This window comes from Rheinheimera hassiensis, from assembly GCF_022436675.1.
Lineage (GTDB): Bacteria > Pseudomonadota > Gammaproteobacteria > Enterobacterales > Alteromonadaceae > Alishewanella > Alishewanella hassiensis.
In genome coordinates this window covers 1-115,343 of sequence record NZ_JAKUJZ010000011.1, presented here as the reverse complement: position 1 = coordinate 115,343, position 115,343 = coordinate 1, and the positions used below count along the sequence as shown (strand labels likewise).

General features: G+C 49.3%; 99 protein-coding genes and 1 riboswitch (1 of these 100 running past the window's edge). Of the genes, 47 read left to right on the top strand and 52 right to left on the bottom strand.

Features of this window, described 5'->3' with window-relative positions; translation table 11 throughout:
- Together MJX74_RS20315 and MJX74_RS20310 are read left to right on the top strand one after the other, a co-directional pair.
- A protein-coding gene (locus MJX74_RS20315; RefSeq protein ID WP_240224834.1) for an acyltransferase crosses the window boundary here: on the top strand, positions 1–562 show its 3' portion. The gene continues 332 nt to the left of window position 1, outside the view; the window shows 562 of its 894 coding nt (coding positions 333–894); the start codon falls outside the window, past its left edge; the stop codon is at positions 560–562.
- Positions 562–1,491 (top strand): acyltransferase, encoded by a 930-nt coding sequence (locus MJX74_RS20310; protein WP_240224833.1) that lies wholly within the window; start codon positions 562–564, stop codon positions 1,489–1,491. Before MJX74_RS20315 ends, MJX74_RS20310 begins: the two co-directional genes overlap by 1 nt.
- 7 nt (positions 1,492–1,498) lie before the next feature.
- Here MJX74_RS20310 and MJX74_RS20305 read toward each other — a convergent pair whose 3' ends face one another.
- Entirely contained in the window at positions 1,499–2,680 is a 1,182-nt protein-coding gene (locus tag MJX74_RS20305) for a class I SAM-dependent methyltransferase (protein WP_240224832.1), read from the bottom strand.
- A gap of 75 nt (positions 2,681–2,755) precedes the next feature.
- Here MJX74_RS20305 and MJX74_RS20300 point away from each other — a divergent pair, with 75 nt between their 5' ends.
- Together MJX74_RS20300 and MJX74_RS20295 are read left to right on the top strand one after the other, a co-directional pair.
- Positions 2,756–4,615 (top strand): ATP-binding protein, encoded by a 1,860-nt coding sequence (locus MJX74_RS20300; protein ID WP_240224831.1) that lies wholly within the window; start codon positions 2,756–2,758, stop codon positions 4,613–4,615.
- Positions 4,612–4,998, top strand: coding sequence for a response regulator (locus MJX74_RS20295; protein ID WP_240224830.1), 387 nt, complete (start codon positions 4,612–4,614; stop codon positions 4,996–4,998). The genes MJX74_RS20300 and MJX74_RS20295 overlap by 4 nt, the downstream gene beginning before the upstream one ends.
- 18 nt (positions 4,999–5,016) lie before the next feature.
- Here MJX74_RS20295 and MJX74_RS20290 read toward each other — a convergent pair whose 3' ends face one another.
- Positions 5,017–5,874 (bottom strand): tetratricopeptide repeat protein, encoded by an 858-nt coding sequence (locus MJX74_RS20290; protein ID WP_240224828.1) that lies wholly within the window; start codon positions 5,872–5,874, stop codon positions 5,017–5,019.
- Between the two features lie 348 nt (positions 5,875–6,222).
- Between MJX74_RS20290 and MJX74_RS20285 the strand changes: the two genes are divergently transcribed.
- Complete coding sequence (locus MJX74_RS20285; protein WP_240224827.1) at positions 6,223–7,992, top strand: acetolactate synthase 3 large subunit; 1,770 nt, start codon at positions 6,223–6,225, stop codon at positions 7,990–7,992.
- A gap of 1 nt (position 7,993) precedes the next feature.
- Entirely contained in the window at positions 7,994–8,485 is a 492-nt protein-coding gene (gene ilvN / locus MJX74_RS20280) for an acetolactate synthase small subunit (protein WP_068237383.1), read from the top strand.
- A 36-nt stretch (positions 8,486–8,521) separates the two neighbouring features.
- On the opposite strand, the gene MJX74_RS20275 is transcribed toward ilvN, so the two are convergent.
- A complete protein-coding gene (locus tag MJX74_RS20275; protein ID WP_240224825.1) occupies positions 8,522–9,766 on the bottom strand; it encodes a cation:proton antiporter in 1,245 nt (414 codons plus the stop codon).
- A 17-nt stretch (positions 9,767–9,783) separates the two neighbouring features.
- Positions 9,784–11,025, bottom strand: coding sequence for an NRAMP family divalent metal transporter (locus MJX74_RS20270; RefSeq protein WP_240224824.1), 1,242 nt, complete (start codon positions 11,023–11,025; stop codon positions 9,784–9,786).
- A gap of 164 nt (positions 11,026–11,189) precedes the next feature.
- On the opposite strand from MJX74_RS20270, the gene MJX74_RS20265 reads away from it, so the two are divergent.
- From MJX74_RS20265 to MJX74_RS20255, 3 genes are all read left to right on the top strand, one after another.
- The gene (locus tag MJX74_RS20265) at positions 11,190–11,456 is read left to right on the top strand and encodes a hypothetical protein (RefSeq protein WP_240224823.1); all 267 of its coding nucleotides are present in this window, start codon (positions 11,190–11,192) and stop codon (positions 11,454–11,456) included.
- Positions 11,453–11,701 (top strand): GNAT family N-acetyltransferase, encoded by a 249-nt coding sequence (locus MJX74_RS20260; protein ID WP_240224821.1) that lies wholly within the window; start codon positions 11,453–11,455, stop codon positions 11,699–11,701. The genes MJX74_RS20265 and MJX74_RS20260 overlap by 4 nt, the downstream gene beginning before the upstream one ends.
- A 130-nt stretch (positions 11,702–11,831) precedes the next feature.
- On the top strand, positions 11,832–13,751 hold the full coding sequence (locus MJX74_RS20255) for a S9 family peptidase (protein ID WP_240224820.1): 1,920 nt from the start codon (positions 11,832–11,834) through the stop codon (positions 13,749–13,751).
- A gap of 64 nt (positions 13,752–13,815) precedes the next feature.
- Here MJX74_RS20255 and MJX74_RS20250 read toward each other — a convergent pair whose 3' ends face one another.
- The 3 genes from MJX74_RS20250 to MJX74_RS20240 all read right to left on the bottom strand — a co-directional run bounded on the left by MJX74_RS20250 (position 13,816) and on the right by MJX74_RS20240 (position 15,192).
- Entirely contained in the window at positions 13,816–14,475 is a 660-nt protein-coding gene (locus MJX74_RS20250; protein WP_240224819.1) for a GGDEF domain-containing protein, read from the bottom strand.
- A 27-nt stretch (positions 14,476–14,502) separates the two neighbouring features.
- Positions 14,503–14,649 (bottom strand): lmo0937 family membrane protein, encoded by a 147-nt coding sequence (locus tag MJX74_RS20245; protein ID WP_240224818.1) that lies wholly within the window; start codon positions 14,647–14,649, stop codon positions 14,503–14,505.
- A gap of 123 nt (positions 14,650–14,772) precedes the next feature.
- Complete coding sequence (locus MJX74_RS20240; protein ID WP_240224817.1) at positions 14,773–15,192, bottom strand: PRC-barrel domain-containing protein; 420 nt, start codon at positions 15,190–15,192, stop codon at positions 14,773–14,775.
- A 207-nt stretch (positions 15,193–15,399) separates the two neighbouring features.
- Here MJX74_RS20240 and MJX74_RS20235 point away from each other — a divergent pair, with 207 nt between their 5' ends.
- The 3 genes from MJX74_RS20235 (at position 15,400) to MJX74_RS20225 (ending at position 17,431) form a co-directional block, all read left to right on the top strand.
- On the top strand, positions 15,400–15,711 hold the full coding sequence (locus MJX74_RS20235) for a BON domain-containing protein (RefSeq protein WP_240224816.1): 312 nt from the start codon (positions 15,400–15,402) through the stop codon (positions 15,709–15,711).
- 92 nt (positions 15,712–15,803) lie between these two features.
- On the top strand, positions 15,804–16,559 hold the full coding sequence (locus MJX74_RS20230) for a Crp/Fnr family transcriptional regulator (RefSeq protein WP_240224815.1): 756 nt from the start codon (positions 15,804–15,806) through the stop codon (positions 16,557–16,559).
- 113 nt (positions 16,560–16,672) lie between these two features.
- Positions 16,673–17,431 (top strand): Crp/Fnr family transcriptional regulator, encoded by a 759-nt coding sequence (locus MJX74_RS20225; RefSeq protein WP_240224814.1) that lies wholly within the window; start codon positions 16,673–16,675, stop codon positions 17,429–17,431.
- A gap of 57 nt (positions 17,432–17,488) precedes the next feature.
- On the opposite strand, the gene MJX74_RS20220 is transcribed toward MJX74_RS20225, so the two are convergent.
- The 4 genes from MJX74_RS20220 to MJX74_RS20205 form a co-directional block, all read right to left on the bottom strand.
- A complete protein-coding gene (locus MJX74_RS20220) occupies positions 17,489–18,415 on the bottom strand; it encodes an OmpA family protein (RefSeq protein WP_068237415.1) in 927 nt (308 codons plus the stop codon).
- Positions 18,412–18,843: a DUF4398 domain-containing protein gene (locus MJX74_RS20215; protein WP_082694840.1), complete on the bottom strand. Its 432-nt coding sequence runs from the start codon at positions 18,841–18,843 to the stop codon at positions 18,412–18,414. The genes MJX74_RS20220 and MJX74_RS20215 overlap by 4 nt, the downstream gene beginning before the upstream one ends.
- Before the next feature lie 116 nt (positions 18,844–18,959).
- On the bottom strand, positions 18,960–19,682 hold the full coding sequence (locus tag MJX74_RS20210; protein WP_240224813.1) for a GGDEF domain-containing protein: 723 nt from the start codon (positions 19,680–19,682) through the stop codon (positions 18,960–18,962).
- 85 nt (positions 19,683–19,767) lie between these two features.
- Positions 19,768–20,610: a BON domain-containing protein gene (locus MJX74_RS20205; RefSeq protein WP_240224812.1), complete on the bottom strand. Its 843-nt coding sequence runs from the start codon at positions 20,608–20,610 to the stop codon at positions 19,768–19,770.
- Between the two features lie 198 nt (positions 20,611–20,808).
- Between MJX74_RS20205 and MJX74_RS20200 the strand changes: the two genes are divergently transcribed.
- Positions 20,809–21,684 carry a hypothetical protein gene (locus MJX74_RS20200; protein ID WP_240224811.1) on the top strand — a complete coding sequence of 292 codons (876 nt, stop codon included), beginning with the start codon at positions 20,809–20,811 and terminating at the stop codon, positions 21,682–21,684.
- Here the strand turns inward: MJX74_RS20200 and MJX74_RS20195 are convergent.
- Positions 21,674–22,435: an ABC transporter permease gene (locus MJX74_RS20195; protein ID WP_240224810.1), complete on the bottom strand. Its 762-nt coding sequence runs from the start codon at positions 22,433–22,435 to the stop codon at positions 21,674–21,676. The genes MJX74_RS20200 and MJX74_RS20195 overlap by 11 nt on opposite strands.
- On the bottom strand, positions 22,432–23,358 hold the full coding sequence (locus MJX74_RS20190; protein WP_240224809.1) for an ABC transporter ATP-binding protein: 927 nt from the start codon (positions 23,356–23,358) through the stop codon (positions 22,432–22,434). The genes MJX74_RS20195 and MJX74_RS20190 overlap by 4 nt, the downstream gene beginning before the upstream one ends.
- 225 nt (positions 23,359–23,583) lie before the next feature.
- On the opposite strand from MJX74_RS20190, the gene MJX74_RS20185 reads away from it, so the two are divergent.
- The 3 genes from MJX74_RS20185 (at position 23,584) to MJX74_RS21900 (ending at position 26,022) form a co-directional block, all read left to right on the top strand.
- On the top strand, positions 23,584–24,990 hold the full coding sequence (locus MJX74_RS20185; protein WP_240224808.1) for a polysaccharide lyase domain-containing protein: 1,407 nt from the start codon (positions 23,584–23,586) through the stop codon (positions 24,988–24,990).
- 251 nt (positions 24,991–25,241) lie between these two features.
- Positions 25,242–25,475: a hypothetical protein gene (locus MJX74_RS20180; protein ID WP_240224807.1), complete on the top strand. Its 234-nt coding sequence runs from the start codon at positions 25,242–25,244 to the stop codon at positions 25,473–25,475.
- Complete coding sequence (locus tag MJX74_RS21900) at positions 25,447–26,022, top strand: integrase core domain-containing protein (RefSeq protein WP_338052290.1); 576 nt, start codon at positions 25,447–25,449, stop codon at positions 26,020–26,022. Before MJX74_RS20180 ends, MJX74_RS21900 begins: the two co-directional genes overlap by 29 nt.
- A gap of 205 nt (positions 26,023–26,227) precedes the next feature.
- Here the strand turns inward: MJX74_RS21900 and MJX74_RS20170 are convergent, their stop codons facing one another.
- The 3 genes from MJX74_RS20170 to MJX74_RS20160 all read right to left on the bottom strand — a co-directional run bounded on the left by MJX74_RS20170 (position 26,228) and on the right by MJX74_RS20160 (position 27,520).
- Positions 26,228–26,656: a hypothetical protein gene (locus MJX74_RS20170; RefSeq protein WP_240224806.1), complete on the bottom strand. Its 429-nt coding sequence runs from the start codon at positions 26,654–26,656 to the stop codon at positions 26,228–26,230.
- 179 nt (positions 26,657–26,835) lie between these two features.
- Positions 26,836–27,138, bottom strand: a complete 303-nt coding sequence (locus tag MJX74_RS20165) for a hypothetical protein (RefSeq protein WP_240224805.1) — start codon at positions 27,136–27,138, stop codon at positions 26,836–26,838.
- Positions 27,139–27,214: 76 nt separating this feature from the next.
- A complete protein-coding gene (locus MJX74_RS20160) occupies positions 27,215–27,520 on the bottom strand; it encodes a transposase (RefSeq protein ID WP_240224804.1) in 306 nt (101 codons plus the stop codon).
- Positions 27,521–27,785: 265 nt separating this feature from the next.
- Here MJX74_RS20160 and MJX74_RS20155 point away from each other — a divergent pair, with 265 nt between their 5' ends.
- Positions 27,786–28,340: an RNA 2'-phosphotransferase gene (locus tag MJX74_RS20155; RefSeq protein WP_240224803.1), complete on the top strand. Its 555-nt coding sequence runs from the start codon at positions 27,786–27,788 to the stop codon at positions 28,338–28,340.
- Here MJX74_RS20155 and MJX74_RS20150 read toward each other — a convergent pair.
- From MJX74_RS20150 to MJX74_RS20125, 6 genes are all read right to left on the bottom strand, one after another.
- Complete coding sequence (locus MJX74_RS20150) at positions 28,307–28,696, bottom strand: hypothetical protein (protein ID WP_240224802.1); 390 nt, start codon at positions 28,694–28,696, stop codon at positions 28,307–28,309. The genes MJX74_RS20155 and MJX74_RS20150 overlap by 34 nt on opposite strands.
- 1 nt (position 28,697) lies before the next feature.
- Entirely contained in the window at positions 28,698–48,197 is a 19,500-nt protein-coding gene (locus tag MJX74_RS20145; protein ID WP_240224801.1) for a hemagglutinin repeat-containing protein, read from the bottom strand.
- Positions 48,198–48,242: 45 nt separating this feature from the next.
- Complete coding sequence (locus MJX74_RS20140) at positions 48,243–49,964, bottom strand: ShlB/FhaC/HecB family hemolysin secretion/activation protein (protein ID WP_240224800.1); 1,722 nt, start codon at positions 49,962–49,964, stop codon at positions 48,243–48,245.
- Between the two features lie 162 nt (positions 49,965–50,126).
- A riboswitch (cyclic di-GMP riboswitch) is annotated at positions 50,127–50,220 on the bottom strand.
- A gap of 126 nt (positions 50,221–50,346) precedes the next feature.
- Complete coding sequence (gene envZ, locus MJX74_RS20135; RefSeq protein WP_068237437.1) at positions 50,347–51,651, bottom strand: two-component system sensor histidine kinase EnvZ; 1,305 nt, start codon at positions 51,649–51,651, stop codon at positions 50,347–50,349.
- A complete protein-coding gene (ompR, locus tag MJX74_RS20130) occupies positions 51,652–52,377 on the bottom strand; it encodes an osmolarity response regulator transcription factor OmpR (RefSeq protein WP_068237440.1) in 726 nt (241 codons plus the stop codon). It abuts the gene before it with no gap.
- A 93-nt stretch (positions 52,378–52,470) separates the two neighbouring features.
- The gene (locus MJX74_RS20125; protein WP_240224799.1) at positions 52,471–52,677 is read right to left on the bottom strand and encodes a hypothetical protein; all 207 of its coding nucleotides are present in this window, start codon (positions 52,675–52,677) and stop codon (positions 52,471–52,473) included.
- A 182-nt stretch (positions 52,678–52,859) separates the two neighbouring features.
- On the opposite strand from MJX74_RS20125, the gene greB reads away from it, so the two are divergent.
- Together greB and MJX74_RS20115 are read left to right on the top strand one after the other, a co-directional pair.
- Positions 52,860–53,405, top strand: a complete 546-nt coding sequence (gene greB, locus MJX74_RS20120; RefSeq protein WP_420851426.1) for a transcription elongation factor GreB — start codon at positions 52,860–52,862, stop codon at positions 53,403–53,405.
- A 123-nt stretch (positions 53,406–53,528) separates the two neighbouring features.
- The gene (locus MJX74_RS20115) at positions 53,529–55,847 is read left to right on the top strand and encodes a Tex family protein (protein ID WP_240224798.1); all 2,319 of its coding nucleotides are present in this window, start codon (positions 53,529–53,531) and stop codon (positions 55,845–55,847) included.
- Between the two features lie 33 nt (positions 55,848–55,880).
- On the opposite strand, the gene MJX74_RS20110 is transcribed toward MJX74_RS20115, so the two are convergent.
- The 3 genes from MJX74_RS20110 to bioH form a co-directional block, all read right to left on the bottom strand.
- Positions 55,881–56,762: a putative metalloprotease CJM1_0395 family protein gene (locus MJX74_RS20110; RefSeq protein ID WP_240224797.1), complete on the bottom strand. Its 882-nt coding sequence runs from the start codon at positions 56,760–56,762 to the stop codon at positions 55,881–55,883.
- Between the two features lie 5 nt (positions 56,763–56,767).
- A complete protein-coding gene (locus MJX74_RS20105; RefSeq protein ID WP_240224796.1) occupies positions 56,768–57,073 on the bottom strand; it encodes an excinuclease ATPase subunit in 306 nt (101 codons plus the stop codon).
- Positions 57,074–57,173: 100 nt separating this feature from the next.
- Positions 57,174–57,950, bottom strand: coding sequence for a pimeloyl-ACP methyl ester esterase BioH (bioH, locus tag MJX74_RS20100; RefSeq protein ID WP_240224795.1), 777 nt, complete (start codon positions 57,948–57,950; stop codon positions 57,174–57,176).
- Between the two features lie 34 nt (positions 57,951–57,984).
- Between bioH and MJX74_RS20095 the strand changes: the two genes are divergently transcribed.
- Positions 57,985–58,710 (top strand): ComF family protein, encoded by a 726-nt coding sequence (locus tag MJX74_RS20095; protein ID WP_240224794.1) that lies wholly within the window; start codon positions 57,985–57,987, stop codon positions 58,708–58,710.
- On the opposite strand, the gene MJX74_RS20090 is transcribed toward MJX74_RS20095, so the two are convergent.
- Entirely contained in the window at positions 58,707–61,247 is a 2,541-nt protein-coding gene (locus tag MJX74_RS20090) for a M14 family zinc carboxypeptidase (RefSeq protein ID WP_240224793.1), read from the bottom strand. The genes MJX74_RS20095 and MJX74_RS20090 overlap by 4 nt on opposite strands.
- A 125-nt stretch (positions 61,248–61,372) precedes the next feature.
- Here MJX74_RS20090 and nfuA point away from each other — a divergent pair, with 125 nt between their 5' ends.
- Positions 61,373–61,951 (top strand): Fe-S biogenesis protein NfuA, encoded by a 579-nt coding sequence (nfuA, locus tag MJX74_RS20085; RefSeq protein ID WP_240224792.1) that lies wholly within the window; start codon positions 61,373–61,375, stop codon positions 61,949–61,951.
- 90 nt (positions 61,952–62,041) lie between these two features.
- Positions 62,042–63,055, top strand: coding sequence for a polysaccharide deacetylase family protein (locus MJX74_RS20080; RefSeq protein WP_240224791.1), 1,014 nt, complete (start codon positions 62,042–62,044; stop codon positions 63,053–63,055).
- Here the strand turns inward: MJX74_RS20080 and MJX74_RS20075 are convergent.
- The 5 genes from MJX74_RS20075 to MJX74_RS20055 are packed head-to-tail and all read right to left on the bottom strand — an operon-like array spanning position 63,048 to position 66,839.
- Positions 63,048–63,689, bottom strand: coding sequence for an SCO family protein (locus MJX74_RS20075; RefSeq protein WP_240224790.1), 642 nt, complete (start codon positions 63,687–63,689; stop codon positions 63,048–63,050). The genes MJX74_RS20080 and MJX74_RS20075 overlap by 8 nt on opposite strands.
- Positions 63,679–64,590 carry a heme o synthase gene (cyoE, locus tag MJX74_RS20070; RefSeq protein ID WP_240224789.1) on the bottom strand — a complete coding sequence of 304 codons (912 nt, stop codon included), beginning with the start codon at positions 64,588–64,590 and terminating at the stop codon, positions 63,679–63,681. Before cyoE ends, MJX74_RS20075 begins: the two co-directional genes overlap by 11 nt.
- A complete protein-coding gene (locus tag MJX74_RS20065; protein WP_240224788.1) occupies positions 64,587–65,588 on the bottom strand; it encodes a COX15/CtaA family protein in 1,002 nt (333 codons plus the stop codon). Before MJX74_RS20065 ends, cyoE begins: the two co-directional genes overlap by 4 nt.
- A gap of 14 nt (positions 65,589–65,602) precedes the next feature.
- Complete coding sequence (locus tag MJX74_RS20060; RefSeq protein ID WP_240224787.1) at positions 65,603–66,115, bottom strand: hypothetical protein; 513 nt, start codon at positions 66,113–66,115, stop codon at positions 65,603–65,605.
- The gene (locus tag MJX74_RS20055; RefSeq protein ID WP_240224786.1) at positions 66,108–66,839 is read right to left on the bottom strand and encodes an SURF1 family protein; all 732 of its coding nucleotides are present in this window, start codon (positions 66,837–66,839) and stop codon (positions 66,108–66,110) included. Before MJX74_RS20055 ends, MJX74_RS20060 begins: the two co-directional genes overlap by 8 nt.
- Before the next feature lie 26 nt (positions 66,840–66,865).
- Here MJX74_RS20055 and MJX74_RS20050 point away from each other — a divergent pair, with 26 nt between their 5' ends.
- Positions 66,866–67,075 carry a DUF2909 domain-containing protein gene (locus tag MJX74_RS20050; protein ID WP_215398926.1) on the top strand — a complete coding sequence of 70 codons (210 nt, stop codon included), beginning with the start codon at positions 66,866–66,868 and terminating at the stop codon, positions 67,073–67,075.
- A 2-nt stretch (positions 67,076–67,077) separates the two neighbouring features.
- Here MJX74_RS20050 and MJX74_RS20045 read toward each other — a convergent pair whose 3' ends face one another.
- From MJX74_RS20045 to lexA, 5 genes are all read right to left on the bottom strand, one after another.
- Positions 67,078–67,956, bottom strand: a complete 879-nt coding sequence (locus tag MJX74_RS20045; RefSeq protein WP_240224785.1) for a cytochrome c oxidase subunit 3 — start codon at positions 67,954–67,956, stop codon at positions 67,078–67,080.
- Position 67,957: 1 nt separating this feature from the next.
- Complete coding sequence (locus MJX74_RS20040; protein ID WP_240224784.1) at positions 67,958–68,518, bottom strand: cytochrome c oxidase assembly protein; 561 nt, start codon at positions 68,516–68,518, stop codon at positions 67,958–67,960.
- 9 nt (positions 68,519–68,527) lie between these two features.
- Positions 68,528–70,111 (bottom strand): cytochrome c oxidase subunit I, encoded by a 1,584-nt coding sequence (gene ctaD, locus MJX74_RS20035; RefSeq protein WP_240224783.1) that lies wholly within the window; start codon positions 70,109–70,111, stop codon positions 68,528–68,530.
- A 3-nt stretch (positions 70,112–70,114) separates the two neighbouring features.
- Positions 70,115–71,257, bottom strand: coding sequence for a cytochrome c oxidase subunit II (coxB, locus tag MJX74_RS20030; RefSeq protein WP_338052289.1), 1,143 nt, complete (start codon positions 71,255–71,257; stop codon positions 70,115–70,117).
- Positions 71,258–71,564: 307 nt separating this feature from the next.
- Complete coding sequence (gene lexA / locus MJX74_RS20025) at positions 71,565–72,182, bottom strand: transcriptional repressor LexA (protein WP_240224782.1); 618 nt, start codon at positions 72,180–72,182, stop codon at positions 71,565–71,567.
- Between the two features lie 135 nt (positions 72,183–72,317).
- On the opposite strand from lexA, the gene plsB reads away from it, so the two are divergent.
- Entirely contained in the window at positions 72,318–74,759 is a 2,442-nt protein-coding gene (gene plsB / locus MJX74_RS20020; RefSeq protein WP_240224781.1) for a glycerol-3-phosphate 1-O-acyltransferase PlsB, read from the top strand.
- On the opposite strand, the gene tesB is transcribed toward plsB, so the two are convergent.
- Positions 74,756–75,625 carry an acyl-CoA thioesterase II gene (gene tesB, locus MJX74_RS20015; RefSeq protein WP_240224780.1) on the bottom strand — a complete coding sequence of 290 codons (870 nt, stop codon included), beginning with the start codon at positions 75,623–75,625 and terminating at the stop codon, positions 74,756–74,758. The genes plsB and tesB overlap by 4 nt on opposite strands.
- A gap of 70 nt (positions 75,626–75,695) precedes the next feature.
- On the opposite strand from tesB, the gene MJX74_RS20010 reads away from it, so the two are divergent.
- Together MJX74_RS20010 and MJX74_RS20005 are read left to right on the top strand one after the other, a co-directional pair.
- Positions 75,696–76,154: an EVE domain-containing protein gene (locus MJX74_RS20010; RefSeq protein WP_240224779.1), complete on the top strand. Its 459-nt coding sequence runs from the start codon at positions 75,696–75,698 to the stop codon at positions 76,152–76,154.
- A 54-nt stretch (positions 76,155–76,208) separates the two neighbouring features.
- Entirely contained in the window at positions 76,209–76,439 is a 231-nt protein-coding gene (locus tag MJX74_RS20005; protein ID WP_068237514.1) for a hypothetical protein, read from the top strand.
- A gap of 8 nt (positions 76,440–76,447) precedes the next feature.
- Here the strand turns inward: MJX74_RS20005 and MJX74_RS20000 are convergent, their stop codons facing one another.
- On the bottom strand, positions 76,448–76,945 hold the full coding sequence (locus tag MJX74_RS20000; RefSeq protein ID WP_240224778.1) for a hypothetical protein: 498 nt from the start codon (positions 76,943–76,945) through the stop codon (positions 76,448–76,450).
- Between the two features lie 45 nt (positions 76,946–76,990).
- Positions 76,991–78,736 carry a DUF885 domain-containing protein gene (locus MJX74_RS19995; protein WP_240224777.1) on the bottom strand — a complete coding sequence of 582 codons (1,746 nt, stop codon included), beginning with the start codon at positions 78,734–78,736 and terminating at the stop codon, positions 76,991–76,993.
- A 287-nt stretch (positions 78,737–79,023) separates the two neighbouring features.
- Between MJX74_RS19995 and MJX74_RS19990 the strand changes: the two genes are divergently transcribed.
- The 11 genes from MJX74_RS19990 (at position 79,024) to hemB (ending at position 87,544) form a co-directional block, all read left to right on the top strand.
- Entirely contained in the window at positions 79,024–80,058 is a 1,035-nt protein-coding gene (locus MJX74_RS19990) for a GGDEF domain-containing protein (RefSeq protein WP_240224776.1), read from the top strand.
- A gap of 83 nt (positions 80,059–80,141) precedes the next feature.
- The gene (ubiE, locus tag MJX74_RS19985; protein WP_240224775.1) at positions 80,142–80,897 is read left to right on the top strand and encodes a bifunctional demethylmenaquinone methyltransferase/2-methoxy-6-polyprenyl-1,4-benzoquinol methylase UbiE; all 756 of its coding nucleotides are present in this window, start codon (positions 80,142–80,144) and stop codon (positions 80,895–80,897) included.
- Positions 80,897–81,505, top strand: a complete 609-nt coding sequence (locus MJX74_RS19980) for a ubiquinone biosynthesis accessory factor UbiJ (RefSeq protein WP_240224774.1) — start codon at positions 80,897–80,899, stop codon at positions 81,503–81,505. Before ubiE ends, MJX74_RS19980 begins: the two co-directional genes overlap by 1 nt.
- The gene (ubiB, locus tag MJX74_RS19975; protein ID WP_240224773.1) at positions 81,505–83,133 is read left to right on the top strand and encodes a ubiquinone biosynthesis regulatory protein kinase UbiB; all 1,629 of its coding nucleotides are present in this window, start codon (positions 81,505–81,507) and stop codon (positions 83,131–83,133) included. Before MJX74_RS19980 ends, ubiB begins: the two co-directional genes overlap by 1 nt.
- Positions 83,134–83,205: 72 nt before the next feature.
- Positions 83,206–83,463 (top strand): twin-arginine translocase TatA/TatE family subunit, encoded by a 258-nt coding sequence (tatA, locus tag MJX74_RS19970; RefSeq protein ID WP_240224772.1) that lies wholly within the window; start codon positions 83,206–83,208, stop codon positions 83,461–83,463.
- Complete coding sequence (gene tatB, locus MJX74_RS19965) at positions 83,464–83,784, top strand: Sec-independent protein translocase protein TatB (RefSeq protein WP_068237533.1); 321 nt, start codon at positions 83,464–83,466, stop codon at positions 83,782–83,784. It abuts the gene before it with no gap.
- Positions 83,774–84,529: a twin-arginine translocase subunit TatC gene (gene tatC, locus MJX74_RS19960; RefSeq protein ID WP_240224771.1), complete on the top strand. Its 756-nt coding sequence runs from the start codon at positions 83,774–83,776 to the stop codon at positions 84,527–84,529. The genes tatB and tatC overlap by 11 nt, the downstream gene beginning before the upstream one ends.
- A 2-nt stretch (positions 84,530–84,531) precedes the next feature.
- Positions 84,532–85,029 (top strand): hypothetical protein, encoded by a 498-nt coding sequence (locus tag MJX74_RS19955; RefSeq protein ID WP_240224770.1) that lies wholly within the window; start codon positions 84,532–84,534, stop codon positions 85,027–85,029.
- On the top strand, positions 85,029–85,829 hold the full coding sequence (locus tag MJX74_RS19950; protein WP_240224769.1) for a TatD family hydrolase: 801 nt from the start codon (positions 85,029–85,031) through the stop codon (positions 85,827–85,829). Before MJX74_RS19955 ends, MJX74_RS19950 begins: the two co-directional genes overlap by 1 nt.
- Complete coding sequence (locus MJX74_RS19945) at positions 85,822–86,550, top strand: GGDEF domain-containing protein (RefSeq protein ID WP_240224768.1); 729 nt, start codon at positions 85,822–85,824, stop codon at positions 86,548–86,550. Before MJX74_RS19950 ends, MJX74_RS19945 begins: the two co-directional genes overlap by 8 nt.
- Positions 86,540–87,544 carry a porphobilinogen synthase gene (hemB, locus tag MJX74_RS19940; RefSeq protein ID WP_240224767.1) on the top strand — a complete coding sequence of 335 codons (1,005 nt, stop codon included), beginning with the start codon at positions 86,540–86,542 and terminating at the stop codon, positions 87,542–87,544. Before MJX74_RS19945 ends, hemB begins: the two co-directional genes overlap by 11 nt.
- On the opposite strand, the gene MJX74_RS19935 is transcribed toward hemB, so the two are convergent.
- The 5 genes from MJX74_RS19935 to chaB form a co-directional block, all read right to left on the bottom strand.
- The gene (locus tag MJX74_RS19935; RefSeq protein ID WP_240224766.1) at positions 87,541–89,958 is read right to left on the bottom strand and encodes an endonuclease/exonuclease/phosphatase family protein; all 2,418 of its coding nucleotides are present in this window, start codon (positions 89,956–89,958) and stop codon (positions 87,541–87,543) included. The genes hemB and MJX74_RS19935 overlap by 4 nt on opposite strands.
- Positions 89,959–90,007: 49 nt before the next feature.
- Positions 90,008–91,291, bottom strand: a complete 1,284-nt coding sequence (locus tag MJX74_RS19930) for a glycosyltransferase (protein ID WP_240224765.1) — start codon at positions 91,289–91,291, stop codon at positions 90,008–90,010.
- A gap of 3 nt (positions 91,292–91,294) precedes the next feature.
- Positions 91,295–93,544: a hypothetical protein gene (locus tag MJX74_RS19925; RefSeq protein WP_240224764.1), complete on the bottom strand. Its 2,250-nt coding sequence runs from the start codon at positions 93,542–93,544 to the stop codon at positions 91,295–91,297.
- Entirely contained in the window at positions 93,544–94,317 is a 774-nt protein-coding gene (locus tag MJX74_RS19920; protein ID WP_240224763.1) for a TVP38/TMEM64 family protein, read from the bottom strand. Before MJX74_RS19920 ends, MJX74_RS19925 begins: the two co-directional genes overlap by 1 nt.
- A 120-nt stretch (positions 94,318–94,437) precedes the next feature.
- Positions 94,438–94,665, bottom strand: a complete 228-nt coding sequence (gene chaB, locus MJX74_RS19915; protein ID WP_240224762.1) for a putative cation transport regulator ChaB — start codon at positions 94,663–94,665, stop codon at positions 94,438–94,440.
- A 145-nt stretch (positions 94,666–94,810) separates the two neighbouring features.
- Here chaB and MJX74_RS19910 point away from each other — a divergent pair, with 145 nt between their 5' ends.
- Positions 94,811–95,407 (top strand): superoxide dismutase family protein, encoded by a 597-nt coding sequence (locus tag MJX74_RS19910; protein WP_240224761.1) that lies wholly within the window; start codon positions 94,811–94,813, stop codon positions 95,405–95,407.
- Between the two features lie 145 nt (positions 95,408–95,552).
- On the opposite strand, the gene gppA is transcribed toward MJX74_RS19910, so the two are convergent.
- Positions 95,553–97,118, bottom strand: a complete 1,566-nt coding sequence (gene gppA / locus MJX74_RS19905) for a guanosine-5'-triphosphate,3'-diphosphate diphosphatase (RefSeq protein ID WP_338052288.1) — start codon at positions 97,116–97,118, stop codon at positions 95,553–95,555.
- Positions 97,060–98,346: an ATP-dependent RNA helicase RhlB gene (rhlB, locus tag MJX74_RS19900; RefSeq protein ID WP_240224760.1), complete on the bottom strand. Its 1,287-nt coding sequence runs from the start codon at positions 98,344–98,346 to the stop codon at positions 97,060–97,062. Before rhlB ends, gppA begins: the two co-directional genes overlap by 59 nt.
- Positions 98,347–98,448: 102 nt before the next feature.
- On the opposite strand from rhlB, the gene trxA reads away from it, so the two are divergent.
- The 3 genes from trxA to MJX74_RS19885 all read left to right on the top strand — a co-directional run bounded on the left by trxA (position 98,449) and on the right by MJX74_RS19885 (position 101,625).
- A complete protein-coding gene (trxA, locus tag MJX74_RS19895) occupies positions 98,449–98,775 on the top strand; it encodes a thioredoxin TrxA (RefSeq protein ID WP_173501963.1) in 327 nt (108 codons plus the stop codon).
- Between the two features lie 195 nt (positions 98,776–98,970).
- Positions 98,971–100,236, top strand: a complete 1,266-nt coding sequence (gene rho / locus MJX74_RS19890; protein ID WP_068237568.1) for a transcription termination factor Rho — start codon at positions 98,971–98,973, stop codon at positions 100,234–100,236.
- Between the two features lie 93 nt (positions 100,237–100,329).
- Entirely contained in the window at positions 100,330–101,625 is a 1,296-nt protein-coding gene (locus MJX74_RS19885; RefSeq protein ID WP_240224759.1) for an NAD(P)/FAD-dependent oxidoreductase, read from the top strand.
- Here MJX74_RS19885 and MJX74_RS19880 read toward each other — a convergent pair.
- The 6 genes from MJX74_RS19880 to MJX74_RS19855 all read right to left on the bottom strand — a co-directional run bounded on the left by MJX74_RS19880 (position 101,575) and on the right by MJX74_RS19855 (position 107,483).
- The gene (locus tag MJX74_RS19880; RefSeq protein ID WP_240224758.1) at positions 101,575–102,456 is read right to left on the bottom strand and encodes a hypothetical protein; all 882 of its coding nucleotides are present in this window, start codon (positions 102,454–102,456) and stop codon (positions 101,575–101,577) included. The genes MJX74_RS19885 and MJX74_RS19880 overlap by 51 nt on opposite strands.
- Positions 102,457–102,541: 85 nt before the next feature.
- Positions 102,542–103,852 (bottom strand): thymidine phosphorylase, encoded by a 1,311-nt coding sequence (deoA, locus tag MJX74_RS19875; RefSeq protein ID WP_240224757.1) that lies wholly within the window; start codon positions 103,850–103,852, stop codon positions 102,542–102,544.
- A 3-nt stretch (positions 103,853–103,855) separates the two neighbouring features.
- The gene (locus tag MJX74_RS19870) at positions 103,856–104,281 is read right to left on the bottom strand and encodes a cytidine deaminase (protein WP_092795188.1); all 426 of its coding nucleotides are present in this window, start codon (positions 104,279–104,281) and stop codon (positions 103,856–103,858) included.
- A 55-nt stretch (positions 104,282–104,336) separates the two neighbouring features.
- Positions 104,337–105,500 carry an MFS transporter gene (locus MJX74_RS19865; protein ID WP_240224756.1) on the bottom strand — a complete coding sequence of 388 codons (1,164 nt, stop codon included), beginning with the start codon at positions 105,498–105,500 and terminating at the stop codon, positions 104,337–104,339.
- A gap of 67 nt (positions 105,501–105,567) precedes the next feature.
- On the bottom strand, positions 105,568–106,350 hold the full coding sequence (locus tag MJX74_RS19860; protein ID WP_240224755.1) for an amidohydrolase: 783 nt from the start codon (positions 106,348–106,350) through the stop codon (positions 105,568–105,570).
- Positions 106,338–107,483, bottom strand: a complete 1,146-nt coding sequence (locus tag MJX74_RS19855) for a pyridoxal phosphate-dependent aminotransferase (RefSeq protein ID WP_240224754.1) — start codon at positions 107,481–107,483, stop codon at positions 106,338–106,340. Before MJX74_RS19855 ends, MJX74_RS19860 begins: the two co-directional genes overlap by 13 nt.
- Before the next feature lie 105 nt (positions 107,484–107,588).
- Between MJX74_RS19855 and MJX74_RS19850 the strand changes: the two genes are divergently transcribed.
- From MJX74_RS19850 to MJX74_RS19825, 6 genes are all read left to right on the top strand, one after another.
- Positions 107,589–108,221: a methylthioribulose 1-phosphate dehydratase gene (locus tag MJX74_RS19850; RefSeq protein WP_240224753.1), complete on the top strand. Its 633-nt coding sequence runs from the start codon at positions 107,589–107,591 to the stop codon at positions 108,219–108,221.
- Between the two features lie 3 nt (positions 108,222–108,224).
- A complete protein-coding gene (gene mtnC / locus MJX74_RS19845; RefSeq protein ID WP_240224752.1) occupies positions 108,225–108,908 on the top strand; it encodes an acireductone synthase in 684 nt (227 codons plus the stop codon).
- On the top strand, positions 108,905–109,447 hold the full coding sequence (locus tag MJX74_RS19840) for a 1,2-dihydroxy-3-keto-5-methylthiopentene dioxygenase (protein ID WP_240224751.1): 543 nt from the start codon (positions 108,905–108,907) through the stop codon (positions 109,445–109,447). Before mtnC ends, MJX74_RS19840 begins: the two co-directional genes overlap by 4 nt.
- A 156-nt stretch (positions 109,448–109,603) precedes the next feature.
- Positions 109,604–110,584 carry a LysR family transcriptional regulator gene (locus MJX74_RS19835; protein WP_240224750.1) on the top strand — a complete coding sequence of 327 codons (981 nt, stop codon included), beginning with the start codon at positions 109,604–109,606 and terminating at the stop codon, positions 110,582–110,584.
- A gap of 165 nt (positions 110,585–110,749) precedes the next feature.
- Entirely contained in the window at positions 110,750–111,274 is a 525-nt protein-coding gene (locus MJX74_RS19830) for a hypothetical protein (RefSeq protein ID WP_240224749.1), read from the top strand.
- A 317-nt stretch (positions 111,275–111,591) separates the two neighbouring features.
- Entirely contained in the window at positions 111,592–115,275 is a 3,684-nt protein-coding gene (locus MJX74_RS19825) for a hypothetical protein (RefSeq protein ID WP_240224748.1), read from the top strand.
- The last annotated feature ends 68 nt before the right edge of the window (positions 115,276–115,343 follow it).

The following is a 115,343-nucleotide window of genomic DNA, read 5'->3' as shown; positions in this document are numbered from 1 at the left end:
TCCGTTTATTAAGTTTTTCCTGAAAAAAGAACTGATCTATGTGCCATTTATAGGCATGTGCTGGTGGGCACTGGATTTTCCTTTTATGAAGCGTTACAGCAAAAGCTTTTTGCAAAAAAATCCGCATTTACAGGGCAAAGACATAGAAACCACGCGCAAGGCTTGCCATAAGTTTCGCTTTAAACCGGCAGCAATTATGAATTTTGTTGAGGGTACCCGCTTCACCCCGGAAAAACATCGTCAGCAACAATCTCCGTACCAAAACCTGTTAAAACCCAAAGCCGGTGGTATGGCTTTTGTACTGGGCGCTATGGGTGACCAACTGCATAAAATTCTCGACATCACTATTCATTACCCCAAGGGCATTCCGAGTTTCTGGGACTATATTTCCGGCAAAGTGCGTGATATTACCGTGCAAATCCGCGTAATACCTATAACGCCGGAGCTGCTGGGCGACTACAACGATAGCCAATACCGCGAGCGGTTTCAGCAGTGGATCAACCAGTTATGGCAACATAAAGATCAGCAGCTAACCGCGCTGAAACAGAGAGAGAAGCAGTAATGCTAAGTTTTTTACCCGGCTGGTTGCTGTTGCCTTTCAGCTTTAGCTTGTTTGCGTTAAATCTGGCGTTGTGGGGTATTTTGGTTACGCCACTGGGCATCATTAAATTGCTGCTGCCGTTTCAAGCTGTGCATCGTATTACCGCATTGGCAGGCAAAGGCTGTTACCGTGGCTGGACAGCAGTTAATACCGCTTTGATTAACCTGTTTAATAATGTCGACTGGCAAGTAAGCGGTACCCAAACGCTGGATAAAAAAAGCTGGTACCTGCTAATTTCAAACCACAAAAGCTGGCTCGATATTCCGGTTGTCAGCACTGTCGCTCATAGCCGCATTCCAGAGCCGAAGTTTTTCTTAAAAGACGAACTAAAATGGCTGCCATTTCTAGGTACAGGTTGCTGGGCGCTAGATATGCCATTTATGAAGCGCTACAGTGCAGCGCAACTGGCGAGAAGGCCTGAATTAAAAGGCAAAGACATTGAAACAACCCGGCTGTCTTGCCAGAAATTCAGCAAAGTCCCTACCACTATAATTAACTTTGTCGAAGGCACCCGCTTTACCACAAAAAAACAGTCATTAAAGCACAGCCCGTTTCAGCATTTATTGCCACCAAAGGCAGGAGGTATTGCCTTCACGCTGGCGAGTATGGGCGAACAATTTAACGCTATATTAGACTTTACCCTGCTTTACCCCGATAACCCGCAGCATGTTGCTATGGATATGCTGATGGGTAAATTAAAACGGGTGGTGGTACAGGTAGAAGTTCTGCAGGTAGATCAGCAGGTTATTGGCGACTATTTTAACGATGAACAGTTTCGTGAACGCTTTCAGTTATGGTTAAACCAGCGCTGGCAGCATAAAGACCAACTTATACAGCAATATCATCAGGCTCAGGTATTAGCCACCGCACCCGACCAGCTGCCCTGCTAGCTGGGGCTTATCTGGTTGCTGTCAGCAGCAGGTTACGTGGTGTTACCTGATAATTACAAAATTCGCTGATGCTGATCTGATAACCATGCTGTTGCAAATATAGTGCTTTATCCAGCGCCAGCCATAACTCCAGCGGCCGGCGAAATAAGTGTCTTATCAATTCAATGCGCTGAACTGTAGCTGCACGGTGCTGTGCCCTTAGCAGATATACGTCTTCATCTATCACGGCCGGTAGCTGCAACTGATGCTGCGCTGCCGCCCAGCAGGCAAAGGCGGTAAAACTGCCGCTAAACCACTGCTTACCAACCGACGACAGCGGCCGGTAATGCTGCTGTCCGGTAAGGTCGGCCCGCAATTCATCATAAGCCAGCCGCCAAAGCACTTCAGTTGCTCTGAGTTTTTCAACCCGCTCACCTGCTGTTACCTGGCCCTGCACCACCAGCTTCAAATCGTCTTTGCTTAACAATAAATTGTGCTGCAAAGCAAGATCAGACATCGGCTGATACTGCGTTTGCGCAATCAAATGGTAACAGCACGGCACTAGCTGTAACTGCTGGCAACCTGCCTGCACTGCTTGTTGCAGCATAGTAATATGTAACTGGCCACAGGCATGCAGCGCTACGATATGCTGCTGTGGCTGTAAGGCAGCGCCAAGCGGGCTGCTTAATACATCAGCACAAATAAACTGTTGTGGCAGCTGATACTTTTCTGCCAATGCCGCACCATCTTCACATAACTGTGGCTGCCATTCGACACTGGTTACCGGCACAGCAAAACGATGGGCCAGTATCCGGCCCAGATGCCCTTTGCCAGCACACCACTCCAGCACCGGTAACTTACTGTGTGGCCAATGCTGACACAATGCATAAATTTGCTGCAGTTTACGCCCGCCAATGCCATTCTCCAGCCAGAATGGTAACGCCGGCAAGGGGTCAGAATCAGCGGCAACAGCCACTGCTGGTAAGGTAAATAGCGCCGGGAAAAATGGCGAAAAATACTGTTTCTGCAAAGTACTACTTTGGTCAATCTGCCTTAGCAGGCCATCATCCAGACCTGCTAACAACTGCTGTAGTTCACTATCCGGCCACGGCACAGCGTCGCAGGTAAACGGCAGTAGTTGCCAATACTGCCGGTACTGCTGCAGTACGTTGCTTAGCTGCTGAAATTGCTGCGTTAATATGTTGCTCATAAATATCTATCCGCCTTTTTGCCAGGCCAGCGCTTGTGCTTTATAGTAAAGCAGTCCGCTTAGATTAAGGCCGCTATGATAAATCAACGCGTTAGCAGAACCACTAATTTTATCAGTTGGCTGGGCAGCATGTTATTGCTGATACTATTTAGCTATCTGGCATGGCGGGGATACCGGCTTAATCCAACTGACGATGTGTTACAACGCTGGGTACTGGCATTTTTAGCCAGCGAACTGCTGCTATTAATACTGCTTTCTGAGGTTAAACGCTTAATCAGACGTCTGCTGCAGGAAGTAAAGCAGTCAGAGAGTTTAAAACAGCAACTGGCGGCACAGCAAACGCAGAAATACCAGCAAGCACTTAGCACCTTAAACAATATCGCCGCCAGCTTTAACCCCGACTGGCGCAAGCAGCTACGCCAGGCGCTGCAGGTTGCTGCAGATTACCTGCAATTACCCATCGCTGTGCTCAGTAAAATTGAGCAGCAGGATTATCAGATCCTGGTACACAGCGCACCAGCCGGTTTATTGCAGGACGATAGTCATGTTGAGCTGGGTAATACTTATTGCAGCCTGGCACTGGCCGAAGGCGGCATTTTTGCCACTAATCAAATGAGTGCCGGCCCCTATGCCAGCCACCCGGCCTTTAAAGCTTTTGCCCTGGAAAGCTATATTGGCAGTGTAGTGCAGGTAGAGGGAAAACCGTTTGGCACAGTGGGATTTTCTTCGGCCAGTTCGCGAGAACTGGCTTTTAGCCAACTGGAGTGCGAATTTGTCAGCCTGCTGGCGCGCTGGATTGGCAGCACCATTGAACGCCGACGCTATCTGGATGCACAAATTGAAGCCGCCGGGCGGTTACAGAAAATTGCCAGCCAGCTACCGGGCATGGTATTTCAGTTTCAGTTAGCGCCAGATGGCAGTAGCTGTTTGCCTTACTGCAGCGAGGGCATCCGTGATATTTACCAGTTGACACCTGAGCAGGTAAGGCTTGATGCCAGCCCGATACTATCGCTGATCCACCCGGACGATGCCCAATTGGTTTATGACAGTATTATCGCCTCAGCACAGCAACTTAGCCTGTGGAAGCTGGATTACCGGATACAACGCCCTGATGGCGCGGTGATATGGGTTACCGGCAGCTCAGTACCTGAACGCCAGGCAGATGGCAGCGTACTGTGGTACGGTTTCATTAGTGACATTAGCGAAAGAAAAAAAATTGAGCGCCTCAAAGATGAGTTTGTCTCTACCGTAAGCCATGAACTGCGCACGCCATTGACAGCGATTAGCGGTGCCATCGGCCTACTGCATGGCGAAGTATTTGGCCCACTGCCGCAGCAAGCGGCACAAATGACACAGCTGGCACAGGCCAACGTTAAAAAATTACAGCTGCTGATTAATGATCTGCTGGATATGGATAAGCTGATCGCCGGCAAGATGTTGTTTGATATTCAGCCGCAACCATTATTGCCTATCATAGAGGCCTCGTTACACGATAACCAAAGCTATGCCCAGCAATATCAGGTTTCCTACCAACTAGAAGCCACATCGGCCGATATGTGGGTAAATGTTGATAACATGCGCCTGCAGCAGGTTATGGCTAACCTGCTCTCCAATGCAGCTAAATTTTCACCACCCCAGGCGGTGGTTAATATTATTGTGCAGCAACAGGACAATAATGCATTGATCCGGGTAATAGATAGCGGCTGCGGTATTAACGAGCAGTTTAAACCGCATATTTTCAGCAAGTTTTCTCAGGCTGACAGCTCGGATATTAAAAGCAAAGGCGGTACCGGGCTCGGTCTGGCTATAAGTAAACAGCTGATGAGCCGTATGCAGGGTGACATCGGCTTTAAGTCCGAGCAAGATAAAGGCAGTGAGTTTTATTTGTTACTGCCACTGGCAAAAACTATAGAACTACCAGAGGTAGATTTATGAATGAATTACAAAGCATTATGCACGTAGAGGACGATCCGTCTATTCAACAGGTAGCAAAAATTGCGCTGGAAGCCGTCGGAGGCTTTAGCGTGCACACCTGCGCCAGTGGCAAGCAGGCATTAACAGATTACCCATCAGTAACACCGCAACTGATCTTGCTGGATGTGATGATGCCAGGCATGGATGGTCCCACTACATTGCATCAACTACAAAACCAGTACGATTTAACCAAAGTCCCGGTAGTATTTATGACAGCCAAGGTGCAAAGCAATGAAGTGGCGTCATACAAAGCATTGGGAGCCGCTGATGTGGTAGCAAAGCCGTTTGACCCTATGACGCTGTCAAACCAGATCAGACAAATCTGGATTGACTTTCATCAGTAACAGCGACTTGCTTTAGTATCAGTAGAGCAGGCTGTATAATTTACGCCGGTACAGCGTTGCCACACTGTCGCCTTTGGGCAGCGCAGCCAGAATATCCAGATACAGCTTTTTGCTGCCGCCGTAGTTTAAGTCCTGTTGCAGAATACTCAGCAGCAACGCCAGCGCTTCTTCACTGCGTTGTACCGCCTGATATTGCACAGCCAGTTTTTCTTTCAGTTCGTTTTTATTTGGTGCAGCGTCGGGTTCTGCCGCCAATGCAGTTTCCAGCGCCTTAATTTCTGGCGTGTCTGCGGCTTCTTTGGCCAGCTCCAATTTGGCAACCACCGATTTATACAAGGCATCCTGATCGGCCAGTTTTATCTCGCTTAGCAGCGCTTCTGCCTGCGGCAGCTGGCCCAGGCTAACAGCGGCATCGGCCAGCCACAGCTTAATTTCGGTGCGCTCGGGTGCCAGGGTTAACGCGTCTTTTAACAACGGATAAGCAGCGGCGTAGTCCTGCGTTGCCAACAATTGTTCAGCCTGTGCCAGTAAATCATCTTCCGGCTTAGGTAAGTAAGCGGCCAGTTTATCGCGGATAGCCTGCTCGGTTTCTACTCCGGCAAAGCCATCAACCGGCCGGCCTTGTTTAATCATCATCACGGTTGGCAGCGATTGCACACCAAACTGCATAGCCAGGTCTTGTTCTTTGTCACAATCTACCCTGGCCAGCAGTAACTGCTGCGGATATTGTTGTACTATGCGTTCCAGCACCGGGCTTAACTGCTTGCAACCCTCGCTGCGGGCCGACCAGAACTGGAATAGCACCAGTTTCTGCATCGAGGCATCCAGTACCTCACGGGCGTTATCAATAGAAACATCAATAATAGGCTGGTGCATAAAACAAAATCCTTGCTGGCAGATCAAAATTCAATTGTGTCTTACTATGTGGGCACAGCCGTGGCTTTGCAAGCCTTGTAAGTGCTGACACCCGCCGCTAAAACGGCGGAAAAAAGCATCGACATCCGGCCGTCTATCACGTAAATTAATACAGCGCACAAAAATGACTGCTCAGCAGCAAATAACCATAGCGCCATAGTTTGAGTTTAACAGCTTATCCTGTTTAACCAGTCCACGTAGCACACAGAATTAAAGCGGCCTTTGGTTGCTTTAGGAGTATTCACCCGCGTCTTTGCTTGCAAAGCCGTGGTGTGTTGTATTTGCCACAGCAAACTATGAGATAGCATAATGACCAGCCAGACCCAGCCAGACGATAAGTCAGCCGACTCCACCAGAGCAACAGAAATGTTATCCGGCGCCGCCATGGTAATACGCGCCCTAGCCGATGAGGGTGTCGAATACCTGTACGGTTATCCGGGTGGCGCTGTATTACATATTTACGATGCCCTGTTTCAGCAAAACAAAGTTAAGCATGTCTTGGTACGACATGAACAAGCCGCTACCCATATGGCCGATGCATACGCCCGTGCCAGTGGCAAAGCCGGTGTTGTGCTGGTAACCTCAGGCCCCGGCGCCACCAATGCGGTTACTGGTATTGCTACTGCCTATATGGATTCTATTCCGATGGTGGTGCTTACCGGCCAGGTAATGAGCCACTTAATTGGCGGTGATGCGTTTCAGGAAACCGACATGCTGGGTATCTCGCGGCCAATTTGTAAGCACAATATGTCAGTGCGCCGGCCAGAAGATATTCCCTATTTAATTAAAAAGGCCTTTCATATCGCGCAAACCGGCCGGCCGGGCCCGGTGGTGCTGGATATCCCCAAAGATATGACCATGCCAAACCAGAAATTTGCCTACCATTACCCGGCAGAAATTAACCTGCGCTCATATCAGCCCAAACTCAAAGGCCACAGCGGCCAGATTAAAAAAGCTGTTACGGCATTGCTGGGCGCGAAAAAGCCGATTTTATATGCCGGTGGTGGTGTGATTATGGGTAGCGCGTCAAACGAGCTGACCGAACTGGCTAAATTGCTAAACCTGCCGGTAACCAATACTCTGATGGGCTTAGGCGCTTACCCGGCCGATGATAAACAGTTTATTGGTATGCTGGGTATGCACGGCAGTTATGAAGCCAATCAGACTATGCACCATGCTGACGTTATTCTGGCTGTCGGTGCCCGCTTTGATGATCGCGTGACGAACAACACCAAAAAATTCTGCCCGGACGCCACCATTATTCATATCGATATCGACCCGGCCAGCATCAGTAAAACCATTAATACGCATATTCCTATCGTCGGCCTGGTGCAACCCGTGCTGACAGAAATGCTGGAAGTGTTAAAACAGAAGAAGAAAAAGTTAGACAGCGCCGCACTGCAACAATGGTGGCAGCAAATAGACCAGTGGCGCGCAGTACACGGTGGCCGCTACGACACCACAGCACCCCTGCTAAAGCCGCAATATGTGATTGAGCAGGTTAGTAAAATCACTAAAGGCGAAGCCTATGTTTGCAGTGACGTAGGCCAGCACCAGATGTTTGCCGCACAGTATTACAAGTTTAATAAGCCTAACCGCTGGATCAACTCCGGCGGCCTTGGCACCATGGGTTTTGGCTTGCCAGCGGCGATGGGTGTAAAGCTGAATTACCCCGATGCCGATGTGGTGTGTGTTACCGGGGAGGGTTCTATTCAGATGAATATTCAGGAGCTGTCTACCTGTAAGCAATACGGTTTAGGCGTAAAAATTATTAACCTGAATAACGGCTATTTGGGCATGGTTAAACAATGGCAGGACATGAATTACGAGTCGCGCTACGCCAGCTCGTATATGGATTCCCTGCCCGACTTTGTCAAACTGGCGGAGGCTTATGGCCATGTTGGCATTCGGGTGACCACACCGGAAGAGCTGCAACCGGCACTGGAACGTGCCTTTGCATTAAAAGACCGCCTGGTGTTTCTGGATATTCATATCGACCCGAAAGAGCACGTTTACCCGATGCAGGTGCCGGGTGGCGCGATGAACGATATGTTTTTAAGCAAAACAGAGAGGACTTAACATGCGGCATATTATTTCTGTTCTGCTGGAAAACGAATCCGGCGCTTTAGCCCGTTTAGTTGGCCTGTTTGCCCAGCGCGGCTATAACATTGACTCACTAAATGTAGCCGCCACCGAAGATCCAACCCTGTCACGCTTAACTCTGGTAACACATGGCAATGATCAGGTGATAGAACAAATCAGTAAGCAACTGCATAAGCTGATTGAAGTGGTAAAGGTGTCGGATATCAGCGAAGCGGCGCACATTGAGCGCGAACTGATGCTGGTAAAAGTAAAAGCCAGTGGTAATCAGCGCGAAGAGGTAAAACGCTGCGCCGATATTTTCCGCGGCCAGATTATCGACGTAACCCCGGCTACCTACACCATTCAGCTGGTTGGCACCAGTGATAAACTGGATGCCTTTATTCAGGCGCTTGGCACTACGCCGATAATGGAAGTAGTGCGTAGCGGCGCCTCCGGCATTGCCCGTGGTGAAAAAACGCTGGCGCTGTAATACTGCTTTTTTTATTACCAACCACCAACAGCAGCCTCAGGCTGCTGTGTTTTTTGGCTGATGCCTGCCATACACCCACTGAAACAACGGCGATGCCATCAGCGTGGTGACTATCGCCATCACCACCATAATAGAAAACAGCGCCGGCTGGATAACGCCATAACTTAGCGCGATATTAATAATAATCAGCTCCATCAGGCCGCGCGCATTCATTAATGCACCTATCGCCATTGCCGTACGGTTATCTGCTCCATTTAGCCGGGCTGCCGCCCAACAAGCCACACCTTTGGCAAATACAGAAACAGCCAACACCACCAGCGCTACCGATAGCACCTGCCATGAGCCCAGCACGTCCAGTTGCGTATTCAGGCCGGAATAGGTAAAAAACATTGGTAACAACAGCAAGATAGTAAATTTTTCCAGCCGCTTACGCAGTTGCTCCACGATTACGCCGCGCGGCATGGCAATACCCAGTAAAAAGCCGCCGAATACCGCATGCAGGCCGACCCAGTCCATGCTGTAAGCTGAAACGGAAAATAACAGCATAATACCGATAAACTGGGCATAGCTCATATGGTTATTGCGGGCGATATTATCAGCCAGCGGCTGCAGCCAGCGCCGTACTCGGGTGAGCATGATAAACGCATATAAACCACCACCCAGCAGAGCTTTAAACAGCAACTCTGCGCCACCGCCAAAGCTGGCAAGCACAAAAGCCAGCACCAGCCAGGCGGCTGCATCATCTATGGCTCCGGCTGCCAACGCCATGGTACCCAGAGGTGTACCGGCTAAACCACGCTCATAAATAATGCGCGCCAGCATCGGAAAGGCCGTAATAGCAATGGCGGCGCCCATAAATAGGGCCGCGTTAAAATAAGAAATATCGGCCGCAAATAGCCCGGGCGTATCGGTAAGCCATAAACACAACAAGGCTGCACAGGCAAAAGGCGCCAACATACCGGCTAGCGATACGCTAACAGCACTTTTAGCATGGTGTTTAAACAACCGGGTGTTAAATTCCAGCCCAACCAGAAACATATACAAGCCCACGCCAAGCTGGGCGCCAAAGTACAGCCAGCTGCGGGTATCTGCGGTAAAAATGCTTTGCTGCAACTGTGGCGCCAGCCAACCGAATAGCGACGGCCCCAGCAGCACACCGGCAATCATTTCACCCACTACTTTGGGCTGACCAATAAAACGGGCCAACCGCCCCATAAGCTGCGCCGCCAGTATAATCAGCAGGAGTTGTAACAGAAACAACCACACTGTACTAAACCCCATTAGGCCAGCCCCTTCAGTTAACCCAGTAAGCCACTGTACCAGCCTAAAAACAGCAATGAAAAACCACTCAGATAGAATAAACCGGCCCAGCTAAGTAGCCGCAGCGGCCAGCTTAGCACTATGGCACCGTCACCGCGCATCAGGCTGTAGTTAAGCCAGGCAAATACCGGCGTGGTTAAAAATGCCAGTGTCATGGCAAAAGTTAACATAGGCGCCAGTGCGGCTTTAAAAAACAGGATCATTGCCATGCCACAGGCGGCCTGAACTATCAGCCAGTAATTCAGCGCCGCCGGGTGTTTAATCCAGCCCAGTTGGGCAAAAGAGGCATGTAAAGTACGGGCGTAACCGTCCAGCACGGTAATGGTGGTACCAAACATACATAAAAACGCAATTAGCGCGACTAAAGGCGCACTCCAATCGCCAATAGTGCTGGCATACATATGCATCAGTTGCTGAGCAAAAGCACTGCCTGCCAACGCTATCGGCTGCTCACTGCCGTATTGCACCAATGCCCCTAAAGATAAAAATACCAGCGCCAGAGCAGCAGTAAGCCAATAGCCCAGATTAAAATCAAACAAACCCTGGGCGCGGGTGATATGGGTATGGCGTTGTTTGGCCTTTAACCACAGCGAGCTGATAGCCGATATTTCGATTGGTGCCGGCATCCATCCCATCAGTGCCACCAAAAAACCCAGGCTGGCCAGTGTCCAGGGCGAAGGGCCAACATAACCCTGCGGTGCCTGAGCGCCATTGTGCCAGGCTATTACCGCAGCAATCAGCGTGGTAAATGTCAGCAGTACCATGATAATTTTTGACACATTATCCAGTGCTTTGTAATGGCCCAGCAGCAAAATCAGCAAACAAGCTGCCAATATGCCCCAGCACAATAAGGTAACCGATAAATTACCCGGCAGCGCATATTGCAACAGGCTGGCAGTTAACAGCAGTACTCCGGCGGTGTTGACCACGGCAGCAATAATATTCAGCACAATAAAACTGTAAAAATAACCGCGCCCTTTACGCTGATACCCCACCAGCAGACTTTCTTTACGAGTTAGCGTGTATTCAACACCAAAACGGAAAAACGGATACTTCAGCACATTAACCAGCAAAATCAGCCAGGCTAGCTGCCAGCCAAATAAAGCCCCCGATTGCGTAGACGCTACCAGATGCGAGCCTCCAATAGCCGCCGTAGCCATTAAAATACCGGGGCCAAGCGCCTGCATACGGCCGCGCCAGCCATAATTTTCCTGTTGCATAGATTGTGTTCTTTATCCAAATTCAGGGCGTCCCAGCTTAGCCAAAGCCACCGCTAAATACTATCTGGTGCAAGCTTTTTTCCGTAGCTGATTGGCAAGCGCCTGCAGATATTCCATACTGGCGCAACTATAATGCAATGCACAAAAGCAATACTGAGGCATTTATGAGCGAAGAACTGCTCGATCAGGCCATGCTGTTTGAAGTGGTAGAAAACCAGCTGGCCGACAATTACCCGAAACAAGTTACCGAAACCTTAATGCGCCTGCGGATGACCGGCCACAGCCGCGATGAAGCTGTTGAACTGATCGCCTGCGCCTTAGCGCCTGAAATGATTGATGTGATTGAACATCAACAAAGCTTTAATTTAGAACGTTATGCCGCCCATCTGGCACAATTGCCACAAACACCCTGGCTGGAAGAAGACGCATGACAGAGGCCACTATTGTACATCAGCCACAGCAGCAGCGTTTTGTTATGACTCTCAATGGCGCTGAGGCCGTGCTGGACTACCAGTTAACCGGCAGTCATATTAATTTCCATCATACCTTTGTCCCGCCGGCGTTCAGGGGCAAAGGCCTGGCAGAAAAGTTGGTGCGCCATGGCCTGGCGTGGGCTAAAGCACAGCAGTATCAATTGCAGGCCAGCTGCTCTTATGTGCAGAAGTTTTTACGCTAGCTTTAGCTAAGTTTTGTTAACTCAAATTTGTTAGCTCAATTTTGTTACATCTGCCGGTCACCGGCGTTATAAGCCGTCGCAGAGCAGGCAGTCGCGACTTTGTGTTTTACACTGATATAAGGACACTATCATGCTATCGCGTCTAACCCTCGCCCTGCTGTTAAGCTCGGTTATATTAACTGGCTGCGATAAAGCGCCACCACCTGCTGCCCCCACCGGCAATACTGCCGAACCAAGTGTAAGTACCGCGATACCGCAATACAGCGCAGAGCAATTTTTTGCCACTAAAACCTATCTGGGCAACGACATTAACCATAATGCCAGTGCCCTGCTGGTCGCGTCCGACGAAAGCGGCGTGTTTAACCTGTACCGGGTTAGCCTGGACGGTAAAGACTGGCAGCCGTTAACGCAGTCGGTTAGCGACCCGGCCTTTCCCGTTAGCTGGTTTCCGAATGACGATCGCCTGCTGTATACCGCTGATCAGGGCGGTAACGAGCTAAACCATATTTATCTGCGCGAACTTGATGGCACAGTGCGTGACCTTACCCCCGGCGACAAACTAAAAGCTGCCTTTGCCGGCTGGCATGATGATGACAGCTTTTTTATTACCAGCAATGAGCGCGACGCGCGGTTTTTCGATTTATATCACTACAACGCTACCGACTACAGCCGCACACTGATATACGAAAACAACGACGGTTACAGCATTGATGCTGTTAGTAAAAACGGCCGTTATCTGGCATTAAGCAAAGAGCGCAACAACGCCGATAACAACCTGTTTTTAATCGACTTACAGGCAAAAAAACCTATCGCCACGCTACTAACAGAGCACGACGGTAATATTTCTCATAACGTGTATGGCTTTACTCCGGATAGCAGCACTCTGCTGTTTGGCACCGATGGCAACAGCGAGTTTGTAGAAGCTTACAGTTACAGTCTGGCCAATGGCGAAACCAGCCCCTATAGCCGTGCTGACTGGGATATCAGCTTTATTTACTTCAGTGACGACAGCAAATATCAGGTACAGGGTATTAATGCCGATGCCTCTACCCTGATCAGTATTACTGAGCAACAAAGCGGCCAAAGCCTGCAATTACCGCCATTGCCAGCCGGCGACTTACGCGGCGTAACCTTTTCGGCCGACAGCCAGTACCTGAGTTTTTACCTCAATGCCGACAACAGCCCGTCTAATTTATACGTTTGGAAACTGGGTGATGGCCAGGCTCAGCGCTTAACACAGGCACTGGACAGCAGCATTGATGAAGCCAAACTGGTGCAAAGCAGTGTGGTGCGCTACAACAGCTTTGATGACTTAGCCATACCGGCGTTGCTGTATCAACCAAAGCAAGCCAGCGCCACGGCAAAAGTACCGGCACTGATTTGGATCCACGGCGGCCCTGGCGGCCAGTCACGTACCGGCTACAGCCCGGTTATTCAGCATCTGGTAAACCAGGGTTATGCCGTGTTAGCCGTGAATAACCGCGGCTCGTCCGGTTATGGTAAAACCTTCTTTCATCTGGACGATTTACGCCACGGCGAAGACGATTTACAAGATATCGTCTATGGCAAAAAGTATCTGCAAAGCCTCGATTGGGTTGCCGCTGATCGCATCGGCGTGATGGGCGGCAGCTATGGCGGCTACCTTACTATGGCTGCTATGGCCTTTACCGACGAGTTTAAGCTGGGCATCAATATTTTTGGTGTAACCAACTGGGTACGCACGCTGGAAAGCATTCCGCCTTGGTGGGAGGCATTTCGTGAATCGTTATATGCGGAGCTTGGCGATCCGGCGGTAGACGGCGAACGCCTGCGTCGTATTTCACCATTGTTCCACGGTGATAAAGTGAAAAAACCGGTGCTGGTAGTACAAGGCGCCAACGATCCACGGGTACTGCAGGTAGAAAGCGATGAAATGGTCGCCGCCATTCGTGCTAACAACGTACCGGTAGAATATGTGCTGTTTCCGGACGAAGGCCACGGCTTTTTGAAAAAGAGCAACCGCATTACTGCCCAGCAGGCTTATCTGAAGTTTCTGCAGCAATACCTGTAACACCGTCACAGGGGCCCAGCCGGGCCCCTTAGTTTACTTATCAGATTTTTACAGCTAGTTTGCTTTAACGCAATAACGAAAACTGATTACCGCCCCGGTTTTGCGCATGCAGCAGCGCTGCGGCGGCTCTTTCTATCAGTAAGCCGGCGTCGTTACCATCTTGCGGAAAACGGCTGATACCAATGCTGACAGTGATTGGAAGCGGCAGCACAGATACGCCGTGTAATATCGACAACTTCTGTTTTAGCTTTTCTGCTACCAGCACGGCATCATAAATACGTGACACATCGGTTATCAGCAGTAAAAATTGATCATCCGCCTGCTGGCTAATACTGTCACAATCGCGCAGTGTCGCTACCATACGCGCCAGAGCTGCTTCGCTAACCTGTTTAGCCACTACAGCACCGTGGCCGTCATAAATATTTTTATAATGATCCAGTTGCACAAACAACACGGCAAAACTGCTGCCATTGCGCTGAGCCTGCTTAATCATGTAACTCAGCTGTGGCTGTATTTGCAGTTTATCAGTTGCTTCAGCCTTAGTACCCAACAACTGGCTTTGTTGCAGCGCCAGCAGTTCGCACAAGGTACGCTCGGTAATACTTTCAGCCCGCTGCAGGGCTTGCTGCAACTCGGCATAGCTGCGCCTTGGCGATAGCAATATTTTTTGTGTTGAGGGCAAGGCACCGTAAATCTGCGTTACTACACTGAGTTTATGTTGCATAAAGCCCCCTGCCCAGCTGTGCAAATGTCAGATCCTGCGGCCGCGGATCAAGCGTATTGCTACCACAACCAGGGCAACAACCAGCAAAATATGGATAAAACCACCCATGGTATAAGAAGATACCAGCCCCAACGCCCAAAGAATAACCAGCAGCACAATAATTGTTTCTAACATAGCAACTTACCTGTAAATTATGAAAAGGGCTTTATTATATCGCGCGGCTTTTAATGCTGTATGTGCGCTACACCACATAGCCAGATAAAAGCCCGTTTGTATTAACGGGCCTGGTGAGTGTTATTACACTGAGTCGGGAAAATTGTCCGGCTGCTTTGTGGCATAGTAGGTATCTACATGTTTTGCCCAGGCTTTATCTGCCATATTTGGCCATTTATTTTTGTCAAAACCCGGAGCTTCACGTAGGCGGTCTTTTTCTATGTTTAAGACAAAGCGTTTGTTTTCTGTATCCAGTGTCAGCGCACTCCACGGCACAGCAAACAGCTTTTCGCCCATGCCTAAAAAGGCACCAAACGACAGCACGGCATAGCTGACTTTGCCATTGCCAACATCAAGCATAATTTCTTTAATGTCGCCCAGGCTCTCTTCCTTGTGGTTGTAAACATCGTTACCTACCAGGGTATTGGCGCCCATCAGTTGCGGGCCGGGCCCATTCAAAGTGCCTTTATACATACCAAAAGTGTCACGCATTTCGTAGTTCATATGTCGCTCCTGCCTGAAAACCTGCAGCCAAACGAGAGTGTTGCCGCATGTTGGGCAAAGCATAACGCAACAACAAGGTCAGCTCTGTGCGGTACAACACCAAACAAATACAGCTCTGTTTGTGCGCTAGCGCACAGAGTTTTGGCTTATTAACGCGTAACGTTCAGCGGTAAAAACCCCATTCCCCCAAAAAACAGGACATACATCATGAAAAAGCAAAGTATTTGCGCCATTTTGTTAGTAGGCTTATTCAGCCTGACATTAGCAGGCTGCGGCGCCACTGCTACCCGGGCTGGCACCGGTGAATATGTAGACGACACCGTAATCACCACTAAGGTAAAAGCCGCTATTTTTAATACTGCTTCACTTAAAGTCAGCGAAATTAATGTCGAAACGTTTAAAGGCGTAGTACAACTAAGTGGCTTTGTCAGCTCTGCAGAAGATATTACTACCGCCATCCGGGTAGCGCGTGAAATTACCGGCGTCACTGCAGTAAAAAATGATATGCGGGTTAAATAATACCGCTTTTTATTTTATGTTCGCTGACGCACAAAGCTGACATTTTGCTTAACTATACTGATAACCACTCCTGATAACATAAGGACATCGTTATGCCCCTGCAGGCATCACAGCAACACTGTGCCACCGTTAAAAACCAGCCAACGCAAAACCTTTTGCTTAATGCCGCGCCTGCTGATGTGCAGCAGCGGTTATTTCCGCATCTGGAGTTGGTTGAAATGCCGCTGGGTAAGGTGTTGTATGAGTCTGGCGATGTTATGCGCTATGTGTATTTTCCTACTAATTGCATAGTGTCCTTGCTGTATGTCATGGAAAATGGCGCCTCGGCTGAAATTTCAGTAGTCGGTTACGAGGGCCTTGTTGGCGTTGCGCTGTTTATGGGCGGCGAAAGCACCACCAGCCGCGCCATAGTGCAAAGTGCCGGTTTTGCTTACCGGTTACTGGGCCAGCGGATGAAAGACGAGTTTAACCGCCATGGCGAGCTGCTGCAGTTAATGTTGCGCTACTCGCAGGCGTTACTGACACAAATGGCGCAAACCGCGGTATGTAACCGCCACCATAGTATTGATCAGCAATTATGCCGTTGGTTATTGCTGTCGCTGGACAGGTTAAAAGACAATCACCTGGTGATGACACAAGAGCTGATAGCCAATATGCTTGGCGTGCGCCGTGAAGGCGTAACCGAAGCGGCCGGCCGCTTGCAAAAACAAGGCGTTATTGACTACAGCCGTGGTCATATCGTGGTTATCAACCGGCCTAAACTGGAACAACTAAGCTGCGAATGCTACGAAGTGGTAAAAGCTGAAACCGACCGGCTGCTGCAATACCTACCCAGCAACAATACATAACTTAGTGGCTTAGCGCACAGAGCCACAACCCAAAACCGCTATACTCAGACGCCAAGGCTGCACAGCACCTGTCTTGCGCCATTACGGCAATGCCAGTGCTAGAGGCCAGCGCTATGTCTGTTTCAACTGTTCCGCTTATTACTAATCATTTAGTTAATTTGCTGTCAGAAAAAGAACGTGTATTGCTGTTGCAACATTGTGATGTGGTAGAGCTGGAGTTTGGCACGCTATTGTGCGAGCCGCAGCAGCGCTACCGCTATTTGTATTTCCCGCTAAGTGGCTTTATTTCGCTGGTAACCAAGCTGGCCGGGCATAAACCGCTGGAAATGGGCTTAATTGGCAACGAAGGTATGCTGGGCGTTACGCTGGCACTTGGCATAACTACCGCGCCGATGCAGGCTGTGGTGCAAGGCAAAGGCACGGCCTGGCGTATCGATATTGCCGCGCTGCAGCAACTGCTGCACGATTGCCCGCAACTGCAGCATATATTGCAGCAATATCTGTTTGTGTTAATGGCGCAGTTGTCACAAAGCGCGGCCTGCGCGCATTTTCATGAGCTGGATTACCGCCTGGCGCGCTGGCTGTTAATGAGCCATGACCGGGCGCATAGTAATGATTTTCATCTGACGCATCAGTTTCTGGCGGATATGTTAGGCGTGCGGCGCAGTGGCGTTACCGTAGCGGCAGGCATTTTACAGCAAAAACAATATATTAGTTACAGCCGCGGCATGATAAGTATATTAGACCGCACCGCGTTAAAACATGCGGCCTGTGAATGCTATCAGGTAGGAATAGACAATTACCGTCGCTTGCTGGGCGAACCAATACCCGACACCGCAAAACGTTTATTAGCAGAACAAGGTACACCCTAGCATACAAAAAAACACCCGCCAGAGCGGGTGTGTTTATCAGGTTAACGCCTGGCAGTATTATTCTGCAATGTTGGCGATAATTACTTCTACCCGGCGGTTTTGTTGCTTGCCACCGGCTGAATCATTGCTGGCCAATGGTGTAGTTTCGCCTTTGCCAGATGCATCCAGGCGGCTGGCAGCAATACCCTGCGCGACCAAAAATGCTTTAACGGTATCGGCGCGCCGCTGCGACAACAGCATATTGGCAGCGTCAGAGCCTACGTCGTCGGTATGGCCTTCAATTTGTGCCGTGCGTGTTGGATAGGCGTTTAAAAACTCCGCCAGTTTATCCAGATGATTACTGGTGCCGCTTTTCAGGTTAGCCCTGCCGGTGTCAAACAACACATCGCCCAGTGTTACTACTAAGCCTCTGTCGGTTGGCCGGGCATTAAGCTCAGCTATTTGGGCCCGCAGATCTGCTGTAGTGGCAGCAGCGGTTGCTGCGGCGGCATCGGCTTGCTGGCGTGCCATGGCGGCGCTGGCCTGAGCATTGCTGGCTTGCGAACGGGCCATTTCAGCATCACTGCGTGCATCACTGGCGTCAGCGCGGGCGCTGGCGGCTTCCTGAGTGCGGGCAGTCAGCCGTACTTCGTCACGTTTCTGGCTTAAACTGTCGCGTTGTAACTCCAGCAAACGGGTTTGCGCCTGGGTGCTGGCCATATTTACTTTGCGTTCGGCCATAATCACCCGGTGGGCGGCTAAAGCGGTATTTTTTTCCGGTTGCTCAGCGGCAATAACAGCTTGCTCTGCTTCTTTTATAGCCAGTGGCGCTAACACCGCCAATTGTTGGTTGCCTTGCAGTTGAATAAGCTGCTGGCGCACATTAGCTGCACCATCCGGGCTTTTCGGTGCGCTGGCACAACCGGCAACAAACACGGCCGCCAGGCTCAGGCTAAGCAAGGTTTTGCTAACAGACATTTTTTCTGAAGAAAGCGCGCTATTCATAGTTTTACTCCTGACATATTACGCTGGGCTTCCTGCTGCACGGCGTCAATACTTTGCTGCATATCTTTATTTACTGCCTGCGCTTTAACCAGCTCAGCGCGAGCCAGGGCCAGCTCGGCATTTAACTGCGCTTGCAGCGCCAGCCGTCTGGCTTGCGGCATATTTTCTTCAGTTATGGCTAAGCGTGCAGCTGCCAGCTCTTTACGCGCAGTATCAAGCTCGACAGTGGTGTAACGCACAACCTGCGCCTGCTCAGCCGTGCCAATGGCGCGTTCTGCTGCCTGCATTTCAGCCGTGGGTGGCAGTGGTGCTGAAGCACAGCCGCTTAATACTACAACGGCGCTGGCCAGTAACAGCCAGCGTTTGCCAGATCGTGCTCTGGATAAAGGCTCTGCGCTAACCAGAGTGTCGGCAATGTGTGTTTTCATCTATAGCTCCTGATAAACCGGGGCTGCAGCGAAAGTGAGCCCTGTTTCACTATGCCGTTAAAACCAACCGCTGTCTGTGCGCTGGCGCGCATAGCGCCAACAGATTTCGCCAGGCCTTAGCATACCCGGTTACCACCTTGCTGCTTGGCGCGGTACATAGCAGCGTCTGCGCAGCTAATCAGGGTATGAGCACTGTTGCCGTGCTCAGGGAACAACGCCATACCTATACTGGCGGATAATAAAACACTCGCTCCTGCTATCTGGTAAGGCTGCGCCAACACCTGCACCAGTTTATTGGCAAACAAGGTAGCCGCCTGATTATCTTTAATGTCGTTAAGCAGCAACAAGAACTCATCACCACCGTGCCGGCTTACCGCATCACTGTCGCGTACAGCGGCGGTTAAACGCGCACTGACTTGCAGCAGTACCGCATCACCGGCAGCATGGCCATGCTGATCATTGACCGGTTTAAACCGGTCCAGATCAATAAATAACAGCGCAAAGCGGCGTCGTTGCCGTTTCGACATGCTAATGGCATGGTCTATACGGTCCAGCATAATGCTGCGGTTAAGTGTTTTGGTCAGTGCATCACACTGGCTTTCCAGGTTTACTTGCTGCAGCTTGGTTTGGGTACTGGCATTTTGGCTAACCGCCTGCATCAGGGTTAACAGCAGCAACTGATTATGTTGTTGTAAATGCCGCTGTTGTCGCAACCAGATATTTTGCTGCAATATCACTTCGCAGCGCATCCGTACCATTTCGGCACTTAACGCTTCAACGTTAAGCTGCAGCATAGTGTTACGCAACACTTGCGGGTTTGCATACTGCGGCTCGTTCATATCAATGCCCACCTTTTCCGGTTAACACAGTTTAAGCAACTGTTGGCTTGGGCCGGTAAACCTAACCTAAGCCCAGGTTGGCTGCTTAAAAAATAAGCTGGCGTGATGCCACACTTTTTACTCCGCGGATATTCTGCGCCAGTTCAATTGCCAGAGCTTGCTCTGCACCACTGCCTACTCTGCCAGCCAGTGTAACCACGCCTTTTTCGGTATTAACCGAAATATCAGACCCGGCTACATTGCTGGAGTACATAAAAGTTGATTTAACCTTGGTGGTGATCCAGCTATCGGCGATCACGCTGCCTTTTTCCGCATCGGCCTTTTTATAGCTTTTGCCATCAGTTGTTGTGTCGCTAACCTGCAGTTTATTGTCTACTGAGCGCACGCCATCAGTATTTTTTGCCAGCTTTTTTGCCAGCTTTTCTGCCTGTTGTGTCGCTACTGTGCCGCTTAGCTCAACTTTACCTGCATTAGTTACCACTTTGGTGTCCATACCTTCGGTATGCTTGCTCCACAGCAACTTTGACTTTACGGCAGTGGTAATAGTGGCATCGTCTACTACATCGCCGTAACCGCGGGTGCTGCTGCGATCAGGCGTTTTATAATCAGCATCTACAGTAATTTTGTTGTCAACATCGCTAATACCGCTAACACCGGCAGCAATAGCACCGGCCAGATCTTTGTGTACATCGTCTTCGACATTGCCGCTAAGCGTAGCTTTGCCATCCAGCACCGTAACGGTTAAATCATTGGCCCGTAAATAAGGGCTTAGTGTATAGGTAGTCCAGATTTGAGCTTCCTGGCGGGCATCCACTACCGGCCCACTTTTCGCTTTCGCTGCCATCTTGTCATCGGCGACAACTTGCGCACTGCCTAACGCTAATGTTATTGCGGTTGCCAGTAGCAACTTTGCATGAAACTTGTTCATATAAACCTCGTTGTCAGCTCAGACAGCACAGAAATGCACTATCCGGTACCATACAATAGGCTTGTTATTTATGTCGTTCTGTGCGACAGCGCGCATAAGGCACTTTAAAGCTGCACCTGTGCAACCAGAAAATAATCTACAAACCATTAACCTAGCGTTATAGTACGCCGTAGTACAACTAAACAGCAGGCCTGAGCAATGAAGAGCGTAGCGCTGGTGACAATTCATGGTATGGGCGAAACCCAGCCAGATTATGCTGACAAACTCTTTGCCCGGTTGCAGCAAACTATTACCACAGCGCAGCTGTATTACGGCACCGTGTATTATCAAGACTTACTGCAGTACAACGAGCAGCGGGTGTGGCAGGCTACAGGCTCACGCCTGCGCTGGAGCAAATTGCGCCGCTTTATGTTATTTGGTTTTGCCGACGCCGCGGCGCTGGAGCATCGTAAAGAACATCCACATAGTTTGTATCATTACAGCCAGCTGAAAATAGCCCGCGCACTGTATCTGGCAAAGCAGCAATTAACCGCCGACGGCAAACTGGTGTTACTGGCGCATTCATTAGGCTGCCATGTGCTGTCGTGCTATTTGTGGGATGCGCAACAAGCCAAAGCCGGGCTAAAACCGGCAGCCGGGATCTGGCGGAACATTAAGCGCTATCAGGCGGCTATCAGCGGCGATAGTCTGCTAACTGAGGAGGATATCGCGTTTTTACGCGGTGACCATCTGGTTAGCCTGATTACCACAGGCTGCAATATTCCGATCTTTGTTGCCGCCCACGCTATGGAGCAAATAATTCCTTTCACTAAGCCCAACAGCGCTTTTATCTGGCACAACTACTACGACAAAGACGATGTACTGGGCTGGCCACTGGCCGAGTTATCAGACGGCTATGCCGCACTGGTAACTGATATTGAAATTAACGCCAGCGGCGGTGGCTTTTTCAGCTGGTTAACCGCCAGCTGGAACCCGTTGTCGCATAATCTGTACTGGCAGGATCAAGCCATTGCTAAAGCGCTGAGTGAACAGCTGACAGCCGCACTGCCAGCTGCTAGCGTGCTTACACCTTAACTTTATAGCCGGTGTGAAAAATCCAGCAGATTACTGCAATACAGCTGGCCATAAACAGCAGGATCATCGCCAGGCTCAGGCCAACATTCACATCGGCCACACCGTAAAAGCTCCAGCGAAAACCACTGATCAGATATACCACCGGGTTAAACAGCGTTATTTGTTGCCACAGCGGCGGCAGCATACTGATGGAATAAAAGCTGCCACCTAAAAAGGTTAGCGGCGTGATCACCATCAGCGGCACAATTTGCAGTTGTTCAAAGCTGTTAGCCAGCACGCCGATAATAAAACCAAACAGGCTAAAGCTAATGGCGGTAAGCACTAAAAATGTCAGCATCCATAGCGGGTGCATTATGCTGAAATCGACAAAAAACTGCGCTGTAAACAGGATAATTAACCCCAATAAAATAGCCTTACTGGCTGCCGCGCCAACATAACCAAGGATAATTTCTACTGCTGACACCGGTGCCGATAAAATCTCGTATATGGTGCCGGAGAATTTTGGCATATAAATACCAAAAGAAGCGTTCGACGTACTCTCTGTCAGCACCGTCAGCATAATTAAGCCCGGCACAATAAAGGCGCCATAACTGATGCCGTCAATGGCCACCATACGTGAACCGATAGCAGAGCCAAACACAATAAAATACAACGAGGTAGATAACACCGGTGAGGCAATACTTTGCATCAGCGTGCGCCGGGTGCGGGCTAACTCAAACAGATAAATGGCTTTAATGGCGAAGAAGTTCATGCGGCATCTCCCATCAGGCTGATAAAAATATCTTCCAGCGAGCTTTCTCTGGTGTGCAGATCACTAAACTCTATGCCCTGAGTATTCAGCTGGCGTAACAAGCTGGTGATAGTGGCTTGCTCCTGCTGTGCATCAAAGGTGTATATCAGTTGGTTGTTATCAGCAGATAACTGCAACTGATAGGCCGACAGCGCAGCCGGGATTTGCGGTAATGCCGTTGTCAGTTGCAACAGTAATTGCTTCTTACCCAGTTTTTGCATCAGGCTGGTTTTGTCATCTACCAGGATCAATTTACCGGCACGGATCACGCCAATGCGATCGGCCATATCTTCGGCTTCTTCAATATAATGGGTGGTAAGAATAATAGTCACGCCGCTATCTCGCAGCCGGCGGATCATCTGCCACATATCCCGGCGCAGCTCTACATCGACACCGGCGGTAGGTTCATCCAGAAACAAAATTTGTGGCTGATGTGCCAGCGCTTTGGCTATTAATACCCGCCGTTTCATACCACCGGACAGCGTCATAATTTTGCTGTCTTTTTTATCCCACAACGATAAATCACGCAGCAATTGCTGCAGGTAGGCCGGGTCGGCCGGTTTGCCAAATAAACCGCGGCTAAAACACACGGTATCCCATACTGTTTCAAAGATACTGACCGACAACTCCTGCGGCACCAGGCCTATACGCTGGCGGGCCTTGCGGTACTGCTGCACTATATCCAGGCCGTCTACCAATACAATGCCGTCGCCCGGGTTAACAATGCCGCAGATAATACTGATTAAGGTCGTTTTGCCAGCCCCGTTCGGCCCCAGCAAGGCAAAGATTTCACCACGGCGAATATCCAATTGAATGTTTTGCAACGCCTGAAAACCGGATGGATAGGTTTTGCTTAAATTGTTTACCTGAATAATAGCTTGCACTTTACCCCCTATAACCTTGAAATTGCCGCTAGCAGTTTAGCTTAACCCCAGCCAAAAGCTGGCAGCAGTAAAACAGCACCAGAAGCTATTACCTCAAGCTAACTTAAGGTCAAGTGTTTATTTCCGTATTTTTCCTACATGTGAACAATCTGCCCTCCCTAGAATGGAATATTCTTTTATGTTACATTTCGCTTTCATTTAATTTCTTATCCGAGGTAAAACATAATGTCAGGAAAGACAAATTACTTTCTTATCTTTTTGTTGGCGATATTGATCCTATTGCCAGCAAAGGCAATTGCTTATGGACTGAAAGGTTACGTTGATGGTACGAGACTAAATAGTGACGGTTCAGTTGATATATGGGGCTGGGCTTGTGACGATGGTGACGAGAGAGCTTTGTCCGTGCATATATACCTGGGTGCCGAAGCTGGCAAGGGTAAGCTGTACAAAGGAATCATCGCCAACAGAGCGAATGAAGCAGTTGTAAATGAAGTATGTCATACCAGTAACACCAGCCACCGATATCTGGCTACTCTACCTGCGTCTGATGTAGCAAAATATACTGGTCAATTTGTATATATTCATGGTATCTCTCAACACGGCCCTAATAGATTACTTAAAAACTCTGGCCGATACGCTATACCACGGCCGTTGTCAGCAAATTCAGAAACAGCTGACTGTACTACAAGCCAAAAAGCTTCTTTGCTAAACTCAGTAAGTGCTTCAGGAGTTATAACGAACTGCAACCTTACATTAAATCCCACCGACCGCATAATACCAAGACTACATATAAGAGGATTGGAGGGTAATGGCGTAGTGTATGACTGTAGAGGAGCCACACTTGAGAATGGCATATCGATTGAAGCAAGCACTACTTTGAACCCCTACACCAATACTTACGACTATCCATCACCGTCAAATGTGACCATTAAAAACTGCACTATTAATAAACAGGTGATAGTCAATGGCATGGCATCAAATCCAAATTACTTTAACAACGTTATAGAAAGCTCGCGCCAGCTTTGGCATGTAGAAAGAGTACAGTTTTATGCTCCGAAGAATATAGTGTTCAACAATGTCACATTTGGCGGTGCTCAGACTAAGCTGTATGTTCACATAGGTACAACAAACTTATCAGTCAGAAACTCCCGCTTTATCGGAACATCAGAGCATGCCGTAATATATCTGGACGCAGAAACGGCTTTTAATACAATCGAAAATAATGTCTTTGATACAACATCCCGCCTACGTGAGGTTATTGCTGTAGATGGTTCGGCACATAATGTTATAAAAAATAATGTATTTAACAGAATTGCTAAAGGAGCTGTTCATACCTATCGCAATTGTGGCGAAAGAGGCTTAATCAGACATCAAACACCTGACCATAACCTGATCGAAGGCAATACATTTAATAATTCATCCCCGGCTAACACTTGGGCTGTATGGCTAGCCTCCAGAAACGGTAATCGTAACTATTGTGAAGATGACAGCGGGTACGCTTTTGGTAGCTCTGCCGACAATCGAGATTTATCACGCCACAACATAGTGCAATACAACTATTTTCAGAACTATGTTTCAATCAAAGTAGATGAGACGCCTAATACCGTACATGGGAACGGATTAATAAATTGAGTTCTATAATTCCCACTACAAACTCATCTTCTCAGTAGACTGAGCGCGGCCCGGATAGGGGATGTCCGGGCTGGCTGGCGATCATTATGGATATGTATACTCAGAACCCTGCTTAACAACCTTAGAAAGCCCTTTTGAAGCTATTAATTTACTCTGGTGTTGTGGGGATTATTTTACTCTTATGCAGTATCTGGCTTAGTCGCAAAATGCCGCACAACACGCACTTTCGCGTCAACAGAAAACCTGAGCCAGTGATAAAAATACGCAGCCGTAAGAAACCCGCCTGGGCAGTGGTTGAAATTATCCGGTTGAAAGCTTTGATGCCGCAGTTGGGCTGTCGCAGCCTGACCGATATTTTTAACCGCCGTTTTGCGCAGCAACGCATATCAGTGAGTAAAAGCTGGGTGGCCTATACCTTAAAGCAGCATCGCCGGGCAATTATGCTAACGGCGAAAGATAAAGCAAAAGCCACCTTACGCCGTTAAGCCCTACCGTTATTGGGGCATAGATTTAACCGGCATCGCAGACAAGCAAGGCGAAATACACACCATTTTGGGGATTTGCGAACACCACTCCCGCAAAGCTCTTGTCTTAACAAATATCAGAAATAAGGCTTCTGTTACCTTACTTCGGGCTATTTGTGATGCCATTGAATGCTTTGGCAAGCCGCAGATTATCCGTACTGATAACGAAGCAGTGTTTACCTCACGCTTGTTCCGTTGGGGTTTAAGGCTATTGGGAATAAACCACCAGACCACAGATTTAGGCTGCCCGTGGCAGAACGGCAGGATAGAGCGGTTGTTTGGTACGCTGAAAAAATACCTGCGCCAGATAACCAATGATAACGGCACGGAGCTAACCCTGCGTCTGGCAGAATTTCAGTGGTGGTATAACGCAGTACGGCCACATCAAAATCTGCACGGCAGAACACCAAATGAAGTTTGGTATAACCAACCGACACCGGTTACAAAACGATGGCGATATATGGCGTTATGGGATGGCTTATTACAAGGCCACTACGCCAGAGAATAGTCACTGGCAGGTAAGCTCAATAAGCGGAATTTTGCTGTCCAGAACAGCAAGCATTCTGGCTGCGCCTGATATGGCATTTTGCATAAAATATAAACAGTTATTGGAAGTTTAAGATGGTTAGCCACAAAAAATCTGGCTAACGCTAAGATAAACCACCGCCACCTTGCTGGTTATTTCAGCAAAATGGCAGTGATTAATGGCGGGATCACTTATTTGGACACTTGGACGGGACAACCACAAAAACACCGACCCCCATAACAACATTGTCATTAATAATAATAACTCCATTAGATTCATAATGGTAAAGCTTGCCTTCACCCCATTTAATTAAGAATATAGATTCACAGTTAAGAATATCGACAGAGCAATCATTAACTCTATCTACTGGAAAGGTAAATATAGGCGCTTCACTTTTTTCAATGAGAAGAGCATTACTTTCTTTAAACACGCGTGATGGATATAGGCTCTCAACCTCCAAGATCCTTCCACTCTCAGAAATCCAAACGCTTGTCCCATACCCAATATTCTTTACTGTCGCTGAGTCATTCATCATTATTGATTCTATCCCATACACTGGAACACTTTCATCCATGTAATAACTAAACTCATTAACAAGATTTTCAGGATCTTCCATATTAGTCTCCAAAATCTCCCGGCTGAATACCCACAACTTGTTTAGTCTCTGGATTAACAAAAACTCTCGTTCCCGTGACCGGATTTACAAATTTCAAACTGCCTTGCTCACCAGGCATTGAACTGCTGGAGAGTGGGGAAAAAGGGGTGGGAAAAAGGGGTCGGAAAAAGGGGTCGGAGCTAATATTCCTTTGTCGGTCTGCCTGGTCCCTGCCGCCCTAACCGCACACCAAGCATATGCTCTATCTCTGCCCGAAAACGCTCGCCACCCAGAGGGTAGTTATGCTTTAAACATTGCCGTAATTCCCGCATATCTTCATCAGTAATATCGTGACTAAATAATGCTTTATAGGCTTCTCTGCGCGTTTCAGCTTCTGTACCAAGGTTAAGGTATAACGGATGCGGTGTCAGGCTCTTTATCGTCTTGCCATAACCATGATATTGAAAACTCGACCAGTGATACTCGCCCGGGTGCGTTACCATTGACGCCCTTACCGGATTTAACTCTATGTAACGCAAACACAGCAACAAGTATTGTTCGCTATCTATCAGGCTGGCTTTATGCCGCCCTTCCCACAACGTGCCTGTTCGCCGGTAATGGCTGTTTACGCACGTAGTCCCGCCCAACACTTTGCATTACTCGGGAAATACCTTCGCTATCTTGCGGTGTCATCAATAAATGTACGTGATTTGTCATTAGCACAAACGCATGTAATTCAACCTGATAACGCTTTAAAGCCTCATTCAGGCTTTGCATGTAAAAACCAAAATCATCGTCGCAGTAAAAACAAGCTTGCCGGTTATTGCCACGTTGTACCACATGGCAAGGAATACCTTTTGCGTAAAAGCGAGGTTTGCGGGCCATAACTAACCACCAATGTTACTTATTTGTAACCAGTGTAGTTCAGTTTTACTTTATTAGCTCCGACCCCTTTTTCCTGTCTCCGCCCCCCTCTTTCAGGAGATGATTAAATTTCAAGCAAAAACGGGTTGTTTTTATACAACCCAAGCCTGTGAACGATATGAACGGGACATTGACTCCGAGAGACTAATGGGTGACTCTGTCTACTAGTTAATTTAATAATACAGCCGCTTACACAAAAAACTTTATAGTCTTGAGATATCAACCAATGACAGATTCTTCTAGCTCAATAAGCAAATTTCTTAGTTTTATCTTACGCCACAAACCTGACTCTATAGGTATAGAACTCGACCCTGAGGGATGGGCAAATATCGAAGAGTTGATCGAAAATGCCAATATCCCTCTCAATCGTGCAATGCTCTTTGAAGTAGTTGCCACCAGCGACAAAAATCGTTTCACTGTGTCAGCTGATGGACAGTCCATCCGGGCTAATCAGGGCCACTCGGTAGTTGTAAATCTCGGCCTTCAGCCAAAGCAACCGCCGGAATCTTTATATCATGGTACCGCTAGTCGCTTCTTAGAAAGTATCAAGCAACAGGGCCTGAAGCCACAGAACCGGCAATATGTTCACCTTTCGCATAGCAGGAATACAGCAATCTCAGTCGGGCAAAGGCACGGAAAGCCTATCGTTCTGACAATCCCGGCTCTTGCAATGAATCAGAAAGGCCACCTATTTTTCCAAGCTAAAAACGGAGTCTGGCTTACAAATGAGGTTAAACCAGAAGATCTTCAACTAAGTTCAGAAGATTCAGCAACAACATGAACAACTTTATTCTCTGCCCCCCAAAACATAACAAAGTGAGCACAGCATCTTTTTAGTCCTGACTTTGCCCAGTGGGCAGACCACTTAGCAGATAAATCAGAGTTTTCTGCCTTTATTACGCATCCAGTGCGAAAATCGACGTCATAACTACCAGCAACCCCCCCTGCTCCGGGGAGTGATCCTACCGCGTAAAAAGATACTGTTCTGAATTTAATAGATATGATCTCCTCTTTCCTTTCTTTACCATCAAATTTAACTTCAATAGTAAGATCTGAACCATTAAAGAAAATGAATAAACTATTTTCTCCATGACTTGGCATCCTTTGGTTTAAATCATTAATAACCATTCCCTGCATTTTATTCTCCCGAAGGTAGTGTCGGTGAACCGGTCGGCGGCAGCTTATTGTTATCTAGCTGATTAATCGCCAAATCATTGTATGTAACTGGTTTGCCAAAGTCATCAATGTAGGCTGTTTGCCCAGTCCTTTGGGTTCCGTACCACTGGCTTTTCGGAATACCGGCATCCTGCAGAGCAGTTGAAGTTCTAGTATTTAGAATGAGACGTGTTCCATTCATGTCTACAAAATCAACTGGCACATCTGCTGGACTAATATCTCCTTTCTTCAGTGCGGAAGATAAGTCATCAACTGTGTTAATGGGGTATCCCACCAGCTCAGAATAAATTCTCTGACCATCTGGACTAAATGTTCGGTCAGACCTGATACTCGTTTGAGCAAAATTGGCTTCACTTACACTACCATACACAATATTAGATTCTAACTCAGTTGTTGGACCTTTCGGCGACGAACTCCCAGAATTAGAATCACTACCAGAACCTCCCTTCCCTTTAACCGCAGGTATATTAATACCTAAGGATGGCCTCTCCAACATATTCAGTAGCCCATCTGTTGCTGCAGTTCCCAGCGCAGCACCAAGACCATCATTATTGTAGATGGTCGTGTAACGGTCATACGAATTTACAAATGGATCAACTGCAACGGCATAAGCGAAACCTGACGGGTCATGGTAGGCATAGCTACCTGCGTTTTGCAAACCTGTGCCTAAATCTGACCAGGCATCTGCAGCCGTACCGCTCCCTTGAATCCCGGTATATCGGGTCATACCGGCCAAGCTCTCGCCGAAGTTAATCATTCCTTCAAAGAGATTGGCGCCGCCATAAAATCCAAATGCCCCCGGGCCGGACAATTCGGATTTAAATTGATTAAAAGTATCAATTTCATTCTGCCGGTGCCCCATGTAGCTTTCATAATCTGCATTTAGGCCGATTAAGCCATTGCCTCCACTCCCCCAAGAATCTACCCATCCGGCAATATTGCCATTCTCGAAGGCATCAGTTGATGACTGCTGACCGGCTGCAAACTGATCATTCAGACGGTTCTGCGCCGCCTCAAACTCTTGTTGTTGCGTTTCTGCGCTCTTCTCCGGCATCGGTGGTGCATCAGCTATCTGGTGATTGTCTTCCGGTAATTGCCCTTGGTTTACCAGCGTGCCGTCTTCTATCTGGGCTATTCCCGCCAGCATTTTTTCCGCAAGTTCCCGCTCTGCAGCACTGTCGCTGTTTTGCAGCCGCTGAAGCAGTTCGGGATTGTTTTTCACTGTTTCGTCAAACGCAATCAGCTCTTTCGGCGATAATCCCCCGAGGTTTTCAATAAAGTAGCTCACTGCCGCTATCGCATCATTGATGGCACCCGGCGTTTGCTCCAGGGCGTCCAGACTGGCATTCAGTAACCCCATGTAAGCTTCCGGGCTGCCTATGCTGGCAACATTATTCCGCCACTTATTCAGCTGCTCATCACGCTTTTCCGGGCTTTCTACCAAATTACCCAAACTCTCCAGCGCTGTGGTGCTGGCATACAGGTTCACATCCTTGCTGTCGTCTTTGGTAATCTCCTGCGCAATACTGGTGTCGCGGTTTAAGTCGCCAAGGTCTTGTTGTGGGTTATCCCGCACAATAATGTTGCCTTCGCCTACCGTGGCGCGGTTAATTTGCTCTTTGTCGTGGTTGCTGTAGTTACCACTGGCGTTGTAGTTGGTGTTGCTCTCTTTCTGGTTAGTGCTGGTGTCATCCCCTATAGTAAAACCTACATTCAGGTAGTAGCTCTTTTCTTTGTCATGGTCGGCTATGTCGGTATAGGCCAGGCTGCCGGTATCCAGGGTTAAGTTGCCCAGGTCGTTACCGTTTTCATCGATATTGGCAATCACGGCACCGTCTATCTGGGTATGGCCTTCGGTGCGGATATTGACTGAGCCGCTGCCAATAATGCTGCTTTGCTCATTAACCCAGGCACTGCTGCCTTCGGTTTCGCCGTAGCCGACACTGGCACCACCGCTGGCACCAGCACCTACCGTGATATTGGCGCTGACATCCCAACGGTCACCTTCTACCTGGCTGGTGTTTTGCACAGACGCCACGGTTAAATTACCGCCGATATCCATATCTACATCGGTTGCTGCCAGGTTGCCACCGGCTATAGTGGTGTCGTTGCCACTTTTTACCGTCAGGTTATTGCCTGCGGTAATATGGCTGTTGCTGTGGTTCGTACCTTCGCGGTCCAGCTCGCCTTCGCCCATGGCCATATTGGCGGTAAAGCCAACGCCGTTAGAGCCAAAGTTAGCCCCGGCCCCCGCGCTTAAATGGCTGTCTTCGCTGTTGCTGCTAAATTGGTTTTCGGCCGCCTTGATGATAATGTCGTTACCGGCTGTCAGCGCTACGCTGTCATCGCCGTTAATGTCACTGCCTATAATGGCTAAGTCGTTGCGGGCATTTACGTTAACATTACCACCGGCATTCAGGCCACTGCCCATTGCATCTGTGTTTTGCGTGTCCAGCTCGCTGTCTGACTGGCTGAACCCGGCTGTTAAACTGACATTACTGGTACTGGCATTCAGGTTTAAGCCTACCTGCAGGTATTCGGTATTATGCTGGCTGCCACTGCTGTTTTGCGCGGCGAGAACACTGATATTTTCGGCATCAACGTTAATGTTGCCTATCGCATTAACCTGCACACCTTCAAACAAGGCATCGCCACCGGCGTTAACCGTAACATTGCCACCGGCCGTTAAGCTGCTGCCTTTGGCGATACCTTGTTGCACGGTATTCGTGGTGGTTGTGGTGGTTTGGCCTAAATGCGCACCGGCACTTGGGCCAGCGTTATTCAGGGTATCGGCCGCCTGCATTACCGAACTGGCAACACTGACCGCGTCACCACCCTGGCCTAAATTGCTGATGGCATCGACGGTATTGCCAATATTGTAATTGGCGCTTACCGTTAAGCCGTCGCGGATACTGCTATGCTCGGTTTGCTGATTAAACAGCTCTTGCGCAGTAACGATGCTGATATCTTTTACTGCACTGAGGCGGATATCATTTACCGCAGCAATATCGCTGCCCGATATCAGCAGGTCATTACCGGCATTTAGCTGCACATTATTTGCCGTTAATACACTGCCGGTTTGCGTTGTGCTGTTACTGGTTAAGGCATCTTTTTGTGTGTCGTCACCGGCAAATACGCTTAAGGTATTGCTGTCTGCACTGATGGCGATACCGGTTTTGGTTTCAGTTTGGCGGCTGTAGCTGCTGTTACTGCCCTGGCCGGTTAGCACATTAATATCCCGCCCGGCATCCAGCAGCAAATTACCCCCGGCATGCAGCTCTGACCCCACGATATTGACATCGCGGCTGGCGGTCAGTGCCATATTGTCTTTCGCGGTAAATACGCTGCCAACATAGTCGGTTTGAATAGTGCGGTTTTCGTTAGCGGTTTCTTTGGCGACCGATAAAAAGTTATCGCTAAAGCCCAGCGCCAGGCCGTTACGGCGGGTTTCCTGGTACAGCGATGTTGTTTCGGTATCGCCCAGAATATTGATATCTGCCGCTTTGGCGCCTTCATTACCAAAACCGGCTTGTGCCACGATATTGTCGGCGTTAATACGCCCTGCCAGCACGTTAATATCGTTTTGCGCTAACAACACCATATCGCCACCGGCATTTAGCTCAGCATGCCCCAGATACTGCACATCGGTTTCGCTGATACTGGTAGAGCCGAACAAACCGCCAAACATGCTTTTTTTCTTCACATGGTTTTCAGCCTGCCATTCTTCACCGGAGACAATATTTAACTCGCCGCCGCTGTAGGCCACCATATTGCCGCCAGCCTGAATGTAAGTGCCTTCCAGCAGCACATTGCCGGAATTAAGCAGTTGCAGGCCATCATCGCCTTGCTGCGCATTCAGGCTGACATTGCCACCGGCAACAATCACCGAGCCCTGATGCTCGGCACTGTAGGTTTCATCGATATAAACGGTCTTTTTAAAGGTGCTTTTCTTAGTGCGTTTATCAAGATCTTCGTGATATTCCACTACACCCAGCAAGTTCATCTCATTACCGGCAGCCAGCTCAACATCGCCAGCAGCGGCAAACAGCGCCCCCTCCGACTGCAAATTATTGCCCGCCACCACGCTTAAATTGCCACCGGCGTCAAAGCTGACTACATCATAAGTGCGGTGCAGCTCTATATCGTGGCCGCCTTTAAAGTACTTTTCATGGCCGCTGAGCTTTTCTACTGCGCCCAGCAGTACGTCGTTACCGGCATTGAGGCTGATATCGCCTGCAGCGCTGAACTTACTGCCTTGCAGGTCAATATTATTACCAGCTGTCATGCTCAGGCTGTCGTTAGAAATAATTTGCGGTGCTTTACCTACCGAGGTGTAGGTGCTGCTGTTGCCGTTGTCAAAGTTAACAGTATGCTGACTAAACTCGGTGCGGTTAATAATGTCGCCACCGGCATTTAGCAGCACATGGCCGCCACTTAGCAGGTTTTGGTTTATTAGATCGTTACCGGCGCTGATGCTTAATACATCATTGCCGGTTAAGCTGCCAAGGTTAGTAAAGTCACCGCCGATATCCAGCCATAGCGTGTCGCTTTGCAGGTTCATATTGTTGGTAAAATCGCCGCCCAGTTGCAGGCCCAGCAGGTTTTCACTGTCGAGAAAGCCAAAGTTGCCCATATTAAGGCCGCCTTCGCTGCGCAGAATTAACCCTTCGCCGGCAGCGATGCCGCTGTCGATGTTAAAACCGGCATCGGCAGTAATATCGATAGTACCGCCTGCACTTAAGGTTACGCCGTCGGCCAGTAAATCGTTCTGGCTGATAGCGGCATACAGGGCTTGCTGGCCTTTATTAATGGCGTTAGCGTCAAAGCCCAAATCTTCAGTAAGTACGCGCATTTGCTCGTCGGTAATAAACACATTCTTGCCAGCCTGCTGCCCGGTAGCGCTATTACCTTGTATGGCAGTTTGTGTAGCGCTTTGTTGCTGTGCACTGCTTTGCTGAGCACTATTTTTCTGCTGCGCGAGCGTGCCCTGCTGGTTATCTACCAGGCCTTTGATAATTAAATCAGGGTTATAGTCGCCATTGCCGGCGATATTACCGTTGCCGACCAGGCCGCCACCTTGTTGCTGGCCTGGGCCCTGTGGTGCAGTGCCTTGTGACACCCGCAAGCTGGCAGCCATATCCGGTGACATAAAACCAATACCCTGCGCGGCAATACCCGATTGCATAGCATCAGCCTGCTGGCGTGCAGGATCGGTTACCTGTACGTTACGCACATTACCCTGTGTGGCCACTAACTGCGCCGAACCCACGTTTAGATCATTGCCATGCAACAGATCACCGGCATTAAGCTGGCGATTGTCGCCGCTAACAGCGGTACCGCCATCTTGCGGGTTAATTTGCCAGACGCCATCAGCAATATCCGTGCCCAGCGCAGGATCTGTTGCTTTATCTGCAGAAGCTTTAGCTGTCTGGTTAATACCTACGACAGTAACACCGGCTTGTTGCTGTGCAGTTTGTGGTATGCCTGCAACAGGGCCGGTACTGTTAAAATTGTTACCTTGCTGCTGAGCCACTTCAGGTCCTTGCTCACTATGAGACAAAGGCTCAGTGCTCTGACCTGACAACTTGTCCAGTTGTAACAAGGCAACAGCGGTATTATGTACTTGTTGCGCCGGCAAGGCTTCGCCCGTGCTGACACCACTGCCCGAGCCGGCCTGTTGCTTAGATTGCAAGGTTGCACTACCAACTTGCCCTACCTGCTGTTGCTGGCTTTGCAGTGCGGTGTTATTGGCTACTGTCTGCCCTGCAGCGTCCAGCGTATTAATCTGGCGTGCGGTAGTGCCAACTACCTGACCAATGCCTACATTATCCGGCTGACTACCCGGCTGTACGCCGGTATGGTTAACATTGCTGTCACGCCATTCGGCATCAACAGTACCGCTATTACCGGCAGTTACACCATTGGCAGAGCGGTTAGCACCGCTGGTATTCTGGCTAGTGCCATTGTTGCGGTTAACGGCAACGGTGCTGCTATTGCTGGCACCGGCGTTATTACCGCGCGAAGCGCTACCGCTGCTGCCATTGGCGTTGGTGTTTACATTACTGCCACTGGTAGATATCGGAGATAAGTTGCTCTGCTCAACCTTGCCGGATAAATTACCACTGATATCGCCACCTGCAACGACAGTACCAAAAGCTCCTCCGGTGTACTCAATTTCTGTTTCTTCCTTTATTACTTTAGATTCTGCATTTGGATCTCGCTCACAGCTACCAAGTATGCATACCTCAAAAGTCGAGACCCGAATATGTTTTACTTCTACAACATTTTGATTTTGCATGCTCCCGGAGCTGAAATCATTTCCAGATACTACAAGATCTTGCCCTGCACTAATGGTGCTATATTCATTAACAATATTTCCATTCAAACCTAAGTTATTTCCGGCTGCAATAACTCCTAACTTGCCAGAGATATTAATGCCAAAAGTCGTTACAGTTCTCTCTTCTGTAACCACCTCCGTCATATTCTCTGTCGTACCTGGTGTTAATCCTGGAATACCATAATAAGTTTCATTTTTAATAACCTTTCTTGTAGTTATTTTTTCTCCCTCAATAAATGACCGCTCTCCACTATGGGTATTTAAAATATTACCACTTATCGACATATCCCGCGCAGCAGCGATAGTGCCGCCGGTATTGGTTACCGTGGCACCTGAAATAAAAGCATCCTGATTAGAATAAATATTGGCAGTATTACTGACATTACCGTCGATAGTTAGCAGGCTACCGGCGAACAGCAGGTTGCGGTTGTCGATATTGCCATTAATATCTAAATGGCTACCCGCAGCTATGGTGCCGGTGTTGGTGGTATTCGCGGCATTTAGCGTTAATACCGCATTGCTGCTGACAATACCGCTATTGGTTAGCCGGTTAAGGTCGAGCACAGCATTACCACCAGAGCGGATCACGCCAGTGGCATTATTGGTTAGATCTGTAGCGTCTACATTTAATGTACCGCTAGCAACAATATTGCCACTGTTTGTGATATTGCCATTGCTGTTTAACTGTAGGTTACGGCTAGCACTTAGCTGCTCACCATTTTGCAATGTTATGTTGTTAGTGCTGCTAAGCAGCAGATCGCGGCCATAAATCTGGCCGGCAGACAGGCTGTTTACTGCAATAGCAACAGTGCCGTCAGATTGCACTGTACCACCGGCGTTATTCAGCGTACGCACATCCAGCTCTACCGCTGTAGCACCGCTTATAGTACCGCTGTTGGTCAAAGTACCGCTGCTGTCAATATCCACCTTACCACTACGGCTGGCCAGCGTGCCGCTATTGGTAATGTTAGTACCGGTTAACGTAAACAGGTTGGCAGCAGAAATAACCCCGGCATTATTAAGCGCGCTGCCGCTATTGAGGCTGATACCGCCATTACTGATAATCCGTGAATTTGCCGCATCATTTGCTACCGAGCTGGCAGTAATGGCCAGATTACCGCTGCCGGCCAGCAGGATACTGCCATTGTTGTTATCCAGCGCGGCGGTATTGAGTGTCAGGTTAGTGCCATTGGCAGCAATGTGCCCGTTGCGGTTAAGCAAGGTGCCGCTTTGAATACTGCTTGAGCCACTGCCGGTGCCGCTGCTTGTAGCAATAATCTGGCCGTTATTATTGGTAAGGGTGCCACTGCTGGTAAGCTGATATTGGCTGGCAGATAACACGCCATAGCTGTTATCCAGGTTACCCTGTGCCGTTACCACTAACTGGCCAGCGCTTTGCACCAGGCCGGATTGTTGGTTCAGATGGCTGGCGCTTTGCAGTGTCAGAAGACCATTACCACCGTGCTTGATTTGACCATTGCTGTTATTCAGCTCGCCACTGCGGGTAATAAGGCTGAAGTTATTATTGGTTGCCTGAATAACACCGCCGTTATTGCTCAGGCTGGCCGCACTGATTTGCGCATTATTAGTGCCCGTCGATGTAATAGTGCCGCCATTATTATTTAGTGCCCCGGCTGTCAGGCTAAGGTTTTGCCCTTGCAGACTGCCCGTGTTAGTTACGCTACCTGCAGTATTAATGGTTAGATTGCCATCACTTAGCAGGCTGCCGCCCTGGTTATGCAGCGCACTGTTTACCTGCATATTGCCTTTGGTATACAGCTGGCTGTTGTTGGTAAAGGTACCACTGCCGTTGATCAGCATACCCTGTTCAGCATAAACGGTGCCGGCACCGAGAATACTGTTTTGAATGGTAGCCAAACCTGCGCTGGCAATACTGCCACCGGCATTGTTGATGGTGCCGTTATTGCCAAGCAGTAAGTTGCCCGTGCCGGCATGAATAATGCTGCCACTGTTGCTCAGGTTGCCGCCAAAGCTCATATCACGGGCATTGTTATACAGGGTGCCGCTGTTGGTTAGCTGTGCCACATTAAGCTGCAAGCTGTTGGCCGCAGTGGCAGCGTTAATCAGCACACCGCTACCCTGGTTTTGCAGCGTATTACCGGTATAACTTGCAGTATTGCTTTCAATGCGGCCGCTATTTTGCAACAGGTTAAAGCCGGATACATTCAGGTTATTGGCCGACCAGGTACCGCTGTTGCTAACGTTGGCAGCCTTTACCAGCGCATTATTGCCGGCATAGAGTAAATGGCTGTTATTCAGGCTGACGGCGTCCAGCTGCAGGTTGTTCGCAGCAGAAATGCTACCCGCGTTGGTAATAGTATTGCCGGCAGCATTAACCGTAATATTGTTGGCTACCAGCACGGCACCGGTCTGGTTAGCCAGGGCAGAATTAAGCTGCAGCTGTTGCTGTGCCTGCAAAGTACCGCTATTGCTAACATTACCGGCATTTATCACCAGATTAGCATTTGACGCTATGGTACCGGTATTGGCTAAATTGCCCGCCTGAGACAAGGTAAAAGTACCTGAGCCCAGATGTAACAGCTTCCCGTTGTCGTTGTTCAGGCCCGCCAGGGTAAAATCCCAGTTGCGGCCATGGCTGGCAAGGGTACCGTTGCTGTTATTTAACTGAGTAATATCAGTTAGCTGCAACGAGTTGTCGTTGGTGTCGGTGGCAAGAATAACACCGTAACTGTTGTCCAGCGTGGCAGTACTTAATGCCAGTGTCTGGGCGTTAATCACCCCTGCTGTGTTATTAATACTCTGCTGGGCATTTAGCTGCGCCGCTGTGGCCTGTATGGTTCCGGCGCTATTGTCAATTTGCTGTGCGCTGGCTACAAGGTTGCCTGCGGCTTGCAATAAGCCCTGGTTGTTGGTAAGCCCGGTAGCTACTGTCAGCTGTATATCGGCATTAGCGGCTAAGGTTCCCAGCGCATTATCAATACTGTCTGCGGTAATCGTCAGCGTATCTGCAGCAAACAAAGTGCCCTGATTATTGCTCAGGCCACCTGTCAGTTGCATAGTGATATTATTGGCAACCAGGTTGCCGCTATCGTTATTCAGAGCACCACCGCTAAGGTGCAGTGCGCTGCCGCTTTCTATGCGGCCGGCATTGTTGCTAAGTTGGCCTGCGCTGATACTGGCATCAGCCAGCGCTGAGATTTGGCCGGCATCATTAGTTAAACTACCACTGCTAATATTCAGCTTACCGGCACTGCCTTGCTGGTAAATCGTGCCGGCGTTATTGTTCAATAGCGCCGTGCTGATATCCACAGCTCCGCCTTGTATCAGGCCGGTATTGTTGTTCAGCCGGTCTGCCGTTATTGCCAAATCAGTTGCAGCAATAGTGCCGTCGTTATTATTCAGCGTGTTATCTACCTGCAACAGCAAACTGCCATCGCCCTGCTGGTAAATCAGGCCGGACGTATTACTTAAGCTGGCGGCCGTTATCTGCATATTACCGGTAGTGGTCAGTATGCCGTCGAGGCTGTTGTCTATTGCACCGCTGATAGCCAGCTGATAGCTTTGCCCGGCAGCAGAAATTTTACCGCCTTGGTTAATCAGGCTGTTACCACTGATGTTCAGCGCGCCACCGGCATGCATCACACCGGCAATATTGCTGATGTCAGTACCAGCAAGCTGCAGATCTGTCGCCGCCTGCACGACGCCCTGGTTGTTATTCACCACACCGGCTAATGCTACCGCGCCCTCACTGAGAATGCGCCCCTGCTGGTTATTCGCCAGTGCACTGATATTTAGTGTGCCATTACCCAGCAACACCACATCGCCTTGCTGATTGTTCAGCACAGTATTCAGTTGCATAGCGTTGCCACGGCTTTGGATCAGGCCGCGCTGGTTGTTCAGCTCAGCTGCGTTGATTTGCAGCATACTGTCGGTGGCCAGTGCCGCTATAGTGCCGTCGGTGTTATTAAGCTGGTTAGCACTGATAAACAGGTTATCACCCAGCAAATTTCCGCTGTTGCGCAGTTGCTCTGCCGCCAACTCAACGGTTGAGGCCTGTATTAAACCGCTGTTGGTTAACTGCTGCGCCGTCACGGCTAATACTGTTCCAGCCCCTATTTCACCATTATTGTTAAGCGCATTCAGCGTCAGTTGCATCTGCCCGGTGCCGTGCTGCAGTATCAAGCCGTCAGCATCGTTGAGCAGGCTTTGGGCTATCAGTGTCATATCGCCCTGGCGGGTATACAGCACACCACCACTGTTATCTAACACCGTATCCAGATTAACCGTTAAGCCGCTGCCAGCCAGTATCTCACCACTACTATTGTTCAGCACGCCGGCCTGTACCTGCAGTTGTTGCTCGCTTAACAACTGCCCGGCGGTATTATTCACCGCAAAAGGTGTAACCAGGGTTAAAGCACCAGTCGCTATAATCTGGCCATTATTGTTGTTCAGTGCAATACCGTCTTGCTGGCCTTGTAAATCCAGGCTGAGTTCGCCCTGGCTTACCAAGGTACCTGCAGTATTATTAATGTAGCCGGCTGCCACTTGCAGGCGGTTTGCCGCTTCTATTACCCCGCTTTGGTTATCCAGTACGCTTGCCTGCACAAGCACATTCTGGCCACTTAACAAACCCAGATTGCTCAGTGTGTCCGCACTTAGCTCTAACGCTTGCCCGGCACTGATTTGCCCGCCTTCACTAAGGCTAAGCTGCCCGGCAGCGATATTGACGAGACCGTGACCGGCGATAACCCCATCGCCCTGCAGTAATTCTGCTGCCTGCACGTCCAGTTGCTGCCCGGTACTGACAATAATGCCTCCGGCATTAAGAATGCTACCGGCCACTTTCAGTTCAGCGGTAGCGCCCTGACTGCTCAGCTCACCGTTACGGTTATCCAGTGCTGTAATATCCAGCAGCAGATTACCGCCGTTACGGATAACGCCACCGTTATTGTCCAGCTCAGCGCCGCTGATATTTACCGCACCCTGCGCCTGCAATACACCTTCCCGGTTTAGCACCTTACCGGCGATGGTTAGGGCATTGCCTGCATACACCGTACCCTGTTGATTGGATAATTGTGCCAGCTGCAATTCGCCGCTACCGGCATGGACCAGCGTGCCGCCATCATTATCCAGTACATCGCGCAGCATCAGGTTTTGGCCATGGCTTTGAATATGGCCGCGGTTGACAATGCCGTTAGCAACGTCAAGCTGCAGAGATTCACCCACAGTACCGGTGGCCAGTAACAGGCCCTCATTGACCAGTTGCGTGCTGCTAAGCCGGGCATTTTCCGCCTGAATAGTGCCACTGTTAGTCAGGCTGTCGGTTACTACAATCAGCGTAGCGGCATCCACCAGGCCACTGTTGTCAAGCTGTGCCGCATTGATGTTTAACTGCTGTGCGCTATGTAGCGTACCACCGTTATTCGTTATAACACTGCTGTTAAGCTGCAGGCTCTGCCCGGCTAACTGGCTGATAATACCGTCATCGTTATTGAGGGTGCCTGCAGTGATACTGGCATTGCCGTCAGTGATGACAAGCTCGCCCTGGCTGTTATCCAGTGCCTGCTCTACCTGCAGTAACAGGCTGTCGTTGGCCACTATCAGGCCGGCATTATTACTCAGATTAGCTGCCTGGATTTGCAGTTGGTCACTGAACAGACGGCCATTGTTATTGTTCAATGCTGTAACAAGGATGTTTGCCTGCTCAGCCTGTACTAAACCTGCATTATTAATAAGATTGCCGGCAGACAGCACCATATCTGTTGCACCGATAACACCAGAGGTATTGTCCAGCGTTTGCTGTACATTAATAGCCAGTTCAGGCGCACCAATACCCAGTATTTTGCCGTTCTGGTTCAGCAGGTTAGCGGCCCCTATGCTAGCCCCCTGCTCAGTTTGGATAAGCCCCTGATTATTATTGACACTGTTGGCAGCTAACAACAGCGCGCCTTCAGATATGATTTGGCCTGACTGGTTATTCAGGCTGTCCAACACGTCAAGATGCAACACACCAATACCAGATTGCGCCACAGTGCCGGCATTGGTTACCTGGTCGCTGGTAAGGGTTAAGTTGCCTTCACTAAAAATAGTCCCGCTATTGGTCAGAGCTGTGCCGTTCAGCACCAGCTGTTGCTGTGCGGCAATCAGCCCGCTGTTATTTGTATTGGTTGCCCCCAGTTGCAGATTAGCCGCCTCAATAGCACCGCTATTGACCAGCGTATCTGCCTGAATATGTAATTCTTGCGCACTTAGCTGGCCGGCTGATTCCAGTTGCCCGGCTTCAAGCCATAACGCGTCATTACTGGCAATAACACCGTCTGCACCGTTAGCTATCATAGCTGTGCTCAGCGTTAAACGGCCGCTGCCGGCTTGTACCACGCTGCCCGCTGCATTCAGTAAGCTATCTGCGGTTACTGTAGCTTCGCCCCCGGCACTGTATAAAGTACCGGCCCGGTTATCGAGCACATTGTTTACCTGTACGGTCAGGCTGTTACCCTGCTGAGCCAGAGCCAGCACCTGGCCGCCACGGTTATCCAGGTGTGTGCTGCTTAAGCTAATCGCTTGCGCCTGCAGCTCCCCGCTGCGGTTATCCAGACTGTCGGCCTGTAGTGCCAGATTACCGGCACTGTAAATCTGGCCCTGCTGATTCGTCAGCGCCTGCAACGTATCAATACTCAGTACACCAACACCAAAGTGCAACAGCTGGCCATTGCTGTTATCCAGTGTTGATAATTGCAAATTCAGTTCTGTTCCCTGGCTGGCTATAATGCCCTGATTACGCACATGCTCCGCGGCCAGTTGCAGGCTTTGCTGCCCCTCACCGCTAGCCAGTACCAAGCCACTGTTGTCCAGTTGCTGCAATTGCAGTTGTACCTGCGCCGCACTTAGCTCGCCCTGATTAAGCAAGGTATCTGCCTGCACCAATAACTCATTAGCACTTACTGTACCGCTATTACTTAGACTGCTGCCCTGGATTGACAGGTTATCTGCACTAAGCTCACCGGTGTTGTTCAGTGTTGTGGTAGTAAGTTGTAAACGGCCAGCACTTTCTATTTGTCCGCTGTTGTGTAAAGCTTCGCCCTGCAGTTGCAGATTGCCTGTGCCGCTATGGCTGATTAACCCACTATTGTTCAACATCGTGGCGTTCACCACCGAGTGTTCACCGCCGCTATATATGATGCCATCCAGATTATCCAGTTGCTCACTGACATTCATTGTCAGCCCCTGCTCACCCAGAGCCAGAATTTGACCACCATCGTTCAGCAGTTGCCGACTGTCGAGCTGGATCTGCCCACCCTGCAACAAGCCGCCGGAGTTGCTCAGTTGCTGGCTCTGAATAGCGAGTATATCGCCACTGAGCATCGAACCTTGCTGGTTAAGCAAGGTTACCACATTGATATTGCCTTGCTGCAACACCTGCAACAGCCCACTGTTATGCAACTGCTCTGCCTGTAGTTGCAGGTTATCGGCATAAATCAATCCGCTGTTTTGCAGATCGCCCCCTGACAGCTGCAGTATTTCTGCCGTTAACTGACCATCCGCCTGGTTTGTTAGCTTTGCTATATCTGCAGTCAGTGTGGTCGCACTGATTATCCCATCGTTATTCACTTCATGGCTGACCAGATCTAATTGTCCCGCCACCAGCAGTTGGCCCTGCGTGGTGTTATCCAACTCTCCCAGCGTTAAGGTGGCATCCGCTGCATTGATAAGACCTTGCTGGTTGTTTAGTTGCTGTGCTTCTATTGTTAATGCGTGGCGGGCTTGTATATTGCCGCCCTGGTTTAATATCTCTGCCGCGTTGATAACCATTTGCTGGCTGTTAGCTGCAATATAGCCAGCGCGGTTATCCAGCGTACTGGCAACGTCCAGCGCCAGACCGTTATTACCCAACGCCAGTAATTGGCCATGACGGTTACTCAGCTCTTGTGCACTAACGTTAAGACTGTCGGCCTGTATCAGGCCACTGTTGGTTAAGCGATCGGTATGAATATCTAAATGACCTACAGATACTATCTCAGCAGTATTGGTAACTTGGCTGGCATTTAGCTGCAACATGCCACTACTGCTGATCTGGCCACCTGTATTGTTATCGATAACATTTGCCTGCAGCAGTAGGCTGCCATCTCCAGCCTGCAGGATCTGACCATTAGCATTAATCAGACGATTACTGCTAATCAGTGCCGCCTGCCCGGTACTCAATATCTGCCCGCTAGTATTATCCAGTGTATCGCTGATATGCACGGCCAACGCTTGACCCGATCCATTGACAGCGGCTAGTTGCCCGGCCTGGTTAAGCAGATTGGCACTGTTAATTTCCAGTTGGCCACCAATAATCCGGCCTGCGCTATTATCCAGTAATTGCTGAACCGTCAGCATTAACTTCTCGCTTCCCAGTGCCAGGATGTCACCACTAAGATTATGCAATGCTGAAACATCTATACTGGCAGTACCCGCAATCTGCAGCAAACCCTGATCATTATTCAGTTGCTCTGCAACAAGCTGAAGATCGCCGTTCGTGATTATGGCACCGGCCAAATTGTCCAGTATATCCAGCGTTTCGATGGATAACACGCCACTACCAGTATGCAGCAATGTACCACCGTCGTTATTAAACTTGATTGGGTTGAGCCTGAGTGCTGTGCCGTTAGTGACTATCGTACCGCTGTTTCGCAACTGCTGCAGGTTAAGCAGCATACTTTCACCCGTTGCTGCGGACGCCAGCATTGTGCCGCTGTTAACTGCATTATCAGCAGAAATAGTCAGTTGCCGGGCAGCCAACTGACCACTGTTATCTATTTGTTGAGCTACAATTTGTATGCTCTGCTCTGCACTCAACTGGCCACTGTTATTGAGCTGGTCAACCTGAAGGTTAATATCAGCAGCACCAATCTGCCCAGCTGACTGCAGTACATGAGCCTGCAACGCTAACTGCCCACCAGCAGAAATCTGCCCGGTATTGTTGTTTACATTATTACCAACAATGGTAAGTACATCTGTTCCCGCAAGCGCGATAACACCAGTATCATTGTTTAGCGTATTGGTACTGATGCGTGCAGATTGCCCGGCCCCCAATAATTGCCCCGACTCGTTATGCAAAGTGCCGCTGATGTTGATATCAAACGACTCCCCATACTCACGGTTTGCCAGCAGAGTGCCGCCGGTATTATTGACTTCATCGGCACGCAATACCAAACGGCCGGCAAACATTTCGCCTTGCTGGTTTTCCAGCGTCTTCGCGTCAACAGTCAGAACACCATTTGCAAAGATATAGCCACTTTCATTCGCTAACGTTGTCGCAGTCATATTCAGCAGTTCACTGTCTACTGCAATAATGCCACTGTTGTTTGATAACTCTTCACTGGCTATAGAGCTGCCTTGTATTCCGGCAGCCAGAATACTGCCAGCGTCATTGTTCAGAACTCTGTGATTCAGGTTAATACTGTCAGCGGACTCAATAACACCGGCATTATTGAGCAACGTGTCTGATTGCAACACCAACCTGCCAGCAGTGATTAACTGCCCGGCCTGATTTTGCAATTGATCCAGTGCTTCAATACTTAACACGCCAGTACCCAGATGGTAAATTTGCCCTTGCTGGTTATTAAGCTGCAAATTAGTCAGGCTAAGGTTTTCACCATGGCTTTCGATACGCCCCTGATTATTAAGCACGTCAGTATTCAGAACCAGAGAGTCGCCCTGCTGGCCCGCTGCCAGCAAGGTGCCGGCATTGGTCAGTGATTGGGTTGTTAACTGAAGTTGCTGCCCTTCTATTCTGGCCTGGGTATCATTGAGCAGCGTAGCCGCAGTAATATTTAGCTCTCTGGCACTGATTACGCCAGCCGCGGTATTTTGCAACTCTGTGGTGTGTATATTCAGCTGCCCGCCAGCAGCTACTGTGCCCTGGGCGTTATTAAGCAAGCCGGTGTGTAATTGCAGGTTATCACCAGCCAGTAACTGGCCGCTGTGGTTATCGGTACTGCCCTGCACCTGAGCACTAAACGAATTAACGCCTTGTATTACACCTGAGCGGTTATTTAGCTCTGTCGCACTTAGCTGCAGCGTCTGCTGGCTGTTGATAACACCATCAAGGTTGGTTAACTGCCCGGTGTTGATATTCAGCTCTGCAGCTGCCAGCAGTTGCCCGCGGGTGTTGTCCAGCGTATTGCCGCTTATATTAAGTGTCTGAGCTGAGATAATGCCACGCAGATTGGCCAGCAACGGGCTGTGTAAATTCAGCTCATTCTGCACCAGAATGATGCCGTCGGTATTCGTTAGCTGCTCTGTGCTTAGTAGCAGCTTATCTGCCAAAATCTGACCGGCGCTGTTGTTGACACTTGTTGCGTTAATACTGACATCGCCCAGCGCTGCGATATACCCCGCTTGGTTCTGCACATTGTCGGCAATTAACAGCAACTGGCCGTTAGTTTGAATTTGCCCCCGCTGGTTTTGCAGTGTCGTGGCACGTACCTGCAGGCTGCCCTTGCTGCCTGCCAGTACAATATTACCGTCAGTATTATTGAGCTGCCGGCTGGTGATAACTGCAACGTCAGCGGCACTTTGAATAATACCTTGTGCGCTGTTATCGATAGCCTGGCTAAAGTTTAATGTCAGGTTGTGACCGGCGGCTGAGAATGCGCCAATATTACCGGCGCTGTTGTTCAGATAAGCGCCTTCCAGTGTTACCTGTTGTGCGCCAATCACACCCTGCTGGTTATTCAGCGTTGTAGCAGCCACGTTGATATCTGTGGCGCTGATCTCGCCCTGCTCATTATTAAGCAAGGGGGTATTTACCCGCAGGCTGCCACCGCTATGGATCAAGCCCTGTTGATTACGCAACTGCCCGCTGGCAGTGATGGTTAAGCCATCAGCGCCAGACAACAGCAATGAGCCCTGATCATTAATAAGCTGTTTAGTGCTAAGGCTTAGCTGCTGGCCTTTGGCCAATATAAAGCCCTGGCTGTTATCCAGTGTATCGGTAATCTTTAACTGCAAACTCTGGCCAGACTCGCCCAGTGCAGCAATACTGCCCTGTTGGTTATTCAGCTGCTGTGTCGTTACGTCCAGCGCAGTAGCCTGTATATTGCCGGCCTGGCTATTAATACTGCTTGCACTAAGCTGAAGCTGCTCAGCGCTAAGCGTACCTTGCTGGTTCTCTACCTGCGGGGCTGCCAGCGCCATATTGCCGTTACTCAGTATCTGGCCGCCGCGGTTGGTTAACTGCCCTGCCGCCTGCAGAGAAATATTGCCCTGCCCCAGATGATAAATTTGCCCGGCATCGTTGTTAATATTTGCGCCTGAAAGCGTGGCATCGCTACTAAATTGCAGCAAACCAGCCTGATTATTTAGTGTATTGTTTATATTAAGTGCAGCGGCCTGTTCACCGGCAAACAACATATTGCCGGTGTTATTTAATGTATCTGCAGTTACATCAGAGCCGGCCAGCAGTTGTAAAGTGCCGCTGTTGATAATATCTGTTGCGCTAATGTCGGCATTACCGGCACTTAACCAGTTGGTATTATTACGTATTTCACCTGATGCAATAACCTTTGTAGCACCGTCAGCAGCCAGTAAACCACTGGCTAGCAGCAGGTTTTCACCGCTGAAGTTAAAACTACCGTCTGTGCCAGACTGATATACCACGCCATCGAGCAAGTTAAACTGCCGGGCATTGATATTAAGTTGCTGCGCCTGAATATGGCCGGAACTCTGTGCCGTGTTAGCATCTAATGTCAGGCTGGCGCTGTTTATAACGCCTTGGTTATTCAGCGATTGTGTGGAGATATTTGCAACGCCGCCTTGTAACAGTGCACCGGCCGCGTTCTGTAGCTGAGCTGCTGCCAGCGTTTGCTGCCCCTGGCTGATAATGCGACCCTGGTTAACCAGCTCACCGCTAACAGTAAGTTGCTGCGTGGCGCTTTGCTGCCACTCGCCCTGCAAATTAACCCCGGCAATCAGATCGCCACTTTGCTGCATGCCGGAAGCGACCACTTGCATCGTGTCTGCAGCGGCAATGACACCGCTGTTATGCAGTGTACCTGCCAGTTCAATATTAACATTTTGGCCATAGGTAGTGCCGCTGGTAACAATATCGGCCTGCTGTGAGTGTAGTGCCAGGTTACCACCGGCAACAGTATCTTTTAGCTGCAGTTTGCCATCAGCGCTAAGTTGTAAACTATCAACACTGTTAATCAGCCCGTCACTGCGCACCCCTAAACCTTTTTCGGTACCTATCAGGCTAATACTGTTGGCATACATGGCGCCCAGCGCTGAAGCATCTAACGCAAACTGATAAGCAGAGCTACCAGCGGCCTGTTCTGCATTTGCCTGCACCTGACCGGTGCTAAAATCGTAGTAATTGCTGCCGGTACGAATATTCAGCTCGTCGGCGTATAGTGCAGCATTGAGCTGAATGGCACGGGTGAGGATGTCAAACTTGCTGACATTCGACGCATTAAGGCCCGCGCCTTCGATACGCACATCACCGCCGGAGATATTAATGCCTATCAATTCACCGTTTAACAGATCAGGGATACCGGTAGCCAGCACAACACGTGGCGTATTAATAAAACCACAACCGTTACAGGTAATGCCATTAGGGTTTGCCAGCACAAACTCTGCTGCATCTCCCAAAACCTCGGTATAACCCAGTAAGCTGGAACGAGTGCCGCCGGTTACTTCGGCCAGAATAAGGCCGGCGGTACCGCCGGTAAGTCGACGGTTACCGTCAGTCCAGCCGCCCAGTACAGAAATCAGTGGATCTTTGCTGTTATTAAGGATCAGGCCTTGTGCCGGCACATTAAAATGATTAAACCGGTTATGCGACACACCGCGCTGGCTAGGGGCGGCAATATCAACAACTGTTGTCCCATTAGCCGATGTTTTAATGCCGGCTTGTTGTCCATTGGCCAGGCTGACACCGGTGCTTGTCGGCGCGGTTGCCTGCGCCGCGGTTTGTGCAGCTCTCACCTGTGCAGCAGCCAGTTGTTGCCGCATACGAACCATCTCGCGCTGCTCGGTAACCTGCCTGTCGAGATGCTCGTTAGCAGTGCGCTCCATGCCATGCGCAGCAAAAATAACCGGATTACCCGCCATTACCAGGATCAGGGTTCTGGCAACTATGACACGCCATTTCATGGTTAACATGCTCGCTTCCTTAGCTTAAAAACTTTTTATTTAAAAACGTTTTGTTTAAAAACTGAGCCGGACAGAAAAATCGATTTCCTGTTGTTTTTGCTGCAAAAAATCAGGCACCCGCAGTGCTCTGGCATAAGAAATATTGACGCTGAGATTACGGTCGTACAATTTAATACCGACGACAGAACCCGCCACCCACTCAGAACCTCTGTCGGGATACTCTGGTAAATTGGATGAGCCAATATCAACACCGGCGTAATACTGCACCTGATCCAGCCAGGGCCAGGAGGTTTCTGCGGGCAAGCTAAAGTCGTTGCGGATATAACCGCCTTTGTAACCAAACAAGCTACTTTGCGATAAGCCCCGCACCGAGTAACGGCCACCTACTGTCAGGCCTTCCGATGCAAGGATCACTTTAGGGGAATAAAGAAAATCAGCCGCCACAGCATAGAGCACCGGCATAGCGCCCAGATGAAACTGGGTGTTATAACCAAGGTTCAGCTGATACTTGGTAAACTGAAAATCGTCCTCAGCTGCAACTAACTGTTGTTTGGCACCAAACCAAGGCACACTTTTATGAATATGAGCATTTACACTGAAGGTGCCCTGAGGTAAAAAGTGCCGGTAGCTGCCAGCCAGATCCCAGATATAAAGCGTGCGGGACGACGTTTCTAAAAATACATCTTCAATATAATTCTTACTGTCTTTGCGGATAAAACTGGCTGAGAGATCCAATTTGCCGGTTTGGCCGCGGTATAGTGTGTGGTTAAGCTGAACACTGCTGTTAAGTGACGAGCCATGAATCGAAAAATTAACAACATTACCAATAACCGTTTGTTCATACTCATAAAAACTATTTTGTAATGACCACTGCCAGTACGCCACCGGCATTGACCAGGACATGGCATAACTGCGGGATAACGCATGCGGTAACTCATGTTTACCAATATTGGTTGATGCGGAAAAAAAGCTAGTGTCGTTTACCCCCAACAGGTTATCAAACACCAGATTGCCATCCAGCTGATACTCGCCGGTGCTGTCAACACCGCTATTATTAATGCCCAGCGAGCCGCGCCACGCCCTGGATAGCTGGTTACTTATTACAACCTGGGTTCCGCCTTGTTCAGCACCCGGGTTAAGCGCTACAGTGGCATTGTTTTGCCCCAGTGCATTTAAGTTCTCAACGCCCTGTTCAATATCGCGGATATTAAGCACTGTTTCAGCATATGCCGGGAAAGCCCATTTCAGCTGTGTAGGGCTGATGCTGCCGTCGGCAGAGCTAATGCCTTCAATCACACCTTCCATAACAACAATATCTAAACTGCCGTCAGACAAATCCTGCGGCGCTATATAGGCCCGGCTGGTTACATAGCCCTGTTCAAGATACAAATTAGATATTACGCCAAGCAGCGCATTAATATGCTCAAGCCCAAGGCATTGATTCAGATAAGGTAAGGTTGCTTTTTCGATCAAGGCCGCAGAAATAATCTGGGCGCCCTGCAGGTGAATAGCAGAGATATCAAAACAATTGCCGGCAGTTTCAATATCAGAGAAGTTTGTTGTGGCCTGTTTAGGCTGCTGCAAGCGAACGTCAGGCCGCTCGCGCAAGGGCGCTATCTGATGCTCAAGACGATCCAGCCCCTGCTTTAGCATCTTTTCGTGATCAGATAGTGATTGTTCCTGTGCATGCAAAGCACTTGCAGTAAACCACAACACAACCAGCAAAGACGTCAGCAGTATCTCAGATACGCCTAATGGTATTTTTCGGAGCAACATTACTGTTAAGTCTTCCCTGCACTAATCTGCCTGAGCGTTAAACGCGCACAGATACTGAAAAATAAATTTCCGGTTGCATAAAAGACAAACTACACAGGAAGCGCAAATCAGTACTGCTGTACATGGGCAGCGTTGCTGTACATCAGGAGGATGCGACTAAGCTAATGTAACCTCTGCCATCATTAGTATTGAAACAATACTGTTAGACCAGCGGCTTTGCGTCCTGCCCTTTCGGTACAGTTTGCCTTTTAATTGTCTTAGCCTGGGAAGGAACACTTATTTCAAGTGTGAACTCAAGCTGAACGGTTGCAAGATATACAAATAATTACAAATTGACAAGTTGTTTTTGGCTAATTTTGCAACAAAATTTACAAACCAAGCACTAGCGCAACGGCAAATACACCGTTACCACTAAGCCACCATAAGCATGGTTGTGCAGCGTAATATCGCCATGGTGCATATCGACTATTTTCTTGATAATAGCCAGTCCCAGGCCTGAACCACCGCTGCCACGGGCTACATCGCCCTGAGTGAAGGGCTCAAACATGGCTTTCATCTGGCTTTCCGGTATGCCGGGGCCATGATCACGAATTTGCAGGTAAATACGTTTGCGGTTGCGCTCGTAGCCCGTAGTTATTTCAATATCGCCATCGCTGTAACGCAGGGCGTTTTCCAGTAAATTATTCAACAGCCGCTTTATGGCAATCCGTCGTAACATCACTTCCGGTAGGTTATCTGCCAGCACGGTGGCAATATGGCGCTGCTGTAAATGCTCGGCCTGCACCAGCTCCCGCACCAGGGTATTAAGGTTTTCTTTCTGGCCGGGTTCTTCTTTGTGGTGGCGCAGGTAGTCAATAAACTGGTCGATAATGGCGTTCATATCTTCAATATCGTTGATAATGCCCTCGCGGATCCAATTGTCCGGCTCTTGCATCATCTCTGACGCCAGCCGGATACGGGTTAGCGGGGTGCGTAAATCGTGCGATACGCCAGCCATCAGTAAGGCCCTGTCCTGCTCCAGCTGGCGAATGCCGCGTGCCATATAATTAAAGGCTTTGGTTACGGCAATTATTTCGGTAGAGCCTTTATGCTCTGGCAAAGGTGGCGGGAACTCGCCGCCGCCTACCTGTAATGCAGCCTGCTGCAGGCTTTTTAGTGGCCGGTTTAACTGGCGGGCAAACAGCCAACCGCCACCAACGCTTAGCACACCAATCATCAGCAAATAAAACGTCAGCGGTGAAAAGTCGGTTTCATCCAACCCGGTAAGCGGTACTTTTACCCAGTAATGTGGTGCCTGTGGTGGCCGCACCCAAAAAGCATAGGTTTCGCCCTGTGCTACCCGTACTTCAGCGGCGCCACCCAGTTCGCGCGACATCAGATCAGAGAAATAACCGTAGTAACTGGCCTCAGCCAGGCCCTGCTGCAATGCTTGCTGCTCGGTATACACTTCAATACCGGTTGCTTCGCGAAAGCGCTCCGTCAGCTCATTAGACAAAACCGATTGCTGATGCCCGACATCAATAAAAACCACTTTAATTTGCTTGGCAATCAGGTGATTAATTTGTTGCGTGGTGGGTTTTATCACATAAAACGCCACCGAAAGATAAGACACTAACTGATTGATCAGCAGCAACAGGCCTATCAGGAAAACAGTCTGGCCAAAGGCACTGCGCGGGAAGCAACGCATCTAGCTGACGCTGCCATCCGGTACAAACACATACCCCAGGCCCCATACCGTTTGAATATAGCGCGGGTTCGCGGCGTCATCTTCCAGCATCCGGCGCAGGCGCGATACCTGCACATCGATGCTGCGTTCCATAGCGGAGTAATCACGCCCCCGAGCCTGGTTCATTAACTTGTCACGCGATAACGGTTCCCGCGGATGGCTTACCAGTACTTTAAGTACCGCATATTCGCCACTGGTTAGCGGTAATAACTGCTCGCCCTTGCGCATTTCACGCGTGGCCAGATTAAATTTAAACGGGCCAAATTCCACCATGCCCTCGGCCTGGCTAGGGGCACCCGGCAGCTCTTTACTTTTGCGCCGCATTACTGCACGGATACGCGCCAACAGCTCGCGCGGGTTAAATGGCTTGGGTAAGTAGTCATCAGCGCCCATTTCCAGGCCAATGATGCGATCTACTTCATCGCCTTTTGCCGTTAGCATAATGATCGGAATTTCATTTTCCTGCTGGCGCAGCCGGCGGCAGATAGACAAGCCATCTTCACCCGGCAGCATGAGATCCAGCACCACCAAATGGAAGTTTTCGCGTTCCATCAGGCGTTGCATCTGCTCGTAATTTGCCACGCTGCGCACTATATACCCCTGCTCAACCAGATAACGTTCGAGCAAGGCACGCAAACGCATGTCATCATCAACTACCAGAATTTTTGGGGTTTCTGAACTGGCCATAGTGAAGCCTCCACAATATTTGCTTCACTATAAACGAAAAAACCGCCATGGCGAAAAACCTTGGCGGTTCTTTATGTTACAAAGTTTGTCAGCTTATTTTTGCTCACTCACCGGTACCCGCTTCATCGGCGGGTTAACCCATACTACATGGCCTGTATGAGCACTGGTGCGGGTTAAATTGTCTGCTTGTTCTGCTAAATCCGGATCTATCACATAAGTGTATTTGGCTGGCGCTGTTGAGCAACCTGCCAGGGCTATAACCATCAATGATACTGCCACGCTTAATAATTTTATTTTCATGCGCTGTTACCTCTTTTTTCACCAGTGAAGTAACTATAGCCAAGGCCGCCCCCGCTAGCTAGCATATTTTTGTTACATCTAAATGACAGTGAAGAAATATTTTAAATTATAATTTAAGCCAATGTTTTTAAAAAAAATAAAATAAAAACCCAAGCTCGTACCACAGCGCAGCTGTCAAAATTATGGCGGCAAATAGCCCAGATACAATAAAAACTGCTACCATTCCCGGCCTGCTTTTACCGAACGACACCAACACAATGCGAACCGACTTAATTACCCGTGAAGGCTTTGAAGCCTTACAACATGAGCTGAACTATTTATGGCGGGAAAAACGCCCCGAGGTAACAGCCAAAGTAGCCTGGGCTGCCAGCCTGGGTGATCGCAGTGAAAACGCAGATTATCAGTACAATAAAAAACTGCTGCGTGAAACTGATCGCCGCATTCGTTTTTTACGCAAACGGCTGGAAGTGCTGCGCGTGGTAGATTACTCGCCGCAGCAGGATGGCAAGGTATTTTTTGGCGCCTGGGTTGAGATTGAAAACGAACAGGACGAGCAGCTGAGCTTTCGTATTGTCGGGCCGGATGAAATATACGGCCGCAAAGATTACATTTCTATCGACTCACCCATGGCACGGGCTCTACTGAAAAAAACTGTAGACGATGAAGTGTTGGTACCTACGCCTACAGGCAACAAACTGTGGTTTATTAACCAAATCCGCTACGGCTGATAACGGCAAAACAGCGCTTGATTGGATTTTTTGCCCGACAAAGTGGACAATCGGCATATTACAGTGTCTTTAGTTTGATGTTTTTCACCTTTACGGTGCTTTTTAATCAGGAATTTTTTGTTTATGCCTATGATTGTTAAACAAATTGCAGCAGAAATTGCCGCCCGCCCAGAGCAAGTTTCCGCGACTATCGCGTTGTTGGAAGAAGGCGCCACCGTACCTTTTATTGCCCGTTACCGCAAAGAAGTGACCGGCGGTTTGGACGATACGCAATTGCGGCATCTGGAACAGCGTTTAACTTACTTGCGCGAGCTGGAAGAGCGCCGTCAGGTGATCTTAAAAACCATAGACGAACAAGGCAAATTAACCGCTGAGTTAAAACAAGACATACTGTCAGCCGACAATAAAACCCGGCTGGAAGATTTATATCTGCCGTATAAAGCCAAACGCCGCACCAAAGGCCAGATTGCGATTGAAGCCGGCATTGCCCCTCTGGCCGACGCGTTAATGGCGAACCCCGGCCTGACCCCGGAAACAGAAGCTGCAGCCTATATTAATGCCGAAGCCGCGTTTGCCGATGTAAAAGCCGTACTTGATGGTGCCAAATATATTCTGATGGAGCGCTTTGCTGAAGATGCGAACCTGCTGGCCCGCTTGCGCCAGCACCTGGCACAACATGCGGTACTAAAAAGCACTCTGGTGGCGGCAAAAGAGAAAGAAGGCGCTAAATTCCGTGATTACTTTGCGCATACAGAAAGCTGGAAAACCACGCCCTCGCACCGGGCGCTGGCCATGTTCCGCGGCCGTAACGAAGGTGTGCTGCAACTGCAGTTAGTGCCCGATGCCAATGAAGAAACTGCCCACAGCCTGTGCGAGCAAATGGTGGCCAGCCACTTTAATATTAAAGATGAAGGCCGCGCTGCAGATGCGTTTTTACGCACTGCAGTGCAATGGACCTGGAAAGTAAAACTGCACCTGCATTTAGAAAATGATCTGCTAAGTGAATTGCGTGAAAAGGCCGAAGAAGAAGCCATTAAAGTGTTTGCCCGCAACCTGAAAGACCTGCTAATGGCAGCACCGGCCGGGATGCGCAATACACTGGCGCTGGACCCGGGCCTGCGTACCGGCGTTAAAGTAACCGCCATTGATGAAACCGGCAAGTTGCTTAGCCAAACCACCATATTTCCGCATGCACCACAAAATATGTGGGATAAATCGGTGCGTACTCTGGTCGCACTGTGTCAGCAGCATAAGATAGAGCTGATTGCCATTGGCAACGGCACTGCATCGCGTGAAACCGACAAATTGGCCGCCGATGTATTAAAAGCGCTGCCGGCACAAAAACTGCAAAAAATCATGGTGTCAGAAGCCGGCGCGTCAATATATTCCGCCTCTGAACTGGCCGCGCTCGAGTTTCCGGATTTAGATGTATCGCTGCGTGGCGCAGTGTCTATCGGCCGTCGTCTGCAAGACCCATTGGCAGAACTGGTAAAAATTGAACCCAAAGCCATTGGTGTTGGCCAGTACCAGCACGACGTAAACCAGAGCCTGCTGACTAAATCTCTCGATGGCGTAGTAGAAGACTGCGTAAACGCGGTCGGCGTTGATTTAAACACAGCGTCTGTGCCACTGCTGGCCCGTGTGGCGGGGTTAAATAAAACCCTGGCACAAAATATTGTGTTCTACCGCGACAGCAACGGCCGCTTTAACGAGCGTAAAGAGCTGCTAAAAGTGCCACGGTTGGGGCCAAAGGCTTATGAACAGGCGGCAGGCTTTTTGCGGATTAACAACGGCAAAAACCCGCTGGATGCGTCATCTGTGCACCCTGAAGCCTATCCGCTGGTTGAAAAAATTATCAGTGCTCATCAAAAATCGGTTGAGCAGATTATTGGTAATAGCAGCTTCTTAAAAAGCATTGATGCCAAAGCCTTTGCCGACGAGCATTTTGGTGTGCCAACCATTAGCGATATTTTAAAAGAACTGGACAAACCCGGCCGCGATCCGCGCCCGGAGTTTAAAACCGCCAGCTTTAAAGACGGTGTCGAAACGTTAAAAGATCTGAAAGACGGCATGTTGCTTGAAGGTGTGGTAACTAACGTGACTAACTTTGGTGCCTTTGTCGATATTGGCGTGCATCAGGATGGCTTGGTGCATATCTCGTCGCTGACCGATAAATTTGTCAGTGATCCGCATCAGGTGGTAAAAGCCGGTGACGTGGTAAAAGTAAAAGTGCTGGAAGTAGATATTGAACGCAAACGCATTGCTCTTACTATGCGAATGGACGAACAAGCGGCGCCCAGAAATACAGATAAAGCCGCCGATAAAACCGCGGCACGCCCACAACACAATAAAGCAGCAGCACCCCGCCAGACTAAACCAGCAGACAATAACGCAGTAATGGGTAATGCTTTTGCTGAAGCCTTCGCCAAACTGAAGAAGTAATAAAACGATCGGGTATGGCGTGTGCTATACCCGCTAAACCTGTTGCAGAGATTGTTTGACTTGCGGCTCTGTCGCCGTTTGATAAAACCCGGCGATAACACTGCGCCGAAGTTGCATTTGGGCTGAGCTGGCCAGCGTATCGCGTTGCGGATACACCACGGCGCTACCGCCGTTGTTATCTGACACACTGTAGCTGATATCAGTTTGTGCGACCTGCTCGGCAAAGCCGGAACGGGTTGCTGTTTGTTCTGTGTCGCTATTTTGCCCCGTGACTGAATTTTGTTTAACAAGTTCGGCCTGCGCCTGAATTTGCCGCTGGGCAGCTTCTGCCGCAATGCGTCTGTCTGCTGCCGAAGGCTCTGCCGGAGCTAATGCAGCAGCGCGCACCTGCTGCATTTTTTGTACTGTTGTTTGCGGGTCGCCGGGTATTGGCGAAATGTCTATTTGCACTTCTCCACCCACAGCATACTGCTTACCATCAGGGCCTAGTTCGTAAGAGTAGCTGGGCGCACCAGCGTAACGGCCGCCAACTGCTGCATGAGCCTGCTCGTGGGTTTTTACTTCCTGATCCCGGGCTTTAAGCTCCTGAACTTCTTGTTGTTCCTGCTGCTCGGCTTGTTGCTTTGGCGCCTGCTCGCCTTTCTCGTCTTGCTGGTTATCCGACTTTTCGCCACGGCCATCTATGGCCTGCTGCGTTTCTGTTTCTTTGCCGCTGGCATCGTACAGATTAACCTGCGCTCCGCCATTGTTGCCAGGCCGGGCTTTTTCATCAGTAGCAACCGGTTTTTCAGTACCCGGTTTTGCCGTTTCTTTTACCGGTTCAAATAAATCCCGCCGCACAGCATCACGCCGCGCCATCTCCGTTGGCGGATTGGCGGTGTTAATACTGACATTAGGATAATTTGAGACCAGCATGCTGCTCAGACCCGGATATCAATCACTGTACCCAACACCTCATCGGCGGTTTGAATACTTTTTACATTAGCCTGGGCGTTACGCTCTTCCTGCCCCAACTGCACTAAGCTGCTGGTTAATGAGCCTGGTTGTTCTGCCGTTTGCAACTGGCGCGGCTGCTCTGCAGTCTGGGTTGGTGTAACGGCTTGCTCGGTTTCATTTAGCTGGTTGGCGCGGGTTTGGCGGTTAATATCAATTGTCGCATCCGTGACACCAGCACTGGCACGCTGAAAACCCTGCACACCAGAATACAACGCGGATTGAATGTCCATGATACAACTCCTGCAACATTATTTGACAGTGGTTAATTATTGACCAAAACGAACTAAAAAGAAAGCCAGCGCAAAAAGGGTTTAGCTGCGAACACGCCGCTTAGTTAAAAGCCGGGCTTAGCCACTGCCTGAGCCAGTGCATAAATTCGTCCTGATGCGAAATAAACGGCGCATGCGATGCGTGCGCGGCTATGCTAAACCGCCCTTGTGGCTGCAACTGCTGCAGTAAATCAGTTACTTTTACCGGTACTAATGAATCGAGCCGGCCAAAAAAACCACTGACAGGCTGGGTTAATGCAGCAAACTCAGTGCGTAAATCAGCTTTGAGCAACTGCAAGGCGCCCTCTACTGCATTAGCGTCGGCCATCGGGTAAGCCATTATGGCTTGTTTCAGTACTTTAATGTCAGCGCGGGCAGTGCTGCTGCCCATCGCCTGAATGGCTAAAAAGCGCTCTATTGTCAGTGGCAGGTTTTCACTTAACGAACGGGCGAACTGCTGCATAATCGTCTCTGCCATACCGGGCCAGTTGTGTTGTGCCAGAAAACAAGGCGATGCAGCAATTAACCCCAACTGCTTTACTTTGTGCGGATAACGGTGTGCCAGTGCAATCGCTAGCAGGCCACCTAACGACCACCCGCAAACATAGCTTTGCGCCGGGATCTGTGCAGCCAGTATATCCACTACGGCATCAAGCTGATAAGGCTGTGGATATTCACGGCATAAGCCAAAGCCGGGTAAATCCGGGGTCAGCAACTGCACTTTGCCTTCCGGTTGGTCTTCCGGTTGGCCTTCCAGTTGCTGTGCCACACTTTGCCAGACGCCCTGGTTTACTCCCCAACCATGTAACAACACCAATACCGGTTTGTCTGAAGTCATTTTCTCTGCCATAGTTACAAAATTGTAAATTTAAATGGAATTTAATTTGCTAAGCCAGCTTTTATCTCAGTTCGGCCACTTGTGGCACCTGTTACTGCCCTCGCCTTGCCTGTGGTGTAGTTTACCGGTGCATGGTTCAAGCTGCCAGCTTTGCCGCTGCTGCCAGGAAGCATTGCCGCAGCTGCCGTATCAGCTTTGCCATTTTAATTTGCTGTGGCTGCCGCAGGTAGCAAGAGGCCTGAAAAAACCAAGGTTTGACGCCCTGCTGAGTGTTAGTTACTACCGCCAGCCCTATCAGCACTGGCTGCAACGCTGGAAGTTTCAGCAGGATTATGGCGCCGGAGAGCTACTGCAACAGCAGTTTGCTGCTGTACTGACACAATACAAAGCACAATGCCATCAACTACCCGAAGCGATTGTTTATGTGCCTATGCACCGGGCCAGGCAACGCAAACGCGGTTTTAACCAGGCAGAGTTACTGGCACAAATAGCAGCAAAAGTGCTGGATATACCGCTGTTGCCGCTGTTACAACGCACTGGCAGGCAGCAGGCGCAGGTTGGATTAAGCCGCAAGCAACGCCAGGCCAACTTACGCCATGCTTTTACCCTGCCGCCACAATCCGCTGTGCCGGCATACCTGGCGCTGGTAGATGACGTTATTACCACAGGCGCCACGGCCAATGAACTATGCCGTCTGTTACGCCGCCATGGCGCTATGCACATCAGCCTGTGGACAGTAGCGGTAACGCTGGCAGACTAATTTACCACAGTGCTGAAACTACTACCTAAGTACAGCGCATTTACCAACAAGCGGCTTGAGCCATAAAAATACCCGCGAAATACCGGGTTATCAGTCATGGCGATAACCCGCCCTTTGCCAACATTGTGCGCCAATAACACCGCACTCTGGCTGATGCGGGGTACATACTCTGCCGCAGTGTAACCTGCCAGTTGTGGTGTGGTGCTGTAAAGTGCGACATTAACAAATGGGAATGCTGATGGCTGCAGCAGTAAAGTACTGTTTTTAAATACCGGCACTGTAGAGCGGGTAAAACCAAATGTTAGCGGGTGGCTTAAATCCAGCTCAGCCTGATAAATAGCGCCGGCAATACGTTGTTTACCCGCCAGTGACTCTTTGTCTTTATAGCTCAGATCATGGCTTGGGATCAGGCTGCTCATTTCCTCGCCCTGCCAGACACCCGCGTTGAGTAAGCCCGCCTTAGCCAGCCAGGCAGCACCGCGTTTGTGGCCCCACAACACGCCACCATTTTCCAGCCATTGCTTTAACCGGTTTACGTCTGCATCATTCCAGCCATTGTAGTTACCATCGGGCAGCACTATATGGGTATAGCGGGTTAGATCCAGTTGCTTTAACTGCTGTGGTTCGGCAATTGATGGCGATACTCCCGCCAGCCGCTCCAGGTTATACCAGGCTTCACCGGCCTCGGTAGAACTAATACCTGGCCCTGCTATCAGTAGTACTTTTGGCATACTAATCACTGCAAAATTATTGCTGCCCAAATCACTGCCTTGCGGTGTTAAACCAGAGCTGATTGCCTGCACCGGTAACGTAAAACGCTGCTGTACGCGTTGCAAACGGTCAAACCAGTCGGCTTGCTGTTGTAAGCCTGCGGCTATCACCATAGTACCGGCTGACAGGCTTACTTCGTTATTGCCGCTTCTTGCAGTAAAGTCTGCCATGGCGGAGCGCACCACCAGCTTTTCAGCCAGCAAAGCCTGCAATAATAGCGGAGCCTGTTGATCCTGCCAGCTAAACGCATAGGCATAAGCCCCAACAGGCAGCGACGCTGGCGCAGCCGGGCGGGTTTGCCAGGTTTCTGTAAGGTTAGATTGTGCCGGTTCACGGTTTACACTATCAAAGCTGATGTTGTAGGCATAGGGCAAGGTCCAGGCGGAAACATCATAAAAGGTGTTATCCGGAAAATTTTTCTCTGTGCTGAACATCGCTTTGATCAACCGGTACTGTGGCTGCTGCAGTGGCACATAGTAGCTATTTAACGCCGGGTATTTTTCGCTTTCATCCTGCCAGTCGCGGTTTAACTGATATACCTCTACATGATGGCGCTGCAATACGTCCAGCAGTGCTGCCAACCTTGTTTGATCAGCACTTTCGGTCAGCATATAGCCTTTCACTTTACTGTTTTTCGCTTGTTGCTGCGCAGATTTGTAAAACTCCCGCTGATAAGACAACAGCGCACTGCGGTTGTCTACCGCGCCACGGATAGTGGATAAAGAAGTCGTCAGCTGGTTTTGGATAGTGGCACTGAAACTTAGCGGGCCGTTAATACTGTCTTGTAAATGGCCGCGGCTGCTGGCTTGCTCAAATAAAATGCCGACACTGCCCTGAATATCAGGATAGGTTGAGCCTTTACCAACATAAAAGTCATCAAAACTTTCTTCGGTATAATATAACTGCTGTGCCTGATCTAAAGCTGCAGCATGATATTTTGCCAGCGCCTTGGTCAGTTCAAAGTTACGCTTAGGCGTTAGCGGATAATTACGGCTGGGAATACCCGGCTGAAAGAAGTAACTGCTGTTGGTGCCCATTTCATGATAGTCGCCCACCACGTTGGGCAGCCATTGCTGGTACTGAGCAATACGTGCACGGCTTTCCGGGTGCTGCAGCAATAACCAGTCGCGGTTTAAGTCAAACCAATAATGGTTGGGCCGGCCATTTGGCCACGGCTCGTTATGTTCCCGATGCTGCGGATCGGCTACCGGTGCCGCTCCCTTATGCATATTGGCCCATATGGCAAAGCGGTCATGGCCGTCCGGATTTAGCGTTGGTTGCAGCAGAATAACGGCATTATTCAGCCAGTTGCGTACTTCTTCATTGTCAGAAGCTGCCAGATATTGCGCCAGCAAAACCGCCGCATTAGCGCCGCTGGGTTCATTGCCATGCACACTGTAGCCCAGCCAGATAATCACCGGAGCATCGCTGTTAAGTTCTTCGCCCCGGCGGGCGGCAGCAATATGTTGCTGGCGGATTTGATCCAGCCGCTGCAGATTTTGTTCAGAAGATATGATCATCTGTAGCAATGGCCGCTGCTCGTGGGTATACCCGATTACTTCCAGTTGGGCCCGGCCTGATGCCGCAGCCAATCGTTCAAAGTAACGCTGGATCTGATCATGGCGCGCATGCCATTCGCCAACCTGAAACCCCAGCACCTGTTGTGGTGTTGGCAGGGTTGAATCTGTCACCGCTGGCACATATGTAGTAGCTGCGGCACTGTAAAAACTGAGCAAAAAAGCGCTCAGGGTAATGTAATATTTCATAAATGATATCCTTTTGGCTGCGGCTAAGTTAGCCAGATCAGGCGGCAAAACTCAAGCGGGGCTGGCTTCAAAGAAACAGGAGGAGTATCATAGCCATTAACCTAGTAATTTAGTCAGGTACTATTATGATCACGATTTCAGAACAGGCACAGCTGCACTTTGCCAAGCTGCTGTCAAAGCAACCGGCCGGCACGAATATCAGAGTGTTTGTGGTTAATCCAGGCACGGCACAAGCGGAGTGCGGCGTATCTTACTGCCCACCAGACGCAGTAGAAGACACCGACTTAACCCTGAATTTTAATGGCTTTGATGCTGTAGTGGACGCTGAAAGCCAGCCGTTCTTAGTGGATGCCGATATTGATTTTGTTACCGATCAAATGGGTTCGCAGCTGACATTAAAAGCGCCAAACGCCAAAGTACGCAAGGTGAGTGGTGATGCCTCATTAATGGAGCGGGTACAGTACGTTATCGACAGCGAAATTAACCCGCAACTGGCAAACCATGGCGGTAGAGTAAGCGTAATGGAGCTGACCAAAGACGGCGTAGCCATTTTGCAGTTCGGTGGCGGTTGTAATGGCTGCTCACAAGTGGACTTAACACTGAAAGAAGGTATCGAAAAAGAGCTGCTCAACCGCTTTAGCGGTGAGCTGAACGGCGTGCGTGACATTACCGAGCACCAGCGTGGCGAACACTCTTACTACTGATACCTGCCGCTTACCTGACTAAAGCTGCGTTTAGCACCCGCTTGTGCTATAAAACGGCTTCGTTTTATAGCACAAGCGGGTGCCCTGCCTATGAAAAATTTTATTTGTGTTGTTGCATTGCTGTTTAGCCTGACATTACCGGCACAGGCCGCCGTAATGCTGATTTATCATCATGTAGCCAGCGATACTCCGCGTGTCAGCAGTGTTACTGCTGATGAATTGCGCGGCCATTTGCAGCACTTTAAAGATAACAACTTTCAGGTTATAGGTCTTGATGTGCTTATCGCTCAGTTACAAAAGGGCGAACCGGTGGCACCTAACAGCGTGGTGATCACCTTTGACGACAGCTACGAAAACAACTTCACCACGGCGCACCCTATCCTGCAGGAATTTGGTTATCCCTACACTATTTTTATCAGCCCAGGCAGCATAGACAAAGGCGACGGCCCTTTGCTGAACTGGCAGCAGGTAAAACAGATGTCAGACGACGGTGTACTGGTAGCAAACCATGCGATGCGGCATGAGCATATGGCCAGGCCCGAAGCCGGTGAAAGCCAGTCGCAGTGGCGTGAACGGATGAAGCAAAGCATTCTGGCAGCAGAAGATAAAATTGAGCAGGTAACCGGCCAGCGCCATCAATGGCTGGCGTATCCTTATGGCGAATACAGCCGTGAACTGGAACAGTTAGTTACCGAACTGGGTTTTATTGGCATTGGCCAGCAATCCGGCGCTATTGGCAACCATACCGTATTAACTCGTATTCCGCGTTATCCGGCGGCCGGCCAGTATGCTGATTTAAAAGATTTAGCGCAAAAGCTGCGCACACTGGCGTTTAACATTACCGATTACCATGGCGTTAACCCGGTGATCAGTGCAAACCCGCCGCAGCTTAAATTGTCACTGCAAACAGACGACTTTAACCGCAACCAACTACAATGTTTTGCCGGTAGTGAAGTACTGCAACCGCAGTGGCTGGACGATAGTACTTTTACTGTTACCGCCAGCAAAGCGTTGAACCGCGGCCGCAGCCGTTATAACTGCACCGCGCCATCTCTGAGCAATAAAGGCTATTTTTACTGGTATTCCCAGCCGTGGCTTAATTAGCGTTAAGCTTGTTAAGCACTAACGGAAAATCTGCCAATAGCTGCTCGGCGTTTATAACCGGCAGCTCCCCCACCTGCATTGGCGGTTTAAACATGGCAACCAGTTGCCCCTGCGGGTTTATCAGTGCCACAGACGCACTGTGATCTACCAGATAGTCTTCCTGTGTTGTGCTGCTTAGTGCGTACATCAGCCCAAGCTGGCGTACAAAAGGGAATAGTTGATCATGGCCTGCTGTCATACCCAGCACATTAGCCTGCTCAAAATAGCTGACATAATTATTTAGCTGCTCGGTGGTGTCCCGGTTAGGGTCCACAGAAATAAACCATACTTTAAGCGGTTGCTTTACCATTGCCGCTAAATCGGGCTGCACACCAGCCAGTTTAGCCAGGGTTAACGGGCAAATATCCGGGCAGTAGGTGTAACCGACAAAAGCCAGCGTCCATTGATTATACAAACGCTCGCGGTTTACTGTTTCACCATGCTGGTCGGTCAGCGTAAAGTCTGCCAGGGCTCTTGGCTGCGGGTAAACCAAGGCCGCCTCTGGCTCGGCGCTTGCCTGCGAAAACTGATACAACAGCACACCGGCAACCATTGCCGCGACAACAAGCAGAACATAAATCAGATTACGAAACATAGATTGGCGATACCTTAAAGTAGTGGTCTACTAATAACAGCAGAAATAATACCATCAGATGGACAATAGAAAACTTAAAGGTTGCCATGGCAGTACCGGCATCGGCATTAAATTTCAGCTTCCAGGCGTACTGCATAAAACGCAGGTTTAGCGCGGCACTGCCTACCAGATAAATAGCGCCACTCATACCTACCAGGTAAGGCATTAAACAGACAATAAACAACAACACCGTATAGAGACAGATCACACTTTTGGTAAATTCAATGCCATGCGTTACCGGCAACATCGGCATATTCACTTTGGCATAATCATCACGCCGGTGAATCGCCAGCGCCCAGAAATGCGGTGGTGTCCAGGCAAAAATAATCATCACCAGCAACAACGCATGGCTGTGGATCTCGCCCGTTATGGCTGTCCAGCCTAGCAGTGGCGGCATAGCGCCAGCCAAACCGCCAATAACGATATTCTGTGGTGTAGCGCGCTTTAAAAACATAGTGTACACCACGGCATAGCCAAACAAGCTGGCCAGCGTTAACCAGGCCGTTAACGCATTTACCGCCAGATACAGCAGCACAAAACCAATAAGCGCCAGGCTAAATGCAAAGGCGGTAGCTTCAGTGGCACTGACACGGCCTTTAGCCACAGGCCGGCTGTATGTGCGGGCCATCTGCGCATCAATGCGTTTGTCTACCACGTGGTTTATCGCTGCAGCGGCGGCAGATAGCAAACCAATACCCAGCGTGGCGGCCAGTAAGGTGGTTAAATCTGGCAAGCCTGGCACTGCCAGCATCATCCCAACCCAGGCTGTCAGCACCAGCAAAGCCACTACTTTAGGTTTAGTCAGTTCCAGATAGTCGCGTGCCCGGTTGATGCCAGCGCGTGAACGTGTAATAGCTGTCATAAGCTCTCCTTGCCGGTAGTGTTAGCTGTTCGCAGTTGCATACATATTATTACCAGCAACATTAATAAGTTAGCAGCAACAAAGTTGTGCGCTACCGCGTTAGCCAGCGGTAAATGCAGCGCCACATTAAGCACACCCAAACTAAGCTGTAGCAGTAACAACCCTGCTGCGGCTAAAGTAAGCCGCTTTAATACCGTGCTGTTAACCCGACGCCACAGCTGTAGCAGAAAAGCCGACAACACAATTAAAGTTATAACAGCGCCAAACCGGTGGAACACATGCACTGTCTGACGGGCTTCCGCCGACATCACTCCGTACTCGTAGTCGTCATGCCCCAAGTGTAAATCAAACGCTTCACTGATATTCATGCGCTGCAGCCAGCCCGCTTCGCATACCGGTAATTCTATACAGGCCAGTGCGGCATAATTTGCTGCGGTCCAGCCGCCCAGTGCTATCTGCACTGTCAGCACAGCAACCGCAATTATGGCAAAGGGTTTTAGTGATACCAGCTGTGGTTCATACACCTGGTAGTTGGGGTGCAGTTTTAGCCAGTACACCGCCAGCAGGCTTAGTAGTGTAAAACCGCCCAGTAAATGCCCCATTACCACTAGCGGCAGTAAATTCAGTGTTACTGTCCACATGCCAAGCGCTGCCTGAAACACCACCAGTGCCAGCAAGGCAGTGGGTATTAACCTGCTACTTTGTTTGCGCAGCAAAGCGACAAAGAATATTGCCGCGATTAACAGCCCCAGGCTGCCGGCAAAATACCGGTGTACCATTTCATTCCAGGCTTTATGCGGCTCAAGTGGCCGCTCTGGAAATGCTTCCATTGCCGCCGCAATATGATGCTCCTGCTTGGGTACCTTTAAAAAACCATAACAACCGGGCCAGTCCGGGCAGCCAAGCCCGGCATCTGTCAGCCGGGTATAAGCACCCAGCAAAATAACGCCCATGGTAAAAAAAATGGCGATGGTCGCCAGCCATTGTTGTGTTTTCATACGCTGGTCCGGTCTCATACGCTAGTCCGATCATAGTTAAGCAGCTTAAGTAAATCCTGCCGGATAGCTCTGGCTGTACCGGCCAGTTCAGTTTGCATCAGCGGTACCGGATAACTCAGCAGTACCAATCCTTGCTGGTCGATCAGCAAAATACGGCCCTGTAACGCTGCGGGCACAGGCTGCAAAGCGCTGTGACGGCTAAAGGTTGTGTAATCTTTTGGCACGCTATATTCACTTATCAGCACAGGTTCAACTTGCACCTGCTTGCGCCCTAACCCGACATAAAGTTGCTGGATGGTAAATAACGCCTGCTGACACGGCTTATCGCACTCGGCTTTCGGCGCAACAGCCAGCCGCCAATGTGCTTTAACATTAGTTTTGCTTAACAGAAATACTTCAGTTTGCTGCCACTCGCCGTTACTGGAAACACCACGATTAAACCAGCCAAATTCCAGCACCAGCTTGGCAGCCAGCAATGGCAGCGCGCAACACAAGACAAATAACAGCAGAAATTTTTTCTTATTCATGTTTTGCTTTCCCCTGATGGCTGGCCGCCAAAGCTACACCCACTACGGCAACGGCCAGTAAAAACCACTGCAGTGCATAGCCACGATGTTTCTCTGGTGATAATACAACTGGCTGATAATGCGGTATAAAATCACTGGCATCTTGTTGGTACAGCAACGCCGGATAAAGATCATGGCCGCTTTGCTGTGCCAGAGCGGCATAATCTATCTGCTGGATCCGCATCGGCCACTGGCCATGATCTTCAGCATTCTGGCCCAGCAACATCAGGCCATCTACCTTGGTACGCAGTAAACCGTCCAGCACAAACTCATTGGCAATCTCAAGTTGCGGCAGTGTTTCACGGCTGTCCGCCCCAGCCATCCAACCCAGATTGACCAGCAATGGCCGGGCCATACCCGCCGCTTGCACCGGAACTATTACATCGTACCCCACTCTGCCGTTAACAATCTGGTTGTCCAGCAACCAGATATAAGGCGCCAGCCAACTGGCCTGGCCTTTTAGCGGCACTCCGTCAATATCGGTAGCCGCCAGCAAGGCTAAATCCGCAGGTGCGATAGCCCCATCTGCCTGTAATTGCGCCAACCGTGCAAGTTGCTCGGTTTTTTCACCGGCACGGCTTAACTGCCACCAGGACAAGTTGATTAAAATGGCAAAAGCCGTCAAAGTGAGGATGACCCACAGCGTATTAAGTGCGAAAACCTGGTTAGCCAGCTTAACGCGCATAAAACCTACCCCGGAGAATGTGACTGATGTTGCTTAAAATTATTATCATAGCGCTACTACTTTTTATTATTGCTAATCTGGTGCGTGCAGGGCTGGTGATGCTGCGACAACCTCAGCCAGAGGTGAAAATGTCCCGTTATCTTGGTCGCCGTGTCATGTTTTCTGCCCTGGTGCTGATACTGATTTTTATCGCGCAGGCGCTGGGGTTTTTAGACCAAAACCCCAGGCCTTACTAGCATCAGATCACATAGACAAATACATACAGGCACAGCCATACCACATCAACAAAGTGCCAATACCAGGCCGCCGCCTGAAACGCGAAGTGTTTTTCTGGCGTGAAATGGCCTTTCAGTACCCGGAAAAATACAAACAGCAAAATAATGGCCCCCAGCGTGACATGCATACCGTGAAAGCCTGTCAGCAAAAAGAACGTATTACCGTAAAAACCAGATGCCAGTGTTAACCCCAAATCACGGTAAGCATGGATATACTCATACACCTGTAAACCAAGGAAAGTTGCACCCAGCAATAAAGTTACCAATAACATTATTTTTAACTGGCCGCGTTTATTCTGCTCCAGCCCGGTGTGGGCAAAATGCAGCGTAACAGAGGAAATAACCAGAATAGCGGTATTAATCAGCGGTAAGCCGGTAGCAGGCATAGCCTGTGTTTCAATGCCACCCGGTGTTTTCACTAGCGGCCACATCGCTTCAAAGCTTGGCCACAAAATTTCAAACGTCATGGCGTTATTACTGCCACCGCTAAGCCAGTCCAGTGCTATTACCCGGCCGTAGAACAAGGCCCCGAAGAACGCCATAAAAAACATGACTTCAGAGACAATAAACCAGCTCATACCCTGGCGGAATGAGCGGTCCATCTGCGCACTGTATAAACCACTCATCGATTCATCAATAACGTTTTTAAACCAGCCAAACAGCATAAAAATCAGTACAACAAAGCCCGCTGCCAGCATATAGCCGCCAAAACCCGGTTGTTGCCTGGTTACTTCATTAACATAGTTACCTGCGCCAAAGGCAATTAAAAACAGCGCCACAGCCCCGACTATCGGCCATGGGCTTTGGGCGGGAACATAATATTTTTCGTAAGTTTTACTCATGTTATTCCCCAAGTTGTGACGACGCAGCAGCATCACCGGTCCAGGCACTGGTTACGTCATACAACGTATACGACAGCGTAATGGTGGAAAACTGACTGGGTAGTGCCGGGTCGACATAAAACTGTAACGGCATCAGCATGTTTTTACCGCCCGCTAACTGCTGCTGGGTAAAGCAAAAACACTCTATTTTATGAAAGTACAACGCGGCCTGACCGGGTGATACTGATGGTACCGCCTGGCCAACAATCATGCGCCCCGTTGGGTTTTCCGCCAGATAATTCATAATATGAATCTCACCGGGGTGCACCGTCATACGGCGTACTTCTGGCTTAAACACCCAGGGCATTTCTTTGTTTGGCCGGGCAATAAACTCAATCACCACTTCACGGCTGGTATCAATCAGTGCCGCATCTGCACTGGCTGCTGTGACAGCGGTTTTACCATTTAAGCCGGTCAGATCGCAGAACACGTCATATAACGGCACCAGCGCAAAACCAAAACCAAACATCGCCAACGCTATTACAGCCAGCTTAAAGGTTAACGATTTATGTTTTAGTGCCATAAAGCGCTCCTACTTAATTACCGGTGGCGTTTCAAAGGTGTGGTATGGCGCGGGAGAGGGTACTTCCCACTCCAAACCTTCGGCACCTTCCCATACCTGCGCTGTCGCTTTTTTACCACCTCGGGCACATTTGACCAGCACCCAGACGAAAATCAGCTGCGAGGCGCCAAACAGAAAGCCACCAATACTGATAAAGGCATTAAAATCAGCAAACTGCAGCGCATAATCCGGGATACGCCGCGGCATGCCTGCCAGGCCGACAAAGTGCATCGGGAAAAACAGCATGTTTACCGAGATCAGTGAGCACCAGAAATGCCATTGCCCAAGCTTCTCGTCATACATATGCCCGGTCCACTTGGGCAACCAATAGTAGGCCGCAGCAATAATCGAGAACACTGCTCCGGTTACCAGCACATAGTGGAAATGCGCTACGACAAAATAGGTATCGTGGTACTGGAAATCGGCCGGAGTAATCGCCAACATCAGGCCGGAGAATCCGCCAATGGTAAACAGCACGATAAACGCCAGTGCAAACATCATTGGCACTTCAAACGTCATGGCACCGCGCCACATAGTCGCCACCCAGTTAAATACTTTTACCCCGGTCGGCACGGCTATCAGCATGGTGCAATACATAAAGAACAACGCCCCCGCTACCGGCATACCAGTGGTAAACATATGGTGCGCCCAGACCAGGAATGACAGCAGCGCAATACTGGAGGTGGCATACACCATAGAGGCATAGCCAAACAGCGGTTTGCGGGCAAAAGTGGGCACTATGCTGGAGACGATACCGAAGGCCGGTAAAATCATAATGTACACTTCAGGATGGCCGAAAAACCAGAAAATATGCTGAAACAGCACCGGGTCGCCGCCACCGGCAGCATCAAAGAAACTGGTACCAAAGTATTTATCGGTCAGAACCATCGTCACCACACCCGCTAACACCGGCATGACCATAATCAGCAGGAAGGCGGTAATCAGCCAGGTCCAGACAAACAATGGCATTTTCATCCAGGTCATGCCCGGTGCACGCAGGTTAAAGATGGTCACGATAACGTTAATGGCACCCATGATGGACGAGATACCCATAATGTGCACTGAAAACACAAACAACGCCGTACTGTCGCCGCTATAGGTGGTTGATAACGGTGCGTAGAAAGTCCAGCCGAAACTGGGTCCGCCGCCCGGCATAAACAGCGACATCAGCAGGATTAAAAACGCAAACGGCAGGATCCAGAAACTCCAGTTATTCATCCGCGGCAATGCCATATCCGGAGCACCAATCATCATCGGTATCATCCAGTTTGCCAGTCCGGTAAAGGCCGGCATTACCGCACCAAATACCATGATCAGGCCATGTACTGTGGTCATCTGGTTAAAAAAGTTAGGTTCAACAAACTGCATTCCGGGTTGAAACAACTCAGCGCGGATCACCATCGCCATAGCACCGCCGATAAAAAACATAATCAGCGCAAACACCAGATACATGGTGCCGATGTCTTTATGATTGGTGGTATATAACCAGCGCTTTATGCCGGCGGGTTTATGGTCATGATGCTCGTGCTCATGATCTGTTACTACTGCACTCATTGGTTATTCCCCTTTACCTTGCATCACTGCGTGCACATCAGCGGCTTGCACCAGTTCGCCGGTATTGTTGCCCCAGGCATTACGCTCGTAGGTAATTACTGCAGCAATTTCTTTTAAACTCAGCTGTTTGGCATACGCTTGCATGGCAGTACCGGTCTTTCCGTTAAGCACAATATCAATATGGCCGGGTATATTCTCCAGCGCCAAAGCGCTGCCTTTAAGCGCAGGGAAAATGCCTGGTAAACCTTCACCATTAGGTTGGTGGCAAGCTGCACAATAGGCGGTATAAGTGCGCTCACCTACGCTCATCAGCTCTTCCATACTCATGTTCATTGCCAGGAGTTCTTGCTCTTCAGCTTTTGCTTTTGCAATCCGCTCAGCTTCGCCATTCACCCACTGCTCATAGTCAGCCGGGCTCTTGGCAATCACTACTATGGGCATAAAACCGTGATCTTTACCGCATAGCTCAGCGCACTGGCCGCGATAAACACCGGGCTCATCTACCCGGGCCCAGGCTTCGTTAATAAAGCCGGGGTTGGCATCTTTTTTAACAGCGAAGGCGGGTACCCACCAGGAGTGGATCACATCATCAGAGGTCATCAGAAAACGCACTTTTTTGCCGGTGGGGATCACCAGCGGCCGGTCAACTTCCAGCAGGTAGTTATCTCCTTTAGCAAACCTGTTGATAATTTGCTCTTTGGGCGTGGCCAACAAAGAGTAAAATTCAACATCGTTATCGAGGTATTTATAGTGCCATTTCCACTGCGAGCCGGTAACTAACACAGTGACGTCTGCCTCTGTGGTGTCTTCCATTGCAATAAGTGTTTTGGTGGCCGGAATGGCCATAACGATCAGAATTAATACCGGTATAGCGGTCCAGAGTATTTCTACTTTGGTGCTTTCATGGAATTGGGCAGGCTGCACACCCCGCGCTTTTCGATGGCGAACGATAGACCAGAACATGATCCCGAACACCACTGCACCAATTACACAACAAATCCAGAAAATGGTCATATGCAAGTCATATACCTGCTGACTGATTTCTGTTACGCCCTTGGTCATATTCAAGGGCATATCGGTTGCATCAACTGTTGCAGCTAAAAGCAGGGTTGGCAGCGACCAACGAAGACTACGCGTTTTCGTCACTGGACTTCTCCTCTGTCATTTTGCAAAGCAAACTGCAGAAACTAAGTACACAGTACTACACGGTTCTTACCCACCCACACCGAACCCATGTATGAAGTTTCATCAGTTTATTATTGTTATTATTAACCGTGGTTTCGGGGCTAGCGCTGAAACCAAAAACTGACCCTGTTGTTATTTTTTAATCAGTTTCAGCCTAAGAATTATCCAAATCGGCCTCAGTGTAAACCCCTAAATAACAAAAGCGCCGGCAAACCTTAGTGGTCATACCAGCGCTCGTTAACAAATAACTTATTGAGGTTAGTACAAATTATAACCAACTGCCGTTACGGATAACGCCTACAGCCAAGCCTTCAACGGCAAAATGCTGAGCACGTAAGTCTACTTTAATCACATCAAAATTTTTATTTTCCGGTTGCAGTAATACGGTATTGCCGTCGCGTTGAAACCGTTTTACGGTAACTTCTTCATCAACACGCGCCACAATAACCTGGCCAGGCTGCGCCTGAGCTGTTTTATGCACAGCCAGCAAGTCACCGTCCAGAATACCAATATCCTGCATACTCATGCCCTGCACCCGTAGCAGAAAATCAGCATGAGGTTTAAACAGGCTGGCATCTACCTGATAATAATCCTGCACATGCTCTGTTGCCAGTATTGGCTGGCCTGCTGCCACTTTACCAATCAGCGGCAAGCCCAGTTGTTCCGGCTCGTCGGTGTCTACCAAACGAATGCCACGGGACGTACCTGGCATCATTTCAATTACGCCCTTTTTTGCCAGCGCCTTTAAGTGCTCTTCAGCCGCATTTGCCGACTTAAAGCCTAACTGCTGGGCAATTTCTGCCCGGGTCGGTGGCATGCCGCTGTCTTGCTGATAGGTTTTTATCAATTGCAGAATTTCTGCCTGTCTTGGTGTCAGAGGTCTCATAGTGCTGGTTACCTGTACAGTGAATACTGTCAGTATATACAGCCAAAGTGCAAATGCAAGCGTGGGCTAACGCCTGCAATTTTCCAGCTAACGCTTCCATGTTATGCTAAGCGCCTTTTTTCCAGGGGGTCAGGTATGTTTCGGCCAGTTAAGTTGTTTGCTACCTTGTTAAAATGGCCGATGTGGCCGTTGCTTAAGTACAAAGTCGTTCCGGAGCAACCGGTTGCCGAGCTGGCGCTGGATACCAGCCGCCCGCTGTTTTATATCTGCACTACTGAGTCTGCCGCAGATCTGGCGGCAATAAGACGTATTTGTGACAAACTGGCCCTGCCGGATCCGAATGACAATGTCAGCCTGAACGGCAGCATCCATCCCCGTACCTTATTTCTTGAAAAACCGCATACTCTGCTATTTAAACGCGGCAAAACCACGGCTTTAGCTCAAGGCCAGGCATTGCTACAAGCCCATCTGGCTGATCCCGCATTAAACGCCCAGTTAATACCCGTATCACTATTGTGGGGCCGGGCACCGGGTAAGGAAAACAGCATTAAAGGCCTGATAGGCGAAGCACATGCGCCTAACTGGCTGGCAAAACTGTTAATTGTGCTGGTATCCGGCCGCCATAGCCTGGTGCGTTTTAGCCGTCCGGTGTCGCTACAGCAAATGGCGGCGCAGTTTGGCAGCGAAGAGCAAACCGCACACAAGCTGCTGCGTATGTCGCGCTTTCATTTTTATCGCCAGCGCCTGGCTGCAAACGGGCCTAAGCTGGTTAACCGCCCACAGTTGTTTAATGCTTTGCTGGCGGCTCCCGCGCTGAAAAAAGCCATTGATGATGAAGCCAAAGCCAAGCGCATACCGGTAAAGGCCGCCCGGCAGGAAGCGCGTAAGCTACTACTGGAAATTGCCGCCGACTACCGGGCTTCGACGCTACGCGTAGGAGACAGAGTGCTGCGCTGGTTATGGCATAAACTCTACACCGGCATCAAAGTAAATAATGCTGACATGCTGCGTGACCTGGCACAAAAAGGCCATGAAATTGTCTATATTCCCTGCCATCGCAGCCATATGGATTACCTGCTGTTAAGCTATGTTATTTATCAGCAAGGGCTGGCCCCCCCGCATATTGCTGCCGGTATTAACCTGAATTTCTGGCCTGCCGGCACCATATTCCGCCGCGGTGGCGCATTTTTTATCCGGCGTAGTTTCAGCGGCAATAAACTGTATTCTGCGGTATTTCGTGAATATTTATGCCAGCTGTTCAGCAAAGGCTATTCCATTAAATATTACACCGAAGGCGGACGTAGCCGCACAGGCCGCTTACTGCAACCGAAAACCGGCATGCTGGCAATGACGTTGCAATCTATGTTGCGCGGTATAGAGCGGCCGGTAACGCTGGTACCGGTTTATCTGGGTTACGAGCATGTGATGGAAGTGAACACTTACCTGCGCGAATTAAAAGGCTCCGGCAAGCAGAAGGAATCGGCCTGGGGCGTGATAAAAGCCATCCGTAAACTGCGTGATTACGGCTATGGCTATGTCAACTTTGGCGAACCTGTAACATTGAATAACTATCTGAACCAGCACGTACCAGACTGGAAACAGGATATAGACGCGCTGGAAGTGCAAAAACCACACTGGCTAAACCCGGTGGTTGCGCAGCTGGCTGACAACATGATGCAGCGTATTAATCAGGCTGCAGCGCTAAACAGCATCAATCTGATAGCCCTGTGCTTACTGGCAACAGACAAACACACACTAACGCGTACTGAACTGGAACAGCAAATTGACTTCTATCTGGCACTGCAGCGGGCGGCACCTTACCATGGGCAGATGACACTGCCGCAAGAGTCTGCCGGGCAGTTAATCGAGCATGCGCTTAGCCTGCAAAAGGTGCAGCAGCACAGTGACAGTTTCGGCCAGTTAATCAGCCTGACCGACAACAATGCGATATTACTCAGTTATTACCGCAACAACGTGCTGCATTTATTTATGCTGCCAGCCATTATTGCCAGCAGCATTCTGCATCAACGTGATATCAGCCGTCAGCAGTTGGATGCGGTGGTGCAGCAATTGTATCCTCTGCTGCAACAAGAGCTGTTTCTCGACATCAGTTCGGTCGAGACTTATTGCAGCGGTGTATTGCAGAGCCTGATTGACGGCGGGCTGGTTGAGCACGACGGCGAAAAGTACCGAGCCCCGACACAACACAGTAACGGTTATTTTATGCTGAGTATGCTGGCAAATAACGCCGAACACACCTTGCAGCGCTATGCCATGGTGTTACAGCTGATAGAAAACCAGGGCGCGCAAAGCCGCGCAGAGTTGGAAAAACACAGCCATGATCTGGCGCAGCGCCTGTTAAGCCTGCACGGTATTACTGCACCGGAGTACTACGACAAACAACTGTTCAGTACGCTGCTCAATGCACTTAAAGACAACGGCTATACTCAAACCGATGAGCAAAGCCGCGTCAGCGCCACCGCGCAGCTGCATCAGCTAAAAGACACAATCAGCCATTTACTGCGCAATGAAGTGCTACAAAGTATCCACAGCATTATCCCCACCAGAGCGTCTTAGCGGCTGGTTGGGTAAGCGCGGATAACACCCTCTTGTATGGTAGAAGCAACCAGCACGCCAGCGCGGTTGAAAAACTGGCCACGAACCAGCCCACGGCCACCTGACGCACTGGGGCTGTCTACGGCATAAAGCAACCAGTCGTCGAAGCGGAAATCCTGATGAAACCACATGGCATGATCAATAGTGGCCACTTGCATGTTAGGCGCCATAAACGACTTGCCATGCGGCTGCAGTGCAGTAGGTAAAAAGTTAAAATCCGAAGCATACGCCAGCAAGTATTTATGCACACGTAAATCATCCGGCATAGCACCATTAGCTTTAAACCAGACATAGCGTTTAGCAGGGCTGATCTGTGCTTTAAATGGGTTTTGAAAATCTACCGGGCGCATTTCAATCGGCTTTTCACAGATAAACTTACTGCGTAGACTATCCGGAATAAGCTCGGCATGCTGTTGATAAAATTCCAGATCGGATACCAGCTCTTCCGGGCCCGGTACTGTTGGCATCTGATCCTGGTGTTCAAAACCGCTTTCTTCTGCCTGAAATGACGCCGTTAGATAAAATATCGGCTTACCAAACTGAATGGCACTTACCCGGCGGGTGCTGAAACTTTTACCATCACGAATATTTTCAACCTCGTATACTATCGGCTTGCTAGCGTCACCCGGGCGCAAAAAGTAAGAGTGAAACGAATGTACTTTGCGCTCTTCGGCCATGGTTTCTTTTGCGGCAGATAACGCCTGCCCCATCACCTGGCCACCGAATACCGCTTTAAAACCCAAATCCTGGCTTTGCCCCCGATACAGGCCCTGCTCTATGGTTTCCAGTTTCAGTAATGCCAACAAATTCTGTAATACCTGACTCATAGCCCCACCTTCTGTTCCGTTGCGGTAAAATATAATGATATTCTGCCGCAAACTACGGAGATCAGCAAAGATGGCCTACTGGTTATTTAAAACAGAACCTTCCGAATGCGGTATTGATGATTTTGCCAATGCTCCAGACACAGCAATAGTGTGGGAAGGTGTACGTAATTATCAGGCGCGTAATATGCTGCGTGACGGTGTGAAGCTAGGCGACAAGGTGTTTATCTACCACTCCAGTTGCAAACTGATCGGAGTAGCTGGCATTGCCAGAGTTGTGCGCCCAGCTTACCCTGATCCCAGCCAGTTTAATTCGGCAAGTGTTTATTTTGACAGTAAATCTTCAACAGACAACCCGCGCTGGATAGCGGTTGATCTGGTATTTGAACGCAAACTGCCGGCGATAATTTCTCTGGACAAACTAAAAAGCTCCGCTAAGCTGAGTGAGCTGCCTGTTGTACAAAAAGGCAGCAGGCTTTCTGTTATGCCGGTTAACGAAGCGCAATGGCAAACCATAATGCAGCTTGGCTGATCCGCATACCTGATGTAACATGAAACCTGTTGTCCCTGGTAGTTGGAGCCTGATATGACACACGAACGGCGCCAGATGGATAAGGATATACATTATTTCTGGGAAGATCTGAATCTGGCACAAAAGTTTTCTGTCGCTGAGTTACAGCGATTTGGTTATGATTTACTGTTCGTTCGCCATATGGCCGAAGGTAACCTTGCGGTGCTGACAGCTGGTGGCAAAATAGCTGCTATTGATATTGAAGGGCAGATAGACACCGAGCCCGGCGTTATTCTACGACATTAAATGCAGACTCAGGCGCTGTTAAGCTGCGCCTGAGTTTGTTCCTCTGCCAACGCCACCGCAACTGTACATAATTGCAAATACGACATCAGACTATTGTTCTGCCATAACGCCGTAAGACGGCTATGTTTGATCATCATCAACTCAAGCTGACCAAACTCCAGCGTTTTATGCTGGCGTAAATACAATTTTATAGTTTGTTGCGCCGATATAGCCTTGTTACAAGATTCTCGGGTAACCAACGGTAATAGCTGACATAGCAATTGCACCGCTGCCAGTTCCGGCTTACTGAGCCTCGTCTCAACAGCCAGTTTAGCCAGCCGCTGCTCAAGCAGCATTTTTTGCTGCTCGGCCAGTTGAAACACGGCCTGCTGCAGACGTAACAGTTCATGCTCACGTTGCTGCAGCTTAGCTTGCAGGCTTTTGTTTGTTTTGCCAATCAGTTCCATCTGCCACAATATATACAGCAACACTAAAACTAACACGCCTATCAACAACATCCACACCATACGGCTTTACGTCCTGTTTATATCAATTGTTGCGAGGCGATATGGCTAGCCTTTTTGCTGCCGGGCAATGTAGGCACGCACCTGTTGCTCCAGCACCGCCAGCGGTACACTGCCATTACTGAGCACTACGTCATGGAACTCACGCACATTAAAGCGCTCGCCAAGCGCTTGCTCTGCTTCTGCACGCAGCTGCTTAATAGTAATTTCACCTAACTTATAAGACAGCGCCTGCGCTGGCCAACTGATATAGCGGTCTATTTCGGTCGTTACGTTGTGCATGGACAACGCGGTATTTTCAGCCAGGAAATCGATCGCCTGCTGACGGCTCCAGCCCATGGTATGCATGCCGGTGTCTACCACCAACCGTGCTGCCCGCCACATCTCATAGGTCAGACGGCCAAAATTGTTATAGGGTTCCTGATAAAAACCCATTTCCAGCCCCAGATATTCAGCATATAAACCCCAGCCCTCACCAAAAGCTGAGGTATAAAAACTGCGCCGGTAATCGGGTAACTCTGCATGCTCACGTGCCAGCGCAATCTGCAAATGGTGGCCTGGCACAGCTTCGTGCAATGTCAGTGCTTCCATCTCGTATAACGGCCGACGGTCCAGTGCGTAGGTATTAACCCAGTAGAAACCGGCCTGATCATCACGGGTTGGCCCCGAATAACGCCCTGTAGTGTATTTAGGGGCAATTTCTGCCGGCACCGGCACAACGCCATAAGGTGTGCGCGGCAGAGTTTTAAATAATTTTGGTAGTTCAGCATCGGCCTTTTTTGCCAGATAAGCGGCATAACGCATCAGCTCATCGGGTGTTTTGGCATAAAACTGCTGATCAGTACGCAAGTACTGGATAAACTCAGCAAAACTACCGGTAAAGCCCAATTGATCAATTACCTGCTGCATTTGTGCCCGTATGCGTTTTACTTCTTCCAGGCCGGTTTGGTGTACCTGCTGTGGTGTCAGCTTTAACGTGGTGTAATGTTCCAGCCGGTTTTGGTAAAACGCAGCGCCATCTGGTAAAGCACTGGCGGCAATAGTATCTCTGGCGCCTGGCAGATACTCATTAACCATAAAATCATAAAATGCCTGATACGCCGGATTTACTGCTTGTGTAATCTGCTCAACGGCCTGCGCGGTAAGTTGTTGCCACTCTGTATCGCCTATAAAAGCGGGCTTACGGCTAAATGGCTGATAAAAAACACTTTGGCTCGGGTCCTGCACAACGTAAGAAATAATGCTTTGCTCAAAGCCTTTAAGCACAGCCTTAGGTTGCGTTACGCCCTTGGCCAGACCTTGCTTCATCCAGTCGGTTTGTTGTTGCATATAACGGGGAATGGCAGCGAGCTTTTGCAGATAATGTTGATAATCTGCCAGCGTTTTAAAACTACCACGCTGTACCATAAAGCCAAGATTGGTATGAAAGCCGGATTCTGATGTTAACGGCATTAAGTGCGCGCCATAGCGGTATTCATCAATTTGATCAGCCAGACGATAGGCTAAAATGGCATGGTTAATCTGGTTTTGTTCAGACAACGTTTTAACATCAACCTGTTGCAGCCGGGTCTGCCAACGCAGCCGTTGTTGTTGGCGCTGTTCCAGGGCTTGTGGCGACATATCTATCAGCTCGCCCGGTGCCGTTTCATTTAACTCTTGTTGTGCCTGCCACAGTTGCTGTGCCAGTTCGGTAAACTGTTTATCGCTGTTGTGTGCTGTTGTTGCACACGCCGACAACAAAACTGTACACAATCCAACTAAAAACAGTGATTTAATATTTACAGTGGTTTTCATTTTGGTTATTCCCACAAAAAAGACGCTTCGATTGTATCTACTTTATTCACCGATTGCAGGCAACTAAACTAAATACAACCGCTTTTTACCGCTTTTACTACCAAATTACGACTGGCGGAGTGTCGATAATTCGGTCAATCTGGTGTTAAATTCGACGCCTGTATTTTTTTGTCTGACAGAGCTGTTGCCTGTCACATAGAATCGCGTACTATGGGCTTAACGGTTTATTCGTTAACAATTCAGGTAACGCCCAGCCGGTGCCTGTCAGCGGAGTTATACGTGGTCTTATGAAGTATCAGGATTCACTGGAACAAGCCAGCGAGAAAGCCGCGCAGGTAAAAGTATTTTTACAGCGTGCCGGCCTTGCAGCTCATCCGGTAAATTATGCCGTGTGCTATGACTATATCAGCGGTCATCACGCTGCGCTGTGCACTGCAATTGAGCATAAGCTGAGTGCAAAAACTCCGTTTGACGATTTTATTATGGCGGATTTATACAGCCGCTATCTGACGCCGGCGAATCCGCAGCAGGAACAATTGCTGCAAGACGCTTCCGGCATTGTCAGCCGCCTTACAGGCTACACTGATCTCGCCGCTGAGCAGGTTGGCGATTATCTGCAACAACTGGACTTCAGCTTACTGCAATTGCAGCAGCAACAGCAAAATGGCGAAAATATTCTTTCAGCGGTTGAACAACTGCGCCAACAAACCCAGGAGTTCCGCTCCAGCCAGTATCTGTTGCAGCAGCAGTTGGAACAAGCCAACCAACAAAGTCATCAGTTACGGCATGAACTGGAGCAACTTAAACTACAACGCCAGCTTGATCCACTAACCGGTTTATATAACCGCTCAGCAATGCAGCACCAACTGGAGTTATGGTTTACTGAGCAACCTGGCCGGCGTGTTGCCGCTATCGCCATCGATCTGGACCATTTCAGCCGCTTTAATCAGGATTATGGCAGTGCTATTGGCGACGTTATTTTGTCGAAAGTAGCGCGCAAAATTAGCAGTTATGTACAAAGCAGTGGTTTACCGGTGCGAGCTGGCGGAGAAGAGTTCCTGATCCTGTTGCCGGATGTCGATTTGCGCAGTGCCAGTGAAATTGCAGAACAAGTTCGTCGCGGTGTGGAAAAACTGCGCTTTGTCTCAGCCCGCAGCAAAAAAGCTTTACCCAAAGTGACTATTTCACTGGGTGTATCCTTATACCAGCACAGCGAAAACTGGTATCAGTTTCTGGCACGCACCACCGACGTACTAACGCTAGCCAAACAACGCGGCCGTAATCAGGTTGCCAGTGAAACCATGCTGGCACTGCCCGCTTAGGTTTTAAAAAGCCAACAGATAAGTTGGCTGTCGCGGCTTTATCTTTTACACTAGCCACATTTCTTTGCCAACAGGCCTGCAGCATGACAGATCACAACCCTAACACTACGCACTTTGGCTATAAAACTGTTGCCGCCGAGCAGAAGGTGTCGATGGTAGCGAATGTGTTTCACTCGGTAGCCGCCAAGTATGATGTGATGAATGACTTAATGTCGCTTGGTATTCACCGCTTATGGAAACGGTTTACCATTGACTGCAGCGGCGTGCGCCCTGGCCAGCAGGTACTTGATCTGGCTGGTGGTACCGGTGATATCACGGCATTGTTTTCAAAACGGGTCGGGCCAAGTGGTAAAGTAGTGCTGGCAGATATTAATGCCTCTATGCTTAATGTTGGCCGCGACAAACTGCGTGATCTGGGCTTAGTGAACAATATTGAGTATGTGCAGGCCAATGCCGAAGCCCTGCCCTTTGCCGACAACAGTTTTGATATTATCAGCATTGGTTTTGGCTTGCGTAACGTGACGGATAAAGACGCAGCACTGCGCTCTATGTTTCGGGTATTAAAGCCAGGTGGCCGCTTGCTGGTGCTGGAGTTTTCCAAACCAGAACAGCAATGGCTAAGTAAAGTGTATGATCTGTACTCGTTTAAACTACTGCCCACTATTGGCCAGTTGGTTGCAAACGATAAAGAAAGCTACCAGTATCTGGCTGAGTCTATCCGCATGCACCCGGATCAGGAAACGCTGAAAAGCATGATGCAGGATGCAGGTTTTGCCGAAGTCAGCTACCACAATCTAACCGGCGGCATAGTAGCACTGCACCGGGGTTATAAATTCTGATGTTGCCTTTACTGCCCCAGCTGCTGTGCGCCGTGGCAGAAAAAACCATGGCCAGGTTAATCGCTATGGACCCACACGCCGCCGGCAGGCTTAGCCGGCTGCACGGTAAGCAGTTGTCGTTCCGACTGCGGGAATGGCCCGTTACGCTGGTACTCAGTGCCAATGCTCGGGGCATTTTATTTAATCAGCATGACGAAGCTACAGACTGTGCCATTGCAACCGATTTAGCCAGCCTGCGCCTGCTGCGCGACCCCAGCCAGCTAACCAGGCTGATAAAAGCCGATGCACTGCAGATAGACGGCGATATTCAGGTTGCGCAGCAATACAGTCATTTTTTCCAGCAACTTGATCCAGACTGGCAACAAACACTGTCTGCTTATGTCGGTGATGCCGCTGCACATAAAGTTGCCGTCAGCATACAGCAGATACACCAGTATCTGAGCAATAAAACGGCAGCTTTGCAGCAGCTTGGCACTGAACTGGCACAGGATGAACTGCAGTTAACACCCACCGCCGCCGAAATGACGCAGTTTAGTAGCGCAGTTAGTGAATTGGCAGCCAAAGCTGATGTTTTGCAGCAGCAACTGCAAGCCCTCCAGGAGTTATAGTGCGTATCAGCCGTTTTTATCAAATCCAGAAAACGTTGTTGCAGTTCGGCCTGGATGAACTGGTCCCTGCACAATGGCAACCCTGGTATGCGCGGATGTTGCGCCGTAGTTTGTTTTGGTTGCGTAACCGCCATCTGGACCAGCCGGTTGGTGTAAGGTTGCGGCTGGCTCTGCAAAGCCTTGGCCCGGTCTGGGTGAAATTTGGCCAGATGCTTTCTACCCGCCGTGATCTGTTTCCACCACAATTGGCCGACGAACTGGCTAAACTGCAGGATAAAGTACCGCCTTTTGACGGAGCCCAGGCACAACTACTGATTGAACAGGCGCTGGAGTTGGAAAATATTGCTCAGCTGTTTGTTGATTTTAACCAAACTCCGCTTGCGTCCGCCTCAATTGCCCAGGTGCATACCGCAAAATTGCTCCAGGCCGATGGCACTGTGGCAGATGTTGTTATTAAAGTGATCCGCCCAGATATCAAGCGCCAGATTATGGCAGATTTAGCACTGATGGAAACGCTGGCTGATGCTGCGGCCCGTTTCTTACCCGATGGTAAACGATTGCGACCACGCGAAGTGGTGTCAGAATACCGTAAAACTATTCTGGATGAACTGGACCTGCAGCGTGAAGCCGCTAACGCTATTCAACTACGGCGTAATTTTGAAGGCTCAGACTCGCTATATATTCCCTTCGTCTACAGCGATTACAGCCGCGCTAATGTGATGGTGATGGAACGGATCTACGGCATACCTGTGTCTGATATCGCCGCGTTACAGGCACAAAATACCGATATGGAATTACTGGCCAAACGTGGCGTGGAAGTATTTTTCACTCAGGTGTTCCGCGACAGCTTCTTTCATGCCGATATGCATCCGGGCAATATTTTTGTCTCTCGGGAAACCCCGGAAAACCCAAAATACATTGGCATTGATTGCGGCATTGTTGGTACCTTAAATGCGGAAGATAAGCGCTATCTGGCAGAAAATTTTGTCGCCTTTTTTAACCGCGACTATAAGAAAGTGGCCCAGTTACATGTGGACTCGGGCTGGGTTCCGGCCCATACCAAGGTAGAAGAATTTGAGAGCGCTATTCGTACCGTATGCGAACCGATTTTTCAAAAACCGCTGGCAGAAATCTCTTTTGGTCATGTACTGCTGAATCTTTTCAGCACTGCCAGACGTTTTGATATGCAAGTTCAGCCGCAGCTGGTGTTATTACAGAAAACACTGTTGTATATTGAAGGCTTGGGGCGTCAGTTGTATCCGCAACTGGATTTATGGAAAACAGCGAAACCGTTTCTGGAAAACTGGGTTAAACAGCAGGTTGGTTTACCGGCTATATGGCGTCAGGTTAAAGAAAACCTGCCGTTTTGGGCTGAGAAGCTACCACAGATGCCAAATCTGCTGCATCAGTATCTTGAACAAGGCCCGAGGCAGCAAAGACAACTGTTACAGCAACTGCAGCAACTGGCCGGGCAACAGCAAAAGACCAGACAGCAAATAGTTGCGGCTACTTTTGCAGCGGCAGCACTGATCAGTGCTAGTATAGTGTTCAGTATCGGCAGCCACACTCTGGCCGTATTACTGCTGGCAGTAAGTGCTGGCTTTGGCGTTAAAGCATTAGTGCGATAACAGATTTGTCATAACAACGACATATACTGCGCCAGACACAACCAGTGTCCGGCATTAATCAGAGGAAACACCATGTTCGGCAATATCAGTATTTGGCAGTTACTTATTGTTTTAGCCATCATTGTTTTACTGTTTGGCACCAAAAAGCTGCGCGGCATAGGCACAGATTTGGGTTCAGCCATAAAAGGTTTTCGCAGTTCAATTAAAGACTCGCCATCTGATGATGAAACTGCAGAGCAGCCTGCTCAGCTAAACGAACAAAGTAAAGCAGGTAGCAGCGCTGATAAAAATGCGGCTAGCGCGTCCAGCGACACTAAAGACAAAGTGTAAATGGGCTTCTGGGAGCTGGTTGTTATTGGCATCGTAGCCTTGCTGGTGCTGGGGCCTGAGCGGTTGCCCGGTGCCATTCGCTCAGTGCAGAAAACAGTGCGCAGTATTAAGCAGTTTGGCCAGCAAATGCAGGCAGAGTTAAACGATGATTTACGCGCCCATGAGCTGCATCAGAAATTAAAAGATGCAGAAGCTAAGGGCTTACTTAACCTGACAGAGCAAGAAAAAGCTGCCCTGGCTGAGTTAAAACAAGCGGCGGCTGATGTAAACACACCTATTTCGTCGATAACCAGCAGTAAAGATAATAAACATGAGCTTTAACGCCAGCCCCGACAGTTTGCTTGGACATTTAATAGAGCTGCGCAACCGCTTGTTGCGCTGCGTAGTGGCGGTAATAGTTGTCTTCGCTGGCCTGGCGGCTTTTGCGCAAGAGATATATCACATACTGGCACAACCGCTGATGGCGGTGTTGCCGGAAAATAGCAGCATGATTGCAACCGATGTTGCTGCCCCCTTTTTTGCGCCGTTTAAATTAACCTTTATTGTTGCGATATGCGTCGCTATTCCTTATATCCTGCTGCAAGTATGGCAATTTATTGCACCGGCTTTGTATAGCCGCGAAAAGCGGCTGATGGCTCCACTGGTCGTGAGCAGCACTTTGCTGTTTTATAGCGGTATAGCTTTTGCTTACTATATTGTATTTCCTATTATTTTTGGTTTTTTTACCAGCGTTGCACCTGAAGGTGTCACAGTCGCTACCGATATCAGTAATTACCTTGATTTTGTGCTGAAGCTATTTTTTGCTTTTGGCTTATCGTTTGAAATCCCGGTAGCCATTTTGCTGATGGTGTGGACCGGTGTTACTACACGCGCCGAGCTGGCAGAAAAGCGGCCATATATTATTGTTGGCGCCTTTATTTTAGGTATGTTATTAACACCGCCTGATGTGCTGTCACAAACCTTACTTGCGGTACCTATGTGGTTACTATTTGAGCTAGGTCTTGCACTCAGTCGCTTTTATCAGCCAGCGACTACCGAAAACACAGAAGAGAAACAGGAAGATTGATAATGAAATTAATGTTAGCGGCATTAGTTGCCGTAACCAGCCTGCCGGTTGCGGCTATACCATTAGATCAAGCGCTTGAGCTGTGCCGCGCTGAACAAAATGCCTTACGTCGCTTAACCTGTTATGACGCTATTTCGGCAGTAACAGCAAGTGCTACATCGCCAGGTAATACTGCTGTATCGCCCGTAACAACTGTAGCAGTACCGGCTGCTAACACCACCGTACAAAAACAGCCTGAAGCAGACTTTGGTATTGAGCACCGCAAAGTAGACGAAGACGCGCCGGATAAAATTTACCTGAGCGTTAAAGAGGTACGTTACAGCCCGCTTAAAGAGCTGATTGTCGAGTTTGATAATGGCCAGATTTGGCGCCAGAATGGTACTGACTACTATAAAATCGCTGCCGGTGAGCAACATTATATAAAACGCGGCGTGCTTAGCTCATTTTTTCTTGGTAGCGATAAGAATAACCGCACTATTCGTGTCCGGCGCGAACAGTAATGTGGTGTGATATCGGTGTCAATCTGTTCAGCAGCCAGTTCGATAGCGACAGGGCTGCTGTAGTTGAGCGCGCCGCACTGGCCGGCGTAGCTCAATTAGTGCTGATTGGCAGCGATATCGATGAGAGCAGACAAAATATTGCTTTTTGCCAGCAACACCGCGGCTGTTGCAGTACAGCTGGCGTGCATCCACATCAGGCAGCTAATGTCAGGCCAGATTGGCTAATACAGTTGCAGGAATTAAGCAGACAAGCTGAAGTGATATCTATCGGTGAGTGTGGTCTCGATTTTAACCGTGATTTTTCGCCCAGAGAGCAGCAACAACTCGTTTTTGCTGAACAGTTACAACTGGCCCGGCAGTATGGCAAGCCAGTTTATCTGCATGAGCGCGATGCCTTCACTACTCAGCTTGCCATGCTAAAAGAGCAACAGATCAGCCACGGTGTAACGCATTGTTTTACCGGCGATGTGCAGCAGTTAAAGGCCTATCTGGATCTGGGGCTTTATATAGGTATTACCGGTTGGGTATGTGATGAACGCCGCGGTGAAGCACTACAACAGGCGCTACGCTATATCCCATCTGACAGGCTGTTACTGGAAACCGATGCACCTTATTTGCTGCCCCGCACAATGCAGCCTAAACCCAAAAGCCGCCGTAACGAACCCGCCTACCTGCCGGTTATTGCCCAAATGGTCGCCCGGCTAACTAACCGCACCATGGATGAACTGGCAACGCTGACATGGCACAATAGCCAGCGGCTGTTTGGCTTTCAACCCACATTGAGCACGGTTTATGCCTGAACTATTACCGTACTTTTTTATCGGCATCATAACCGGCATTGGTATCGCAGGCGTACTTGGAGCCATTAAGCTCATGCGCTGGCAACGCACCGCTGCAGAGCTGGAAAGCCAGTTACGCAGCCACAGTTTTGAGCTGCAAATTGCACTGGAAGAACTGGCAGAAAAAAACCAGTTATTGCAGCAGCAAACCGAAACTGATGCCCTTTCAGGTGTATTTAACCGCGCTTATTTTAACCGGCAAATGCAGGCAGAATTAAAACGTAGCCGCCGCGAACAACGTCCACTTGCACTGGTATTGCTGGATATTGATTACTTTAAACAAGTTAATGACACTCATGGCCATCTGGCCGGTGATCAGGTGATAAAAACAGTCGCCCGCTTAATTCAGCAATTGGTAAAACGCCCGGGCGATAAGTTATGCCGCTACGGCGGTGAAGAATTTGCCCTGATACTGCCCAACACCGATCTGGATGGCGCAGCAGATTTAGCCGAGCAAATCCGCCAGCAGCTGGACAGCAGCACGCAGCAACCGGCAGTTACCCTAAGTGCGGGTTGTTACAGCGCTATTCCGGGTACACAAAGCGATTGTGACGAATATATAAATTTCGCCGACAAAGCCTTATACAGCGCTAAAGCCAACGGTAGAAATCAGGTACAAAGTTATCCGCCAGGGCAACGTAAAATAAGCCCTGAGCGCACAGGAGAGCTACATGAATACTAACCGTTTTTTCCCCGCCAGCCGGTTACGCCGTATGCGTGAACACGACTTTAGCCGCCGGTTAATGGCAGAAAACCAGCTGACAGTGAATGACTTAATTTACCCGATGTTTATTATCGAAGGTGATAATAAACGCGAAGCCATTGCCTCTATGCCGGGTATTGAGCGCCTGAGCCTGGACCTGTTATTGACTGAAGCAAAAGAGCTGGCAGAACTGGGTATTCCGGCCATCGCACTGTTTCCGGTTACCGCAGCAGATAAAAAGTCACTGCAGGCTGAAGAAGCCTGGAACCCGGATGCGTTAGCACAACGCGCGGTGCGTTTACTCAAGCAACATGTACCTGAGCTTGGTATTATTACCGATGTAGCACTGGATCCTTTCACCACCCATGGCCAGGACGGCATTATTGATGACAACGGTTATGTCATCAATGATATTACCACCGCTGCACTGGTGAAGCAGTCCTTGTCGCACGCCCAAGCCGGTGCTGATGTCATAGCGCCATCAGATATGATGGACGGCCGCATTGGTGCTATTCGCGAAGCACTGGAAGACGCAGGTTTTATTAATACCCGTATTATGGCCTATTCGGCCAAATATGCGTCCAGCTACTATGGTCCGTTTCGTGATGCGGTAGGCTCTGCCGGTAATTTAAAAGGCGGCAATAAAAAAACCTACCAGATGGACCCGGCAAACAGCAATGAAGCCTTACACGAAGTAGCGCAAGACCTGGAAGAAGGCGCCGATATGGTAATGGTGAAACCCGGTATGCCATACCTGGATATAGTACGCCGGGTAAAAGATGAATTTGGCGTGCCAACGTTTGCCTATCAGGTCAGTGGCGAATATGCCATGCATATGGCCGCCATTCAAAATGGCTGGCTGGCAGAGCAACCGGTTATTATGGAATCATTACTGGCATTTAAACGCGCCGGCGCCGATGGCATTTTAACCTATTTTGCCAAAAAAGCAGCCATTTGGCTTAAGCAGGCTTAATCCGCTACCGGGGCTGTGTCACGCGGGATGCGCAATTGCGCCAGCAAGGGTAAATGGTCCGAGGCCACTTTCGCCAATTGAGAGCCAGGTATGGTAATGGCTGTTACCGCCACAGCCTGGCTGACAAAAATATGATCAATGCGTAATGCAGCAAACCGGCTGGGGAAAGTACCTGCTGGCCGGTGCTGTGCCAGCACGGTTTGCGAATCTTGCAGCTGTGCAGCAATACGTCGGCACACTTGCGAGTTAGGCTGCGCATTCAAATCACCACACAATACCACCGGTCCGCGACAGTCAGGGTGGCCCAGCCAGTCCTTACCCAATAAACAGTCAATCTGCGCCAGTCGCTCGCGGGGCTGCAGCCCCAGATGGGTATTAATAATCTGTACTTCCTGGCCATTAAACTCTACAGCAGCCCAGATCGCACCTCGCGGCTCCAATTTCGGCTTGTCAGCAAGCCCCGGTAATGGCCCGGCCTTAATTAGCCTTAGCGGCAACCGAGTTAAAATGGCATCGCCATAACGCTCTTCCTCCATATGCATGGCCGGATGAAAATGAAACTCCATTTGCAGATAACGGGCAATAAGCTGAGCCTGATCTAAACCCAGGCTGCGATCACGCCCAACATCCAACTCCTGCAGCGCAACCACATCGGGGTTAGCCTGCGCAATCACTCTGGCCACCCGCTCTATATCTACCTTGCCATCCAGGCCAATACAACTGTGCACGTTGTATGTCATCACGCGCAAGCCTTCAGCAGTGTCAGCTCGTGTTTTGTCACGTGTCACCGGCTGACGGCTTGTGCGGCCCAGATAGTGCAGCGCAGCCTGATATAAATCGTACGGCCGCATATAGCGGCTGCCTGCTGGTGGCAGCGCAACATCAGCAGGCAGCAGCGCAAAACCTGTGGTCTCCTCCGGCGTGGCACCGGCGTGCGCGCCATTCTCATCAGCAAAGGTCAATGGTGTCAGCCCTTCACGCCAGCCCATCACCACCAGATCACCGGCATCGGCATGATGGCACAATCTCAGCAAATCGTCGCTCAGGCTGTCCAGAAACGGATGTTCGCTGCCGAACAACTCAGCAGCGTCCTTTGGTAAATAATAATCCCCATCACTGGTCGTGGCCCGCAAACACTGCTCGCTTTCAACCGTCAGCACTATCGGTACCTGATAGCGTGTCGCCAGTTCAGTAGCAATAAAATGCAGCTCAGGTTCTGATAACGGCTGCGGTGCATAGATATGGCCAACAGGCCCTAATGCCGCGACTTTGATGCCATCGTCGGCGTCACTGTCTTCACTGCGCTCGACCGCAAACACACGCTGCACCCGTTTACCACCCAGTAATCTGACACGCTGGGTCTGAATGCCGCCTTTTGCTGCAGACCGCGCTAATGGTGACTCCGATGAGAGCCTGTCAAAGCACTGCTCAACCGCATGTTGCAACGGATAGCCGTGCAATTGGCTATACTGGACGACTTTTGCCTGCCCATGGTCAGAGTGGATCCAGACTTCATAGTTACGCCACTCAGAACGGTGCGCCGCCCGCCATAATCTGGCGATGCTGTCGTCGATGCCTTTTAACGTCCAATGCGCAAAGCGGGACGAGGGCCCGCGCCGGTGTGACTGCTCGTCGTAGCCAAGAAAATTAATATGTACTATCGGCATACCGCGGCTAAGGTCAATCTTACCGCCGATGACACACAACTCCCGCAGCACAATAGAGATCGCAACCCGGGTTGGTACAAACTTGAGTTCATTAAAAAAATCGTGCCCTTTTACCTGCCCGCGAAAAAAATCACGCAGTGCCAGGCCAACTTCGAGACAAAACAGACCGGCAATACGCAGCACACTGTACAAATTGGTTATAAACAGCACCAACAATACCAACGGGTTGGCGCTACGCAAGGCAGAGCCCCAACCCAGTGAAGAAGCACAAAAGTGCGATTCAGCAGCACCGCCGGTAAACATGTCAGCATAGACACTGCCATCTTTTAATAGCGCCGCTTTGGTCTGCCCGGCCAAGCGCTGTTCTACCTGTGCCGCAGTATCAGGTTGTAGCATCCGCACTATCTTACCGGTACGGTGGTCACAAAAAGAGAAGGCTGGCACTGCCCCGGGGATACCATAAAATAACTCAGCCTGTACCGCCGGCGTCGTTGCTGGTAAGCCGGAGTACTGAGCATGCAGGCTGTAGTGTTCCCGCTGTAGTAAACGGCATAAAAACGGCATCTCGCCGCGGTCCAGCGCCCGCTCTAATTCAATTTTGGACAGGCCGTCTATTTGCAGCATAATCAGCCCCGGCCGCACGGCCGACCCTTTTGAAACCGGTAATTGTAATAGCCTCGCCAGACAGCGGCTGCGGCTTACAGCCCGTCTTAACCAGCGCAGCCATACTGAAACCCGAATGATCATACTCCTCCGCCTTACACCATTATCCCGGTAAAAAGTGATTAACTGCCCGCTACTCCTCACTGGTAGCAAATAACGTGCTGCCAACTGCAGCCGTGCCGGCTTCAGCCATGCTGCGCAGAATATCCCATTCTGCTTTTACCCAGGCCAGCGCATCTTCCCAGTCCCGCTCTCCCTTTGGTGTACCCGGCTGATGCTCAGCCAGGGCGCGAAAGCACTGCAACGCTTTTGCCGCTGAGCGCGACATAGCATGCTCTTCTGCTGTTGCCTTTGCGCCCTGCTTTAATGTTTCACGTTGCTGCGCTGTCGCCGCCGTTATTTGCTTCAGCGCGCGGGCAAAGGCTGCTGTCGTATGTTCCTGAATTAACAGGCCGTTACGTTCGTGCTGCACCACTTCGCGTACACCGCTGGCGTCCAGCGCAACCACAGGCAGCCCTGCGGCCATCGCTTCTGTCAGCACTATGCCCTGTGTTTCGCTGCATGAAGCAAAGGCAAAAACATCCATCGCGTGCAGTGCATCTATCAGGGCTTGCTGCTGTAAAACACCGGTCATATGTAACCGATCGGCGGCACCAGCCTGAGCAAAAATGTGCTCAACTTCCTGCTCAGACGGGCCGGCGCCTATCACCAGAAAATGCACTTCGGGCTTTTCTACGGCGACATTTGCTACAGCATGGGCCAAAAAGGCCAGGTTCTTCTCGGGTGCCAACCGCCCTAAGTGTCCAATTACTGTGGCTTCTGCGGCAATAGCATACTGCTTGCGTACAGCTGCGCCGTCACCGCTGGCAAATCGCTGCGGGTACACGCCGGTGGGTACCACTTCTATCGGCGTGTTAACACCGCGCTGCTGCAGTAAGTCCGCAATACTCTTGCTTGGCGCGATCACCTGATCACACAAATTGGCATAGCGGGTTGCAAGTTCTACCGCAAAGCGTTGCATGGTGGAAGAATCGCCAGGCACATAATGGGTGTACTGCTCGTACAGCGTATGATGGGTAAATACCAACGGGATCTGACGGTAACGTGCTGTACGCAGCGCTGTCATGCCCAGCAGAAATGGATGCTGTGAATGAATAATGTCAGGCGCAAACTCATCGAGCACTTCGCTTAACTGATCAACAAATGGCAGAGCCACAGAAAAATCACTGGCATTAAAGTTCTGGATAGCAGCAACGCGGAAGACATCCGTTTCCTGCTCCGGCATATTGGCAAACTCAGGTGCCACCACTAAAACCCTGTGCCCCAGTTTGCGATATTCCGCCACAAAGGCCTCAACTGAACGTGCCACCCCACCAACATGCGGGGTAAAAGTATTGGTGAATATCGCAATATTCATTTGTTACGACTCCTGTTTACTTAGCGTCACAGAGCCAGCCATAGCCTGCGCCGTTTCTGTCTGATAGCCGGGCAAGGCTATTTCCATTGCAGGTGCACTGCCGTTATGCCAATCAGCTTGCCATTTCACTACAACCCCCTCTTCAGCGCAGACAGTGATCTCTATACTGATACTGCCAAAACTGGTGGGAGCCGGGCCAAAGTAGACTGGCTCCCCCGGAGCCAGCCAGCGCTGAGGTACACCACTACATAACACCAGATGCTGGCCTTCTTCACGGACAAAACAGTTACGTATTATCAGTAACCACTCGGCAGCCGCCCAAACATGGTGACCATCCCCCATACAACCACCACCGGTAGCCGGGTGAATAGCCTCAGGCCACTGCCCGGTAGGTGATGCCAGTGCAGCTACCGCATCCATTAACGTCAGATAACGCGGGTCTTTCGCCCGCAACAAAACCTGCGCCACATGCAGAGTTAAGTAGGCGTTCAGCCCTGAGTGAATCATGTCCTGATAAAAGGCATCTTTAACAAAGCAACGCTGCAACAGAAATTCGACCGTATCCAGCAGCCGGGGGTCGTCAGGCGCCCATAACTGTGCCGGGTAACCCGCAGCCAGTGAACCAATGGCTCCGGCATCCAGCCGCCGGTAGGGCGATGCCGGCATGCCGGGACGCTTTAAGCGTGTTGCGCAATGGGCCAGGCTTCTATCTATCGCTGAACTAAAGTTGGTTGCAGCCTGAGCAAACTCGTGTTTTTGCTTCAGATCCGTATCGCCAAACAAGGCTGAAGCTGCCTGTAAACCGGCTACACCCCAAAAATCATCCCAGTAGTAGTAATCGTTCGGTCCAAGGTGTTCGGCACTAAAACCTGGCGGTAGTAAGCCGGCATGAGGTGCATCAAGCTTATCCGACAGGCGTTTACGGATTATCCAGCGCGCCCCGCTTTGCACCGGACCATGCCAGTCGGCGGGCATTTTGCGGCCGGTCAAATCAAAATAGCGCTTGAGGATCCATAACACTTCACCATTGGCATCCCACTCGCCTTCCTGCGAACGAAAATAACCCAATAATGTCTGGCGCGGTGGGAACTGGTTCAGTGCCCGCTCAGCACGTTCAGTCAGGCCGGCACATAGTAAGGCATGAATAATAAAAGCCGCATCACGAAACCAGAACCGTTTGTAAGTATAAGGGCCGGGGTAAACATCTTCCGGCGAGTGTAAAATTAGCGATGTGATAGCAGCGTCATATAAAAATTGATAGTGCGCATCCGGGCAGGTCAGCTTGCAGGTTTTCTGCTGCTCCTGCCGCCAGGCGTCTGTCTGCAACTGGTCATTGCGTTCAGTTGTCAGCGGCACAGAGACTTCCAGTTCCTGCCACTCGTCAGCTGGCAACGCAAACAACGCTGCAGCAGTAACCATACCAACGTCACAGACGCCATCGGTCTGCTCCTGTGCATCTTTCAGATGAATGTAAACATCACCCTGGCGATAGGTAGAGACATGATGCCGCTCAGCCTTGCGGCTAAACTCTACCCGCTTATTGTCATCAACCTGCCAGGCCGTTCGGTCTGAGTTTAGCCTTACACGGTGAATAAAACTGATGCCTTCCGGGTTTTGCGGCCGCAGTGCCAGCACCAGATAGCCTTGCTGGTCTGCCTTTGCACGTAACCGCAATTTACATACCGCAATGCCGTCTTCAAGCTCAACAGATGCCTGAGTGACCAGCGCCATACCATGCAGCACAGTTTCTGTACGGATACTGATATCGCCAGCCATTCGCAATTCTTGCTGAGACTGCACCGCTCTGGACGGCAATAAATACTCCCCCTGCTGCGGCATAATCCAGGCATCCAGCGACCAGCCATCCAAAAATGGCGTCAGCAAACCTCTGGGGTCAACAATCGGTAACTCAGGGCAATCCGGCAAACCTATGGCCGTCCAGTTACGGTGGGTCAGGTTAATATGGGTAATGGAAAAAGCCCGCGGGATAAACGACGCATCGTAAGGGTCAAATTGCCGTTCAATCCAATATGGCCATACCCAATCCAGATTATGCTGAATCACCCGGCTGTTAATCAGGCCGCGGGCATGAAACACCACACCGGCACGCAGCAGCTCAATCGGTTCACCGACCTCTGATGGCTGGGCAAAATTATGCAGCCGTGCCAGCAAGGCAATAGGATCTATAAAGCCATGTTTGTGTGCAACATAGCGCACCACATAACGCCACGGCAGCCATTTTAACCAGGTCATCAGTCAGGCTCCTTTTGTGTGTCTTGTTCGGTATATTGCGCCAGCGCCCGGCTGGCCAGACGGTTAAGATAAATAATCACTGCAATAGCCGCCAACAGGCCGCCGGCATACAGGCCCCACTCCCACATCGAACGCTCGCGTGAGGTAAAATCAAAGCTGGAAATATCAGCAATTAACGAGCCCAGATACACGTTGTGCACAGTAAACGGAATAAAACCCAGCAAGGAGCCACCAATATATCCCCGTAGCGAGAACTGAGTTAAACCAAAAAAGTAATTGGAAATTTTACCGGGGAAAAACGGGATCAGACGCGTTAGCAGCACTATCTTCCAGCCATTTGGCGTCAGCTCGTCGTTTACCAACTTTAGCTTTGCCCGCGCCATAACAAATTCTCTGGCGCGCTGGCCAAAACAGTAGCGTGCAATCAAAAACGCTAACACGGCACCAACGGTGGTACCCAGCAATACGTAGACCGAGCCCGCCGCCACGCCGAAAACAAAGCCGGCCCCCACGGTAAATAATGCCCCCGGCAGCAGCAACACAACTACCGCTGCCATAATTAACATAAACAGCACCGGCGCCCAGGCGCCTTGTTGCTTAAACCACTCCAGCAGTTGCAACACCTCTTTATGCACACCAAAATGCACCAGCAATATCAGCACGGCAGCGACAAACAATAAGCTGCCGATAACACCCAATATCGCCGACATATTGCTGTGTGGTTTTGACGGGCTCTTTGCCGTTTTACCGTTTTGTGCAGTACCTGATGCCACTATGATCTATTCCCCCAAAGGTTCTTTGCCCACCGGCTCATTTACCGTTAATTAACAGGTATAGTTTACCAAGCTGTACGTCTGATGAATCTCACGCTGCCAATCAGCCGTTAATGCCTGCTATTTTTTTACCCAATTACCCGCCTCATTCTTCTCATAGCTGTGCTTTACCGCTGCCCAGGCTACTTTATGCGCGACCTCTTCCCGGCTGTCATCGCCGCGGCGTTTATCCGGATCGGCATATTCATCCCAGGCACTGTTAAACGCCTCCTGGTAAATGTCCTGGGCATGGCTTGGTAAATTGTCTTTTACGGCATCGGGCAGTTCGCGGTGATTGTTATAAGGCATAAAATGTCTCCAGCTGTCGCCACAGTGTGTTGTTCCAATCAGAACGCAAAGCTCATGCCATTTTTCTTAACATCGGGGTTGGCGCCGAACTTGCAACTGAGTCATTGCGGTTCTTGTTACTTACTCAACACTGAAGGAGGTTATTATGAAATTGCGGATATTGCCCTTGCCGTTACTCGCTGCAGGCCTGTTATTAGGCTGCAACCCTGACCCTAACCCACCTGCCGCACCCAGTGGCACCACTGCGCCTGTATCAGGTAATGCAGTAGACAAAGACCGGTATACTGCTAACACTATCACTATAAGAATGAACAAGGTTACTGCCGACGGTATTGGCGATAGTGCCGGTACCATTACGGTTCGCGAAACAGCAGACGGCTTGGTATTTAAACCCGAGTTACAGGGCCTTCAGGCGGGGGAGCATGGTTTTCACGTACATCAGAACCCCAGCTGCGAGCCGGCAATGAAAGATGGCGAACGCCAGGCTGCGGCCAGTGCTGGCAGCCATCTGGATCCGGCGGATACCAATCAGCATGCGGGCCCGGACGGACAAGGTCACCTTGGCGACTTACCGATGATTCTCGCTGATAGCAACGGTAACCAACAGGAGGTAACTGCCGGACGGATGAAGTTGGATGACTTGAAAAACCGGTCATTGGTTGTGCATCAGCAATCTGACGATTACACCACCGCGCCTTCAGGCAGCAGTGGTAGCCCGATCGCTTGCGGCATAATAAAGTAGTAACCTCTGCAGTTTGGTAAAAGGGGTATACACAGATATGCCGGTACTTGCTAACAGCCTGCTGCCATAGCTAATTGGCAGCAGGCTGTTGGGCAAAAATTACACACTTTGCGGTAATATTTACCCGATTAACAGTTAGCAGTTTTTACTTGATAATCAGTTCCCATCCGGTTTGTTGCTGATACTGCACTTCCTGCTCCAGCTCTGCGCGCATTAGCGGATGCTGATCCAGCCAACCTTCCGGCATGTTCAACGTTAGTTGCTCGCCTTTACTGCTGATATTTACCTGCGGCAATACCTCATGCCGGCGACGCATAGATAAAATCACTGCCAGGCGTAAAATACGTGTTAAACGCACCGTTAGCAGCACTGATGTCATGGTTTGGCGGGCAATAATTTCGCGGCTGATATCAGCCCGATGATTATGCACCAGCGCCATAACCAATTGCTGCTGGGCACGGGTAAAACCGGGCAAATCGGAATGGTTAATAATATAAGCACCATGATGATGGTGATTTTTATATTCAATAAGCAAACCCAGCTCATGCAGCAAAGCGCCACTTCTGAGCATGCTGTGCCCTTCAAACTTCTGCAAATCCCAGCGGCTTTGTAACTGATTGGCCAGCTCGCAGGCCATTTCAGCCACCCGTTCAGCATGACGCTGGTCAATAAAATAGCGCACCATCAAACTGGCCACAGTGCGATTACGCACGTCAGTATGTTGCAATTGCGGCAACATACTGTACAACACGCCCTCACGCAGCGCGCCGCCGGACAATGTCATACCATTGATGTGAAGCGTGCGAAACAAGGCTATTAAAATAGCCAGGCCAGACGGGAATACCTGCTTACGCTCTTGCGCCAGGCCAACAATGGTCAGTTGCTCCATGCGGCCACACGCCAGTGCCTGCTGCATAATATCTTCCAGCCGGCTTAGGGTAATTACTTCATCTTTGCCCTGAGCAACCAGTATTTCCTGCATCGCCTGCACAGTGCCAGAGGCACCTACTGCCAACTGCCAGCCGGTTTGCCGGTATTGCTCGGCGATAGATACGGCCTCTTGTTCTGCCGCTGCGATAGCCTGGCTAAAATTATCTTCACTGAGCTCATCGTCGCTAAAATAGCGTTCCAGATAAGTGACACAACCCATATTCAGGCTGGACAACAGTTGCGGGGTAAAACCGGCACCAATCACTACTTCGGTGCTGGCGCCACCAATGTCGATCACCAGCCGGTTACTGTCACTGTTTGAGGTATGGGCTACACCGAGATAAATAATACGGGCTTCGTCTTCACCGCTGATAACCGTCACTTTCTGGCCTAAAATGGCCTCGGCTTCTTTAAGAAAGGTTTTAACATTTTTTGCCAACCGCAGCGTAGCGGTGCCGACAATACGGATATTCTGTGGCGGGATATCCTGCAGCCGTTCAGCAAACAAAGCTAAACATTCCCAGCCGCGTTTCATCGCTTTGCGGCTAAGTACCAGGTTTTCATTTAAACCAGCGGCCAGGCGTACTTTGCGTTTTACCCGGCCTATAACCTGCACTGAGCCACCAACAACCTTGACCATCAACATATGGAAGCTGTTTGAGCCAAGATCAATCACCGCATAGATATCCTGATGCGGTGATTGGTCGGCAGACAGCGCCGGATTAACGAGGACGGTTGCGAGGAGCTCTTGCGCCATTACTGCTACGTCCGCCCGGGCCACTGCGGCTGCCGGTTCTGGCCTGACCGGCGCGGCGGCGAACCCGCGGCTTCGGCGTTTTAATATCATCCAGCAGGGCGCTGGCATCGTACTGGCTTACCGGAACCATATGACGAATATAGTCTTCAATGGCTGTCAGGTTAAGCGCATAACGCTCGCAGGCAAAACTGATAGCTTTACCGCTTTCACCGGCACGGCCAGTACGGCCAATGCGGTGTACGTAATCTTCGCAGTCGTCCGGTAAGTCATAATTAAATACATGGCTTACTTTAGGAATATGCAGACCGCGTGCAGCAACGTCTGTGGCGACCAGAATATCCAGTTTGCCGCTGGTGAAATCCTCTAAAATGCGCAGGCGCTTTTTCTGAATAACATCACCGGTGAGCAAACCAACGCGATGGCCATCAGCTTCCAGCCAGGCGTGCACTTCTTCACACCAATGCTTGGTGTTAGCAAAAACAATGGCTTTATCCGGCCACTCTTCTTCCATCAGCGTTAGCAGCAGCGGTAGCTTGTGCTCGTCTGACGGATAAAACAGCTCTTCACTGATGCGGCTGCCGGTCATTTCTTCCGGCGCAATATGGATATGCACCGGTTGGTTCATTTTCTCAAACGCCAGTTCCTGTACCTTATAAGACAAGGTAGCTGAGAACAACAAGCTTAAGCGCTCTGTCGCCGGCGGCATACGGTTAAACATAAAGCGGATGTCTTTAATAAAGCCCAAATCGAACATGCGATCAGCTTCGTCCAGCACCACTACCTGAATTTGTGATAAGTCGTACAAGCCTTGCTTTAAGTAATCTATTAAGCGGCCTGTGGTACCAATTAAAATATCTACGCCATTTTCCAGCAACTGGCGTTGAGTATCGTACCCCTCGCCCCCATAAATTAAGCCAAGACGTAAACCGGCTTTATCAGCCAGTATTTTTGCGTCCTGATGAATTTGTACTGCCAGCTCACGCGTAGGGGCCATAATAATGGCACGCGGCTGACCAGAACCTTTGGGCTCATGGGTAAGCAAATGATGGAAAGTGGCTGTTAAGAACGCCAGTGTTTTACCTGTACCCGTTTGGGCCTGGCCGGCAATATCTTTCCCGGCGAGTGCCAGTGGTAAACATTGGGCCTGAATGGGCGTACAATAGCTGTAACCTTGCGCGGTTAACGCGTCAAGAACCTGTGGCGCCAATGCGAAATCGGCGAATTTATGCGAAGTTAAGTGTGTTTTATTCATACGGCGCTAAGCATAACCGTTACGCTTGCAATAAGGAACAGCCACGTTTAAATTGATAACACTTTTTTGCAGCCGGGCTGCATCGTACTAGCGGAGACATAAATGAGCGAACAAATTTTACAGGTTTCTGACGATAGTTTTGAAACCGACGTGCTAAAAGCTGATGCACCGGTTTTAGTCGACTTTTGGGCGGAGTGGTGCGGTCCATGTAAAATGATCGCTCCTATCCTGGAAGACGTGGCAAAAGAATATGCCGGCAAAGTAACTGTGGCCAAGGTAAATATTGACCACAACCCAAACACGCCGCCAAAATTCGGTATTCGTGGTATCCCTACCCTGCTGTTATTTAAAAATGGTCAGGTTGCCGCAACTAAGGTGGGTGCACTGTCTAAAACTCAGTTGAAAGAGTTTCTTGACGGTAACATCTGAATAAATTGAAAAAAGGCGTATTTTTATACGCCTTTTTCTGTTTCAACGCTGGACGCACCAGTAGCCAACTGCTATTGTGTAGCCAATTAAACGTTCTAAACCACGCTTGTCTGTCGAAAAAACCACTTCCAAACCTTATTTTATCGAACCGATAAGCATTACCCTGTTTATATATCAACAAGAAACCCAATCAATATGCATTTAACAGAACTGAAACTGAAGCCAATTAGCGAGCTGGTTGAATTGGCTGAGTCTATGGGCCAGGAAAATATGGCCCGCCTGCGCAAACAGGACATTATTTTCGCCATTTTAAAATCCCACGCCAAGAACGGCGAAGAAATTTTCGGTGATGGTTGTCTGGAAATCCTGCAGGACGGTTTCGGTTTTCTGCGCTCCAGCGACAGTTCTTACCTGGCCGGCCCGGACGATATTTACGTTTCGCCCAGCCAAATCCGCCGCTTTAACCTGCGCACCGGCGACAGCATTTCCGGTTTAATCCGCCCGCCCAAAGAAGGCGAGCGGTACTTTGCACTGTTAAAGGTAAACGAAGTTAACTTCGGCCGCCCGGAGCAGGCACGTAACAAAATTTTGTTTGAAAACTTAACCCCGCTGCATGCTAATTCACGTTTGCGCATGGAACGTGGTAACGGCAGCCGTGAAGATATCACCGCCCGGGTACTGGATTTAGCTTCCCCAATCGGTAAAGGCCAGCGCGGCTTAATCGTGGCACCACCCAAAGCCGGTAAAACCATTTTGCTGCAAAATATCGCCCAATCTATTGCCGCTAACCACCCGGATTGCGTGTTAATGGTACTGCTGATAGACGAGCGTCCGGAAGAAGTAACCGAAATGCAGCGCTTGGTAAAAGGTGAAGTTATTGCCTCTACCTTCGATGAACCTGCCAGCCGCCACGTACAGGTGGCTGAAATGGTAATCGAAAAAGCCAAACGGCTGGTTGAGCACAAAAAAGACGTTATTATTCTGCTCGACTCTATTACCCGTTTAGCCCGCGCTTATAACACTGTAATCCCAAGCTCCGGCAAGGTATTAACCGGTGGTGTTGACGCCAACGCCCTGCATAAACCAAAGCGTTTCTTTGGTGCAGCACGTAATGTTGAAGAAGGCGGCAGCTTAACTATTATCGCTACCGCGCTGGTAGATACCGGCTCTAAGATGGATGAAGTAATTTACGAAGAATTTAAAGGTACAGGTAATATGGAGCTGCACCTGTCGCGTAAAATTGCTGAGCGTCGTGTATTCCCGGCCATTGAGTTTAACCGCTCTGGCACCCGCCGTGAAGAACTGCTGGCTTCATCTGAAGAACTGCAAAAAATGTGGATCCTGCGCAAAATTTTGCACCCGATGGATGAAACCGAGTGTATGGAGTTTTTGATAGACCGTCTGTTGATGACCAAAACCAACGACGAGTTCTTCGATGCCATGAAACGGCAAAAAAGTTAACTGACAAAACCGGCCTTCGTGCCGGTTTTTTCTTGCCTGTAGTTTAACGGCAAGACGTTGTACTGCTTTATTTTTCACAGAAGGAAGTAGCATATGACACGCCCGCGCATAGTGGTTATTGGCGGAGGGGCTGGCGGCCTTGAGCTGGCAACCCGCTTAGGCAATAAACTTGGCCGTAAAGGCAAAGCGCATATCACCCTGATTGACCGCAACCTTACCCATATCTGGAAACCCCTGCTACATGAAGTCGCCACCGGCACCCTCGACGTTGAAATTGATCAGCTTAGTTACCGGGCTCATGCCGCTACACACGGTTTTGATTTTCAGCTCGGTAGCTTTCACGGCCTGAACCGGCAGCAAAAAACTGTTACTTTAGCGCCGGTATATGCCGATGATGGTGAAGAAGTGCTGGCTGCACGCGAGCTGGTCTACGACTATCTGGTGCTGGCCATTGGTAGTGTATCTAACCACTTTAATACGCCTGGCGTAGCTGAGCATTGTATCTTTTTAGACAGCCCATCTCAGGCGCAGCGCTTCCAGCGCCACTTGCTTGATGCTTACTTAAAACTGAATTCGCCTGGTCATCCGAAGGATAAATTAAATATCGCTATAGTGGGTGCCGGTGCTACCGGGGTAGAGCTGGCTGCCGAACTGTATCATGCGGCAGCAGAACTGAATTTATATGGTTTTGCCGATTTACGTAAAGACCGGTTAAATATCAGTGTAATAGAGGCCGGGCCGCGTATTTTGCCCGCGCTGCCGGAACGAATTGCCAATGCGGCGTTAAAAGAGCTGCAAAAGCTGGGTGTGCATGTGCGCACGAGCACCAGAGTTACCGCTGCCGATGCCCATGGTTTGCAACTGGGCGACGAACATCTGGATGCTGAGCTGATGGTGTGGGCCGCCGGTATTAAAGCGCCGGACTTTTTACATCAGCTCGACGGCCTGGAAAATAACCGCATTAATCAGTTACTGGTAAACAGCAAGCTGCAAACCACACTGGATAGCCACATTTACGCCATTGGCGATTGTGCCGGTTACCCGTTGGCAGACAATAAATGGGTGCCGCCACGGGCGCAGTCGGCGCATCAGATGGCCAGCCTGGTCGCCACTAATATTCTGGCTAAGTTAGACGGCAAAGCGCTGCGCGATTTTAATTATAAAGACCACGGCTCGTTAATTTCACTGAGCCGTTTTGGTACTGTCGGCAGTCTAATGGGCAATTTAGTCGGCGGTGCCATGATGATAGAAGGCCGTATTGCCCGGCTGGCGTATATCTCGTTGTATCGTATGCATCAGGTTGCGCTGCACGGCTGGATAAAAATGCTGGTGATCAGTTTAGTGGCCCGGATCAACCGCATCGTCCGGCCCCGGCTTAAGTTGCATTAACGCCTGTTGTTGTAGTTGCTGCAGATCAGTGCTCAGCCGTCGCCGGGCACTGTCATCCAGCCAACGTTGCATTGCCTGTACATACGCTGCTTGTTGCCACAACTTGGGTAGCAGCTTATTCACTGCAGTTATTGCAGCCTGCCCCACCTCGTCTGTACTGCAGGTAATATAAGACACACTGGCAACATTAGCGCCCACTATCGCCCGGTGTTCCAACGCTGCGGCTTCAGGCAGCAACTGATTGTAATACTGCATCCGCTCAGGGTACTCCACCACATAATCCACCCGGTTACCCGCCAGCAAGCCTGCCGCATTGATCTCACTGGTAAAGGCGTGGCTGCTCAGATTATTGTCCGGATGCAGCAGCAGCGCCGCAATAACATCGGGATATAGCCGGTTCGGTTGAAACGCTCCTCTGATAGTTTTATCCAGCGCCAGCATGCGGATATCAGCGCCCTCTGGCTGCATGGCAGGATGAGTAGTCAGTTTACCGGTAATATAGCCCACTGCCACTGCTGGCCCAACCGCCATCGGTACCGAAAATAGCCGGCTTTGTGCACGCTCTTCTGAATATAAAGCTCCCAGTACACAGCTACCGGTTTCTGACTGCTGAAAAATCTGCTCCAACCGTGCCAGGCTTACCAAACGGGTGTCATGGGTAAACTGCGGCAGCGCAGCCATAATCTGTTGTTGTAGTAAATCAAAGGTGCCCTGGCCCTGAAACGGGCCGCTAACAATCTGGTGCGGCGGCCAGTCGGTTTGCAGCCAGGTAAGCTGTGGCTTGGCGTATGCACTGCTGGCTAGCAGCAAAAGCAAACAACGTAATAGCATGGCTGTGCCCCGAAATTGATTACTTTAACTGTAGCCAATAATGGGGCACAACGTCAATCAGCCTCTCACTCAACCACTCAACCACTCAACCAATAGTATGGTGCACCAGAGGATACGACTCTGCTGTCGTTGCCAGATCCAATGCTGCAAGGTACTCATTTGCGGCTACTGCGGCAGCACCTTCGCTGGCGGCATGTACTTTGGCAATCACATCGCCCTGCTGTACCTTGCTACCTGTTGGCAGAATATGGCTAAAACCCACTGCAGGGTCAATTTGCTGGCTGGGGTGCGAACGGCCCCCACCTAAACGCACTACCGCCATACCTAAGCCCACAGTATTGTTGTAATTCAGGTAACCGCTTTGTGGGGTAATAATATCCTGTACCACAGGCGCACTAGCCAGATACTGTTGTGGTTTTTCAATCAGATCTGCGGGCCCACCTAACGCAGCCACCATTTTAGCGAAAATCTCTGCTGCTCTGCCTGAGCTTAAGCTCTGTTCCAGCGCAGCTACCGCACTGGCCTTGTCCTGATAAAGCCCGCCTAATTGCAGCATATTGGCGCCCAGCTCCAGTGTTACCTGATGCAAGCGGGGCTCACGGTATTTACCGGTTAAATAATCCAGTGTTTCTATCACTTCCAGCGCATTGCCGGCTGTGTTACCTAAAATCTGGTTCATATCTGTCAGCAGTGCCCGGGTTGGCACGCCGGCGCCATTAGCCACATTAACAATACTGCTGGCCAATGCCGAAGCATCATCGACGGTACGCATAATGGCACCGTTGCCAATTTTTACGTCCATTACCAGCGCATCTAAACCTTCAGATAACTTTTTCGATAAAATAGAGGCGGTTATAAGCGGAATAGACTCCACCGTAGCGGTAACATCACGAATGGCATATAAACGCCTGTCGGCCGGTGCCAACTGACTGCTCTGGCCTACAATAACGCAACCTAACTGTGGCAATAACTGCTGAATTTTCTCCAGGCTCTGGGTGCAGCTGTAGCCTGGAATCGTTTCCAGCTTATCTACTGTGCCGCCGGTATGGCCCAAACCGCGGCCGGCAATACTGGGCATAAAGGCACCACAAGCTGCCACCATAGGCGCCAGCATTAAGGTCACTTTGTCACCAACACCGCCGGTGCTGTGTTTATCCACCACCGGGCCGTTTAACTTGCCTTGCCAGTTAAACACTGTACCGCTGTCGCGCATTGCCAGCGTTAGCGCAACAATTTCATCGGTTTGCATACCATTTAAATAAATAGCCATCGCCAGTGCAGCCACCTGGCCTTCGCTGAAACTGTCGTCGGTTAAACCACGGACAAATTGCTTAATCTCGGCCTGGCTTAAATTACCACCGTTACGTTTTGTTTTAATAATTTCTTGCGGGATCATGTATTAAGCTCCAACTTTAGTGCTGTTGGCCAGATAGGTGGGTGTAAAAGCCGCTGGCAGTAATTCGCCTAAGCTCCAGTTTTGCTGCTGGTGCAAATGGTTACAACTGGCGATAGGGGCATTAGGGCTAAAGAATTCCGCAATGACCTGACGGCAGATACCGCACGGTGGCGTTAGCATGTCTTGCGGCGTGTACACCATCAGCGCGGTAAATTTGCGCTCACCGGCCACCACCGCTGCGCCTATGGCGTTACGCTCCGCACACACAGTGCCACCATATGAGGCATTTTCAACGTTGCAGCCGGTATAAATTTTACCGCTCTCGGCCAATATCGCCACGCCAACGGGGAATTTGCTGTAAGGCGCATAAGCCTGCGCGGCAGCTTGTTGTGCTGCCTGTTGCAGGGCAGCCCAGTTAATTTCGCTCACTGGTTAAACTCATGTTAGTTATGGCTGTATAGTGTTACTGCGAATACCTCTGTGGTCAAGCCCTGCCTAAGCGGCGCTGAAACAGCCACAAACAGCCAAATAGCCAGATACTGGCCAGTGGTATCAGCCAAAATGCCTGTGCAATACCGGCCTGTTGCGCCCATACTCCGGTTAACAAACCGGCAAACTGGAAGCCAATTGAGCTGCCAATACTGGCGATGCCAGACAATACCGGGCCATTGTCGCTGTCCAGATCCATAGCAGTAGATAACATTAGCGGAAACAAACCACCCACACCAAGCCCCAACAGCAAGTTACCCAGCGCCAGCAATTCGCTACCATTACTTAACTTCACTACAAAGGCGCCTGCCACCGTAAAAGCGCCCAGCAGCAACATAAGTTGAGCACTGCTTAGCCAACGCAATAGCAATGCAAAACCAAGCCGGCTAAGCACCATACCACCGGTAAACCAGGCTAGCAGCAAGCGGGCATCTTCAGCCTGATAGCCCAAACCATCTACCGCGTAGCTGACAAACCAGTTGCCCTGGCCCCATTCTGCTGCGCCGTACCCTACCATCACCAGTAACAGCAATAAAAAAATAGGCTGGCGCAGCACGGTAATATAAGACAGGCTTTTACCACCACTGTGGCTGCGCCCGGCCAGTACAGGCTGCATTCTGGCAACCTGCCAGCTGTATAAGCCGACAAATAGCAGGCATAGCGCAATAATACGGATTGGCCAACGCCAGTCATCCAGCACCCAGTACAGCATCACCACCCACAGCGGTGCTGTTAAGGTGCCCAGGCTAAACATAAAGTCCATCAGGCCCATCATAGCTGCACGTTTATTGGCAAACAGCCGGGCAATAAGAGTATGGCCGATGGTGAACATCACTGAGTAGGTTAATCCCACCAGCACAATCAGCGGCAGCAGTAGCTGCCAGTTGCTGACGGCTGACAACAGGCTTAACAAAATCGATTCAGTAATAGCTAAAAATGCAAATAAACGCAGAAAATGGAAACGCTGTACATATTTGCCGCCGATGATGGCACCGACAATAGTGCCTACCGACATTAAGCTGAAAAACACACCGCTGATCGCAGGCGCCATATTTAACGCTTTTGCCATGTCTGGCAGTAACATACCCCAGAGAATAATAAGGTTACCCAATAAGAAAAAACCGCTGAAGATCACCGCGGTGGGGTGTAAGCGCGACATAGCCGCTCCTTGTAATACTGGTAAATGGTAATACCGGTAAATGAAAATACTGCAGGACTGTAGAAGCTTAGCTCAGCACAAAAGCATCAGCATCCAGATGAGCCGGAAATTGTTGCCGGTACTGTTTAAGCTGTGCATAGTCTAACGTAGCGCGCAGCACTGCAGGTTGTGCCACGGCCTGATCTGCGACAGCCTGCCCCAGATAATCGACAATCAGGCTGTCACCGCTGTATTGTATGCCATTACCGTCGGTACCAACACGGTTACAACCCAGCACAAAGGCCTGGTTTTCTATTGCCCGTGCCAGTAGCAACGTACGCCAGGCATGGCGCCGGGCCGCTGGCCAGTTAGCAACATAAAGCGCGACATCGTAATCAAGGCAATTACGGCTAAACACCGGAAAACGCAGGTCATAGCACACCTGCAATAAAAAACGCCAACCGCGCCAGTTAACCACTACACGCTGATCACCTGCTATATATGCCTGATGCTCACCTGCCATGCGAAACAGATGCTTTTTGTCATAGGGCGTTACATGGCCTTCTGGTGTCACAAAATAGCAGCGGTTAACACATCCCTTATCTGTACGGGTAGCCACCGAGCCCACCATTGCTGCGCCAATTTGCTGTGCCTGGTGTTGCAGCCAACCCAGGGTGTCGCCTTCGGGTTCAGCAATATGCTGGCTTTGCATCGAAAACCCCGTAGTAAACATTTCCGGCAACACAATGATATCGGCTCCCTGAATGCGGCTTATTTGCTCTGCCAGTTGCTGCCGGTTTGCGGCCGGGTTTTGCCACTGCAGTGCAGTTTGCACCAGCACAACATTTAGCGGCATTGTTATATCCGGCATAACACCTCCGCAGCAGCTTTTAGCGTGCTGCTTTGTTTAGCGAAGCAAAAACGGATGATTCGGCGCTGCGGTGGCTGGTTATAAAATACCGATAACGGGATAGCCGCCACTTTGTGCTCGGTTGTCAGCCAGCGACAAAACGCCACATCGTCCAACTCACTAATGGCGCTATAATCTGCCAGTTGAAAATAGGTACCCTGACAAGGCAATAGCTCCAGCCGGCTGCCCTGTAACAGACTGACAAACTGATCACGCTTCTGCTGATAAAACCCAGCCAGGCCACTAACCTGCTGCGGTTGCTGCTGTAACATCTCAGCAATAGCATATTGTGCCGGAGTAAAACTGGAAAAGGTGACATACTGATGTATTTTACGAAATTCTGCCGTTAACGAGCAGGGCGCCACGCAGTAACCCAGTTTCCAGCCGGTAACATGAAAGGTTTTACCAAAAGATGAAACGATAAAGCTGCGCGCGGCCAGTTCAGCAAAGTTATTGGCGCTTAGCTGCACCGCGCCGTCAAACACCATATGTTCGTACACTTCGTCGCTGATGCAGTACAAATTATGCGCTAAAACCAGTTGCTGCAGAGCCAGCCAGTCTTCCTTATGAAATACCATACCAGTCGGGTTATGCGGACTATTTACTATAATCAGTTTAGTCCGCGGCGTTATTGCCTCGGCGACCTGTTGCCAGTTAATCCGGTAATCAGGTGCATTAAGCGCAAGATGCACGGCTGTGCCGCCGTTTAACTGAATCGCCGGTACATAGCTGTCGTAGGCCGGATCAAAAACAATCACTTCATCGCCCGGCGCGACTACGGCACTAATAGCAACAAACAGCGCTTCGGTCGCACCGCTGGTTACCGTTACCTGCTGCTCGGCACACACTGCCCGGCCATAACAACGTTGCACCAAAGCCGCGATTTGCTCACGCAACGGCGCAATACCCGGCATGGGCGCATACTGGTTAAGCCCCTGCTGGCTGTAATCGGTCAGATGCTGCAGCAATAAGCTATCAGGTGCAAAATCGGGAAAACCCTGAGATAAATTAATGGCTTGATGCTGTGCAGCCAGTTGCGACATCTGGCTGAAAATAGTAGTACCAACGGCTGGCAGTTTGCTTTTGAGTGTCATGCGGGCAAGAAAAAGTTGCTAAAACCGGCTTGAATGCTATCATTTAGCCCGTTTTATGTATAGACATCTAAACGTTCAAACGTATAACTATCAGGCCTGATAATAATGAATGACTCTGCCCAGTTGCATCAGCTTAACCCCAATGCCATAGCGTTGTGCGCGTTAGGGCGCTGGATCGCCAACCGCCATTGGGTGCCCGCTACCGGCGGCAATTTTTCTGTCCGCAGCACCGAACACAGCGCCTTGATTACCGCTTCTGGCAAAGAAAAAGGCGAACTAAGCCCGCAAGATTTACTCCCTGTTAGCTGGCTGAATAATCAGCTAACCTGCCCTGGCACACCGTCTGCCGAAACAGCACTGCATACCCAGCTTTATCAATTGGATAGCCGGATTAAAGCGGTACTGCACACCCACTCAGTGCACGCTACAGTGTTTTCGCGGCTGATAAACCAGGACAGCTATAACTTTCAGGGCTACGAAATGCAAAAAGCCATTAGCGGTAACAGCAGCCATGCAGCGCCCTGCCCGCTGGCGATATTTGACAATACCCAGGATATCCCGGCACTGGCACAACAAGTAGCTCAGCGCTGGCAGCAGCAACCACTGAATTTTGCGTTACTGGTGCGCGGCCATGGCCTGTATGTTTGGGGTTACAGCCTGGAACAGACAAAAAGGCATTTAGAAGGTTGGGAGTTTCTTATAAACTGCGAGTTGGAACGATTAAAGCTAACAAGGTAGACCGTGAAGTATTCCGCCATTATTACTGATATTGAAGGCACCACCAGCCGGATAAGTTTTGTTACCGATATCCTCTTCCCCTATGCCGCGCGTGAATTGCCCGCTTTTATCCGGGCTAATACGACGCAGCCCGATGTAGCAACCGCGCTGGCCACCTGCCGCGACCTGATGCAGCAGCCTGAAGCCAGTGCAGAACAGATTATTACCCAATTACTGGCATGGATAGCTGAAGATAAAAAAGTAACACCGTTAAAAACCTTACAGGGTATGGTGTGGCAACATGGCTACCAAAGCGGTGCTTTTACCGGCCACCTGTATGCCGACGCAGCTGAACAATTACAACACTGGTACAACCTTGGTATCAGGCTGTATGTCTATAGCTCTGGCTCTGTGCAGGCACAACAGCTGTTGTTTCAGTACAGCGACTATGGCAATTTAACGGCGTTGTTTAGCGGTTATTTCGACACCCGTGTTGGCGCCAAACGTGATATTTCATCTTATGCCGCTATTTTGCAGCAGTTACAGCTGCCGCCAAAGCAGGTGTTATTTTTGTCTGACGTAGTAGCCGAACTCGATGCCGCCAGAGCGTTGGGTATTGCCACAGTGCAATTGATCCGAGAAGGCCAACCGGCAGCAGATCACCCCATTGCCCACAGTTTTGACCAGATCCAGGAGCAGATACCATGAGCCGGTTAACTGTTTATGCCAGCGACAACGCTATAACCCCGTTGCTTGACACCAGCGACAACGAACATATCAGCACTGAGCTTGCCAAAGCAGGCATCCGCTTTGAGCAATGGCAGGCCGGCGCGGCAGTAACGGCACAAAGTAGTAACGAAACTATCCTGCAGGCTTATGCGGCAGATATTCAGCGCTTAAAACAAGAACGTGGTTATATTACCGTGGATGTTATCTCGCTTAGTGCCAAGCACCCCGACAAAACCGTGTTGCGGCAAAAATTTCTGGCAGAGCATACACACAGTGAAGATGAAGTACGCTTTTTTGTCCGTGGCCAGGGCCTGTTTTGCCTGCACATTGCCGGTAAGGTGTATCAGGTATTGTGCCAACAGAACGACCTAATCAGCGTACCCGCCGGGACTACACATTGGTTTGATATGGGCAGTGAGCCGGAATTTACCGCCATACGGCTGTTTAACAATGCCGACGGCTGGGTAGCCAACTTTACCGGCAGCAGCATCGCCAACCAATTTCCACTACTCACGTAATGCCGCACAGCATACTGATATAAATAACAATTTTTCTACATATAAAATTATCGGTGGCTATATTTTGATGCAATTGCTGCGCTAAACTGGCGCAGTCAGCCACCGGCGCAAATCATTAAGCTATGATTTTACGTGTGATCAGCATTGGTGCAGTTTATGCAGTACGTTAAGCATAAATTCAGTGTTATTAATGATAATGCAACCTTCGTCGACTATAACCAGCGACTAACAAATGAGATTGAGTGCTACATAATGCCAATGCATACACCCATGCGCGGCCTGCGTTGCTTTTGTGTCGCGGCAGACTGTTTAAGCTTTAAAGAAACGGCGAAACGGCTGTACCTGACACCCTCTGCGGTAAGTCACCAGATTAAACAGCTGGAAGACAACCTCAACCTGCAGTTATTTGAGCGTCAAACCCGTTCCATAGTGCTGACAGAAACCGGCAAACGTTTTTATCAATCTATCCAACCACTGATGCAGCAACTGGCCGCAACAATAGGCGAATTCAGCCAGGTACAACGGATGCTGGAAGTCAGTATTTCGATGCCCGAATTTTTTGCCAGTGAATTATTTGTGCCCCGGTTGATTGGCTGGTCAGAACAATACCCAAATATTAACCTGAAGCTGGAAACGGTAAAATCACGCCGCGACAGCCAGAAATACACCGATCTGTCGATTATTCTGTCGGGTAAAAAGCCGGAAGAAAACATCGCCTACGATTTATTCCCCATCAGCTATGTGCCAGCCTGCAATGCCCAGCAGTACCAGCAATGGCACAGTAAAGGCTATCGCATTCTGGAAAAAGTGCCGCTGCTGTTGCATCAGGCCCGCCCTTACGCCTGGCATCGCTGGGCAGAACACGTGGGGTATCATAATTTCAGGCCAAAACAAATTATCCAGTTAGACAGCATGTTCAGTGTAGCGCGCGCAGCACAACAAGGTTTAGGCGTTGCGTTAATCCCGCTGCCCATTAGCAACGGCTGGTTTACCAATGGCAGCCTGCAGCGTTTATTTGAGCAAGAACTGCTTAGCCGCGATCGCTACTATCTGGTACGGCACGACAACGATCCCCACCGCGATGAAATTCAGCTGTTGATCGACTGGATCCTGCAAAGCTTTCATTTAGATAAGTAAACCTCTTCCCTTTTTCGTTGTATGACAAACATTAGCGACTTATAGGTGAATTTATTTCACCTGTCGCATTTTTTTTTATCGTTTGTCAAGTTTAGTGCTTTTGCTCAAACTTACACCTGCAGACCGATAGCGGCTGCCTGGATGGGAAATTGGGAGCAACACACTATGAAAGCGAGATCAGTTAAATTAGGCAGTTCTTTGGCGTTGATGCTGATGGCCTCGGGTTCATTTCTCGCATCAGCCAACACCAATGGCTATAAAATGGTACTTATTGAAGATACTCCTGGCGTAGCCGCCTTACAGGCCGGCCAATTTGATCAGGGTATCAGCGAAACATTAAACAGCAGTGCAGAAGCAGATAACTTCTCACGTCAAATGAGCCTGTGCGTTGGCTTTACTAAAAGCGGCAAACTGGAGCAGGCATCAGGTGCATGCGACAGCGCGGTATCGGCAGCCCAACAGTTTCATCACGTTAGCAGCAGCGACAAGCGCGAAATGCGTGCTTATGCCCTGACTAACCGTGGCGTACTGCGCCTGTTACAAAACGATAACCTGGCAGCACTGGCCGACTTTAAACGCGCAGCTGAGTTAAACCGCAGCGACGTAAGTCAGCACAACCTGCAACGGTTAGAGTTAGCACTGAACAAAGCCAACAATGGCTTAGACATCGCGATGGTGTCAGCAGAATAAGTAACGTCTGCAACCTAACAGAAACAAAAAGTTATTGCAGAGTAAGCGCCTGCACTAACTTGTAAGGAAACCCCGGCAGTAAACAGAGTAAGCGCCTGTTTACTGCAACAAAGATTACACTCCCCCGTGTATGCAGAGTTACTACTCCCCGGTGTAACTCTGCTTTTTTTCAAAATACTAATCCCGAAACGAACATCAGCACCTAAAATCTAGAACATCAATCAGAACAAGCAAGTTAAAGTGATTCAAAATAGTTTTGTTGCTATTTTTTTCACATTAATCTAGGTTACTGGTAATCCTTCTAAGAGAATTCTACGATGAAACTAGATTACGCATTCCATCATTCAAGATTCGAATATCCAAATTTGCAGCATGAAATCAAGAGAGATGATTTAATAAAGAATATCAATTATCATTTTGAACTAGGAAAAAAATATGTAATTTTAACCGGAGAAAATGGCATTGGTAAAACTATAGCAATTAAGCAAGCTATATACAGTCTAGGAAATAACGTCATTGCGTTATTTATAAACCAAGCTCACTCTGGCTCAATTACTGAACTAGATATACTCGATGACTTATATAATCAATTATCATGGCTGGTAGATTTAAAACCCGCACCAGAAGACTCTATTTCGGCGAATGAAATAATATCAAAAATAAAAACCAAAATAAGTAGAAATTTCGATAATAACAACAAATTATATATAGCAATAGATGGATTAGAAAAGGTAAAAAATAACGATGTCGTAAAATCAATCCTTGCTAACATGCCATTCTATATGAAAGGCCTTCAATTTTTAATTGGAACTTCATGTGAAAAAACATATGAATCGATGGCAAGTGATATTACCGCAAAAACTGTCATACCAGTTCCACTACTGACAAAACAAGAAATTCTAGAATTAATACCAGAAATATCAGAAGAGCAAGTAAAATATTTAATTTCTTCAATTAGACCTATTCCAAGTCAAATAGAAATAATAAAGCGAATTTTAGACAGTGGAGAAAGTATAGATAATATACTGAATGACTTCGGTGATCACAATAAAAACCTATTCGATACGGAATGGAATCTAAATCTAGACGCAATATCAAGACTACAACCACTTATTGACTGCATAACATACTCAGAAACTCCATTATCCACAGAAGAAGCACTATCAATAACGAGAGAGAATGCAACAATAGATGACATTCTTAAAGTTTCATTTGTACAAATAGAAAAAGACAAAGTCAATTTTTCTAGCGAGGCAATGAAACAGTTCTGCGTCTCTAAAAGGCTGGAATTTAGAAGCAATGCAACAGACATACTAACGAAAATATTCGAATCCAGAAGAGACTCAGGCCAGAACATCATTGACAAAATAAAACTATATAGCAATTCAAACAAACATGAAAGCATCACTTCATTGCTTCAACCAGAAAGCCTAAAGTTAATATATTCAGAAACAAACAGCACAAATATATTAAGCAAAGCAATTAGACATGGTTTTGAGTCGTCCGCCCAACAGGACAATGTAAAAGATTCTATTAAATTTTCGCATTTAAATACTCTTGTAAGAGATATATCTGCATCATCCTCATTGAATAGTGAGATAGAAACCCATTTAGCTTGCGGCGATCTGGAGCTAGCAAGAGCTTTAGCAAATAAAACCTCAATAATTGAAGATAAGATAATTTCTTTATCAACAATAGCAAACTATCTTAATAGTCACGGTGAATATAAAGATGAAAATATAATAAGAGAGATAAAATTTTTATATGAAAAAATAAAACCCGAGGATCTCAATATGGAAAAGGTGATGGATATATCTATATCACTTTCAAAAATCCTGCCGGAACTATCTTTTTCACTGATATCTAAAGTTGATATAAAAGGTCAAAGTGGCGAGAACAAGAATGATTTTGCTTATGCAAGGCTGTATTTGGAAGCCTTAGCGAAAAATAGAAATGGCATTGACGAACTTGACTTAGATAAATTCGACATAAGCGAAATGCTCAGAGAAAGTCTTAAAAGTATAAAAGATATAAAATCCTATGAAAGGATAGATGAACTAGTTAAAAGAATATCCTCCATGAAGATAACCCCTGGCGATAAAATTACAGTATTAAAAGATATCATAAAGAAGCTTTCTAAAAATCCAGATATAAAAATTGCCGTAATGTATTGTATTGACTTGATAATAGATACAACTGATTACTCTCCAACAGCATCAGTTCTTAGAGATATGTCATACTGCCTATTGCATCATAGCGGAAATGAATACAATATCATATGTAATAAGCTAAAATCTCAGATAATGACAGCGGAAAAATCCGGCCCTAGAAGAGATTACTTTATCCTACTAGCAAATATCGCTACATATGAATACAAAACAATGGGCAACAGCACGAGATATGTAGATATATATAAGGATATAAAGTCGTCAGATGCTAGCTTAGTTCACAAGCTATACTGCACATTAACAATCCACAGTCTATGGGAAAAACATAACTATACACAATATAGAGGTGACGTAGTATCATATAAGAACAGTCTCTTCGAAAGTATAATTAAGATCTCAGCACAGCAATATAGTGTATTGCGCGATTGCCTTAGAATAGAAGCGAGAATTAATTTAAAAAATTCTTATGATTGGTGTTCAAAACTCAACACTTTACATAGAAGAGATAAGGCTCTAACTTGCATAGTAAAAAGCTATGTCAGTTCTGATGATTTTAGTGTTAGTGTAGCGTGTGACTATATATCAAAAATTGATTCATCAGTAAATATCGCTGAAGCAATCTATGAGCTAATAAATAATTTCGAAAAACTATCCTCTCCAAAAAGCAGTGACTATGAAAGGCTGAGAAAGCTTAGAAACAAGATAGACAACTATGCAGACAAAATAGTTTTTTCATCTATGTTAATTAGAATTGGTGAAAGTAAGAATTTTCTTACCACCGAAAGATCTAAAATATTATTCGATGAGATAATAGCAAACTGGGAAAAAATTGAAGGTGATTGGAATAAAATAACTTTCGGATTTGACGCTACCAGAATTATTTCCGAAAGCAATAAAGAACTAGCCGATGTCCTACGGAGAAAAATCGTTTCATATAGGGAAACCTGCCAGATTAGTAGTAACGACGTAAAGAATGGTATTTATCGGAGTATAGATTTAGCGGTTAGAACGAACTACCAATTATTAAAGAACGGAATTAACTCTGAAAGCAATAAAATTGTCCTTTCATCTTTAATAGAATCTATTGGTGATAGTGCGGAAAAAAGCAGACTCTTAGCAAGATTTATCTCATCATACCAAATATCTGGAAATGATTCGGTTGCAAAGAATATAATTGAACAGAAAATATTTGGTGAGCTTAATTTGAGAAAAGACTCTCTCGATAGAGAGTACAGCATTGTAGCGTCTAACTGCCTACCTATAGTTCTTAGTTATGACAAAGACACATATATAAAATACATATCAAAAATCAATTCAGAGTCGATATTCGATGACACAGTTCACTCTACAATTTCATACCTATTTGACAAACGGCTATTAGGTGATCCCTATTACTACAACTCAAAAAACTCTTATAAATTATCATACCTAGATGTAAAAAATATAGTTTGGCTGATAGGTATGTATAAAAAAGATTTTCTTGCATACTATGACCTGAAAAAACTAGTCAACGCGCTAGACGTGTCATTTAAAGGTTCATCATTCTCAACGGCGCAGAAATCTGAAATAACATCAATGTTATCTGGCTTGATCGATAGATTTCCGTACGAAAATTGTATAAAACACGATGGCTATAAAATTCTTGCCACAGCTCTTACATATAAAATATCTGGTGAAAAATCCATTGAAAAATGGCAATCTCTTTATAAACTATCTTTATCAATAAGTAATGTTTCCGACTCGATATATACTGGGATTAACATATTAGATTTGTCAAATCCAAGGTTAGTTGAGTTTAGAAAGTCAAACTTGAAAGATATAGTTTCTAAATAACTGATCCTAACTCTGCTACACCCGCTGCAGGCCATGGCCGCCGCCCGGAAACGGCGCTGCGTTATCCA

Coding starts and splice junctions, on each gene's coding strand:
- MJX74_RS20310 (WP_240224833.1), top strand. CDS start 562: ATGCTAAGTTTTTTACCCGGCTGGTTGCTGTTGCCTTTCAGCTTTAGC.
- MJX74_RS20305 (WP_240224832.1), bottom strand. CDS start 2,680: ATGAGCAACATATTAACGCAGCAATTTCAGCAGCTAAGCAACGTACTG.
- MJX74_RS20300 (WP_240224831.1), top strand. CDS start 2,756: ATGATAAATCAACGCGTTAGCAGAACCACTAATTTTATCAGTTGGCTG.
- MJX74_RS20295 (WP_240224830.1), top strand. CDS start 4,612: ATGAATGAATTACAAAGCATTATGCACGTAGAGGACGATCCGTCTATT.
- MJX74_RS20290 (WP_240224828.1), bottom strand. CDS start 5,874: ATGCACCAGCCTATTATTGATGTTTCTATTGATAACGCCCGTGAGGTA.
- MJX74_RS20285 (WP_240224827.1), top strand. CDS start 6,223: ATGACCAGCCAGACCCAGCCAGACGATAAGTCAGCCGACTCCACCAGA.
- ilvN (WP_068237383.1), top strand. CDS start 7,994: ATGCGGCATATTATTTCTGTTCTGCTGGAAAACGAATCCGGCGCTTTA.
- MJX74_RS20275 (WP_240224825.1), bottom strand. CDS start 9,766: ATGGGGTTTAGTACAGTGTGGTTGTTTCTGTTACAACTCCTGCTGATT.
- MJX74_RS20270 (WP_240224824.1), bottom strand. CDS start 11,025: ATGCAACAGGAAAATTATGGCTGGCGCGGCCGTATGCAGGCGCTTGGC.
- MJX74_RS20265 (WP_240224823.1), top strand. CDS start 11,190: ATGAGCGAAGAACTGCTCGATCAGGCCATGCTGTTTGAAGTGGTAGAA.
- MJX74_RS20260 (WP_240224821.1), top strand. CDS start 11,453: ATGACAGAGGCCACTATTGTACATCAGCCACAGCAGCAGCGTTTTGTT.
- MJX74_RS20255 (WP_240224820.1), top strand. CDS start 11,832: ATGCTATCGCGTCTAACCCTCGCCCTGCTGTTAAGCTCGGTTATATTA.
- MJX74_RS20250 (WP_240224819.1), bottom strand. CDS start 14,475: ATGCAACATAAACTCAGTGTAGTAACGCAGATTTACGGTGCCTTGCCC.
- MJX74_RS20245 (WP_240224818.1), bottom strand. CDS start 14,649: ATGTTAGAAACAATTATTGTGCTGCTGGTTATTCTTTGGGCGTTGGGG.
- MJX74_RS20240 (WP_240224817.1), bottom strand. CDS start 15,192: ATGAACTACGAAATGCGTGACACTTTTGGTATGTATAAAGGCACTTTG.
- MJX74_RS20235 (WP_240224816.1), top strand. CDS start 15,400: ATGAAAAAGCAAAGTATTTGCGCCATTTTGTTAGTAGGCTTATTCAGC.
- MJX74_RS20230 (WP_240224815.1), top strand. CDS start 15,804: ATGCCCCTGCAGGCATCACAGCAACACTGTGCCACCGTTAAAAACCAG.
- MJX74_RS20225 (WP_240224814.1), top strand. CDS start 16,673: ATGTCTGTTTCAACTGTTCCGCTTATTACTAATCATTTAGTTAATTTG.
- MJX74_RS20220 (WP_068237415.1), bottom strand. CDS start 18,415: ATGAATAGCGCGCTTTCTTCAGAAAAAATGTCTGTTAGCAAAACCTTG.
- MJX74_RS20215 (WP_082694840.1), bottom strand. CDS start 18,843: ATGAAAACACACATTGCCGACACTCTGGTTAGCGCAGAGCCTTTATCC.
- MJX74_RS20210 (WP_240224813.1), bottom strand. CDS start 19,682: ATGAACGAGCCGCAGTATGCAAACCCGCAAGTGTTGCGTAACACTATG.
- MJX74_RS20205 (WP_240224812.1), bottom strand. CDS start 20,610: ATGAACAAGTTTCATGCAAAGTTGCTACTGGCAACCGCAATAACATTA.
- MJX74_RS20200 (WP_240224811.1), top strand. CDS start 20,809: ATGAAGAGCGTAGCGCTGGTGACAATTCATGGTATGGGCGAAACCCAG.
- MJX74_RS20195 (WP_240224810.1), bottom strand. CDS start 22,435: ATGAACTTCTTCGCCATTAAAGCCATTTATCTGTTTGAGTTAGCCCGC.
- MJX74_RS20185 (WP_240224808.1), top strand. CDS start 23,584: ATGTCAGGAAAGACAAATTACTTTCTTATCTTTTTGTTGGCGATATTG.
- MJX74_RS20170 (WP_240224806.1), bottom strand. CDS start 26,656: ATGGAAGATCCTGAAAATCTTGTTAATGAGTTTAGTTATTACATGGAT.
- MJX74_RS20165 (WP_240224805.1), bottom strand. CDS start 27,138: ATGGTAACGCACCCGGGCGAGTATCACTGGTCGAGTTTTCAATATCAT.
- MJX74_RS20160 (WP_240224804.1), bottom strand. CDS start 27,520: ATGGCCCGCAAACCTCGCTTTTACGCAAAAGGTATTCCTTGCCATGTG.
- MJX74_RS20155 (WP_240224803.1), top strand. CDS start 27,786: ATGACAGATTCTTCTAGCTCAATAAGCAAATTTCTTAGTTTTATCTTA.
- MJX74_RS20150 (WP_240224802.1), bottom strand. CDS start 28,696: ATGCAGGGAATGGTTATTAATGATTTAAACCAAAGGATGCCAAGTCAT.
- MJX74_RS20145 (WP_240224801.1), bottom strand. CDS start 48,197: ATGTTAACCATGAAATGGCGTGTCATAGTTGCCAGAACCCTGATCCTG.
- MJX74_RS20140 (WP_240224800.1), bottom strand. CDS start 49,964: ATGTTGCTCCGAAAAATACCATTAGGCGTATCTGAGATACTGCTGACG.
- envZ (WP_068237437.1), bottom strand. CDS start 51,651: ATGCGTTGCTTCCCGCGCAGTGCCTTTGGCCAGACTGTTTTCCTGATA.
- ompR (WP_068237440.1), bottom strand. CDS start 52,377: ATGGCCAGTTCAGAAACCCCAAAAATTCTGGTAGTTGATGATGACATG.
- MJX74_RS20125 (WP_240224799.1), bottom strand. CDS start 52,677: ATGAAAATAAAATTATTAAGCGTGGCAGTATCATTGATGGTTATAGCC.
- greB (WP_420851426.1), top strand. CDS start 52,860: ATGGCGGCAAATAGCCCAGATACAATAAAAACTGCTACCATTCCCGGC.
- MJX74_RS20115 (WP_240224798.1), top strand. CDS start 53,529: ATGCCTATGATTGTTAAACAAATTGCAGCAGAAATTGCCGCCCGCCCA.
- MJX74_RS20110 (WP_240224797.1), bottom strand. CDS start 56,762: ATGCTGGTCTCAAATTATCCTAATGTCAGTATTAACACCGCCAATCCG.
- MJX74_RS20105 (WP_240224796.1), bottom strand. CDS start 57,073: ATGGACATTCAATCCGCGTTGTATTCTGGTGTGCAGGGTTTTCAGCGT.
- bioH (WP_240224795.1), bottom strand. CDS start 57,950: ATGACTTCAGACAAACCGGTATTGGTGTTGTTACATGGTTGGGGAGTA.
- MJX74_RS20095 (WP_240224794.1), top strand. CDS start 57,985: ATGGAATTTAATTTGCTAAGCCAGCTTTTATCTCAGTTCGGCCACTTG.
- MJX74_RS20090 (WP_240224793.1), bottom strand. CDS start 61,247: ATGAAATATTACATTACCCTGAGCGCTTTTTTGCTCAGTTTTTACAGT.
- nfuA (WP_240224792.1), top strand. CDS start 61,373: ATGATCACGATTTCAGAACAGGCACAGCTGCACTTTGCCAAGCTGCTG.
- MJX74_RS20080 (WP_240224791.1), top strand. CDS start 62,042: ATGAAAAATTTTATTTGTGTTGTTGCATTGCTGTTTAGCCTGACATTA.
- MJX74_RS20075 (WP_240224790.1), bottom strand. CDS start 63,689: ATGTTTCGTAATCTGATTTATGTTCTGCTTGTTGTCGCGGCAATGGTT.
- cyoE (WP_240224789.1), bottom strand. CDS start 64,590: ATGACAGCTATTACACGTTCACGCGCTGGCATCAACCGGGCACGCGAC.
- MJX74_RS20065 (WP_240224788.1), bottom strand. CDS start 65,588: ATGAAAACACAACAATGGCTGGCGACCATCGCCATTTTTTTTACCATG.
- MJX74_RS20060 (WP_240224787.1), bottom strand. CDS start 66,115: ATGAATAAGAAAAAATTTCTGCTGTTATTTGTCTTGTGTTGCGCGCTG.
- MJX74_RS20055 (WP_240224786.1), bottom strand. CDS start 66,839: ATGCGCGTTAAGCTGGCTAACCAGGTTTTCGCACTTAATACGCTGTGG.
- MJX74_RS20050 (WP_215398926.1), top strand. CDS start 66,866: ATGTTGCTTAAAATTATTATCATAGCGCTACTACTTTTTATTATTGCT.
- MJX74_RS20045 (WP_240224785.1), bottom strand. CDS start 67,956: ATGAGTAAAACTTACGAAAAATATTATGTTCCCGCCCAAAGCCCATGG.
- MJX74_RS20040 (WP_240224784.1), bottom strand. CDS start 68,518: ATGGCACTAAAACATAAATCGTTAACCTTTAAGCTGGCTGTAATAGCG.
- ctaD (WP_240224783.1), bottom strand. CDS start 70,111: ATGAGTGCAGTAGTAACAGATCATGAGCACGAGCATCATGACCATAAA.
- lexA (WP_240224782.1), bottom strand. CDS start 72,182: ATGAGACCTCTGACACCAAGACAGGCAGAAATTCTGCAATTGATAAAA.
- plsB (WP_240224781.1), top strand. CDS start 72,318: ATGTTTCGGCCAGTTAAGTTGTTTGCTACCTTGTTAAAATGGCCGATG.
- tesB (WP_240224780.1), bottom strand. CDS start 75,625: ATGAGTCAGGTATTACAGAATTTGTTGGCATTACTGAAACTGGAAACC.
- MJX74_RS20010 (WP_240224779.1), top strand. CDS start 75,696: ATGGCCTACTGGTTATTTAAAACAGAACCTTCCGAATGCGGTATTGAT.
- MJX74_RS20005 (WP_068237514.1), top strand. CDS start 76,209: ATGACACACGAACGGCGCCAGATGGATAAGGATATACATTATTTCTGG.
- MJX74_RS20000 (WP_240224778.1), bottom strand. CDS start 76,945: ATGGTGTGGATGTTGTTGATAGGCGTGTTAGTTTTAGTGTTGCTGTAT.
- MJX74_RS19995 (WP_240224777.1), bottom strand. CDS start 78,736: ATGAAAACCACTGTAAATATTAAATCACTGTTTTTAGTTGGATTGTGT.
- MJX74_RS19990 (WP_240224776.1), top strand. CDS start 79,024: ATGAAGTATCAGGATTCACTGGAACAAGCCAGCGAGAAAGCCGCGCAG.
- ubiE (WP_240224775.1), top strand. CDS start 80,142: ATGACAGATCACAACCCTAACACTACGCACTTTGGCTATAAAACTGTT.
- MJX74_RS19980 (WP_240224774.1), top strand. CDS start 80,897: ATGTTGCCTTTACTGCCCCAGCTGCTGTGCGCCGTGGCAGAAAAAACC.
- tatA (WP_240224772.1), top strand. CDS start 83,206: ATGTTCGGCAATATCAGTATTTGGCAGTTACTTATTGTTTTAGCCATC.
- tatB (WP_068237533.1), top strand. CDS start 83,464: ATGGGCTTCTGGGAGCTGGTTGTTATTGGCATCGTAGCCTTGCTGGTG.
- tatC (WP_240224771.1), top strand. CDS start 83,774: ATGAGCTTTAACGCCAGCCCCGACAGTTTGCTTGGACATTTAATAGAG.
- MJX74_RS19955 (WP_240224770.1), top strand. CDS start 84,532: ATGAAATTAATGTTAGCGGCATTAGTTGCCGTAACCAGCCTGCCGGTT.
- MJX74_RS19950 (WP_240224769.1), top strand. CDS start 85,029: ATGTGGTGTGATATCGGTGTCAATCTGTTCAGCAGCCAGTTCGATAGC.
- MJX74_RS19945 (WP_240224768.1), top strand. CDS start 85,822: ATGCCTGAACTATTACCGTACTTTTTTATCGGCATCATAACCGGCATT.
- hemB (WP_240224767.1), top strand. CDS start 86,540: ATGAATACTAACCGTTTTTTCCCCGCCAGCCGGTTACGCCGTATGCGT.
- MJX74_RS19935 (WP_240224766.1), bottom strand. CDS start 89,958: ATGATCATTCGGGTTTCAGTATGGCTGCGCTGGTTAAGACGGGCTGTA.
- MJX74_RS19930 (WP_240224765.1), bottom strand. CDS start 91,291: ATGAATATTGCGATATTCACCAATACTTTTACCCCGCATGTTGGTGGG.
- MJX74_RS19925 (WP_240224764.1), bottom strand. CDS start 93,544: ATGACCTGGTTAAAATGGCTGCCGTGGCGTTATGTGGTGCGCTATGTT.
- chaB (WP_240224762.1), bottom strand. CDS start 94,665: ATGCCTTATAACAATCACCGCGAACTGCCCGATGCCGTAAAAGACAAT.
- MJX74_RS19910 (WP_240224761.1), top strand. CDS start 94,811: ATGAAATTGCGGATATTGCCCTTGCCGTTACTCGCTGCAGGCCTGTTA.
- rhlB (WP_240224760.1), bottom strand. CDS start 98,346: ATGAATAAAACACACTTAACTTCGCATAAATTCGCCGATTTCGCATTG.
- trxA (WP_173501963.1), top strand. CDS start 98,449: ATGAGCGAACAAATTTTACAGGTTTCTGACGATAGTTTTGAAACCGAC.
- rho (WP_068237568.1), top strand. CDS start 98,971: ATGCATTTAACAGAACTGAAACTGAAGCCAATTAGCGAGCTGGTTGAA.
- MJX74_RS19885 (WP_240224759.1), top strand. CDS start 100,330: ATGACACGCCCGCGCATAGTGGTTATTGGCGGAGGGGCTGGCGGCCTT.
- MJX74_RS19880 (WP_240224758.1), bottom strand. CDS start 102,456: ATGCTATTACGTTGTTTGCTTTTGCTGCTAGCCAGCAGTGCATACGCC.
- deoA (WP_240224757.1), bottom strand. CDS start 103,852: ATGATCCCGCAAGAAATTATTAAAACAAAACGTAACGGTGGTAATTTA.
- MJX74_RS19865 (WP_240224756.1), bottom strand. CDS start 105,500: ATGTCGCGCTTACACCCCACCGCGGTGATCTTCAGCGGTTTTTTCTTA.
- MJX74_RS19860 (WP_240224755.1), bottom strand. CDS start 106,350: ATGCCGGATATAACAATGCCGCTAAATGTTGTGCTGGTGCAAACTGCA.
- MJX74_RS19855 (WP_240224754.1), bottom strand. CDS start 107,483: ATGACACTCAAAAGCAAACTGCCAGCCGTTGGTACTACTATTTTCAGC.
- MJX74_RS19850 (WP_240224753.1), top strand. CDS start 107,589: ATGAATGACTCTGCCCAGTTGCATCAGCTTAACCCCAATGCCATAGCG.
- MJX74_RS19840 (WP_240224751.1), top strand. CDS start 108,905: ATGAGCCGGTTAACTGTTTATGCCAGCGACAACGCTATAACCCCGTTG.
- MJX74_RS19835 (WP_240224750.1), top strand. CDS start 109,604: ATGCAGTACGTTAAGCATAAATTCAGTGTTATTAATGATAATGCAACC.
- MJX74_RS19830 (WP_240224749.1), top strand. CDS start 110,750: ATGAAAGCGAGATCAGTTAAATTAGGCAGTTCTTTGGCGTTGATGCTG.
- MJX74_RS19825 (WP_240224748.1), top strand. CDS start 111,592: ATGAAACTAGATTACGCATTCCATCATTCAAGATTCGAATATCCAAAT.